This is a genomic window from Arthrobacter sp. NPDC058097 (assembly GCF_042884885.1).
Classification (GTDB): Bacteria; Actinomycetota; Actinomycetes; order Actinomycetales; family Micrococcaceae; genus Arthrobacter.
In genome coordinates this window covers 1-113,500 of sequence record NZ_JBHVSZ010000002.1, presented here as the reverse complement: position 1 = coordinate 113,500, position 113,500 = coordinate 1, and the positions used below count along the sequence as shown (strand labels likewise).

Annotated in this window: 110 protein-coding genes (1 of these 110 cut by a window edge); 34 read left to right on the top strand and 76 right to left on the bottom strand. The window is 65.2% G+C overall.

The features are described from left to right. The 7 genes from ACFVTE_RS04430 to ACFVTE_RS04400 all read right to left on the bottom strand — a co-directional run. Nucleotides 1-1,448: the 5' end (the start) of an AAA family ATPase gene (locus tag ACFVTE_RS04430; RefSeq protein ID WP_387097388.1), read on the bottom strand. 2,728 nt of this gene lie to the left of the window's left edge; the window shows 1,448 of its 4,176 coding nt (coding positions 1-1,448); it begins with the start codon at nt 1,446-1,448; its stop codon lies off the left edge, out of view. Between the two features lie 159 nt (nt 1,449-1,607). Beyond that, nucleotides 1,608-3,197 (bottom strand): glutamine-hydrolyzing GMP synthase, encoded by a 1,590-nt coding sequence (guaA, locus tag ACFVTE_RS04425; protein ID WP_387097385.1) that lies wholly within the window; start codon nt 3,195-3,197, stop codon nt 1,608-1,610. A gap of 71 nt (nt 3,198-3,268) precedes the next feature. Next, nucleotides 3,269-3,766 (bottom strand): DUF3817 domain-containing protein, encoded by a 498-nt coding sequence (locus ACFVTE_RS04420; protein ID WP_387097382.1) that lies wholly within the window; start codon nt 3,764-3,766, stop codon nt 3,269-3,271. Continuing rightward, nucleotides 3,763-4,614, bottom strand: a complete 852-nt coding sequence (locus tag ACFVTE_RS04415; protein ID WP_387097379.1) for an SURF1 family protein — start codon at nt 4,612-4,614, stop codon at nt 3,763-3,765. Before ACFVTE_RS04415 ends, ACFVTE_RS04420 begins: the two co-directional genes overlap by 4 nt. Before the next feature lie 61 nt (nt 4,615-4,675). Next, complete coding sequence (locus tag ACFVTE_RS04410; RefSeq protein ID WP_387097377.1) at nt 4,676-5,164, bottom strand: PTS sugar transporter subunit IIA; 489 nt, start codon at nt 5,162-5,164, stop codon at nt 4,676-4,678. Nucleotides 5,165-5,214: 50 nt separating this feature from the next. Next, nucleotides 5,215-6,966, bottom strand: coding sequence for a glycerol-3-phosphate dehydrogenase/oxidase (locus tag ACFVTE_RS04405; RefSeq protein ID WP_387097374.1), 1,752 nt, complete (start codon nt 6,964-6,966; stop codon nt 5,215-5,217). Nucleotides 6,967-7,063: 97 nt separating this feature from the next. Beyond that, complete coding sequence (locus ACFVTE_RS04400) at nt 7,064-8,200, bottom strand: GuaB3 family IMP dehydrogenase-related protein (RefSeq protein ID WP_387097371.1); 1,137 nt, start codon at nt 8,198-8,200, stop codon at nt 7,064-7,066. A 31-nt stretch (nt 8,201-8,231) separates the two neighbouring features. Here ACFVTE_RS04400 and ACFVTE_RS04395 point away from each other — a divergent pair, with 31 nt between their 5' ends. Next, on the top strand, nt 8,232-8,915 hold the full coding sequence (locus ACFVTE_RS04395) for a hypothetical protein (protein ID WP_387097368.1): 684 nt from the start codon (nt 8,232-8,234) through the stop codon (nt 8,913-8,915). Here the strand turns inward: ACFVTE_RS04395 and ACFVTE_RS04390 are convergent. The 3 genes from ACFVTE_RS04390 to ACFVTE_RS04380 form a co-directional block, all read right to left on the bottom strand. Continuing rightward, the gene (locus ACFVTE_RS04390) at nt 8,833-10,746 is read right to left on the bottom strand and encodes an ABC transporter ATP-binding protein (protein WP_387097366.1); all 1,914 of its coding nucleotides are present in this window, start codon (nt 10,744-10,746) and stop codon (nt 8,833-8,835) included. The two genes, ACFVTE_RS04395 and ACFVTE_RS04390, sit on opposite strands and share 83 nt — an antisense overlap. A 97-nt stretch (nt 10,747-10,843) precedes the next feature. Next, nucleotides 10,844-12,355 (bottom strand): IMP dehydrogenase, encoded by a 1,512-nt coding sequence (gene guaB / locus ACFVTE_RS04385; RefSeq protein ID WP_387097363.1) that lies wholly within the window; start codon nt 12,353-12,355, stop codon nt 10,844-10,846. A 261-nt stretch (nt 12,356-12,616) separates the two neighbouring features. Continuing rightward, nucleotides 12,617-14,686 carry an acyltransferase family protein gene (locus tag ACFVTE_RS04380; protein WP_387098324.1) on the bottom strand — a complete coding sequence of 690 codons (2,070 nt, stop codon included), beginning with the start codon at nt 14,684-14,686 and terminating at the stop codon, nt 12,617-12,619. Between the two features lie 217 nt (nt 14,687-14,903). On the opposite strand from ACFVTE_RS04380, the gene ACFVTE_RS04375 reads away from it, so the two are divergent. Further along, complete coding sequence (locus ACFVTE_RS04375) at nt 14,904-15,860, top strand: DUF389 domain-containing protein (protein ID WP_387097360.1); 957 nt, start codon at nt 14,904-14,906, stop codon at nt 15,858-15,860. Nucleotides 15,861-15,992: 132 nt separating this feature from the next. Here the strand turns inward: ACFVTE_RS04375 and groL are convergent, their stop codons facing one another. From groL to ACFVTE_RS04360, 3 genes are all read right to left on the bottom strand, one after another. Then, nucleotides 15,993-17,603 carry a chaperonin GroEL gene (groL, locus tag ACFVTE_RS04370; protein WP_387097357.1) on the bottom strand — a complete coding sequence of 537 codons (1,611 nt, stop codon included), beginning with the start codon at nt 17,601-17,603 and terminating at the stop codon, nt 15,993-15,995. Nucleotides 17,604-17,688: 85 nt separating this feature from the next. Further along, entirely contained in the window at nt 17,689-17,982 is a 294-nt protein-coding gene (gene groES, locus ACFVTE_RS04365) for a co-chaperone GroES (protein ID WP_003805290.1), read from the bottom strand. Nucleotides 17,983-18,199: 217 nt separating this feature from the next. Next, on the bottom strand, nt 18,200-18,601 hold the full coding sequence (locus tag ACFVTE_RS04360; RefSeq protein ID WP_387097354.1) for a hypothetical protein: 402 nt from the start codon (nt 18,599-18,601) through the stop codon (nt 18,200-18,202). Between the two features lie 55 nt (nt 18,602-18,656). Between ACFVTE_RS04360 and ACFVTE_RS04355 the strand changes: the two genes are divergently transcribed. After that, nucleotides 18,657-19,886, top strand: a complete 1,230-nt coding sequence (locus ACFVTE_RS04355) for an SAM-dependent methyltransferase (RefSeq protein WP_387097351.1) — start codon at nt 18,657-18,659, stop codon at nt 19,884-19,886. Between the two features lie 17 nt (nt 19,887-19,903). On the opposite strand, the gene ACFVTE_RS04350 is transcribed toward ACFVTE_RS04355, so the two are convergent. Then, nucleotides 19,904-20,731: a shikimate 5-dehydrogenase gene (locus tag ACFVTE_RS04350; RefSeq protein WP_387097348.1), complete on the bottom strand. Its 828-nt coding sequence runs from the start codon at nt 20,729-20,731 to the stop codon at nt 19,904-19,906. Between the two features lie 29 nt (nt 20,732-20,760). Continuing rightward, nucleotides 20,761-22,563 (bottom strand): glycoside hydrolase family 3 N-terminal domain-containing protein, encoded by a 1,803-nt coding sequence (locus tag ACFVTE_RS04345; protein WP_387097345.1) that lies wholly within the window; start codon nt 22,561-22,563, stop codon nt 20,761-20,763. Nucleotides 22,564-22,672: 109 nt separating this feature from the next. Between ACFVTE_RS04345 and ACFVTE_RS04340 the strand changes: the two genes are divergently transcribed. Further along, nucleotides 22,673-23,824, top strand: coding sequence for a glutamate--cysteine ligase (locus tag ACFVTE_RS04340; RefSeq protein WP_387097342.1), 1,152 nt, complete (start codon nt 22,673-22,675; stop codon nt 23,822-23,824). A gap of 5 nt (nt 23,825-23,829) precedes the next feature. Here ACFVTE_RS04340 and tsaD read toward each other — a convergent pair whose 3' ends face one another. The 6 genes from tsaD to ACFVTE_RS04310 form a co-directional block, all read right to left on the bottom strand. After that, nucleotides 23,830-24,999 (bottom strand): tRNA (adenosine(37)-N6)-threonylcarbamoyltransferase complex transferase subunit TsaD, encoded by a 1,170-nt coding sequence (gene tsaD / locus ACFVTE_RS04335; RefSeq protein ID WP_387097339.1) that lies wholly within the window; start codon nt 24,997-24,999, stop codon nt 23,830-23,832. Continuing rightward, a complete protein-coding gene (gene rimI, locus ACFVTE_RS04330; protein WP_387098322.1) occupies nt 24,996-25,532 on the bottom strand; it encodes a ribosomal protein S18-alanine N-acetyltransferase in 537 nt (178 codons plus the stop codon). Before rimI ends, tsaD begins: the two co-directional genes overlap by 4 nt. Nucleotides 25,533-25,624: 92 nt before the next feature. Beyond that, the gene (tsaB, locus tag ACFVTE_RS04325) at nt 25,625-26,296 is read right to left on the bottom strand and encodes a tRNA (adenosine(37)-N6)-threonylcarbamoyltransferase complex dimerization subunit type 1 TsaB (protein ID WP_387097336.1); all 672 of its coding nucleotides are present in this window, start codon (nt 26,294-26,296) and stop codon (nt 25,625-25,627) included. Beyond that, nucleotides 26,296-26,898 (bottom strand): tRNA (adenosine(37)-N6)-threonylcarbamoyltransferase complex ATPase subunit type 1 TsaE, encoded by a 603-nt coding sequence (gene tsaE / locus ACFVTE_RS04320; protein ID WP_387097334.1) that lies wholly within the window; start codon nt 26,896-26,898, stop codon nt 26,296-26,298. The genes tsaB and tsaE overlap by 1 nt, the downstream gene beginning before the upstream one ends. Beyond that, nucleotides 26,895-28,148, bottom strand: coding sequence for an alanine racemase (alr, locus tag ACFVTE_RS04315; RefSeq protein ID WP_387097332.1), 1,254 nt, complete (start codon nt 28,146-28,148; stop codon nt 26,895-26,897). Before alr ends, tsaE begins: the two co-directional genes overlap by 4 nt. Nucleotides 28,149-28,213: 65 nt before the next feature. Beyond that, complete coding sequence (locus tag ACFVTE_RS04310; RefSeq protein WP_387097329.1) at nt 28,214-29,305, bottom strand: carbohydrate kinase family protein; 1,092 nt, start codon at nt 29,303-29,305, stop codon at nt 28,214-28,216. A gap of 125 nt (nt 29,306-29,430) precedes the next feature. Here ACFVTE_RS04310 and ACFVTE_RS04305 point away from each other — a divergent pair, with 125 nt between their 5' ends. The 3 genes from ACFVTE_RS04305 to ACFVTE_RS04295 all read left to right on the top strand — a co-directional run bounded on the left by ACFVTE_RS04305 (nt 29,431) and on the right by ACFVTE_RS04295 (nt 34,050). Beyond that, on the top strand, nt 29,431-30,900 hold the full coding sequence (locus ACFVTE_RS04305) for a 6-phospho-beta-glucosidase (RefSeq protein WP_387097326.1): 1,470 nt from the start codon (nt 29,431-29,433) through the stop codon (nt 30,898-30,900). 168 nt (nt 30,901-31,068) lie between these two features. Continuing rightward, complete coding sequence (gene mshA, locus ACFVTE_RS04300) at nt 31,069-32,346, top strand: D-inositol-3-phosphate glycosyltransferase (protein ID WP_387097323.1); 1,278 nt, start codon at nt 31,069-31,071, stop codon at nt 32,344-32,346. 21 nt (nt 32,347-32,367) lie between these two features. Beyond that, entirely contained in the window at nt 32,368-34,050 is a 1,683-nt protein-coding gene (locus ACFVTE_RS04295) for a formate--tetrahydrofolate ligase (RefSeq protein ID WP_387097320.1), read from the top strand. Between the two features lie 200 nt (nt 34,051-34,250). Here ACFVTE_RS04295 and ACFVTE_RS04290 read toward each other — a convergent pair whose 3' ends face one another. Next, complete coding sequence (locus tag ACFVTE_RS04290; RefSeq protein WP_387097318.1) at nt 34,251-34,931, bottom strand: hypothetical protein; 681 nt, start codon at nt 34,929-34,931, stop codon at nt 34,251-34,253. 469 nt (nt 34,932-35,400) lie between these two features. Next, entirely contained in the window at nt 35,401-35,937 is a 537-nt protein-coding gene (locus ACFVTE_RS04285; RefSeq protein ID WP_387097315.1) for a DUF2306 domain-containing protein, read from the bottom strand. A 98-nt stretch (nt 35,938-36,035) separates the two neighbouring features. Between ACFVTE_RS04285 and ACFVTE_RS04280 the strand changes: the two genes are divergently transcribed. Beyond that, nucleotides 36,036-36,659, top strand: a complete 624-nt coding sequence (locus ACFVTE_RS04280) for a MerR family transcriptional regulator (protein ID WP_387097312.1) — start codon at nt 36,036-36,038, stop codon at nt 36,657-36,659. 131 nt (nt 36,660-36,790) lie between these two features. Here ACFVTE_RS04280 and ACFVTE_RS04275 read toward each other — a convergent pair whose 3' ends face one another. The 9 genes from ACFVTE_RS04275 to ACFVTE_RS04235 all read right to left on the bottom strand — a co-directional run bounded on the left by ACFVTE_RS04275 (nt 36,791) and on the right by ACFVTE_RS04235 (nt 50,365). Then, nucleotides 36,791-37,876, bottom strand: a complete 1,086-nt coding sequence (locus tag ACFVTE_RS04275; protein ID WP_387097310.1) for an inositol-3-phosphate synthase — start codon at nt 37,874-37,876, stop codon at nt 36,791-36,793. A 176-nt stretch (nt 37,877-38,052) separates the two neighbouring features. Continuing rightward, the gene (mgrA, locus tag ACFVTE_RS04270) at nt 38,053-39,093 is read right to left on the bottom strand and encodes an L-glyceraldehyde 3-phosphate reductase (protein WP_387097308.1); all 1,041 of its coding nucleotides are present in this window, start codon (nt 39,091-39,093) and stop codon (nt 38,053-38,055) included. Nucleotides 39,094-39,200: 107 nt separating this feature from the next. Next, entirely contained in the window at nt 39,201-40,997 is a 1,797-nt protein-coding gene (gene treZ / locus ACFVTE_RS04265; RefSeq protein WP_387097306.1) for a malto-oligosyltrehalose trehalohydrolase, read from the bottom strand. Further along, nucleotides 40,994-43,333 (bottom strand): malto-oligosyltrehalose synthase, encoded by a 2,340-nt coding sequence (gene treY / locus ACFVTE_RS04260; protein WP_387097303.1) that lies wholly within the window; start codon nt 43,331-43,333, stop codon nt 40,994-40,996. The genes treZ and treY overlap by 4 nt, the downstream gene beginning before the upstream one ends. Then, complete coding sequence (gene glgX / locus ACFVTE_RS04255; RefSeq protein WP_387097300.1) at nt 43,330-45,792, bottom strand: glycogen debranching protein GlgX; 2,463 nt, start codon at nt 45,790-45,792, stop codon at nt 43,330-43,332. The genes treY and glgX overlap by 4 nt, the downstream gene beginning before the upstream one ends. Before the next feature lie 110 nt (nt 45,793-45,902). After that, a complete protein-coding gene (locus tag ACFVTE_RS04250) occupies nt 45,903-47,432 on the bottom strand; it encodes an NAD(P)H-hydrate epimerase (protein ID WP_387097297.1) in 1,530 nt (509 codons plus the stop codon). Between the two features lie 18 nt (nt 47,433-47,450). Beyond that, a complete protein-coding gene (locus ACFVTE_RS04245; protein WP_104136634.1) occupies nt 47,451-47,798 on the bottom strand; it encodes a holo-ACP synthase in 348 nt (115 codons plus the stop codon). 4 nt (nt 47,799-47,802) lie between these two features. After that, nucleotides 47,803-49,695 (bottom strand): glutamine--fructose-6-phosphate transaminase (isomerizing), encoded by a 1,893-nt coding sequence (gene glmS, locus ACFVTE_RS04240; protein WP_387097293.1) that lies wholly within the window; start codon nt 49,693-49,695, stop codon nt 47,803-47,805. 46 nt (nt 49,696-49,741) lie between these two features. Further along, nucleotides 49,742-50,365 carry a signal peptidase I gene (locus tag ACFVTE_RS04235; protein ID WP_387097290.1) on the bottom strand — a complete coding sequence of 208 codons (624 nt, stop codon included), beginning with the start codon at nt 50,363-50,365 and terminating at the stop codon, nt 49,742-49,744. A gap of 147 nt (nt 50,366-50,512) precedes the next feature. Here ACFVTE_RS04235 and coaA point away from each other — a divergent pair, with 147 nt between their 5' ends. The 3 genes from coaA (at nt 50,513) to mscL (ending at nt 52,979) form a co-directional block, all read left to right on the top strand. Next, a complete protein-coding gene (coaA, locus tag ACFVTE_RS04230) occupies nt 50,513-51,478 on the top strand; it encodes a type I pantothenate kinase (RefSeq protein WP_377964649.1) in 966 nt (321 codons plus the stop codon). Between the two features lie 146 nt (nt 51,479-51,624). Next, entirely contained in the window at nt 51,625-52,527 is a 903-nt protein-coding gene (locus tag ACFVTE_RS04225; protein WP_387098320.1) for a D-alanyl-D-alanine carboxypeptidase family protein, read from the top strand. A gap of 50 nt (nt 52,528-52,577) precedes the next feature. After that, nucleotides 52,578-52,979 carry a large conductance mechanosensitive channel protein MscL gene (gene mscL, locus ACFVTE_RS04220; RefSeq protein ID WP_387097287.1) on the top strand — a complete coding sequence of 134 codons (402 nt, stop codon included), beginning with the start codon at nt 52,578-52,580 and terminating at the stop codon, nt 52,977-52,979. A gap of 106 nt (nt 52,980-53,085) precedes the next feature. On the opposite strand, the gene glmM is transcribed toward mscL, so the two are convergent. From glmM to rplM, 3 genes are all read right to left on the bottom strand, one after another. Further along, nucleotides 53,086-54,447 (bottom strand): phosphoglucosamine mutase, encoded by a 1,362-nt coding sequence (glmM, locus tag ACFVTE_RS04215; protein ID WP_387097284.1) that lies wholly within the window; start codon nt 54,445-54,447, stop codon nt 53,086-53,088. A 218-nt stretch (nt 54,448-54,665) separates the two neighbouring features. Next, on the bottom strand, nt 54,666-55,172 hold the full coding sequence (gene rpsI / locus ACFVTE_RS04210; RefSeq protein ID WP_102973654.1) for a 30S ribosomal protein S9: 507 nt from the start codon (nt 55,170-55,172) through the stop codon (nt 54,666-54,668). A 36-nt stretch (nt 55,173-55,208) separates the two neighbouring features. Then, nucleotides 55,209-55,652, bottom strand: a complete 444-nt coding sequence (gene rplM, locus ACFVTE_RS04205; RefSeq protein ID WP_306924832.1) for a 50S ribosomal protein L13 — start codon at nt 55,650-55,652, stop codon at nt 55,209-55,211. Nucleotides 55,653-56,175: 523 nt separating this feature from the next. Here rplM and ACFVTE_RS04200 point away from each other — a divergent pair. The 18 genes from ACFVTE_RS04200 (at nt 56,176) to ACFVTE_RS04115 (ending at nt 72,072) form a co-directional block, all read left to right on the top strand. Beyond that, nucleotides 56,176-56,637: a prepilin peptidase gene (locus ACFVTE_RS04200; RefSeq protein ID WP_387097279.1), complete on the top strand. Its 462-nt coding sequence runs from the start codon at nt 56,176-56,178 to the stop codon at nt 56,635-56,637. A 272-nt stretch (nt 56,638-56,909) separates the two neighbouring features. Next, on the top strand, nt 56,910-57,125 hold the full coding sequence (locus tag ACFVTE_RS04195) for a Flp family type IVb pilin (protein ID WP_387097276.1): 216 nt from the start codon (nt 56,910-56,912) through the stop codon (nt 57,123-57,125). Nucleotides 57,126-57,268: 143 nt separating this feature from the next. Further along, the gene (locus tag ACFVTE_RS04190) at nt 57,269-57,640 is read left to right on the top strand and encodes a TadE/TadG family type IV pilus assembly protein (protein WP_387097273.1); all 372 of its coding nucleotides are present in this window, start codon (nt 57,269-57,271) and stop codon (nt 57,638-57,640) included. After that, the gene (locus tag ACFVTE_RS04185) at nt 57,628-58,656 is read left to right on the top strand and encodes a pilus assembly protein TadG-related protein (protein WP_387097270.1); all 1,029 of its coding nucleotides are present in this window, start codon (nt 57,628-57,630) and stop codon (nt 58,654-58,656) included. The genes ACFVTE_RS04190 and ACFVTE_RS04185 overlap by 13 nt, the downstream gene beginning before the upstream one ends. Before the next feature lie 21 nt (nt 58,657-58,677). Beyond that, nucleotides 58,678-59,442, top strand: coding sequence for a Flp pilus assembly protein CpaB (locus ACFVTE_RS04180; RefSeq protein ID WP_387097267.1), 765 nt, complete (start codon nt 58,678-58,680; stop codon nt 59,440-59,442). Next, nucleotides 59,439-60,644 (top strand): CpaE family protein, encoded by a 1,206-nt coding sequence (locus ACFVTE_RS04175; RefSeq protein WP_387097265.1) that lies wholly within the window; start codon nt 59,439-59,441, stop codon nt 60,642-60,644. Before ACFVTE_RS04180 ends, ACFVTE_RS04175 begins: the two co-directional genes overlap by 4 nt. After that, the gene (locus ACFVTE_RS04170; RefSeq protein ID WP_387097262.1) at nt 60,641-62,131 is read left to right on the top strand and encodes a CpaF family protein; all 1,491 of its coding nucleotides are present in this window, start codon (nt 60,641-60,643) and stop codon (nt 62,129-62,131) included. The genes ACFVTE_RS04175 and ACFVTE_RS04170 overlap by 4 nt, the downstream gene beginning before the upstream one ends. Nucleotides 62,132-62,133: 2 nt before the next feature. Continuing rightward, nucleotides 62,134-63,078, top strand: a complete 945-nt coding sequence (locus tag ACFVTE_RS04165; RefSeq protein WP_387097259.1) for a type II secretion system F family protein — start codon at nt 62,134-62,136, stop codon at nt 63,076-63,078. Nucleotides 63,079-63,094: 16 nt separating this feature from the next. Further along, the gene (locus ACFVTE_RS04160) at nt 63,095-63,973 is read left to right on the top strand and encodes a type II secretion system F family protein (RefSeq protein WP_387097257.1); all 879 of its coding nucleotides are present in this window, start codon (nt 63,095-63,097) and stop codon (nt 63,971-63,973) included. Between the two features lie 238 nt (nt 63,974-64,211). Beyond that, a complete protein-coding gene (locus ACFVTE_RS04155; protein WP_387097254.1) occupies nt 64,212-64,445 on the top strand; it encodes a Flp family type IVb pilin in 234 nt (77 codons plus the stop codon). Nucleotides 64,446-64,556: 111 nt separating this feature from the next. Further along, nucleotides 64,557-64,964, top strand: a complete 408-nt coding sequence (locus ACFVTE_RS04150) for a TadE family protein (RefSeq protein ID WP_387097251.1) — start codon at nt 64,557-64,559, stop codon at nt 64,962-64,964. Further along, complete coding sequence (locus tag ACFVTE_RS04145) at nt 64,952-65,923, top strand: pilus assembly protein TadG-related protein (protein ID WP_387097248.1); 972 nt, start codon at nt 64,952-64,954, stop codon at nt 65,921-65,923. The genes ACFVTE_RS04150 and ACFVTE_RS04145 overlap by 13 nt, the downstream gene beginning before the upstream one ends. A gap of 35 nt (nt 65,924-65,958) precedes the next feature. Then, entirely contained in the window at nt 65,959-66,702 is a 744-nt protein-coding gene (locus ACFVTE_RS04140; protein ID WP_387097245.1) for a Flp pilus assembly protein CpaB, read from the top strand. Continuing rightward, the gene (locus tag ACFVTE_RS04135) at nt 66,699-67,892 is read left to right on the top strand and encodes a CpaE family protein (protein WP_387097241.1); all 1,194 of its coding nucleotides are present in this window, start codon (nt 66,699-66,701) and stop codon (nt 67,890-67,892) included. The genes ACFVTE_RS04140 and ACFVTE_RS04135 overlap by 4 nt, the downstream gene beginning before the upstream one ends. A 513-nt stretch (nt 67,893-68,405) precedes the next feature. Next, nucleotides 68,406-69,677, top strand: coding sequence for a CpaF family protein (locus ACFVTE_RS04130; RefSeq protein WP_387098318.1), 1,272 nt, complete (start codon nt 68,406-68,408; stop codon nt 69,675-69,677). Nucleotides 69,678-69,679: 2 nt separating this feature from the next. Further along, nucleotides 69,680-70,612: a type II secretion system F family protein gene (locus ACFVTE_RS04125; RefSeq protein WP_387097238.1), complete on the top strand. Its 933-nt coding sequence runs from the start codon at nt 69,680-69,682 to the stop codon at nt 70,610-70,612. 7 nt (nt 70,613-70,619) lie between these two features. Next, entirely contained in the window at nt 70,620-71,504 is an 885-nt protein-coding gene (locus ACFVTE_RS04120; RefSeq protein ID WP_387097235.1) for a type II secretion system F family protein, read from the top strand. 184 nt (nt 71,505-71,688) lie between these two features. Further along, entirely contained in the window at nt 71,689-72,072 is a 384-nt protein-coding gene (locus ACFVTE_RS04115) for an Hpt domain-containing protein (protein ID WP_387097232.1), read from the top strand. Nucleotides 72,073-72,121: 49 nt separating this feature from the next. Here the strand turns inward: ACFVTE_RS04115 and ACFVTE_RS04110 are convergent, their stop codons facing one another. After that, nucleotides 72,122-72,916 (bottom strand): response regulator transcription factor, encoded by a 795-nt coding sequence (locus tag ACFVTE_RS04110; RefSeq protein ID WP_387098316.1) that lies wholly within the window; start codon nt 72,914-72,916, stop codon nt 72,122-72,124. Nucleotides 72,917-73,168: 252 nt separating this feature from the next. Here ACFVTE_RS04110 and ACFVTE_RS04105 point away from each other — a divergent pair, with 252 nt between their 5' ends. Next, nucleotides 73,169-74,836: a sensor histidine kinase gene (locus tag ACFVTE_RS04105; RefSeq protein ID WP_387097229.1), complete on the top strand. Its 1,668-nt coding sequence runs from the start codon at nt 73,169-73,171 to the stop codon at nt 74,834-74,836. A gap of 101 nt (nt 74,837-74,937) precedes the next feature. Next, a complete protein-coding gene (locus ACFVTE_RS04100; protein WP_387097226.1) occupies nt 74,938-76,593 on the top strand; it encodes a DUF222 domain-containing protein in 1,656 nt (551 codons plus the stop codon). A gap of 24 nt (nt 76,594-76,617) precedes the next feature. Here ACFVTE_RS04100 and ACFVTE_RS04095 read toward each other — a convergent pair whose 3' ends face one another. The 33 genes from ACFVTE_RS04095 to rpsJ all read right to left on the bottom strand — a co-directional run bounded on the left by ACFVTE_RS04095 (nt 76,618) and on the right by rpsJ (nt 96,682). Next, nucleotides 76,618-77,103, bottom strand: coding sequence for a sensor histidine kinase (locus ACFVTE_RS04095; RefSeq protein WP_387097223.1), 486 nt, complete (start codon nt 77,101-77,103; stop codon nt 76,618-76,620). A gap of 96 nt (nt 77,104-77,199) precedes the next feature. Further along, the gene (locus ACFVTE_RS04090; RefSeq protein WP_387097220.1) at nt 77,200-78,063 is read right to left on the bottom strand and encodes a response regulator transcription factor; all 864 of its coding nucleotides are present in this window, start codon (nt 78,061-78,063) and stop codon (nt 77,200-77,202) included. Nucleotides 78,064-78,194: 131 nt separating this feature from the next. Then, nucleotides 78,195-79,085 (bottom strand): tRNA pseudouridine(38-40) synthase TruA, encoded by an 891-nt coding sequence (gene truA, locus ACFVTE_RS04085; RefSeq protein WP_387097217.1) that lies wholly within the window; start codon nt 79,083-79,085, stop codon nt 78,195-78,197. Between the two features lie 31 nt (nt 79,086-79,116). After that, on the bottom strand, nt 79,117-79,716 hold the full coding sequence (gene rplQ, locus ACFVTE_RS04080; RefSeq protein ID WP_377949459.1) for a 50S ribosomal protein L17: 600 nt from the start codon (nt 79,714-79,716) through the stop codon (nt 79,117-79,119). A 78-nt stretch (nt 79,717-79,794) separates the two neighbouring features. Beyond that, nucleotides 79,795-80,805: a DNA-directed RNA polymerase subunit alpha gene (locus ACFVTE_RS04075; protein ID WP_003803733.1), complete on the bottom strand. Its 1,011-nt coding sequence runs from the start codon at nt 80,803-80,805 to the stop codon at nt 79,795-79,797. A 132-nt stretch (nt 80,806-80,937) separates the two neighbouring features. After that, complete coding sequence (gene rpsK / locus ACFVTE_RS04070; protein WP_003803734.1) at nt 80,938-81,339, bottom strand: 30S ribosomal protein S11; 402 nt, start codon at nt 81,337-81,339, stop codon at nt 80,938-80,940. Between the two features lie 71 nt (nt 81,340-81,410). After that, nucleotides 81,411-81,785, bottom strand: a complete 375-nt coding sequence (gene rpsM, locus ACFVTE_RS04065; protein ID WP_003803743.1) for a 30S ribosomal protein S13 — start codon at nt 81,783-81,785, stop codon at nt 81,411-81,413. Nucleotides 81,786-81,966: 181 nt separating this feature from the next. Further along, on the bottom strand, nt 81,967-82,080 hold the full coding sequence (gene rpmJ / locus ACFVTE_RS04060; RefSeq protein WP_009358722.1) for a 50S ribosomal protein L36: 114 nt from the start codon (nt 82,078-82,080) through the stop codon (nt 81,967-81,969). Between the two features lie 70 nt (nt 82,081-82,150). Continuing rightward, nucleotides 82,151-82,372 (bottom strand): translation initiation factor IF-1, encoded by a 222-nt coding sequence (gene infA / locus ACFVTE_RS04055; RefSeq protein WP_011775571.1) that lies wholly within the window; start codon nt 82,370-82,372, stop codon nt 82,151-82,153. A gap of 171 nt (nt 82,373-82,543) precedes the next feature. Further along, complete coding sequence (locus ACFVTE_RS04050; protein ID WP_387097210.1) at nt 82,544-83,584, bottom strand: P1 family peptidase; 1,041 nt, start codon at nt 83,582-83,584, stop codon at nt 82,544-82,546. Nucleotides 83,585-83,732: 148 nt separating this feature from the next. Continuing rightward, nucleotides 83,733-84,560: a type I methionyl aminopeptidase gene (gene map / locus ACFVTE_RS04045; protein WP_387097208.1), complete on the bottom strand. Its 828-nt coding sequence runs from the start codon at nt 84,558-84,560 to the stop codon at nt 83,733-83,735. Between the two features lie 128 nt (nt 84,561-84,688). Then, nucleotides 84,689-85,258 (bottom strand): adenylate kinase, encoded by a 570-nt coding sequence (locus ACFVTE_RS04040; protein ID WP_387098314.1) that lies wholly within the window; start codon nt 85,256-85,258, stop codon nt 84,689-84,691. Between the two features lie 5 nt (nt 85,259-85,263). Continuing rightward, a complete protein-coding gene (gene secY / locus ACFVTE_RS04035) occupies nt 85,264-86,574 on the bottom strand; it encodes a preprotein translocase subunit SecY (RefSeq protein ID WP_377965752.1) in 1,311 nt (436 codons plus the stop codon). 196 nt (nt 86,575-86,770) lie between these two features. After that, nucleotides 86,771-87,256 carry a 50S ribosomal protein L15 gene (gene rplO, locus ACFVTE_RS04030; RefSeq protein WP_306924871.1) on the bottom strand — a complete coding sequence of 162 codons (486 nt, stop codon included), beginning with the start codon at nt 87,254-87,256 and terminating at the stop codon, nt 86,771-86,773. Then, the gene (rpmD, locus tag ACFVTE_RS04025) at nt 87,256-87,462 is read right to left on the bottom strand and encodes a 50S ribosomal protein L30 (protein WP_003803757.1); all 207 of its coding nucleotides are present in this window, start codon (nt 87,460-87,462) and stop codon (nt 87,256-87,258) included. The genes rplO and rpmD overlap by 1 nt, the downstream gene beginning before the upstream one ends. 3 nt (nt 87,463-87,465) lie before the next feature. Then, the gene (rpsE, locus tag ACFVTE_RS04020) at nt 87,466-88,182 is read right to left on the bottom strand and encodes a 30S ribosomal protein S5 (RefSeq protein WP_387097203.1); all 717 of its coding nucleotides are present in this window, start codon (nt 88,180-88,182) and stop codon (nt 87,466-87,468) included. Continuing rightward, nucleotides 88,179-88,562 (bottom strand): 50S ribosomal protein L18, encoded by a 384-nt coding sequence (rplR, locus tag ACFVTE_RS04015; protein WP_003803763.1) that lies wholly within the window; start codon nt 88,560-88,562, stop codon nt 88,179-88,181. Before rplR ends, rpsE begins: the two co-directional genes overlap by 4 nt. A 2-nt stretch (nt 88,563-88,564) precedes the next feature. Continuing rightward, on the bottom strand, nt 88,565-89,101 hold the full coding sequence (gene rplF / locus ACFVTE_RS04010) for a 50S ribosomal protein L6 (protein WP_387097200.1): 537 nt from the start codon (nt 89,099-89,101) through the stop codon (nt 88,565-88,567). 18 nt (nt 89,102-89,119) lie between these two features. Further along, nucleotides 89,120-89,518: a 30S ribosomal protein S8 gene (gene rpsH, locus ACFVTE_RS04005; protein ID WP_018769139.1), complete on the bottom strand. Its 399-nt coding sequence runs from the start codon at nt 89,516-89,518 to the stop codon at nt 89,120-89,122. 82 nt (nt 89,519-89,600) lie between these two features. Then, entirely contained in the window at nt 89,601-90,182 is a 582-nt protein-coding gene (gene rplE, locus ACFVTE_RS04000; protein ID WP_331572343.1) for a 50S ribosomal protein L5, read from the bottom strand. Further along, the gene (rplX, locus tag ACFVTE_RS03995; protein WP_003803770.1) at nt 90,182-90,541 is read right to left on the bottom strand and encodes a 50S ribosomal protein L24; all 360 of its coding nucleotides are present in this window, start codon (nt 90,539-90,541) and stop codon (nt 90,182-90,184) included. The genes rplE and rplX overlap by 1 nt, the downstream gene beginning before the upstream one ends. A gap of 3 nt (nt 90,542-90,544) precedes the next feature. Then, the gene (gene rplN, locus ACFVTE_RS03990; protein WP_003803789.1) at nt 90,545-90,913 is read right to left on the bottom strand and encodes a 50S ribosomal protein L14; all 369 of its coding nucleotides are present in this window, start codon (nt 90,911-90,913) and stop codon (nt 90,545-90,547) included. 410 nt (nt 90,914-91,323) lie between these two features. Further along, nucleotides 91,324-91,629, bottom strand: a complete 306-nt coding sequence (rpsQ, locus tag ACFVTE_RS03985; RefSeq protein ID WP_076801234.1) for a 30S ribosomal protein S17 — start codon at nt 91,627-91,629, stop codon at nt 91,324-91,326. After that, complete coding sequence (rpmC, locus tag ACFVTE_RS03980) at nt 91,626-91,955, bottom strand: 50S ribosomal protein L29 (protein ID WP_003803792.1); 330 nt, start codon at nt 91,953-91,955, stop codon at nt 91,626-91,628. The genes rpsQ and rpmC overlap by 4 nt, the downstream gene beginning before the upstream one ends. A gap of 2 nt (nt 91,956-91,957) precedes the next feature. Beyond that, on the bottom strand, nt 91,958-92,374 hold the full coding sequence (rplP, locus tag ACFVTE_RS03975) for a 50S ribosomal protein L16 (RefSeq protein ID WP_003803795.1): 417 nt from the start codon (nt 92,372-92,374) through the stop codon (nt 91,958-91,960). Next, the gene (gene rpsC / locus ACFVTE_RS03970; protein WP_003803796.1) at nt 92,375-93,211 is read right to left on the bottom strand and encodes a 30S ribosomal protein S3; all 837 of its coding nucleotides are present in this window, start codon (nt 93,209-93,211) and stop codon (nt 92,375-92,377) included. After that, entirely contained in the window at nt 93,212-93,577 is a 366-nt protein-coding gene (gene rplV, locus ACFVTE_RS03965) for a 50S ribosomal protein L22 (protein WP_003803798.1), read from the bottom strand. It abuts the gene before it with no gap. Between the two features lie 38 nt (nt 93,578-93,615). Then, nucleotides 93,616-93,897 carry a 30S ribosomal protein S19 gene (rpsS, locus tag ACFVTE_RS03960; RefSeq protein ID WP_003803803.1) on the bottom strand — a complete coding sequence of 94 codons (282 nt, stop codon included), beginning with the start codon at nt 93,895-93,897 and terminating at the stop codon, nt 93,616-93,618. Between the two features lie 12 nt (nt 93,898-93,909). Next, a complete protein-coding gene (gene rplB / locus ACFVTE_RS03955; RefSeq protein WP_003803804.1) occupies nt 93,910-94,749 on the bottom strand; it encodes a 50S ribosomal protein L2 in 840 nt (279 codons plus the stop codon). Nucleotides 94,750-94,778: 29 nt separating this feature from the next. Then, complete coding sequence (rplW, locus tag ACFVTE_RS03950) at nt 94,779-95,084, bottom strand: 50S ribosomal protein L23 (RefSeq protein ID WP_003803807.1); 306 nt, start codon at nt 95,082-95,084, stop codon at nt 94,779-94,781. Beyond that, nucleotides 95,081-95,701, bottom strand: coding sequence for a 50S ribosomal protein L4 (gene rplD, locus ACFVTE_RS03945; RefSeq protein ID WP_387097189.1), 621 nt, complete (start codon nt 95,699-95,701; stop codon nt 95,081-95,083). The genes rplW and rplD overlap by 4 nt, the downstream gene beginning before the upstream one ends. 4 nt (nt 95,702-95,705) lie before the next feature. After that, a complete protein-coding gene (gene rplC, locus ACFVTE_RS03940; RefSeq protein ID WP_331572353.1) occupies nt 95,706-96,356 on the bottom strand; it encodes a 50S ribosomal protein L3 in 651 nt (216 codons plus the stop codon). 17 nt (nt 96,357-96,373) lie between these two features. Continuing rightward, entirely contained in the window at nt 96,374-96,682 is a 309-nt protein-coding gene (rpsJ, locus tag ACFVTE_RS03935) for a 30S ribosomal protein S10 (protein ID WP_003803825.1), read from the bottom strand. 425 nt (nt 96,683-97,107) lie between these two features. Here rpsJ and ACFVTE_RS03930 point away from each other — a divergent pair, with 425 nt between their 5' ends. Then, nucleotides 97,108-98,583, top strand: coding sequence for a GH1 family beta-glucosidase (locus tag ACFVTE_RS03930; RefSeq protein WP_387097185.1), 1,476 nt, complete (start codon nt 97,108-97,110; stop codon nt 98,581-98,583). A gap of 27 nt (nt 98,584-98,610) precedes the next feature. Here ACFVTE_RS03930 and ACFVTE_RS03925 read toward each other — a convergent pair whose 3' ends face one another. The 7 genes from ACFVTE_RS03925 to rpoB form a co-directional block, all read right to left on the bottom strand. Beyond that, a complete protein-coding gene (locus tag ACFVTE_RS03925; RefSeq protein WP_262982871.1) occupies nt 98,611-98,736 on the bottom strand; it encodes a hypothetical protein in 126 nt (41 codons plus the stop codon). 171 nt (nt 98,737-98,907) lie between these two features. Further along, nucleotides 98,908-100,098 (bottom strand): elongation factor Tu, encoded by a 1,191-nt coding sequence (gene tuf, locus ACFVTE_RS03920; RefSeq protein ID WP_003803827.1) that lies wholly within the window; start codon nt 100,096-100,098, stop codon nt 98,908-98,910. A gap of 255 nt (nt 100,099-100,353) precedes the next feature. Then, a complete protein-coding gene (gene fusA, locus ACFVTE_RS03915) occupies nt 100,354-102,468 on the bottom strand; it encodes an elongation factor G (protein ID WP_003803828.1) in 2,115 nt (704 codons plus the stop codon). 69 nt (nt 102,469-102,537) lie between these two features. Beyond that, nucleotides 102,538-103,008, bottom strand: coding sequence for a 30S ribosomal protein S7 (rpsG, locus tag ACFVTE_RS03910; protein WP_003803829.1), 471 nt, complete (start codon nt 103,006-103,008; stop codon nt 102,538-102,540). 1 nt (nt 103,009) lies between these two features. Beyond that, nucleotides 103,010-103,384, bottom strand: coding sequence for a 30S ribosomal protein S12 (rpsL, locus tag ACFVTE_RS03905; RefSeq protein WP_003803830.1), 375 nt, complete (start codon nt 103,382-103,384; stop codon nt 103,010-103,012). A 435-nt stretch (nt 103,385-103,819) separates the two neighbouring features. Next, complete coding sequence (locus tag ACFVTE_RS03900; RefSeq protein WP_387097179.1) at nt 103,820-107,719, bottom strand: DNA-directed RNA polymerase subunit beta'; 3,900 nt, start codon at nt 107,717-107,719, stop codon at nt 103,820-103,822. A gap of 95 nt (nt 107,720-107,814) precedes the next feature. Further along, entirely contained in the window at nt 107,815-111,321 is a 3,507-nt protein-coding gene (rpoB, locus tag ACFVTE_RS03895) for a DNA-directed RNA polymerase subunit beta (protein ID WP_377949424.1), read from the bottom strand. Between the two features lie 393 nt (nt 111,322-111,714). On the opposite strand from rpoB, the gene ACFVTE_RS03890 reads away from it, so the two are divergent. Both ACFVTE_RS03890 and ACFVTE_RS03885 read left to right on the top strand, forming a co-directional pair. Beyond that, nucleotides 111,715-112,914: an acetyl-CoA C-acetyltransferase gene (locus ACFVTE_RS03890; protein ID WP_387097175.1), complete on the top strand. Its 1,200-nt coding sequence runs from the start codon at nt 111,715-111,717 to the stop codon at nt 112,912-112,914. A gap of 31 nt (nt 112,915-112,945) precedes the next feature. Continuing rightward, nucleotides 112,946-113,413 (top strand): aminoacyl-tRNA deacylase, encoded by a 468-nt coding sequence (locus ACFVTE_RS03885; protein ID WP_387098313.1) that lies wholly within the window; start codon nt 112,946-112,948, stop codon nt 113,411-113,413. Nucleotides 113,414-113,500 lie beyond the last annotated feature (87 nt).

Genomic DNA, 113,500 nt, shown 5'->3' with positions numbered 1-113,500 from the left:
ACCAGGCGCGCACCGTGCCAGGGGCTGGTGGTGGATGCCCTGCTGAAAGCACCGAGTTCGGCGGCGCGCTTGAGCCGGCCGGCCAGCTCCTCGCGGTCCCGGATGCTGTCCAGGACGCTGCGCTTCAGGCGGACCGTGGTGGCCGGGGCCGGCTGGATGGACGTCAGCTCGGCGAGCGACTGCATGGCCTGGTACGGCGAGCAGCCCCACCGCTGCCGGACGTTGTGCAGCGACGCGACGTGGTCCAGCAGCGCGTGGCGGTGGTCTGTGAGGGTCTTGTGCAGGCTACCGAGCTGCGGCTCCTGGGCTTTCTCGTTGCGCACGATGGCGCGCACCAGCTGCCCCTTGAGCTGCTGCGGCGTTGCGTTTCCGGACAGCTGGAAAAGGATGGAGTCCAGGCCCAGGTTTTCGAGCCGCCCGGCCACTTCGTTGAGGCTGGCACGCCGGTCCCCCACCACGAGGACGGTCTTGCCTTCGTCCACGAGCGCACCGATGGTGTTGATCGCCGTCTGCGTCTGGCCGGTGCCGGGCGGGCTGCTCACCACGAGCGAGTCCCCCGCACGAACGGCATCGATCACATACTGCTGATCGGCGTCGGCGTCGAGGAGGAGCAGCTCCTCGGCAGGATCCCGCTCGTCCACGCTGGGGAAGCGTCCGGGCTCGAGTGCGGGCACGTCAACGACCTCGCCCGACGCGGCCTTGGCCAGCGAGGCCACCAGCGCGTTCTGCCCGTTGATCCACGGATCGTCGAGGTTCCCCGAAAGGTCCGCGAAGGTCGAGACCAGCAGGTTGTGTTCCACGTCGGCGCCGTGGATCGGCTTGACCAGGGTGCTGATCCGGTCCAGCACCGGCAGGGGGTCGAACCGCGCGGTGCTGTACGCCATCCGGGTCACCGCGTTGACGTCGAACACAATGCCGTGGATGGTCTTGAGGTGACGGATCAGGGCGGGGTTGATGCGTGCCTGCTCCGTAAGCTGGAGTTCGTAGTCGTCTTCCCCGGGGCGGATGGTGAGCGACATGGCGGTCAGCATCACCGGCGCCGAGACGCGCTGCGGCTTCCCGCCGACGGCGGAGGTCCACACCACCGTGCCGGCCGAAAAGTACCCTGCCTCGATGCCGCGGTCATTAGCCAGTTCGAAAATCTTCGAGCGCAGGTTCCGGCAGGCCCGGGCGGCCACGACGTACTGCTGCTGGTCACGGATCAGCGTGGAGAGCCGCGTCCGCCGCCCGGCCATCAGCTGTGCCAGGCCCGAAGGGTGCGCGTGCGTCAGGTCGATGGAGCCCTCGGGCGTTTTGGTAAAGCGCAGCATGGTGTCTGCCCCTGTAACGGGCTTGAGCCCGGACAGCCACTTCCTGAGCTCCTCCGAACCCTCGGAGTCGACCTGACCTACTGACACTACTGCCTTCTTTTCTGCGCTTGCGCGTGACGCCTTGGACCATACGGGCATAGTTTCGAGCGTAGCCGGAAACCGCCGCGGTTGAGAGACCGCAACACTGGGACGGCCCAAGTTGCGGCGCATTTCGCACGGTCGCCCGCCGTGCCGGATGCGGCGCCGGGGAATGCAAAATGGCCGGCCTCCCTGCGGAGGCCGGCCATTCTTACAACGCTATTCCCACTCGATGGTTCCCGGCGGCTTGCTGGTGACGTCCAGCACCACCCGGTTGACGCCGTCCACCTCGTTGGTGATCCGGTTGGAGATCCGGGCCAGCAAGTCGTAGGGAAGCCGTGACCAGTCTGCCGTCATGGCGTCCTCGGAGGAGACGGGGCGCAGCACGATCGGGTGGCCGTAGGTGCGGCCGTCGCCCTGGACGCCGACGCTGCGGACATCCGCGAGCAACACCACAGGCATCTGCCAGACGTCGTTGTCGAGTCCGGCGGCCGTCAGTTCGGCGCGGGCGATGGCGTCGGCCTTGCGCAGCAGGTCCAGGCGTTCCTTGGTGACCTCGCCGACGATGCGGATGCCCAGGCCGGGGCCGGGGAACGGCTGGCGGCCGACGATCTCCTGGGGCAGGCCGAGCTGGGCGCCCACGGCACGCACCTCGTCCTTGAACAGGGACCGCAGCGGTTCGACGAGCTCAAACTCCAGGTCCTCCGGCAGGCCGCCCACGTTGTGGTGGCTCTTGATGTTCGCTGCGCCCTCGCCGCCGCCGGATTCGACGACGTCCGGGTACAGGGTGCCCTGCACGAGGAACTTGATCTTTTCGCCGTGCGCGGCAGCGTCGGCGATGATGGCGCGCTCGGCCTCTTCGAAGGCCCGGATGAATTCGCGGCCGATGATCTTGCGCTTGGTTTCGGGATCGCTGACGCCGGCAAGCGCCGCCTGGAAGCGCTCCTGCTCGTTGGCAACGTAGAGGTTCACGCCGGTGGCGGCAACGAAGTCGCGCTCCACCTGTTCGGCTTCGCCTTCGCGGAGCAGCCCGTGGTCAACGAAGACACAGGTCAGCTGGTCGCCGACGGCGCGCTGGACGAGCGCTGCGGCAACGGCCGAGTCCACGCCGCCGGAGAGGCCGCAGATGACCCGGGCATCGCCGATCTGCTGGCGGATGCGTTCCACCTGCTCCTCAAGGATGTTGCCGGTGGTCCAGTTCTGCTCCAGCTTGGCGCCCTTGAACAGGAAGTTTTCCAGCACCTGCTGGCCGTAGGCGGAGTGCTTCACCTCGGGGTGCCACTGCACGCCGTACAGGCACTTCTCCTCGTTGGCGAACGCGGCAACTTCAGCGCCCGCCGTGGTGGCCAGCACCTCGAAGCCCTCGGGGGCCTCGTGGACGGAGTCGCCGTGGCTCATCCAGGTGTTCTGGTGCTGGGGCATGCCCTCGAGGACGGAGCGGCCTTCGCCGAGGATGGTGGTCTGGGTGGAGCCGTACTCCCGCAGGCCGGTCCTGTCCACCTTGCCGCCGAGGGCGTTGGCCATGGCCTGGAAGCCGTAGCAGATGCCGAAGACGGGAACGCCGGCTTCGAACAGGTCGGCGCCGACGCTCGGGGCGCCGTCGGCGTAGACGCTGGCGGGGCCGCCGGAGAGGATGATGGCGGCAGGGTTCTTGGCCAGGAGCTGCTCAGTGCTGTAGGTATGCGGAACCACTTCCGAATACACATTCGCTTCCCGGACGCGGCGGGCAATCAGCTGCGCGTACTGGGCACCGTAGTCAACAACCAGCACCGGCTTCTGGGAAGTCTGGGATGCAGTGGGAGTAGTCACCGTACTAGCCTACTTGGCGGGCTTGCCCCGACGCATCTTGAGCGGGCCCGCTGTGATGCACGGAACGCAAATCAGTAGCGGCTGGCGGCCTGCGGGTTGGCCGCGAGTTCGGCTTCCACCTCGGCGTGGAACTTCTTCTCCACGATGAAGGACAGGAACGGGACGACGCCGCCGAGTGCCAGCAGGATCATCTTGGCGAACGGCCAGCGCATCAGCGTCCACAGCCGGAAGTTGGACATCAGGTACACGACGTACATCCAGCCGTGGACGATGAGCACGGTGACGGACACGTTGAACCCGCCCAGGACGCCCTTCGGTTCGGCCTGGGCGAAGCCGAAGCCGAACGGCTGTCCGGTCAGGGCGTCCGTTCCGCCGGCGAAGAGGTACTGGCCGAAACCGTAGCGGGCCACCAGCTCCGCGCACAGGAGCAGCAGCATGGCACCCGTGAGGTAGGCCATGACCTTGTAGAACTTCAGGGCGGAGCGGATCTGCGCCTCCGTGCCGCCAAAGCGTCGCTTCTTCGCCCCGGTCGGGTTGGAGGGCTGGATGGCCGGCTTGGGTTCGATCATGGCTGTACCTTTTGTTGGATCTCGTTGGGTTGGGTCGGTTCTGGTCCCTCGTGGCCGTGGTCGCCGGTGTCGTCCTCGGCGTCCTCGAGGCTTCTGCGGTAGTCGTCCTTGACCAGCCGCCACCAGATGAAGAGTGCGAAGCCGGCGAACACGATCCACTCCACGGAGTAGAACAGGTTCAGCCAGTTGACCTTCGCGGCCGGTGGCTGCGCGGCAATGCCGAGCGGCTCCAGGCCGCTGCCGGCGGCAGCACCGACGTCGGCGGTTCCTGACTTTTCCGCCGTGGCGGAAACGAACGCGGGGTAGCTGCTGACGTTCCAGGCGTTGATGAGTTCGGCTACCGAGACGGCCGTCGCCTGGCCGGGTTCGGGGGCCGTGTTGGGCACCGGCGCCTCGGACGGCAGCAGCCGTCCGGTCAGCCGGACAATGCCCGACGGCGGGGTGCCGGCGTCGGCGGGATCGGCGATCCAGCCGCGCGCCACCGGTATGTAGGTTTTCGGTGAGGATGCCGCGCCTTTGAGCACCGGGGCGTCGGCCACGGCGAAGGCCGCGACCACCCAGTATCCGGTCTTGCCGTTCTTGAGGCGCCCCGGAACCAGGACCTGCTTGGCCGGATCGTAGGTGCCGGATGCCGTGACCATCTGGTCCGCCACCGAGCCGTGGAAGAAGTCGCCGGGCTGGAGGGTTTTCGTCAGCGCCTGCGCCTGCTCCGTGGTGGGGTTGACCGGCACTTCAGGCTGCGTGGAACGGCCGAACTGCCATTGGCTCAGGAGCACAAAGACACCCGAAACGGCGATCGCAAAGACCAGGCCTGCGATCCACCGGGGCTGGAGGGCTGTTTTCCACACCCCTTAACGTTACTTCGTCCGCGTGTAGAACAACGAAACGCCTGCCCAGGAGAGGGGCTCGCTAGTGGTCGAAGAAGACCAGGCTCGAGTTGATGAGCTCGGCGATGACCTCGGCGTCGTAGGCACGGCGCAGCGATTCGCGGAACGATTCCTTGGACAGGGACCGGGCCAGGGTGGCCAGCACCTCCAGGTGGTCGGAGAAGGAACTCGCCGGCGTGGCGATGAGCAGGACCACGGTGGCAGGACCGTCGGAGGCGCCGAAGTCCAGGGCCTTGCCGTACTTCGTGATGCCGACGGCGATCGAGGTCTCGGAGACGAACTCGCTGCGGGCGTGCGGCAGGCCCACTCCGCCTGGCAGGCCGGTGGCCAGCTGGTGCTCACGGGCATTGACGTGCGCCAGGAAGCCCTCGAGGTCTGAAACGCGGCCGGCCTCGAACAGCTTCCGGGCCAGCTGGCTGGCGGCGTCCACCTTGTCCTCGGCATCCATTTCGAGGATTACCAGGTCCGGTGTGGTGAGTTGCGCGTCGTAACGGTCCAGTGGTTCCGCCAAGTGGTGTCCCTTCAGTGGGGCCGGGGCCTGTCCGGCGGCAAATTGCGAGCTCAGCGCAGCGGGACGATATCCTCCGCACCCAGCCGGGCCGCATCCGCCGACTCGTCATCCGGCTGCTGCTGACTTAGCCGTTCGGCCTCCACCCGCGCAAGGTAATGCTTGATTTCGCTTTCCCGCTGCGCATCGCTCCAGCCAAGAATTTCTCCCATAAGCTTAGCGACTACCGGGACGGCAGACACACCGCGGTCCCACGCCTCGATGGAAATCCTGGTGCGCCGGGTCAGGACGTCGTGCACGTGCCGGGCGCCTTCATGGGTTGCCGCGTAAACCGCCTCAGCCTGCAGGTAGTCGTCGGCGCCGGGCAGCGGTTCGGCCAGTTCCGGCCGGTCCTGGATGATGGCCAGCACCTCCGAGGCCATCGATCCGTAGCGGTTCAGCAGGTGCTCAACGCGCGCCACGTGCACCCCGGATTCCTCGGCGGTCCGGTTGCGCCTGTTCCAGGCGGCCTTGAACCCGTTGGCGCCCAGCAGCGGAATGGTCTCGGTACAGCTCGGGGGAACGCGCTCGTCCATGCTGCGGACGGCCTCGTCCACGGCGTCTTTGGCCATGACGCGGTACGTGGTCCACTTGCCGCCGGCCACCACCACCAGCCCGGGCACGGGATGCGCCACGACGTGCTCGCGGGAGAGCTTGGCCGTGGAGTCGCTTTCCCCGGCCAGCAGCGGCCGGAGCCCCGCGTAGACGCCCTCCACGTCCTCCCGGGTGAGGGGCCGCTTCAGGACCTTGTTGACGTGCTCCAGGAGGTAGTCGATGTCCTTGCTGGACGCCGCGGGATGGGCCTTGTCCAGGTGCCAGTCGGTGTCCGTGGTGCCGATGATCCAGTGCCGCCCCCAGGGGATGACGAACAGCACGGACTTCTCGGTCCGGAGGATCAGTCCGACCGTTGACTGGAAGCGGTCCCGTGGCACCACCAGGTGGATGCCCTTGGACGCGCGTACCTTCAGCTGCCCGCGCTCGGTGACCATGGCCTGGGTTTCGTCGGTCCACACGCCTGTGGCGTTGATGACCTGCTTGGCCCGGATGTTGAAGCTGGAGTTGTCCTCGCGGTTGACCACCTTGGCGCCCACCACCCGCTCGCCCTCGCGGAGGAAGTCGACGACGGCGGTCTGGTTGACCGCGTGCGCGCCGTAGTAGGCGGCGGTGCGGACCAGGTTGGCCACGTACTTGGCGTCGTCCACCTGGCCGTCGTAGTAGCGGATGGATCCGACGAAGGCGTCGTCCTTAAGGCTCGGGGCGGCGCGCAGGGTGCCCCGGCGCGAGAGGTGCTTGTGGAACGGCACGCCGCGCTTGTGGCCGCCGGAGATGGACATGACGTCGTACAGTGCGATGCCGGCGCCGATGTACGGCCGCTCGACGAAGTGTTTGGTCAGCGGGTACAGGAACGGCACCGGCCGGGCCAGGTGCGGCGCCAGTTCAGAAAGCAGCAGCCCCCGTTCCTGGAGCGCCTCCTTCACGAGTGCGAAGTCGAGCATTTCCAGGTAACGGAGGCCGCCGTGGATGAGCTTGGAGGACCGTGACGATGTCCCGGCGGCCCAGTCGTTGGCTTCCACGATGCCGACGTTAAGGCCGCGGGTCACAGCGTCGAGGGCCACGCCGGTGCCGACGATACCGCCACCGACTATGAGGATGTCCAGTTCCTTGCCCGGCTCCGCCGAAGCCTTCAGCGCGGCCAGCGCAGCCTCCCGCGCCTCAGGTCCCAGAGCGCCTTTCGTCGCCGCCGGACGTTCACCGAAACCGGTCATGACAGGCCTCCATCCTCATCGAACGTTGTAGTTCACCAGAGTACTTCGTACGCCTGCCGATGGGCAGGGCGCGGGCTATGTTGCCGGAGGCTGCAGGTCAGTTTCCCGCGTAGGGGGAAACCACGACGTCGACCCGCTGGAACTCCTTGAGGTCCGAGTAGCCGGTGGTGGCCATGGAACGGCGGAGCGCGCCGATCAGGTTGGAGGTTCCGTTGGTGTGGTGGCCCGGCCCGAAGAGCACCTCTTCCAGCGGACCGACAGTTCCGATGTTGACCCTGTCGCCGCGGGGCAGTTCCAGGTGGTGGGCCTCCTGGCCCCAGTGCCAGCCCTTTCCGGGGGCTTCCTCTGCCCGGGCGAGGGCCGTGCCGAGCATGACGGCGTCGGCGCCCATGGCGATGGCCTTGACGATGTCACCCGAGGTGCCCATGCCGCCGTCGGCGATCACGTGGACGTAGCGTCCGCCGGACTCGTCCATGTAGTCGCGGCGGGCGGCGGCGACGTCGGAGATGGCGGAGGCCATGGGCGAGTGGATGCCCAGGGCGCGGCGCGTGGTGGTGGTGGCACCGCCGCCGAAACCGACCAGGACGCCGGCCGCGCCGGTGCGCATGAGGTGCAGGGCGGGCGTGTAGCCGGCGGCACCGCCCACGATGACGGGGACGTCGAGTTCGTAGATGAACTGCTTGAGGTTCAGCGGCTCGTGGTCCTTGGAGACGTGCTCTGCGGAAACCGTGGTCCCGCGGATCACAAAGATGTCGACGCCGGCAGCCACCACGGTCTTGTAGTGTTCCTGGGTGCGCTGCGGGGTCAGGGAGCCGGCCACGGTGATGCCGGCGGCGCGGATCTCGGCCAGCCGGGACGTGATCAGTTCGGGCTGGATGGGTGCCTGGTAGAGCTCCTGCATCCGCCGGGTGACGGCCGGGCTGTTGGTTTCGTCCGCGAGCGCGCCGATCTCGTCCAGCACAGGCTGCGGGTCCTCGTACCGGGTCCAGAGGCCCTCGAGGTCCAGGACGCCCAGGCCGCCGAGCTTGCCGAGCGTGATGGCCGTCGCCGGGGACATGGCCGAGTCCATGGGTGCCGCGATGACAGGCATGTCGAACTTGTAGGCATCGATCTGCCACGAGACGGAGACGTCCTTGGGGTCACGGGTGCGACGGTTGGGGACGATCGCAATGTCGTCCAGGGAGTAGGCACGACGCCCACGCTTGCCACGGCCAATCTCAATCTCGTAAGTCACTGCTCTAGGTTATCCCAGCTAAAGTGGCGGGATGGGCAGGCGGTGGGTCTTCGACGGCCACATAGCAGGCATGGGAACCGCTTCCGGCCTGCGCGCCGTGGTGGGGATCTGGCAGGAATCGCCCTTCGGTCCCTTCGCGGACGTGATGGTCCAACTACCGTCAGGGCGGCGGACACTGCTGGCTCCGAGGGACGACGTGGCTGGATTCATTGCGGACACCTACGGCTTCGAGGAGGTCCGCGTCCTGGACGTCGCAGCGGTCCTGAACGGGCAGTCGCTGACGGTCGACGCCGGTCCCCTGGCAATCCGGGCGGGCATCGGCGGCAGGGCACTCCTTGGGGCACTGCTGCGTGCTGTGCCCCGGCCGGTTGCCGTGCACACCCGCTGGCTCACCGCGGTCAGCCCGCTCGTGGCTGCAGCCGGCGCCGGAACCCGGACCTTCGGCACGGCGGGGAACGGCAGGTGCGAATATTACGGGGTGAGCGACCTGCATCACGTCAGCTCCGCCGTCGTCAGCTGGGAGGGTGAGGATGCCGGGACCCTGTCCGCTATCAGGCCACCGGTGACTTTTGGGTTCAGCAGCGTTCCGCCGCGGCCCAGCCTCGCCCGGGTCCGGACCACCGTGGTGGAGGTCAGATCCCCCCGGCCTCTGGGCCCACGCCAGCAGGGTTCCCTGGCCGAGCGTGCGAGGTTAGGGGGCTGGTGGGGACGCTGAGCTGGGACTCGAACATCCGGAAGTAGCGGCCGCGGAGGGCCACCAGTTCCCGGTGCGTGCCCTGCTCCACGATCCGGCCGTCCTCGAGCATGTACACGATGTCCGCCTTCTCGATCGTGGCGAGCCGGTGGCTGATGGCGATGATGGTGCTGCTGCGTTCTGCGAACAGCCGGGTGAAGATGCGGTGCTCTGCCAGCGCGTCGATGGCTGAAGTGGGCTCGTCCATGACCATGAAGGAAGCGTTCCGGTAGAAGTTCCGCGCCATGGCCAGCCGCTGCCACTGCCCGCCGCTCAGCCCGCTCCCCTTGCGGCCGCGCGGATCCTCCATCCAGTTGCTGACGTGGTTGTCCAGGCCGTTGGGCAGCCTGTTGATGAACTCCAGTGCCTCGGCGTCCGAGGCCGCCCGGCTGATCCGCCCGTCGTCGCGGGGCGAGTCGACGTCGCCGAAGAGGATGTTTTCCGCCGCGGTGGCGAACTCGTATTTGAGGAACTCCTGGCTCAGCACCGCCAGGTGGCGGTGCCAGGAGGTGACGTCGACGGCGGCGAGGTCCACGCCGTCGAGCATCACCTGGCCGGAGTCCGGGCGGTAAAGCCCGGCCAGGATGCGGATCAGCGTGGACTTCCCGGCCCCGTTCTCCCCCACGATGGCGATGTGCTGGCCTTCGCGGATGGTCATGCTGATACCCCGGATGACTTCGATGTCACTGCCGGTATAGGTGAAGCGGATGTCCCGCAGCTCAACCGTCCTGGGCGCCTCCAGCAGCGGCGGTGCGTGGCTGGAATGTACGGGCAGCGCCATGAACAGCTCGTAGTCCTTGAGGTTGGCGAGGTCCTCGTCGATGGAGCTGAGCGAGGAGACCAGGCTGTTCGCCGTGGACAGCGCCCGGCTAACGATCTGCTGGACGTAGAGGAACTGCCCCACGGGCTGGGCCCGGGCGATGATCTGGCCCACCACCCAGATCAGCGACACGACCTCGGCGGCGTACTGCAGGGCGTCGGCGGCCAGCTGCTTGGGCATGTACCGCTTCTGGAAATCCAGCCGGCGCTTCTCGTCGGCGTCGCGGAGCCGGGAGCGAAGGTCCATCAGGTACCCGACGATCCCGTACAGGCGCATTTCCGCGATGTGCTGCGGGCGGAGCAGATTGGTCTCGATCATGCGCCGCTGCCGCCGCGAATCCACTTGCGTGTTCCAGTGCGCGATCTGCTCGCGGGACAGCTTGAACTGCAGGTAGACGCTGGGAACGATCGCGACCAGCACGATCACCGCGATCCACCAGCTCACCAGCAGCAACGCGCCGATGGCCAGGATCACCGACACCAGCTGGGTGAAGATGGCCGCGATCCGGTCCAGGACCCTGGCATAGGAATCGGAGAACCGCTTGGCGCGGTCGTAGAGGTCTACCGTTTCCTTGTCGTCGTACCGCCAGAAATCCAGCGCCAGGAACCGCTCGTACATCAGGTCGCCCACGATGGCGCCGACCCGAAAGCTCATGACCTGCTGGATGTAGCGGTCAAGGCTGCCGAAGGCGCCCCAGAACAGGCCCAGCGCGGCGGTGATGATGACGTAGACGATGGCCTGCTGTCCGGCGGCTGCATCCCCGCTGTAGGCGGCCGCCAGCGCCGTGGTGGTCAGGCCGGCGAAGTACGTGGTGACCAGCGGCAGCACCGCCGAGATCAGCGAACCGGCCACCTTCATGAGCACGGCGCCCGGGGACGCACGGAAACTGACGCGCAGCACCTGGGCCACGGCGCGGGCATAGGGCTTCAGTGCCAGCCGCCGCTGGGGCTCCCGTTTCGGGTTCAGTTCGGCGGGGTGGCGTGGTTGGGACATGGCTCCAGCCTAGTCCCGGCGCACCGGCACGTCTGAGGCGGCGCAAACGACGACGGGCCGCTGGGAGGCTACCCAGCGGCCCGTCGGCGGTACCCGGTTAGCGTGAACCGTAGTTCGGCGCCTCGACCGTCATCTGGATGTCGTGCGGGTGCGATTCCTTCAGGCCGGCGGGGGTGATCCGGACGAACTTGCCGCGGGCCTTCAGCTCGGCAACGGTCGGAGCGCCCGTGTAGAACATCGTCTGGCGCAGGCCGCCCACCAGCTGGTAGGCCACCGAGGCCAGCGGGCCGCGGTAAGCCACGCGGCCCTCGATGCCCTCGGGGATGAGCTTGTCATCGCCGGAGACGTCGGCCTGGAAGTAGCGGTCCTTGGAGTAGGACGTGTTCTTGCCGCGCGACTGCATGGCGCCGAGGGAGCCCATGCCGCGGTAGCTCTTGAACTGCTTGCCGTTGACGAAGATCAGCTCGCCCGGGGATTCGTCGCAGCCGGCCAGCAGGGAGCCGAGCATCACGGTGTCGGCTCCGGCGACCAACGCCTTGCCGATGTCGCCCGAGTACTGCAGGCCGCCGTCGGCGATCAGCGGAACGCCGGCCGGAATGGCTGCCTTGGCCGATTCGTAGATGGCGGTGATCTGCGGAACACCCACACCGGCCACCACGCGGGTGGTGCAGATGGAGCCCGGGCCGACGCCTACCTTGATGCCGTCGGCACCGGCGTCGATCAGCGCCTGGGCGCCTTCGCGGGTGGCAGCCTGGCCGCCGATGATGTCCACGTGCGCGGCAACCGGATCGGACTTCAGGCGGCGGATCATGTCCAGCACGCCCTGCGAGTGGCCGTTCGCGGTGTCCACGAAGAGGGCGTCAACGCCGGCGTCGATGAGCTTCATGGCGCGTTCCCAGCCGTCACCGAAGAAGCCGATGGCGGCACCGACGCGCAGCCGGCCCTCGTCGTCCTTGGTGGCCAGCGGGTACTGCTCGGCCTTGGTGAAGTCCTTGGTGGTGATGAGGCCCTTCAGGCGCCCCTGCTCGTCCACCAGCGGGAGCTTCTCGATCTTGTTCGTGGCCAGCTTGTGCGAGGCCTCTTCGCGGCTGATGCCGACGTGGCCGGTGACCAGCGGCATCTTGGTCATGACGTCGCTGACCAGGCGGATCGGGAAGTCGGACTCCGGCACGAAGCGGGTGTCGCGGTTGGTGACGATGCCGAGGAGGCGGTTGCCGTCGTCGACCACGGGAAGGCCGGAGACGCGGTAACGGGCGCACAGCTCATCGAGTTCCTGCAGCGTGGCCTCGGGGCCGATGGTGAGCGGGTTGGTGATCATGCCCGACTCGCTGCGCTTGACGCGGTCCACCTGGTCGGCCTGGTCGTCGATCGCGAGGTTGCGGTGGACCACGCCGAGGCCGCCCTGGCGGGCCATGGCGATGGCCATCCGGGATTCGGTGACGGTGTCCATGGCTGCGGAAAGCAGCGGCGTCTGGACGGAGATGCGCTTGGAGATCCGGGACGATGTGTCGGCCTCGGAGGGGATCACGTCGGTGTGGCCGGGAAGCAGCAGGACGTCGTCGTACGTCAGGCCGATGAAGCCGAAGGGGTCGTGCTCGGGCTGGGTCATGAGTGCGCCTCTTACCTTGGTTTACAGGTTCACGGGTAGGGGTTGCAGCCGATGACCAGCCCGTCATTACGGGACTGGCCTGTGCAGGGTTGGCCCTGTGCTGGTTAAAGCGGGGCCAGGAGGTGGTTCTGGAGGAATTGAATTAATACTAGAACCTTGGCGGCCATCGCCATATTCCATGCCGGCATTGTGAGCAACGGCACTCCCCACTCGCTACCTAACCTCGCAAGCTCGGCCAGGGAACCCCGCGAGCGTGGGCCCCTATTTCCACCCCGTGGACGCCAGGAGCCGCTTCTCGAACATCGGAATCATGGACTGGACGTAGGTCTTGGTGAGGTGGTTGTCGTCCTTGTAGACGTAGACGTTGCCCACCACGGCCGGGCAGATGCCGTCCGCGCAGATGAAGTCGCTCATGTCCATCAGGCGCAGCCCGTCCACCTTGCCCCGGTACGCATCCAGCGGGGACCTGGCGGCCAGGGACTCACCCAGCGGCGGGTTGCACTCCGGCGCGGCGGTGCCGTACTTCTGGACGCACTCGGGCATGTTGATGGCGAAGCGGGGGTTGTCCCGGACGCCCACCACGTCGATCCCGGCGTCGGTGAACGGCTTGATGCCCTCCAGGTAGCCGGGCACCTCGGTTTCGAACGGGGCTTCCTTGTGCGTGAGTGACGCCACGGTGAACACCGCGTCCGGCTTGTGCTCCATGACGTACGCGGCGCTGGCCTTGTTGAACGCGTTGCAGTCGGCGTCGCGTTCCGGGGATTCGGCGCCGAACCGGCAGTTGCCCTTCAGGAGGGTGACCACCTCCCAGCCATGGTCCCTGGCGATGGGGCCGAGCGCGGCCATGTACTGCTGCGCGTGGGAGTCACCCAGTACCACGATCCGCTTGGTGACCTTGTCCGGCTTGCTGTTCTGCAGGCAGCCGTTGAGCAGCGGGTCGCTGGGGACGTTCTGGTCGGTGCACAGCCCGTCGATGTCCGCCCACTCGTTTTTCATGGCGGCCGGGGCCGGGATCACGGTGGCTTCCGGCGTCGGCTTGCCGGCGTTTTCCGGCGCCAGCGCGGCGGCTCCGGGAGTCAGCTCGCGCGGCTGCGCCGCTGCCGCCGCCTCCTCGGCGTTCAGCCTGGTCTGCCACAGCGCGACCGGACCGGCCAGCAGGGCGCCGCAGGCAACAATTACGACGGCGGTGCGCCAGGCGCGCAGCTGCGGCCAGTGCCATTCGCGCAGGGGCTTCTCGACGAAGCGGGTGGTCAGCACGGCCAGGACCACTGAACCTGCCACAATGGCCAGGCCCTGGACCAGGTTGGGCTTTTCGATGCCGGTGGCCGCAAGTGACAGCACCAGGACCGGCCAGTGCCAGAGGTACAGGGCGTAGGAGTTGTCCCCCAAAGCCACGAGGGGTTTCGAGCAGAGGATGCGGTCCACGCCGAACCGGCTGCCGCTTTGCCCGGCGACGATGATGGCAGCCGCGGCCAGCGTGGGCCACAGCGCGATGAAGCCCGGGAACGACCGGTCCACGGTGAGGAGCAGGCCGCACGAAATCATGGCGGCCAGGCCGGCCCAGCCCAGGACCACGCGCAGCGCCTTGCCCGGTTTCAGGTAGGGCAGCGCCAGGGCCAGCAATGACCCCAGCGCGAACTCCCACAGCCGGGTCCGGGTGTCGAAGTAGGCGTAGGCCTGGTTGCTGGCGGTCTGGCCGATCGAGAACACCAGGGAAGCGGTGAAGATGCCGCCGAAGGCAACCATCAGGACGGTCCGGTAGCTGACGTCCCGCCGGCGCCGCAGCAGCCGCCACACCAGCGCGGAGCCGGCGAAGATGAGGGGCCAAAGAATGAAGACCTGGCCCTGGATGGACAGCGACCAGAAGTGCTGGAGCGGGCTGGCTCCGGAGTGGTCCTGTGCGTAGTAGTCCACCGCGGTGTTGGCCAGCAGCCAGTTCTGCCCGTAGAGCAGGGATGCCCAGGCCTCATTGAGGACGTCGGGCCAGCGGCTCTGCGGCAGGACCAGCCAGGTTCCGGCCAGCACACCGAGGATCACGACGACGGCGGCCGGGATCAGCCGCTTGAAGAGGTGCAGCCAGTGGCTCACGAGGCGCAGCGGCGTGCCCTTCTCCACCTTGCGGACGAAGGACATGGTCAGGAGGAACGCGGAGATGAGGAGGAAGATGTCCACGCCGCCGGAAACCCGGCCAAGCCAGACGTGGTAGGTGACCACCATGAGCACTGCCAGGGCGCGGAGGCCCTGGACCTCGGGGCGGTAGCCCGGCTTGGCCTTCAGGCGGGCAGCCCTCGGCTCATGGTTTTCTTTTCCGGCCCGCTCCTCGCGCGGCATGCTTTTCAGCGGGTCCGTCGATCTCGCTTCTGGCACAGATAACCCCTCAAACGGCAGCACAAAGCACCTATGTTACCGATTCGTGACATTCGGGACGAATCCAACGCGCCGGGTGTGACCGGCCTCTCAACAGGGAGGATTCCGGTTTTCTGGGCACTATAGAGTCGGTGCCTAGGGGAATTTGGTGCGTGGATTGGAGTGTCAGGTGATCGTCCAGATGCGGATTTGCGTACCGGCAGAACTGACCACACTCGTGGCGGACCTGTGCCAGCAGCAGGCTGGCACGGCCGAGGTTGCACTGCACGCAGGTGCCTCGATCCTTCCCAAAGGCGACGTGCTCCTGGTGCACGTTGCCCGGGAATCGGTGGAGGAGCTGATGGAGAAGCTCCGCGCCCTAAACGTTGGGAGCGTGGGTTCCATTGCCCTGACAGCCCCGGACCTGGTTCTGTCCGACCGGGCAGACAAGGCCGAGGAGGCCGCCCCCGGAGAAGGCGCCGACACCGTCATCTGGGACGAGGTGTCGCGGCAGACCGGTGAGGAGTCCCGGCTTAGCTGGACCCTCCTGTCGTTCCTTGTGCTGGCCACCCTGCTCGCAGCGATCGGCATCGTCACGGACTCCACCATTGCCATCGTCGGGGCCATGGCCGTGGGACCCGAGTTCGGACCGCTCGCTGCACTGGCGGTTGCCGTGGTGCGCCGAAACTGGAGGCTCGGCGGGCGCGCGGCGGTTGCCCTGGGCGTCGGCTTCCCCGCAGCAATGCTGATCACAGCCCTGATCACCTGGCTGGCGCTGCCGCTGGGCCTCTTTCCGCGGGACGTGCTGGACCGGGCCTCGGCGGCCGAGTTCATCTACCACCCTGGACCGTTCTCGCTGATCGTGGCCGTCCTCGCCGGAGCCGCCGGAATGCTTTCGGTCATCAGCGGACGCTCGGCCGCCCTGATCGGCGTCTTCATTTCCGTGACCACCGTGCCCGCTGCCGGCTTCGTAGCCGTGGCGCTGGTCCTTGGCGAAGTCACCAAGGCGGCCGGGTCAGCCCTGCAGCTGCTGGTGAACCTGGGCGGCATCGTGGCCGCCGCCGTCGCGGTCCTGTACTTTTACCGGCTGGTCACCAAACGGCTTCCCGACGGCGACGCGCACCGGCTGCGGCGGCAGGCCCTTCGCGCCCGGCGCTAGCGCAAGCCCCCCCACACGCCACGGGCCAGGTGGCCCGGTGGCCCGGGAAACAGGGGCCAGGGAAACGCAAGGGAGGCCCGGCCAGCAGCAGCTGGACGGGCCTCCCTTTGACACCGCGGAGCGGGCTGCAGCCTAGTGGCTGTGGCCTGCGTGCTCGTCTTCCTCGGCGGGCTTTTCAGCCACGAGGGTTTCGGTGGTGAGCACCAGCGCGGCGATGGAAGCCGCGTTGCGCAGTGCTGCACGGGTGACCTTGACGGGATCAATGACGCCAGCGGCGATCAGGTCCTCGTACTCGCCGGACTTGGCGTTGAAGCCGTGGTTGTTGTCCTGCTCGGCGACCCGGGCGGTCACAACGTAGCCGTCGTGGCCGGCGTTCTGGGCGATCCAGCGCAGCGGCTGGACCAGTGCACGGCGGACGATGCCGACGGCGGCGGCCGCGTCACCTTCGAGTGCCGTGACGGCCGGGTCCTCGTCGAGTGCCTTCAGCGCGTGGATCAGGGCGGAACCGCCGCCGGCCACGATGCCTTCTTCGAGGGCGGCGCGGGTGGAGGACACTGCATCCTCGATGCGGTGCTTCTTTTCCTTCAGCTCAACCTCGGTGGCTGCGCCGACCTTGATCACGCCGATGCCGCCAGCCAGCTTGGCCAGGCGTTCCTGCAGCTTTTCCCGGTCCCAGTCGGAATCGGTGCGGGTCAGCTCGGCACGCAGCTGGGCAACGCGTGCCGCTACGTCCTCGGCCGAACCGGCGCCGTCGACGATGGTGGTGTTGTCCTTGGTCACCGTAATGCGGCGGGCGGTACCCAGCACCTCGAGGCCCACGGAGTCCAGGCTCAGGCCCAGTTCCGGGGACACAACCTGGGCGCCGGTCAGCGTCGCGATGTCCTGCAGCATGGCCTTGCGGCGGTCGCCGAAGCCCGGAGCCTTGACGGCAACCACGTTCAGGGTGCCGCGGATGCGGTTGACGATCAGCGTGGACAGGGCCTCGCCGTCGACGTCCTCGGCGATGATGAACAGCGGCTTGGAGCTCTGCAGCGCCTTCTCCAGCAGCGGCAGGAATTCCTGCACGGAGGAGATCTTGCCCTGGTTAATCAGGATGAGGGCGTCCTCGAGGACGGCTTCCTGGCGCTCGGTGTCGGTGATGAAGTACGGGGACAGGTAGCCCTTGTCGAACTGCATGCCTTCGGTCAGAGCCAGCTCGGTCTGTGTGGTGGAGGATTCCTCGATGGTGATCACACCATCCTTGCCGACCTTGCCGAATGCCTCCGCGAGCAGCTCGCCCACCTCGTCACTCTGGGCGGAGATGGCGGCAACGTTGGCCACCTGGCTGCCCTCGACCGGACGGGCGTTCTCCAGCAGGCGGGCGGCGATGGCCTCGACGGAGACCTCGATGCCGCGCTTGATCTGGCCCGGAGCGGCGCCGGCGGCAACGTTGCGCAGGCCTTCCTTGACCAGTGCCTGGGCGAGCACGGTTGCGGTGGTGGTGCCGTCACCGGCGACGTCGTTCGTCTTGGTGGCGACTTCCTTGGCCAGCTGGGCGCCAAGGTTCTCGTACGGGTCGTCCAGCTCGACTTCCCGGGCGATGGTCACGCCGTCGTTGGTGATGGTGGGGGCACCCCACTTCTTGTCCAGCACGACGTTGCGGCCGCGGGGACCAAGGGTCACCTTGACCGTGTTGGCGAGCTTGTCGATGCCGGCTTCAAGCGACCGGCGGGCAGCGTCGTTAAACGCAAGCTGCTTTGCCATGGTTTGTCCTTTCAAGACAGAACCCCGTGCAGCCGCCCGGTCGGAATGAAATCAGACGCGGGCAGCGGCACGGGGATCCAAAGAGTTACTTGACGACGATCGCCAGAACGTCGCGGGCGGAGAGCACGAGGTACTCGGTGCCGCCGGTCTTGACTTCGGTTCCGCCGTACTTGGAGTAGATGACGACGTCGCCAACGGCTACGTCGACCGGTACGCGGTTGCCGTCTTCGAAGCGGCCGGGGCCTACTGCGACAACTTCGCCTTCCTGCGGCTTCTCCTGTGCGGAGTCCGGGATGACCAGGCCGGAAGCCGTGGTCTGCTCGGCTTCGAGCGGGCGGACAACAATACGATCCTCAAGAGGCTTAATAGAGACCGACACTCGGACCTCTCCTTTTCGTCAAAATTCATGGACATAAAAACTGTTGCGCCTTGGCGGCAGACCGTCGTCGCGGTGCCGGCAGCAGCCAGGCTGGCAGTTCTTCGTGTGTTAGCACCCTCGTAGGGAGAGTGCTAATGATGACTCTATGTAAGGGGTTAGCACTCGGTCAAGGTGAGTGCCAGAATTTCATCCGCCGTAACCCGGGCGGGCCTTTCGTTCAGCGCCCGGCAAGGTCGTCAAACCCCAGGTCCTCGCCGCCGTCGGCGTCCCCGTCCCCCGCTTTCCGCTGGTCGCGGACAAGCACGACGGCGGCCGCCGCCGCGATCACGGCCGACACGATGAGCACCACGATGCCGCCAACACGCGCGCCCAGGTACAGGTCGCGGATCTGCCGGGCTTCCTCGGTGGCGTCGCTGATGTTCTTGCCGCCCACCGAGTAGACGGTGGCGTTGAAGGAGTCCAGCAGGAAGATGATCACCAGCAGGACAAGGCAGACGAGGGCGATAACGGCGCCGCCGATCAGCACCGGGCGTGCATACCGGACCAGTCGGCTATGCTGCACCGGGCCGGGGTTGGAGCTTTCGGGCTGACCGGGGGTGGGCGTTTCGCTGGATTCCATTCAGACCACCCTATCGGGAAGAGGCCGGGCCGGCGGCTCCACTAGGCTTGATCCCATGTCTGACGCACCGCAGGACCAGATCGCCCCGCTCCTTACGGAAGAAGGATGGGAGCTGCTGGCCTCGCTCGGACCCTACCGGGAGGACGAGTCCTTCGCCCTCAGCACGAGCCTGCGCAAGGCCGGCCACTCCCCCGAACTCGTCTCCGCCGTCCTGACGCAGTCACGGCTGCGGACCCGGGCCGAGGCCAAGTTCGGCGAGTTTGCCCGGCAGATGCTCTTCACCCAGGCCGGACTGGAGCAGGCCACCCGGCTCAACGTCGCAGCCCGGCATGCTCAGCGCTTTGCCCGGGCGGGCGTCCGCCACGTTGCGGACCTCGGCTGCGGGCTCGGCGCGGATGCCATGGCCCTGGCGTCACTGGACATTGCCGTGACCGCCGTGGAGCTCGACGAGACCACGGCCGCCTGCGCCACCATCAACCTCATCCCCTTTCCGCACGCCACGGTGGTCCATTCGGACGCTACGTCGGTGGCGCTGGAGGACGGCGCCGGCGTCTGGCTGGACCCTGCCCGGCGCACCACCACCACATCCGGCACCAAGCGGATCTGGGACCCCGAGGCGTTCTCTCCCCCGCTGTCGTTCGTGGAGTCACTGGCCGCCGCGGGGCGCGCCGTCGGCGTGAAAATGGGGCCGGGCATGCCGCACGATTCGGTGCCTGCCGGCTGTGAGGCGCAGTGGGTCTCGGTGGGCGGCGACGTCACCGAGGTCACGCTGTGGTTCAACGCCGTGGCCAGGCCCGGGATCCGCCGGGCCGCCCTGGTCATCGGCGCGGAGGGAGCCGCCGAACTCACCAGCGGTGAGGAGTTCGACGGCGGGCCCGTTGCCCCCGTGGGGCCGGTGGAGGGTTTCCTGTACGAGCCGGACGGCGCAGTCATCCGTGCGGGACTCGTGGCCGACCTGGCCCTGGACCTGGGCGGCCACCTCGTGGACGAGCACATCGCCTACATCTGCGCCCCGGAGCTGCTGGACACCCCGTTTGCCCGGGCTTACCGGGTCCTGGAGGTCATGCCGTTCAACGTCAAGGCGCTCAAAACCTGGGTCCGGGAGAACGGCATCGGCGTTCTGGACATCAAGAAGCGCGGCATGTCCGTCACCCCGGAGGAGCTGCGCAAGCAGCTGCTGCCCGGGGGCAAGGCAGCAGGCAAGGCTGCGGGCAAGAAGACAGCCACCCTGGTCCTCACCCGGATCGGGGAAGAAAGAGTGGCTGTCTCCGTGGAGCCTGTATAGCTGCCGGGCCGTACTGCCTACTGGGCGCGGACGAACGCCTCGGCGTCCCGGACCTGGTCGTCGGTGGGACGGATGCCCGTGTACAGCACGAACTGCTCCAGAGCCTGGATGGTGGCCACTTCGGCGCCGGTGATGACCTGCTTGCCGGCTTCCCGCGCAGCCTTGATGAGCGGCGTCTCGGCCGGCAGGGCAACCACGTCGAAGACCACCTTGGCGGCGTCGATGGTTTCGGCAGGGAAGGACAGCGCATCGGCCTCCGGTCCCCCGGCCATTCCGACGGGCGTGACGTTGATGACCATGTCCGCTGTGGCCTCGGGGCCGGTGCCGAGCTCCGCGCGCCAGCCGAAGCCGTAGAGGTCTGCGAGCGCCCGGCCGGCTGCTTCGTTGCGGGCGATGATGGTCACGTCCTTGAACCCGGCGTCGCGCAGCGCCGCGGCCGTCGCCTTGGCCATGCCGCCCGCACCCTTGAGCAGCACCGATGACTCTGCAGGTACGGCATTGCGCTGCAGCAGCTGCTCAATCGCCGTGTAGTCCGTGTTGTACGCGGTGAGCCGGCCGCCGTCGTTGACGATGGTGTTGACGGAGTCGATGGCCTTGGCGGACGGGTCCATGGCGTCCACCAGGGCGATCACGTCCTCCTTGTAGGGCATGGAGACGGCGCAGCCCCGGATCCCCAAACCCCGGACACCCGCGATCGCCTGGGCGAGGTCGGTGGGCGCGAAGGCCTTGTAGATCCAGTTCAGGCCCAGCTGGTCATACAGGTGGTTGTGGAAGCGGGTCCCGTTGTTGCTCGGCCGGGCCGAGAGGGAGATGCACAGGGTCATGTCTTTATTCAGAATCGGCACCCCTCCATTAAACGGCGGCACGGCCTTTATTACCTGCATCCGGTGCCGGGAGGGTAGGGCCCGACGGCGGCCGGCAGCTTTCCGGGGGCGGTGGCCTTCCCCGCCAGGACAGCCAGCAGCGCCTTGTACGCTCCGGGCGTCCGGCCGTAGAGGGCGATCTTGGTCGGTGCGGCGGACTGTGCCAGGGACCACGGTGCGTCCAGTGCCACCGCAATATCGCCGTTCGCAGGGCCGGCGCCGTAGCCGATGAGGCTGACCATTGGGCCCGTTGACCCCACCGTGATCCCCGCGTCCTTGGCCGCAGCGGCAAAACGGGCCCGGTCCACCGGCGAGCCCCCTGTCACGCGCACGGAGCCGCGCACGGAAGCGCCCTTGCACCGGCCGGACACGACGGTGATGGCCCGGGCCGAGACTTTCGCGGACATGGCCTCGCCGCTTCCCGGCGCCGCCGGAGGCTTCGGCCGGGCCGTCCGTCCGCGCCAGATCATCATGGTGACCACGCGGCGGGCCGCGTCCTCCAGGCGCGACAGCGGGAGCTTTCCCTCCCTGACCGCACTGACGATGGCGGCATGGGCGGCGGCTGCGTCCGCCGGCATCAGCAGCAGGTCGGCCCCGGCTGCCAGCGCGGCGGGTGCTGCTGACCCGCGGGGGTAACGGCCGGCCACCGCGCCCATGTTCAGCCCGTCTGTGACGGCCACGCCCTTGAAGCCCAGGCCGCGGAGCGCCTTGTAGGTTGCCTTCGAGAGGGACGCGGGGACGCCGGGCTCGAGGGCCCTCGCCGCGATGTGACCAGTCATGATCATGGGCGCGCCTGCCTTGACCGCGGACTGGAACGGCTTCCAGTCCCGCGCCTTCAGCTGAGCGAGGGTCGCGTTCTGGACCGGCAGACCCTTGTGGGAATCGGTGGTCACGGAACCGTGCCCGGGGAAGTGCTTGACGGTGGGCAGCACCCCACCGGCGAGCATGCCTTTGGCGAAGCCGGCACTGAGGGACGCCGCGGCCCGGGGGTCGGCGGACAGGGACCGGGCACCGATCGTTGGATCGGCGGGGCCCATCGTGACGTCGGCCGCGGGTGCGAAGTCCACAGTGAAGCCCAGCGGCGCGAGTTCCGCCGCCAGCCCGGTGCCTGCCTCCGCGGCCAGGGGCACGCTGCCGGCGGCGCCGTAGCTCATCGGGGCGGGCCAGCGGGTCAGCGGGGCGCCGACGCGGCTGACTGCTCCGCCTTCCTGGTCGACGCCGATCAGCCCGGGCCACCTGCGGCCGCCTGAGCGGGACGCCTGGTCCAGCCTGCGCGTCACGCCGGCCAGCGCGGGGACGTCCACCAGGCCGGTGGCGGTGCCGGGCACGTTGTCGGCCATGATCATGGAGCCGGCAAGGTGCAGGCGTTCCACGGTGGCGGCCTGGGTCTCGTGGTCGAGCCCGGTGTAGAAGGGCAGGAGCACCTGCCCGGCCTTCTCCTCCAGGGTCATTTTTGCCACTGCCGCGGCGGCAGCGTCGGCGTCCCGCTGCTGCGGGCCCCAGCCCAGCGCGGCGGTTTCCTTCGGTGCCGGCTTCGCCGCGGACGGTGCCGGGCTGTGCGCACCTGTCTGGGGTGCGCCTGTCTGCGGTAAGGACGTCTGGGGGGCCTTCGGTGCGCCGGAAGCGGAAGCCGCGGGCGCCGTCGTCGTGCTTTGTCCGGGCCCGGGTGACGGCGGCGCCGTGCACGACGCAACAGCGAACAGCGCCGCGAGCGCTGCCGCAGTCCGCGGGCATGCAATACCGGAATGTTTTCTGGGGGTTTGGGGGCGGCTGCTTGTGTGAAGACTCTCACGCGCCCCGTGTAGCCAAGCCATCAACTCGATGCTACCCCTGCACTAGACTTGGATGACCGTTCCCCTGCCAGCCGTTCGCCAGGAACGGACGGCGACCGGACCCCACGTCAGCACACACAGCGAGGAACACATGAAGATTGATTTCGCTTCATCCAGGCAATCAACTCTTGGTGTGGAATGGGAACTCGCGCTGGTGGATGCGCAGACCGGTGAACTTTCGTCGGTGGCCAACGAGGTCCTGCGCGGGGTCGTGGCCCGGCATCCCGAGCTGAACGAGGATGACGAGCACCCGCACATCAAGCAGGAGCTGCTGCTTAATACCGTGGAGCTGGTCACCGGAATCTGCGGGACCGCCGCGGAAGCGAAGGAAGACCTCGCCCGCTCCCTGGCCGCCGTCCGTGAAGTCACGGACCCGATGGGCGTCGAAATCTTCTGCGCCGGGAGCCACCCGTTCAGCCCGCCGCAGCTGCAGCCGGTCACGGACAAGGAACGCTACGCCAAACTGATCGACCGCACGCAGTGGTGGGGCCGGCAGATGGTGATCTACGGGGTTCACGTCCACGTCGGCCTGGACCGCCGGGACAAGGTGCTCCCCGTGCTTGACGGCCTGGTCAACTACTTCCCGCATTTCCAGGCCCTGTCCGCATCAAGCCCGTTCTGGGGCGGCGAGGACACCGGCTACGCCTCGCAGCGGGCGCTGATGTTCCAGCAGCTGCCAACGGCGGGCCTGCCGTTCCAGTTCGCCAGCTGGGAAGAATACGAGTCCTACGTCCAGGACATGTTCACCACCGGCGTGATCGACACCATCTCGGAGATCCGCTGGGACATCCGCCCGGTGCCGGCCCTCGGAACCATCGAGATGCGCATCTGTGACGGGCTGGCAACGCTCGAGGAGGTGGGTGCCGTGGCGGCCCTGACGCAGTGCCTGGTCCACGAATTCTCCACCATCCTGGACGCCGGCGGCAGTATTCCCACCATGCCCCCGTGGCACGTCCAGGAGAACAAGTGGAGGGCCGCGCGCTACGGCATGGACGCCATCATCATCCTCGACGCCCAGGGCAACGAGAAGCTGGTCACCGACCACCTTCTGGAGACACTCAACCGGCTCGAGCCCATCGCCGCGAAGCTGGGCTGCCCGGATGAGCTGGCCGACGTCGAGAAGATCATCAGCCGGGGCGCCGGGTACCAGCGCCAGCGGCGGGTGGCCGCTCAAAGCGGCGGAAACCTGCAGGCCGTGGTCCTCGACCTCGTGAAGCAGATGCGGAACGGCCCGACGGCGTAACCCAACTAGGTAGCAGTTGAGGGCGTTCCCAGCGCCGAGAACGCCCTGTTCTGCGACTCACTTTTAGCCGACACCGTGGTGACCGGCATGGAGGAGTCCGGCGCGAAATTGATGCCGCTGGGTTCGATGCCGGCCATGACCAACTGCGCGCCGAGGGCTGCCACCATCGCACCATTGTCCGTGCACAGGTCCAGCGGCGGAACGTGCAGCGTAATGCCGGCGGCCGAGCAGCGCTGTTCGGTCAGCTGCCGCAGCCGAGAATTGGCGGCCACTCCCCCGCCCAGCAACACGTCCGTGATGCCACGCTCACGGCAGGCCAGCACCGCCTTCGAGGTGATGACATCCACCACTGCTTCCTGGAACGCTGCGGCGATGTCCGCCACCGGCACGGGTTCGCCTGCGGCTTCGAACTGCTCCACGCACCGGGCCACCGCGGTCTTCAGGCCGCTGAACGACCAGTCGTAGCGGTGCCGGCCGGGCTCCTCCGCGGTGCCCATGTACTTGGGCTGCGTCAGCCCGCGCGGGAACCGGATGGCCTTGGCGTTGCCCTCGCGCGCCAGCCGGTCGATGGCCGGGCCGCCGGGGTAACCCAGTCCCAGGATCCGTGCCACCTTGTCGTACGCCTCGCCGGCGGCGTCGTCGATGGTGGAGCCAAGCAGCTCGACGTCGTCGGTGATGCTGCGGATCCGCAGGATCTCGGTATGGCCGCCGGACACCAGCAGGGCGCCGAGGTTGTCAGGAAGGATCGGCTTTCCACCGGCGCCGGCTTCCGTTCCCGTTCCAGCGCCGGGACTGGGGTTGAGCAGGCCGACCCCCACGTGGGCCACCAGGTGGTTGATGGCGTAGAGCGGTTTGCCGGTCGCGACGGCGAGCGCCTTCGCGGCGCACACGCCCACCATCAGCGCGCCGGCCAGCCCCGGACCGGACGTCACCGCGATGGCGTCGATCTCGTCCAGCGTCACGTCCGCCTCGGCCAGGGCCGCCTGCAGGGCAGGAACGAAGGCATCCAGGTGGGCGCGCGAGGCGATCTCCGGGATGACGCCGCCAAACCGGACGTGTTCCTCCATGGACGAGGACACCGTGTTGGTCAGGAGGTCGGTGCCGCGGACGATGCCCACGCCCGTTTCGTCGCACGATGACTCAATGCCGAGTACTAGCGGCTGCGAGCGGTTCATTTCTGGTCTGCCTCCGTCGGAGCGGTTTCGCCGGCCCGGCCGGCTTCGTCAATCTGCGCGGGCTGGGGTCCGGCGTCGTGCACGATGTCGCTGTGCACGGACAGCACGTCCTCCAGCTGGAGCCGCATGATCAGGGCGTCCACGCCGTCGCGGTAGTACTTCTTCCGCACATGGATCTGCTCGAAGCCGAAGCGGACGTACAGCTGCTGGGCGCGCGGGTTGTCGGAGCGGACCTCGAGCAGGATGTCGGCTGCGCCGCGGCGCCGCCCCTCGGCGATCAGGTCGGTGAGGAGCGCTGTGCCGATGCCCTTGCCCTCATACTCAGGGATGACGGCAATTGTCTGGACGTCGGCGATCGGCTCCACGCACATAAGCCCCGCATAGCCGACGATGCCGTCCGGGCCCTCCGCCACCAGGTACCGGCGCGTCTCCGGCTGCACCAGTTCGTCCCAAAACATCTGCAGAGGCCACGCGTCCACGGGGAACAGCCGGACCTCCAACTCGTGGACGGCCGGGATGTCGTCAGGGAGCATGTCGCGGATGGTCACGCCCGAGGCCAGTTGGCGGGGCAGGACAGGCGCGGCGCCAGGGGCTGGAATGCCGGACGCTCCGGACGGTTCGGGCTTCACAGGGCACGCTTCCGGGGGCCGGGAACCTGGGCGTCCGATTCACGAAGGTACAGCGGCGTGGAGTCGAGGAGTTTCTCGCCCGCTTCCAGCCTCGCCAGTGCGAACTGCCCCAGGTAGAGCGCGTCCGGCTGTTCGGTGCTGAAGTCCGGATCGGCGCGTACGTCCTCGGGGTACAGCCCCGCGCCCGCGCCGTAGGCGGGAAGGTCGGGAAGGTCCGCGGCGAAGCCGACGTGCGGTCCGTCCGTGAGCTTCGGCAGCTGGCCCGCGACCAGGGTGTAGCGCGCCCAGTAGACCTCTTTTCGCCGGGCGTCGGTGGCAACGAGGAACTCGGCCGGGGCGTCGGTGGACTCGGCCACCTCGAGGGCGACGGCGTCGAGGCTCATCATGCCGTGCAGCGGGGTGTTCCAGACAAATGCCAGGGTACGCGCCGTCGCGATGCCGGACCGCAGCCCGGTGAAAGGCCCGGGGCCAACGCCCACCACGATCGCGTCAAGATCGGCTCCAGTCACTCCGGCGTCCGCGAGCAGCGCCTCGATTCCGGGGGCGAGGACCTCGGCGTGGCTCCTTGTGTCCTCGGTGGAGAAGCTGCCCACCACGCCTTCCAGTGCGTCGTCGGACACGAGCGCGGCGCTGGCCACGGCTGAGGTGTCGATGGCGAGAATGAGCATCAGGAGTTTCCTTCCGCGGCCAGAACGGGCTGTTCGGCCCAGCGCGGCCCGAAGCCGCGGATGATGATGGTGCGGGGCTCGTCGTCGTCCTCCGACTCGAAGTCCAGGGCTCCGTTCCCGGTCTGGTGGGCCGGCGCGATGCCGCCCAGCTGGCGGTGCAGTTCAACCTCGAGCCGGCTTTCGGTCAGGTGCTCCACGCGGTCCCGGCCCCACTCCACCACGGTCACGGCGGAGTCCAGCGTGTTCTCCAGGTCGATGTCGTCGATTTCCGACGCCGATCCCAGCCGGTAGGCGTCGACATGCACCAGGTCGGGCCCGCCCGGACGCGGCCCGTCGGCGAGGTTCGGGTGGATGCGCACCAGTACGAAGGTCGGGGAGATGATGCCTTCGCGGACCCCCAGGCCTTCGCCCAGGCCTTGCGTAAAGGTCGTCTTGCCGGCGCCCAGTTCGCCCGTCAACACCAGGAGGTCCCCCGCCCGGAGCACCTCCGCCAGAGCCGCGCCGAGCGCATGGGTCTGATCCGCCGTCGTGACCGTCACGGTCTGGACCCACAGCGGACCGCTGTGGGTTTCCGGAATCCCGCCGTTTTCCGAAACGCTCATGGCGCCGGCGTCTCGGAAGCTGCCACTTCGGCCACAGGTGATTCGTTGATGTAGGTGCGGGGCACGCGGGGGCTGATGCGGGTGACGATCTCGTAGTTGTTGGTGCCGGCAGCGCGGGCCCAGTCATCGGCCGTGGGGCCGCCGTCGGAGCCGTCGCCGAAGAGGACCGCCTCTGCTCCGAGGACGCTGTGGCCGCCCCGGCTCACGCCGAGGGGGCCGAGGTCGATCACCATCTGGTCCATCGCGATCCGTCCCACCACGGGGTAGGTGACGCCCTTTACGCGGACGGGCCCGCCGGTGGCGACGCGCGGCACGCCGTCGGCGTAGCCGAGCGGGATGAGTCCCAGCGTGCTCTCGCCCGAGGTGTAGTAATTGAAGCCGTAGGAGACCCCCTGGCCGGAGTGCACGTCCTTGCAGTGGGACACGACGGTGCGCAGGGTCATCGCCGGGCGCAGGCCAAGTTCCGCGGAGGTCTGCCCCTCGAAGGGCGAGAGGCCGTAGATTCCCAGCCCCGCGCGGACCAGGTCGAAGTGCGTGTCGGGCCGGGACAGCGTGGCCGGGGTGTTGGCCAGGTGCCGGACTTCGGGGTCCACGCCTGCGTCCTCGGCGATCGCCAGGACCTCGCGGAACGCGGCGAGCTGGTCATCGGTTTCCGGGCGCTCGGGTTCGTCGGCCACGGCAAGGTGGGAGAAGATGCCCACCACGCGCAGCAGGCCCTGGTCTTGGTATTCCACGGCTTCGCCCACCAGCCTGTCCCACACCTCGACGGTGGCGCCGTTGCGGCCAAGACCGGTGTCGACTTTGAGGTGGACGCGGGCGGGCCGTTCCTGTTCCCGGGCGGCGGCCACAATCTGTTCCAGCTCCCAGCCGGAGCACCCGATGTCGACGCCGGCAGCCACGGCCGCGCCGAAGTTGCTTTCCGGGGTGTGCAGCCAGGCGAGCAGCGGGGCGTCGATGCCGGCGGCGCGCAGCGCCAGAGCCTCGGAGATGTGTGCGACGCCCAGCCAGCTGGCGCCTGCCTCGAGGGCCGCGCGGGCCACCGGCACTGCACCGTGTCCGTAGGCGTCGGCCTTGACGACCGCCATGACCTTGGCCGGCTCGGCGGCCGCGGCGAGCCGGCGGACGTTGTGCCGGATGGCCTCGAGGTCGATGACGGCGGAGCGTTCGTGCGCCGTCCGGTCATATGCGTGGAACGTCCCGGCCGGGCCCGCTACTGCCGGGCGGTCACCTGTTGCTGCTGGATAAATCACTCTACTGATTCTAGTGCTGGCGCTTCGGGCCGAATAATTGCCCGGAAAACGGCGTGAAATCCTGCTCAGGCGTCCGAGAGGTGCGCGATGGTGGCAGCCGCCCGCCGCGGGGCCTCCTGCGGAACGTCCCGGACGATGTCGGCGAGGAACGAATAGCGGCGCAGCCACTGGCTGCCGCGCCGTTCCGGCCTCGCGTTGGCGCGCTTCCACCAGTCGGCAATGTCTCCCCAGCCGGGCGCCGCGAGGGAGCCGCCCACTTCCTGGACCGCCAGCGCGGCGCAGAGGTTGGCGAACCGCAGCCGGTCGCTGAGCGGCCACCCCGCCAGGCTTCCGACGATGAACGCGGCACCGAAGCAGTCCCCGGCACCGGTCGGGTCGAAGGCGGCCACCGGCAGGGACGGCACCCACTCCTCCTCGCCGGATTCGGAGTCCACGGCCACGGCCCCCTGCGCCCCGAGGGTCACCACCGCCACCGGCACCCGGTCCGCCAGCGAGTACAGCGCCGCCCAGGGATCGTCTTTGCCGGTGAAGGCCATGGCCTCTCGCTGGTTGGGCATGAAGGCGTGGAAGTACTGCAGGTTGGCAAGCCGGGCGTGGGCCCACTCACCGGTGGGGTCCCAGCCGACGTCGCCGAACAGCTTCACGCCCTCCCGGCGAGCCGCGAGCGCCCACGGTTCAAGCTCATGTCCGAGGTCCGCCACGGCAGCCAGTGCACGGGGCGGATTCCCGATCAGCTCGGAGGAGCTTACCGGCGCCGGGTGCCCGTGCGTGACCATCGAGCGGTCGTGGTTCACGCTGAGGGATACAGTCACCGGCGAGTGCCAGCCCGGGACCCGGCGGGACAGGGACAGGTCCACGTGCTCCTGCCGGTCCAGGATCTTCCAGTTGTAGTCGCCGTAACCATCATCACCGAAGGCCGCCGCCAGACCCGTCCGCAGGCCGAGGCGCGCGGCCGCGATGGCCTGGTTCGCAACGCCCCCGGGGCAGCTGCCCATTCCCTCGCTCCAGATTTCCGTTCCGGGCTCGGGCGCATGAGGCAGTCCGGTGAAAATAATGTCCTGAAAAACGGTCCCGGCCAGCAGCAGGTCGAACTCTCCGGCGGCCTGCGTACGGACTGCCGAGAGCGGGTCGAAGCGGCGTGCGGGATTCGCCTCCATGTTCGGCACATTACGCTGTGTACCTTGCTCTTGAAACCCCGCGATTTGGGGGTTGGGACGCGGCCGGGCGGCCGGCGCACCGAAGTTCTGGCCGCGTCGCTGGCTGCTCCGCATAGACTCCTGGCATGCGGCTCATGATCGCCGGTGGCGGCGGATTCCGGGTTCCCCTCGTTTACCGTGCCCTGTGTTCCGGGCCCTACTCAGGTTTGGTCAGTGAGGTGGTGCTGTTCGACGTCGACGGCGGCCGCCTGGCCGCCATCGAGGCAGTACTTCGGTCCATGACCACAGAAATCAGCCGGTCACCGGAGGTGGGCGGCGCGTCAAACGGAAGTTCCGCCGTCGGACGTTCCTCCGGCCGTCCGCCCGTAGTGACGTCCACAACGTCCCTCAGCCGGGCCCTCAACGGGACGGACATGGTGTTCGCCGCCATCCGCCCGGGCGGAACGGCCGGCCGGATCGCGGACGAACGGGTGGCACAGGAGCTCGGGCTGCTGGGTCAGGAAACCACCGGCGCGGGCGGGATCTCGTATGCGCTGCGGTCCATCCCGGCCATGCTGGAGCTCGCCTCGAGCATGCGGATGCACTGCCCGGACGCGTGGCTGGTCAACTTCACCAATCCGGCGGGGATGGTCACCGAGGCGTTGGTGCCCGTGCTGGGCCGGAAGGTGATCGGCATCTGTGATTCCGCGAGCGCCCTGGTGCACCGCGCCGCCAGGGCGGCCGGCGTGCCGCTACAGGCGGGAAGGCTCGACGGCGCGGGGTACTACGGGCTGAACCATCTCGGCTGGCTCTACCGGCTGGAGAGCGGCGGCCGGGACGTCCTCCCCCGGCTGCTGGCCGACGCCGGTGCGCTGGCCAGTTTTGAGGAGGGCAGGCTGTTTCCGCAGCCGTTCCTGCGCGACCTGGGGCTGTTGCCGAACGAGTACCTGTTCTACTACTACGAGGCGGCGCGGGCGGCGGCCGGGATGCGGGCCATGTCCAGGACGCGCGGCGAGTCGATCCACGGCCAGCAGGCGGAGCTGTATCCGCGGCTGGCCGGCGCCGGGGACGAGGCCTACGGCTTGTGGGAGGCTGCCCGTCGGTCCCGCGAGGAGGGGTACCTGGCCGAGGCCAGGGCCGGCGGCGAGGCGCGGGATCCCGGGGACCTTTCCGGCGGCGGCTATGAGCAGGTGGCCTTGGCGGTGATGCGGGCGCTTGGCGGAGCGGGTGGCATCGACGAGGCTGTTCCGGGCGCTGCCACGGAGCTGATCCTCAACACCCCAAACTCCACCGGGCAGCCTGCGGGGGCGGGCGGCTCCCAGGCCGCGATTCCCGGGCTCCCGGCGGACGCCGTCGTCGAAGTTCCCTGCACGGTCACGCCGGAAGGGGCGGTGCCCATCCAGCAGGACCGGCCGGCCGAACCGCAGCTCGCCCTCCTGCAGCAGGTCAAGAAGGTGGAGCTGCTCACGGTCCGAGCCGCGTCCGCTGGCGACCGGGATGCTGCGCTGGAGGCCTTCGCCGAACACCCGCTGGTGGGCTCGTCCCCGTTGGCTGACGCACTGCTCACCGGTTACGAGAGTGCGTTTCCGCGGTTGGCCTTGCTGTGGCGGCGCTGAGGCAGTGCAGCTGTGGGGCGCCGCCCGGGTTTTAGCAAGGCCGTGCTACATCCGCTGACCGTGTGGCACGCCACGTCGGCAGCAGTTGCAGCGCCCCGGTTCCGCTGAGTGTTGAGGAGTAGTGTTTTATCCGACGCAGTTCCCGCAGCACGGAGAGGAGGGAGGGCCATGTCTGTGATCAAGCGAGTGGCTTTCCTGTCCCTGCACACCTCCCCCATGGAGCAGCCCGGTTCCGGGGATGCCGGCGGCATGAACGTCTACATCCGCGGGCTCGCTTCCGCCCTGGCCGAAACCGGCATCGAGGTGGAAATCTTCACCCGCTCCACCTCCGCCGGACAGCCCGCCGTCGAACACCCCGACCCCGGCGTCTGCGTCCACAACGTCATGGCCGGCCCGCCCCGCAAGCTGCCCAAAGAAGAACTCCCCGAACTGCTGCACAGCATGGTGGCGGAAATCGAGCGCATCCGCGCCCAGCAGCCGCACGGACGCTACGACCTCATCCATTCCCACTACTGGGTCTCCGGCGTCGCCGGCCTGGAACTCTCCGCCCTTTGGAACGTCCCCCTCGTGCACACCATGCACACCATGGCCAAAGTCAAGAACCTCCTCCTACACTCCGGAGAACAGCCCGAACCGCGCCGCCGCGAAGACGGCGAACACCACATCGTCGACGGCGCCACCCGCCTCATCGCCAACACCACCGCCGAAGCCGCGGAACTTGTCTCCCACTACGGTGCCGATTTCGACCATATCGACGTCGCACCGCCCGGCGTGAACCTCTCCGTGTTCACTCCCGCGTTCCGCGCCCAGTCCCGCAGCGCCCACGGCATCGCCCCCGGCACTTTCCACCTGCTCTTCGCCGGCCGGATCCAACGCCTCAAGGGCCCGCAGATCCTGCTCAAGGCTGCCGCACTGCTGCGTGGCCGCCGCCCCGATATCGACCTCAAACTCACCATTCTCGGTGCGCTCAGCGGGGCCAAGGACTTCAACCTCAATACCCTCGTCAGTGCCGCCGGCCTTGACGACGTCGTCACGCACCATCCGCCGGTCAGCGCACCTGAACTTGCCGGCTGGTTCCGGGCGGCCGACGTCGTGGTCATGCCCTCCTACAGCGAGTCCTTCGGCCTGGTCGCCCTCGAAGCCCAAGCCTGCGGCACCCCCGTCCTGGCCACCCGCGTCGGCGGACTCACCCGCGCGGTCAGCCACGGCCGCACCGGCCTGCTCGTGGACGGCCACCACGCCGCAGACTGGGCCGACGCCCTCGAAGCCCTCCACGACGACCCCGAGACCCGGCACAACATGGGCACCGCCGCCGCCATCCACGCAGCCAACTCCGGCTGGCAACGCACCGCCGCCATCACCCTCGACAGCTACCACGCCGCCGTCGACGAATATGCCTCCAGCCACCCCATGGCCGCCGTCTACGGGACACGGCTCACCGGTTAAACCCATCCTGAAAGGACAACGATGTCTGACAGCACTCCCCTGAGCGACCTGGACATTGCCCGCAGGGCAGTGCTGCGGCCCATCGAGGAAGTCGCCGCATCTGCGGGCATCGACGCCGGGGCCGTGGAGCTCTACGGCCGCTACAAGGCCAAGATCGACCCCGCAAAGCTGTCAGCCCCCGCGCCTGCCGGAAAAGTTGTGCTGGTTTCGGCGATGTCACCCACCCCGGCCGGAGAAGGAAAGTCAACCACAACGGTGGGCCTGGCGGACTCACTTGCCAGGGCGGGCCATAAGGTGATGGTGGCGCTGCGGGAGCCCTCGCTCGGACCCATCCTCGGCATGAAGGGCGGAGCCACGGGCGGCGGACTGTCCCAGGTGCTGCCCATGGACGAAATCAACCTGCACTTCACCGGCGACTTCCATGCCGTCACCTCCGCGAACAATGCCCTCATGGCCCTCGTGGACAACCACATCTACCAGGGCAACGAACTGAACATCGACCCGCGCCGCATGACGTTCAAGCGTGTCCTGGACATGAATGACCGCTCCCTTCGCGAGGTGGTCATCGGCCTCGGCGGCCCCACGCAGGGGGTCCCTCGCCAGGACGGCTTCGACATCACCGTCGCCTCCGAAATCATGGCGGTCTTTTGCCTCGCGACCGACATCGCCGACCTGCGGGACCGGCTTGGCCGCATCACCTTCGGCTACACCTACGACCGGACGCCGGTTACCGTTGCCGACCTGGGTGTGCAGGGCGCGCTGACGCTGCTGCTGAAGGACGCGATCAAGCCGAACCTCGTCCAGACCATCGCCGGCACCCCCGCGCTGGTGCACGGCGGGCCGTTCGCGAACATTGCCCACGGCTGCAACTCGCTGATCGCCACGCAGACCGCCCGCCGGCTCGCCGACATCGTAGTGACGGAGGCGGGATTCGGTGCCGACCTCGGCGCGGAAAAGTTCATGGACATCAAGGCACGGATCGCTGATGTGGCGCCGGCCGCCGTGGTGGTGGTGGCGACCGTTCGCGCGCTCAAGATGCAGGGCGGGGTTCCCAGGGACCGGCTGAGCGAGCCCAACGTGGAGGCCGTGGAGGCGGGGGTGGTGAACCTGCGCCGGCATGTCCGGAATGTGGAGCGGTTCGGCGTGACGCCGGTGGTGGCGATTAACAAGTTCCCCTCCGACACCCAGGAGGAGCTCGACTGGCTGCTGGGCTGGTGCGCGGGCGAGGGCATCCAGGCGTCGGTGGCGGACATCTGGGGACGCGGCGGGGGCGGCGACGGCGGCGATGAGCTGGCTGCCAAGGTCGCCGCCGCGGTGTACGGGCCGTCGTCGTTCCGGCACCTCTACCCGCTGGACATGTCTGTGGAGGACAAGATCCGCACCATCGTCCAGGAAATCTACGGCGCCGACGGCGTGGACTTTTCGGTGCCCGCACTGCGCCGGCTCGCCGACATCGAGAAGAACGGCTGGTCCGGATTGCCGGTCTGCATGGCGAAAACCCAGTACTCATTCACGGACGACGCCTCGCGGCTGGGGGCGCCCAAGGGGTTCACCATCCATGTGCGCGACCTCATCCCCAAGACCGGCGCCGGGTTCATCGTGGCCCTGACCGGAGCGGTGATGACCATGCCCGGCCTCCCCGCCGTACCCGCGGCCATGCGGATGGACGTGGACGACGCCGGCAACCCAGTCGGCCTCTTCTAGACGCTCCCTCACCTCCCGCCGCCTCAACCCCCGCCCTTCCTCACCTCCCGCCGCTACAACCCCCACCCTTCCTCACCTCCCGCCGCTACAACCCCCACCCTTCCTCACCTCCCGCCGCTACAACCCCCACCCTTCCTCACCTCCCGCCGCTTCAACCCCAACCCTTCCTCACCTCCCGCCGCTTCACCCCTAACCCTTCCTCACACGTCATTGACAAATCCAGACGCCACGGGGTGGTCCAGCCGGCTCGTTCGCATCGCACGCTTGATCAGGCGGATGGCCCGTCCGAAGCCGTCGGCCAAATCCTTCTTGCCAAACACCACAACGGTCCACCCTGCTGCCTCGAATGCTCTGTCACGCCGCCTGTCGCTGAAGATTTGAGGCTCAAGAAGGTGATGGCCGCCGTCGTACTGTATGGCCAAACGCCGATGCCTGTAGCCGAGATCGGCAGTCGGCCCGTTGGTCTGGTCCTCTCGCAGCGGCACCTGCAACTGAGGTTCCGGAAGGCCTGCATCCTCCATGGCGAGGCGGAGTAGCGACTCCGGCGCAGAATCCGCTCCGACGCGCATTCGCTCGAGGGCGGCGCGCGCTCGAACCACACCCTGCAAATTCGGATGACGGGCAACGAGGCGACGCAATCCTTCAAGTGTGTCGAACGGCCCGGCACGGTCTTCGAACTCCGGTCTGGGAAGGCGAATCAGTTCATCGCCCATGCAGACGAGCTCGCTCTCCGACAGCCGCCTCGCCATGTCGAGCCAGGTGCGGGACCTGCTGCTGATTCGAATGCCGTCGACGAATTCAACCTCGTCCTCAGAAGTCAGCACCGAATGTCCGATCACGCCCCTGCGCCGTACCTCCGGCAGGGAATGGGGCTTGCTCAAATGCAACTCAGTCGAGTCCGCCAGCCACGCCGGCAGTATTTGGCTACGGATCCGAGCTGCCGTTACATGCGAGATCCATGCACCGGGCGATGCCGCTGACAGAGCCCGTGCCGCGGCCTCGAGCTCGAAGCTCCAGCCGGCCGGGCGGTACAGTTCGCGACTTACGTGTGCGACGTCTGCTCGTCGCAGTCTGTTCGGTGGGACGCCGGACGCTTTCGCAGATCCCAACGTGAAGGGGGCAGACACCAGGCTGACTGGGAGATCGGTACGTGTTCGCATACGGCATTGTTCCTCGAAAGCGATCCGACCCGCAGAAGTTATCCACAGGTCGGGAAGGCGCCAATTCAAGGGTGGGGAAGGGTGCGTCTCGAAGCGGCGAAACGTGAGGAAGCGTTGGAGTCCCAACGACCAGGAGTGAGGAAGCGTTGTGGGCTCAGCGACGGAAGGTGAGGAAGCGTTCGGTCTGGAGCTACTTACGGCCCGTCACGGTACCTGCTGGGGATGCGGCTGACGTGGAAGGGGCCGTCTGGTGCCGCGCGCCCTGGAGGCTTTGTCGGCCGCCGCGGCGAAGAGAAATGAAGACGACGGCGACGCTGAGCGCCACCAGGGCGGCGACATAGAGGGCGGTCGGCAGGTCCTCGGCCAGGAGTCGGGGTATTGCCCGGCCCGGCACGGAGATGGCGAAGCCGAATGCCACCGCGATGCCGATGTAACTGCCGATCATGTTGCCGCGATGTGCCGGGATATTGCGCCGGACCGCGCTGATGAGCCCGAGGGTGACGGTCACGATCGTGAACGCCGAGAGCCCGTGAAGCCAGCTGAAGTGCCCGTCGCTGACGATCCAGAAGCTGCTGAAGCAGACGTAGTACATGGCCGCGACCCACAGGTGTCCCATAGTGCGGTGGATACGGTCACGGCGGCGCCGGAGGATCTGGACCGGGCCGATGGCAAGAACAAAGAGGGCGGCAATGACGTGGCTGGCAAGCAGTACATTCCAAGGCTCCATGCACCTAGGATAGGAGCACTATCCAGCGGTGTACATCAGGATAGTCAGCGCCGCAGCTGCTATCCAACGGGTGCCACCGGCCGGGGAACGGAGCGGACATGCAACTGAAGGAGCTCAGTGAGCGGACGGGAGTCTCCCCCGCCAGCATCAAGTTCTATCTCCGCGAAGGGCTGCTGCCCGCGGGCCGTTCGGTCCACGCCACCCGCGCCGAGTATTCAGAACAGCACGTGAGCCGGCTGGAATTGATCCAGGCGCTGAGGCGCGTGGTCGGGTTGAACATCGCCCAGATCGGCTCCCTGCTCAGGATGGCCGACGGCGGCGTTCCCCGCCTTGAGCTTTTGGCCGCGGTCCAGCGCACGGTGCTGGGCCTCGACGAGGTGAGTACAGCGCAGGGCGGCCTGAGCACACTGGCGGGTGACGGCGTCGTACGTTCCCGGAACTGGCCGGACGTGCCGAGCGACGCCAGACACTCGCTCAATGCCCACTTGGTCCTCATGGAAAGTCTCGGCGTGCCCGTGTCCGGCGGCCTGCTCGACGCCTACAGCCAGGCGGTGGACGCCATTGCCGCAGTGGATATTTCGGCCACGACGGCACCGGACGACGTCAATGAGTTGATCATGACGGCGGCCGTGGGCATGCACCTTCACGGGCAGCTGGTCCTGAAGCTGCTGGCACTCGCGCAGGCGAGCCACGCGATCCGGCGCTATCAAGAGCACGCTTAAACAGCGATGCTCCCCCACCCGGAGGTGAGGAAGCATCGCGTCAGGACCCGCAAAACGTGAGGAAGCGTCCGGTCAGAACCGACAGGAGCTGAGGAAGCGTCCGGTGAAACCTGCAGGAAGTGATGGAGCGTTTAGCGGTCGAGGTCGCCGCGGATGAAGGCCTCGACCTTTTCGCGGGCGAGGTCGTCGTTGAACTGCTCCGGCGGGGACTTCATGAAGTAGCTCGACGCGGAGATCAGCGGGCCGCCGATGCCGCGGTCCAGGCCGATCTTCGCCGCGCGGATGGCGTCGATGATCACACCGGCCGAGTTGGGTGAGTCCCAGACCTCGAGCTTGTATTCCAGCGACACCGGAGCGTCGCCGAAGTTGCGGCCTTCGAGGCGGACGAACGCCCACTTGCGGTCATCGAGCCACTGCACGTAGTCGGACGGGCCGATGTGCACGTCCTTCGCCGCGAGTTCGGCCTCGACGTTGGAGGTGACGGCCTGGGTCTTGGAGATCTTCTTGGACTCGAGGCGGTCGCGCTCCAGCATGTTCTTGAAGTCCATGTTGCCGCCGACGTTCAGCTGGTAGGTGCGGTCCAGCGTGACGCCGCGGTCTTCGAACAGCTTCGCCATGACGCGGTGGGTGATGGTGGCGCCGATCTGGCTCTTGATGTCGTCACCGACGATCGGGACGCCGGCGGCGGTGAACTTGTCCGCCCACTCCTTCGTGCCCGCGATAAAGACCGGCAGGGCGTTCACGAACGCCACGCCGGCGTCGATCGCACACTGGGCGTAGAACTCGGCGGCATCCTGGGAGCCGACCGGCAGGTAGCAGACCATGACGTCGGCCTGGGCGTCCTTCAGGGCCTGGACGACGTCGACAGGTTCCTCGGTGGACTGCTCGATGGTCTCCAGGTAGTACCGGCCAAGACCGTCCAGGGTGTGGCCGCGCTGGACCGTGACGCCGGTCGGCGGGACCTCGGCAAGCTTGATCGTGTTGTTTTCGCTCGCCAGGATCGCGTCGGCCAGGTCGTGACCGACCTTCTTGCCGTCAACATCGAAGGCGGCCACGAACTGGACATCGTTGACGTGGTACTTGCCGAACTCGACGTGCATCAGACCCGGAATCGTGGCCTGGGGGTCGGCATCCCGGTAGTAATGGACACCCTGAACCAGGGAAGCGGCACAGTTACCCACACCGACGATAGCTACACGAATCGGATTTGAAGACACGGAACTCCTTTGAGAACAAACTTCAAGTGCCCTGCGCGTCTGTACCTTGCTGTACGACGGCGTCTGACGGGCACCGCGCCACACGGCGCGCTTATCAGTCTAACCAAACGCGGTTGGGGCCGGCTTTGTTCCCGCCGGCCCCGGTCCTTTGATTACGCGTCTCTTTGGGGGTGGGTTCAGACCCGCTGCGCCCAGAGGTTGATGTCGGATTCGACGGCGAACTCGTCGATCGCCGTCAGCTCGTCAGCGCTGAACTCCAGGTTGTTGATGGCGGCCAGGGTGTCCTCCAGTTGCCTGACGCTGGACGCACCGACCAGTGCCGACGTTACCGTGGAGCCCTTGGGCTGGTCGCGCAGGATCCAGGCGATGGCCATCTGCGCCAGCGACTGTCCGCGGCCGGCGGCGATGGCGTTCAGTCCCCTGACCCTGTCCAGCTTCTCCTCGGTCAGGGCCGATTCGGAGAGGAACCTCGCCTTCGCGGCACGGGAATCGGCCGGGACGCCATTGAGGTAGCGGTCGGTCAGCATGCCCTGGGCCAGCGGGGAGAAAGCGATGGAGCCGGCGCCCACCTGCTCCAGCACCTCGTAGAGGTTGGGCGAGCCGTTCTCGGTCCAGCGGTTCAGCATGGAGTAGCTGGGCTGGTGGATGAGCAGCGGCGTGCCGAGTTCCTTCAGGATGCGGGCGGCCTCGAGCGTCTGCTCCGGCGTGTAGGAGGAGATGCCCGCGTACAGGGCCTTACCGGACCGGACCGCGTAATCGAGCGCGCCCATGGTCTCCTCCAGCGGCGTCTCCGGGTCCGGCCGGTGGCTGTAGAAGATGTCAACGTAGTCCAGGCCCATCCGCTGCAGCGACTGGTCCAGGCTGGAGATCAGGTACTTCCGGGAGCCCCACTCGCCGTACGGGCCGGGCCACATGTAGTAACCGGCCTTGGTGGAGATGACCAGCTCGTCGCGGTACGGCTTGAAGTCGTCCTGCAGGTGCCGGCCGAAATTGGTCTCCGCCGAGCCGTCCGGCGGGCCGTAGTTGTTGGCCAGGTCGAAGTGGTTGACGCCGAGGTCAAAGGCACGGCGGAGGATGGCACGCTGTTCGTCGAAGCGCTTGTCGTCGCCGAAGTTGTGCCACAGGCCCAGCGAGATGGCCGGGAGTTTCAGGCCGCTGCGTCCGACGCGGCGGTAGGGCATGGTGTCGTAGCGGGTGTCCGAGGCCACATAAGTCATACGTTCCATCCTGCCAGCCACGACTGGGCTGCGGGGCGGGTGTCCACCATCCGGTCACCGGATGTGGACGCCCGCCCCTTCCCCGGGAAAGCCCGCCCGGGAAAACGTCAGTCGCTGACGACGGCGGCGCTCAGCGGACCGAGCTCAGCACGCTCACCTTCCAGCCGGATGGCGTCGTCGGTGGCCAGCAGCAGGGCCGTGCCCGCTCCGTCCAGGCTGACAGGCTGCTCAGAGAAGTTGAGCAGCACCTGCACGCCGCCGCGGCGGAACCGCAGCCAGCGGGCGTCCTCGTCGAACTCCACCTGGGTGTCCTCGAAGCCCAGCTTGGTGAGGTCGGGCGCGGAGCGGCGCAACGCAGTGAGCGACCGGTACAGCTCAAGCAACCGGGCATGGTCACCTTCTGCGGCTTCCCCCCAGTCCAGCTTGGACCGGCGGAACGTCTCAGGATCCTGGGGATCGGGCACGACGGCGGGATCCCACCCCATGCGCTCGAACTCCTTGATCCGGCCTTCCGCGGTGGCCTTGCCAAGCTCCGGTTCCGGGTGCGAGGTGAAGAACTGCCACGGCGTGCTGGCGCCGTATTCCTCCCCCATGAACAGCATGGGCGTGAAGGGGCCCGTCAGGGTGAGCACCGCCGCGAGAGCCAGGCTTCCGTACGGCAGCGTCTGGGAGAGCCGGTCCCCGGTGGCGCGGTTGCCGATCTGGTCGTGGTTCTGCGAGCAGACCACCAGGGCGGCAGGGTGGACCGCGCTGAAATTGATCGGCCGTCCGTGGTGGCGTTCCCGGAAGCTGGAGTAGCTGCCGTCATGGAAGAAGCCGTCCCGGAGCACCTTGGCGAGGGCCGCGAGCGAGTCGAAGTCACTGTAGTAGCCGGTGGTTTCGCCGGTGACGTTGACGTGGACGGCGTGGTGGAAGTCGTCGCTCCACTGCCCTTCCAGCCCGTACCCGTTGACGTCCCGCGGATACAGCAGCCGCGGGTTGTTGAGGTCGGACTCGGCGATAAGCGTCAGCGGCCGTCCCACCTCGGCGGAGATCTGGTCGGCCAGCGCCCCGAAGTCCTCCAGGATGTGGACCGCCCGCTCGTCCTTCAGGGCGTGGACGGCGTCCAGCCGCAGGCCGTCCACCCGGTAGTCGCGCAGCCACATGGCCAGGTTGTCCAGGATGAACCGGCGCACGTGGTCGGAGCCGGGCCCGTCCAGGTTCACCGAGTCGCCCCATGTGTTGCCCTCGCCCTGCTTGAGGTAGGGGCCGAACCGCGGCAGGTAGTTCCCGCTGGGGCCGAGGTGGTTGTAAACCACGTCCTGGATCACGCCGAGGCCCGCGCCGTGGGCGGCGTCGACGAACCGCTGGTACGCCTCCGGCCCGCCATAGGCCTCATGGACGGCGAACCACTGCACGCCGTCGTAGCCCCAGTTGTGCGTGCCGTTGAACGCGTTCACCGGCAGCAGTTCGATGAAGGCCACGCCCAGGCCGGCCAGGTAGTCCAGCTTCCCGGCCGCGGCGTCCAGCGTCCCTTCGGGCGTGAACGTTCCGAGGTGGAGTTCGTAGATGACGGCGCCCTGCAGTTCCCTGCCCTGCCAGGCGTCGTCCTGCCAGCTGTAGGCGGACGGGTCGAACGTGCGGGACAGGGCGTGGACGCCGTCGGGCTGGCGGCGGGTCCGCGGATCCGGAAGCGGTGTTTCGTCGCCGTCCAGCAGGTACCCGTAGTCCACGGCGCCATCCGCGGGTGCTCCGGCGGCGGTCCACCAGCCGGCGTCCTCCGGCCCGGTCCCGGCCCGGCGCTGCATGGTGAAGCGCTCCCCGCCGGCGAGCAGCGTCACGGATTCAGCGTTGGGCGCCCATACGTCGAAGCGCGCAGGGCCCTGAACGGGCTTCGCGGCGTCGCGGGGGTAGGTGTGCGTCATGACTCTCCTCCTGACTGCGTCACTGTCTGGGGCACCAGCAGCGCAACGGGGAACGTCCTGAAGATGTCGCCAATCTTCACCGTCCCCGGTCCGAAGCCGGTACCGGTCAGTTCGTCCTTCATGGCGGTATTAAGTTCGACGGCGGTGTCCCGCCACCCGCCCGACTGTTCCAGCCCGTAAGGAAGACGGGTGGCGAGGGTCAATGCACCCGGCGCCGCCGGGGTGCCGCGGTCGAACGCGAGCAGGTGCCCGGCGGCGGGCCCGCTGGCCAGGACCGGACGGTACCCGGTGAACAGCTCCGGACGGTCCCGGCGCAGCCGCAGCGCGCGCGATGTCACCAGCAGCTTCGTCCGCTCATCGGTAAATGACCCGGGAAGGTCGCCGGCATCCAGGTGCTCCAGCGCGGCACGGCGGTCGTCGAAGCTGAACGGGCGCCGGTTGTCCGGGTCCGTCAGCGACCGGTCCCAGAACTCCGTGCCCTGGTAGACGTCCGGAACGCCGGGCATGGTCAGCTGCACGAGCTTGGCGGCGAGGGAGTTCGAGGCCCCGTACGGCGCCAGGAGCTCGACGAGGGCTTCCACCTCGGCCTGCACGGCGGGATTGTCGAACACCCAGTCGACGGCGGCCTTCAGTTTCTCCTCGAACGCCGCGTCCGGATCGGTCCAGTTGGTCGAATTGCCGGCTTCGCGTGCAGCCTTTAGTGCGTAGTACTGTAGGCGATCCCGGCTGGCGGGCCAGGCGCCGGCAACGGCCTGCCACAGCAGCGCGGACAGCGGACCGTCCGGCAGCGGGGCCAGTTCGCGCAGCCGGTCCAGGGCTTTCTCCCAGTCACCCGCAATCTCGGAAATGACCGAGATCCGGGCCCGGGTGTCCTCGCTGCGTTTGGTGTCGTGCGTGCTCAGTGTCGTCATGGATAGCGGAAGCTCGGCCTGCCGGCGTGTCATCCGGGCATGGAACTCGTCCGGCTCCACGGCGAACTCGGTGGGGTCGGCGCCCACCTCCGTGAGGGTGCCCAGGCGGTTGTAGCGGAAGAACGCGGTGTCCTCCACGCCCTTGGCCATGACCATTCCGGAGGTCTGCTGGAAGCGCCGGGCCAGCTCGAGGTCCGTGTCCAGCAGCAGCGGCTGCAGAGCCTGGATGGCCTGGTCGAGTTCCGGCCGCCTGCGTGCGGCAAGCTCACATGCCTCCTTCAGGACCTCCGCACCCTCCGGCAGGTAGGTGCGGTAGACAGGGAAGGCGGCGATGATTTCAGCGAGGGCGTCGGCTCCGGAGTCGATCGAAACGCCGGCGTCGCCCGGAACCAGCCGGGCCAGCCGCAGGATCTCCGAGTGGAGGATGCCATCGGTGATCCGGCGCTTGGTTCCGCGGATCATGTCCTGGTAGTCGGCGGGCTCGCCGCCACGCAGGGACGCGTCGAGCCGGTCCAGGGGTTCCTGGCCGCGCGGGTCCACGAGAACCCGGTCGACGTCGGCGAGGGCGTCGTAGCCCGTGGTGCCCTCGCACTCGAAGCTGGCGGGCAGCTGCTCCCCCGGCTCCAGGATCTTTTCGATCAGCAGGTAGGCGCCGCCGGTGGCTTCCCGGAGCCGCTTGAGGTACCCCTCGGGGTCGGCGAGGCCGTCCGGATGGTCGATCCGCAGGCCGTCCGCGAGGTCCTCGCGGAACCAGCGCACCACCTCCTGGTGTGCCTCGTCGAAGACGGCGGGGATTTCCACGCGGATGCCGGCGAGCGTGTTCACCGCAAAGAAGCGGCGGTAGTTCAGCTCGTTGTCCGCACGCCGCCACCCGATGAGCTCGTAGTGCTGCCGCTCGTGGACGTCCCGCGGGGAATCAGCCTCGGCGTAGGTGCCCTCGGCGAGCGGGAAGCGGTGGTCGTAGTACCGCAGCTCACCGTCCTCGATTTCGAGCTGGTCGAGGTCATCGTCGCTGCCGAGGATCGGCAGCCGGATGCGTCCCCCGGCGAGCTCCCAGTCGACGTCGAATGCCTCCGCGTATCGGGACTGGCGCCCCTCCTTGAGCAGCGACCACCACCAGGGGTTCTGTACCGGCGTCGCGACGCCGACATGGTTGGGCACGATGTCGATCAGCACGCCCATGCCCGCGGCGCGGGCCGCCTTCGAAACCGCCGCCAGGCCCTCCGGCCCGCCGCGCTCGGGGTCGACGGCGGAGGGATCGGTGACGTCGTACCCGTGGTCGGAGCCCTGCTCAGCGGTCAGGATCGGAGAAAGGTAGACCCAGTCGACGCCGAGCGAGTGCAGGTACGGAACGGTTTCGGCCGCGTCGAAGAGCGTGAATCCCTTCCTAATCTGCAGCCTGTACGTGGAGACTGGCGTTCTCATGCGTCCTCCCCAGCGGGCTTGACCGCCCTCAAGTGGCCGCCGCGCTTTGCTGCAGGCTTGCGCGCCGGCTTTTCCGCCGGCTGCCCCTCCGGGTCCTTCGCAGGCTCCGCAGCCGTTTCCGGCGCAGGCTCCGCTGCGGACTTCGCAGGCTCCGCAGCCGGTTCCGGCGCCGGCTCAGCGGCCGGTTCGGCGGACGGCTCGGCAACAGGCTCCGGAGCAGCCTCCACGGCCGGCTTCTTCGTCTTGGCCGGCTCGGGAATGGCCGGCGCGGTGAGCGCCGCGGTCTCGGCGGTGGCGGTCTGCGTCAACGCTGCGAGCGAGGCAGCGACGGAATGGTCCGGTTCCTCCTCCGGTGCGCTGTGGGCGCGAAGGACAACCAGCGACTTGGCCGCAACGGACAGGATAGTTCCGGCGTCCGCAGGCTTGGAGTCGGCCCCTTCGCCGGCGGTGTCGATGATGACGTCCCAGGCCGGAGCGTATTCGTCCGGCGGCAAGGTGAACTCAACGTCGCCGTCGTGCGCGTTGAAGTACAGCAGGAAGTTCACGTCCGTGATCCGGCGGCCACGGCTGTCATGGCCCTGGATGCCGTCGCCGTTGAGGAACATGCCCACGGACCGGCCGAAGCCGCTGTCCCAGTCCTCCGGCTGCATGAGGTTGCCATCCGGATCAAGCCATACGATGTCCGGCAGCCGCTCGCCTTCGCCCCGCCGGACCGGCCGGCCGTCGAAGAAGCGGCTGCGCCGGAAGGTGGGGTGCTTGGCGCGCAGCGAGTTGACGGCGGCGGTGAACTCGATGAGCGGCTGGTCCACGCTGTCCCAGTTGACCCAGGTCAGCGGCGAGTCCTGACAGTACCCGTTGTTGTTACCCTGCTGGGTGCGGCCGAGTTCGTCGCCGTGCAGGATCATGGGCACGCCCTGCGAAAGCAGCATGGTGGCGATGAAGTTGCGCTGCTGCCGGGCCCGGAGCGCCAGGACCTTGGGATCGTCAGAGGGACCTTCGGCCCCGCAGTTCCAGGACCGGTTGTGCGATTCGCCGTCCTTGTTGTCCTCGCCGTTGGCCTCGTTGTGCTTCTCGTTGTAGGACACCAGGTCCCGCAGGGTGAAGCCATCGTGGGCCGTGACGAAGTTGATGGATGCCACCGGACGGCGGCCGGAGTGCTCGTAGAGATCAGCCGAGCCCGTGATGCGCGAGGCGAACTCGCCCAGCGTGGCGGGTTCGCCTCGCCAGAAGTCGCGCACCGTGTCGCGGTATTTGCCGTTCCATTCCGTCCACTGCGGCGGGAAGTTGCCCACCTGGTAGCCACCGGGTCCGACGTCCCACGGCTCGGCGATCAGCTTGACCTGGGACACCACGGGGTCCTGCTGGATGAGTTCGAAGAAGGTGGAGAGCCGGTCGACGTCGTAGAACTCACGGGCCAGCGCGGCGGCGAGGTCGAAGCGGAACCCGTCCACGTGCATTTCGGTCACCCAGTAGCGCAGCGAGTCCATAAGCAGCTGCAGGGAGTGCGGCTGGCGGACGTTCAGGGTGTTGCCGGTGCCCGTGTAGTCCATGTAGTACTGCTTGTCGTCCTCCACCAGGCGGTAGTAGGCCTCGTTGTCGATGCCCTTGAAGCTCAGGGTGGGGCCGAGGTGGTTGCCTTCGGCGGTGTGGTTGTAGACGACGTCGAGGATGACCTCGATGCCGGCGCGGTGCAGCGAGCGGACCATTGCCTTGAAGTCCTGGACCTGCTGGCCGGTGTCGCCGGTGGAGCTGTAGGTGTTCTGCGGCGCGAAGAAGCCGATGGTGTTGTAGCCCCAGTAGTTGCTCAGGCCCTTTTCCTGCAGGGTGCCGTCGTTGACGAACTGGTGCACGGGCATGAGCTCGATCGCGGTGACGCCCAGCTTCTGCAGGTGCGAGATCACGGCCGGGTGCGCCACGCCGGCGTACGTGCCGCGCTGCTCCTCGGGGATCTCGGGGTGCAGTTCGGTGAGCCCCTTGACATGCGCCTCGTAGATGACCGACTTGTGGTATGGGATGCGCAGGTTCTGGTCGTTGTCCCAGTCGAAGAACGGGTTGATGACCACGCCCATCATCATGTGCGGCGCGGAGTCTGCGTCGTTCTTGGATGAGGGGTCGCCCATGTTGTACGAGAACAGCGCGGGGTCCCAGTCGATCTGGCCCGAGACGGCCTTGGCGTAGGGGTCAAGGAGCAGCTTGTTGGCGTTGAAGCGCTGGCCGTTCGCCGGGTCATAGGGTCCGTGAACGCGGTAGCCGTACTTCTGTCCGGGCTGGATCTGGGGCAGGTAGCAGTGCCACACGTAGCCGTCGACCTCACGCAGCGTGACCCTGGTCTCGGTCCCCTCGTCGTCAAAGAGGCAGAGTTCCACCTTTTCTGCGTGCTCGCTGAACAATGCGAAGTTGGTTCCCGTGCCGTCAAACGTGGCTCCCAGCGGGTAAGCCGATCCGGGCCAGATTTCCATTCGTGCTCCTATACATCGTCCAACAACGCGTCCGGCAGGTCTTCACGCACTACCTGCACGTAACTTGGTCTTACCGTAGCGGGTGGGTATGACTATTACGTGACCCACCACTAATTACTAAGCGTGCTGACTTTACCCCATATTTCGGGCAGGACGTCGGATATCCGCCCCGCCGTCAGCGGGCCGTCGTCCGCAGCCGCCGCTCCGGCGAGGCCGTGCAGGCTCGCCCCCATCGCGGCAATGGCCGCCCAGCGTTCGTCCGGATCGATGCCAACCGACCGGAAGCGTCCGACGTCGGACCCCACCTGGGCGAGCAGGGCACCAATGATTCCGGACAGCACATCACCGCTTCCGGCGGTGGCCAGCCAGGGCGTTCCCTCGGACTGGCTGTAGAAATCCTGGAAGGGCGAGGCCACCAGCGTGCTGGCTCCCTTCAGCAGCACAGTCGCCTCGGTCAGGCCGGCGGTGCGGCGCACGGCAGCGAGGGTGGAGGCCTCAACTTCGTCGCGGTCCAGGTCGGCACCGAGGCGCTGAAGCAGGGTGGCCAGTTCCCCGGCGTGGGGCGTAAGCACCACCTGCGGGGCCAGCACGTCCGGCAGCACGGGCAGGGCGCCGGCGTCGGCCACGGTGGGCAGTCCGGAGTCGACGGCGTCGCGGACCCGCTGCATCTCTTCCTCGTCCTTGCCGTCCATCCCGGAGCCGACGAGCCAGGCCTGGACGTGGGTCTCCGCCACGGTGCCGGTGCTGCAGACCACCTCGGGGCAGCTGTGGCGGATGAGGTCGGCCACCTCGGGCGGCCCGACGTAGCGGACCATCCCGACGCCGGCGGAGAGCGCCCCGCGGCAGGCGAGCACGGCGGCGCCCGGGTAGGCCGGGGATCCGGCCATCACCCCGAGGACGCCCCGCGAATACTTGTGGGCACGTCGTATGGGCCGCGGGAGCAGGGTGGCCAAATCGGCGGTCTCCAGGCGCCGCAGGGCGGGCCACGGCAGAGAGTCCTCGATGCCGATCGGGACCACGACCACCCGGCCGGCAAAATCCGCCCCGGGGTCCGCCAGCAGTCCGGCCTTGGCGCCCCCGAAGGTGACAGTGATGTCGGCCGGCAGCACGGGCCCGGCTGCTTCGCCGGTGTCGGCGTCCACGCCGCTGGGCACGTCGCACGCCACCACGAGGCCGTGTTTGCTGCCGGCAAGCTGCGATACGAGTTCCGCCGAGGTTCCCCGGAGTCCGCCCTGGGCGCCGGTTCCCAGCAAAGCGTCAATAACGACGTCGGCCCTGCCGGCCAGCGCTGCCAGCTCACCGGCGTTCGTGTCAGTCAGCGTCAGTACCCGGCCGCCGGCGCGCCGGAAGGCGGCCAGGCCGTCCGGGTGGGCCGTGGCGGAGGCGAGCACCGCCGTCGTACGCATTCCCCGTCCGGCGAGGTGCGCGGCGGCGAAAAGGCCGTCGCCGCCATTGTTGCCTTTCCCGACCAGGACGGCGGCGCTGGCGCCGTACAGGCGGCGTCCGCTGCGGCGGAGCTGCGCGATGGCGGCGCCGGCCATACCGCGGGCTGCCCGCTGCATGAGAACAGCGCCCATACCTGAATCCAGCAGGGGCTTTTCAGCTTCCCTGATCTGGGTTCCGGTATAGGCGCTGATCATGGGTCAGTCCGTCCGGGGTCAGCCCTCGGCCAGGACCGTGGCCGTGGCAATGCCGCCGTCGTGGCTCATGGAGAGGTGCCACCGTTTGACGCCCTTGGCGTCGGCCACGGCAAGCACCGTTCCCTTGACCTGGATGGTGGGACCGTTCTGGTCCAGGCCGATCCAGCAATCCTGCCAGTTCATGCCGGCAGGCGCGCCCAGGACCTTGGCCACGGCCTCCTTGGCGGCAAACCGCGCTGCCAGGGAGCGGGTGTTCAGTTCCCGCTCGGCCGGCACAAACAGCCGGTCCCGGAGTCCGGGGGTGCGCTCCAACTGCCGTCCGAAGCGCTCGATGTCCACTACGTCTACGCCGATGCCAACAATCATGGGCTTACTCTACTGTGACGCTCTTGGCCAGGTTGCGCGGCTGGTCCACGTCGTAGCCCTTGCCGGCGGCAAGTTCGCACGCGAAGATCTGCAGCGGAACGGTGGTCAGCAGCGGCATCAGCAGCGTCGGGGTTTCCGGGACGTAAAAGACGTGCTCGGCGTAGTCCCGGACCGCTTCGTCGCCTTCCTCGGCAATCACCAGGGTGCGGGCACCGCGGGCCCGGATCTCCTGGATGTTGGAGACCACCTTGGAGTGCAGCGAGTCGCGGCCGCGCGGGGACGGGACCACCACGAACACCGGCTGGCCCTCGTCGATCAGCGCGATCGGGCCGTGCTTGAGCTCACCGGCGGCGAAGCCCTCGGCATGGATGTACGCGATTTCCTTCAGCTTCAGCGCACCCTCGAGCGCCACCGGATAGCCCACGTGGCGGCCCAGGAACAACACGGACTTCTCGTCCTTCATGCTCCGGGCCAGCTCGCGCAGCTCCTCCGCCGAGTCCAGGATCTTCTGGATCTTCGCCGGGATCTTGCCCAGGTCAGCCAGCACATCCTTGACCTGCCCGGAGAAAATGTTCCCGCGCAGCTGCGCCAGGTACAGCCCCAGCAGGTACGCCGCCGTGATCTGCGCCAGGAACGCCTTCGTGGACGCCACCGCGATCTCCGGACCGGCGTGCGTGTACAGCACGGCGTCGGACTCCCGCGGAATGGTCGAGCCGTTCGTGTTGCAGATCGACACCGTCTTCGCGCCCTGCTCCCGGGCGTACCGGACCGCCATCAGCGTATCCATGGTCTCGCCGGACTGGCTGATGGACACCACCAGGGTGTTCTCATTCACGATCGGGTCCCGGTACCGGAACTCGTGCGCGAGCTCCACCTCGGTGGGGATCCGGCACCAGTTCTCAATCGCGTACTTGGCCACCAGACCCGCATACGCGGCCGTGCCGCAGGCCAGCACAATGATCTTGTCGACCTTCTTCAGCAGCTGCGGATCAATGCGCAGCTCATCCAGGGTCAGCTTCCCGTTCAGGTCCGAACGTCCCAGCAGGGTCTGCGCCACCGCGTCGGGCTGGTCATGGATTTCCTTCTCCATGAACGAGGAAAAGCCGCCCTTTTCAGCAGAGGCCGGGTCCCAGTCCACGTGGTACTCCTTGCCCTGCGCCGGGGCACCAAAGAAGTCCGTGATCTCCACCGTGTCGGCGGTGATCGTCACGATCTGGTCCTGGCCCAGCTCCACCGCACGGCGGGTGTAGTCAATGAACCCGGACACGTCCGAGCCCAGGAAGTTCTCGCCCTCGCCCAGGCCAACCACCAGCGGGGAGTTCCGGCGCGCGGCCACGACCACGTCGGGCTGGTCGGCGTGCACGGCCAGGAGCGTGAACGCACCCTCGAGCCGCTGGCAGGCCAGCTCCATCGCCCGGGTCAGGCCGCCGTCGGAGACGTCCCCGCCCAGCTTGTTCCGGAAAATATCGCCCAGCAGCGCCGCGGCAACCTCGGTGTCCGTCTCCGAGGCGAAGACAACACCCTTGGCCAGCAGCTCCTGCTTCAGCTCAGCAAAGTTTTCAATGATGCCGTTGTGGATCACCGCAAGCTTCCCGCCATCAGACAGATGCGGGTGCGCGTTCTGATCCGTCGGACCACCATGCGTGGCCCACCGCGTGTGCCCAATGCCGGTCAAAGAATCCGGCAACGGCCGCTCCTCCAACTCGGCCAGCAGGTTGCTCAGCTTCCCGGACTTCTTCCGCGAGGAAATCTCCCCGTCAGCAACCACCGCAACACCGGCGGAGTCGTAACCCCGGTACTCCAGACGCCGCAGCCCCTCAAGAACAACATCCAACGCACCGTGCCCGGCCTCAGCCCGACCCGACGAACGGCCAACATAACCCACGATTCCACACATGGGTATAAGCCTATCTGGCTTTACGGAGAACTCCCGCCCCGCTACGTCATCCTGCCCGCCGCCGCCGGCGGACGCCCAGCACCATGAGCAGCACGCACTGGCCGATGAGGCCGGCCCCTGCCAGCATCATCCACTGCCCGCGGTCCGCGTCGCCGAGCGCTCCGGTGAGATAGCCAACCAACGGGATTGCGTAGAGGGGCTTCCCTTTAATCTGGCGCGCGCGGACGGGCTCCGGATCGTTGGCGTTGGCGTTATCGCCCCTGGTGACCAGGGTTCTTTCACCGTCCTGCATGGCGCCGAAGCCCACAATCCGGTGAGTGCGGACTACTGGGCTGTTAGGGGCAGGCTGGTAGGTGACGAGGTCGCCGAACTTCAGCTGGCTCAAGGCCGTGGGCTCAACAACGAGGAACGTGCCGGCGGGATACGTCGGCGCCGAGGAGTTTGTGAGCACGCTGTACGTCTGGGATCCGGTGGCCTGGGGAATGACGACGAGGCCCAGGGCAGCGAAAAGGAGGATCATGAGGGCCGCAAAGTTGACCCAGGGCCCGGCCGCCGCGAAGCGTTTCCGTCGGCGGATTTCGAAAGTCCGGGTGGCCGCTCCCCCGCCGCGCCTGCCGCCGAGGTCGCGGCCCGTCCGCTGCGGCGCCTGCGGTAGAACTGCCTTTCCCATGTTGAGGCCCCTCAAATCTGCTGCGGTTCTCCTTATTCCCTGAACGGTCCCGCGGCAGGATCAGGAATGGGTAACGCATAGGGTCAAGATTCACTCAAGAATGGCTCGCATTTCGCTCTCGGCGCCGGGAGGGGCAGAATCTCTAGGGTGACTTTGCAACGCAACGAAGCGAACGGAGAGGGTGTTTCCCCGTTCGTGGAGCTGGACCGGCAGACCTGGTCCCGGCTTTCGGCCCAGATGGAGCAGCCCCTTAATGAAGAGGATGTGCTGCGCCTTCGCGGTCTCGGGGACCCGCTGGACATCAGCGAGGTGCGCGATGTGTACCTCCCCCTGTCCCGGCTGCTGCACCTGTACGTGGAAGCCGCCGGCCAGCTGCATGCGGCCACCACAACCTTCCTTGGCGAGCAGACCCAGCGCACCCCGTTCGTGATCGGCGTCGCCGGTTCCGTTGCCGTGGGCAAGTCCACCATCGCCCGTGTTCTCCGCGAGATGCTCCGGCGCTGGCCGGGCACGCCGAACGTCGAGCTCATCACCACCGACGGCTTCCTGTATCCCCTGGCCGAACTCAAGCGCCGGCAACTGCTGGACCGCAAGGGTTTTCCGGAGTCCTACGACCGCCGCGCGCTGCTGCGGTTCGTGAGCGAGATCAAGGGCGGCGCCGAGGAGGTGCGGGCACCCTGGTACTCGCACGTTACCTATGACATCGTCCCCGGCAAGGAGGTCGTGGTCCGGCGTCCCGACGTCCTCATTGTCGAGGGCCTGAACGTGCTCGCCCCCGCGCGGCCGCGGCACGACGGCCGCCAGGGGCTGGCGCTGAGTGACTTCTTCGACTTTTCCATCTACGTGGACGCCAAGACGTCATATATCGAGGAATGGTACGTGGACCGCTTCCGCAAACTCCGTTCCACCGCCTTCGCGCAGCCTGAATCATACTTCCACCGCTACGCCACGCTGTCCGATACCGAGGCCGAAGCGACCGCCCGTGACATCTGGAAGCGCATCAACGAGCCGAACCTGGAAGAGAACGTGCTGCCCACCCGGGGGCGGGCACAGCTGGTGCTCACCAAGGAAGCGGACCATTCCGTCCGCAGGATGCTGTTGAGGAAGGTCTAGCACGCATGTGCGGCAACTGCTCCCCAGTACCTTCCGACGCCGAACCCACCTTTGGCGCCCAGCCCATCCTCGGCGCCCGGCCCACCCTCGACGCCCAGCCCACCTTTGGGGCCCGGCCGACCCGCCGCGCGATAGCGCGCCTGTTGATGACGGGCGCCGGCCTGTCGGCCCTCGCCGCCTGCACCCCCGGCCCGGCCCCTGGGGGTTCGGCAACCGGCTCGTCGGCTACGGGAACCGCATCTCAAACAGCTTCTGCGTCCGGTAAGGCATCGCCGGTTCCGTCCGGGTCCGCGACCTCGTCCGCCTCCGCCGGCGGCTCCGTCAGTGCGTCACCATCTGCGTCTGCTTCCTCAGCGGCCGGCGCAACAGAGTCACCGTCGGCTTCGGCGACGCCATCCACGACGGCGGCGGCAGCCCCGCCGTCGGCCGCGTCCCGCCTGCCCAAACAGTTCTCACTCACCGATCCAGCCAGTCCCTGGGTGATCGTCAATAAGCACCGCCCGCTCAAGCCGGCCAACTACGTTCCGGCCGATCTGGTCCAGCCGCGCGTCGCCCTCGCGGTCACCGGCGAGGCGGCGCAACTGAACGGTACGACGGCGGCTGCCGCAGAACGGATGTTCGCCGCGGCTGCGGCGGACGGCGTGAACATCACGCTGGCGAGCGGCTACCGCTCGTACGCGACGCAGGTGGCCACGTACAACGGCTGGGTGAGCTCCCAGGGACGGGCTGCGGCGGACACCGCCTCGGCGCGGCCGGGCTACTCCGAGCACCAGACTGGCTGGTCATTCGACATCGGCGACGGCGGGGGTGCCTGCGGCTTCCAGCCCTGCTTCGCCGAGCAGCCGGCCGCTGTATGGGCCAAGGCGAACGCGCACCGCTTCGGCTTCGTGGTGCGGTATCCGTGGATGCAGCACCCCATTACCGGGTACTTCTACGAATCGTGGCACCTGCGCTACGTCGGCGTGGAGGCGGCCACGGACATGCGGAAACGCGGAATCGCCACGCTGGAACAGTATTTCGGTCTGCCCGCCGCCCCCGGCTACCGCTGACGCACTGGCCGGTCACTATGCGGTAAACAGGGTGCGGTAGTTTGGTTGGCATGCTTAGTGGATTTAAGAAGTTCATTCTCAAGGGAAATGTCATCGACCTGGCCGTGGCGGTGGTCATTGGATCGGCGTTCAGCGCGGTGGTGGATGCGCTGGTCAAGAGTGTCCTGATGCCGCTGATCTCGGTGCTGGTCGGAGAGCCGAACTTTGATAATTTCCTGGCGTTCGGTGACGTCCGGTTCGGCGTGCTGCTCACCGCGGTGGTCAACTTCCTGCTGGTTGCCTCGGCACTCTACTTCGTCATCGTCGCCCCGATGAACAAACTTATCGAGCACCGCAACCGCAAGCTGGGCATCGGACAGGACGCCAAGAAGGAGGCGGCCGAGGATCCGCAGATCGCCCTGCTGAAGGAAATCCGCGACGCCCTGCAGAACCAGAACCAGCCGGCCAAGTAGGGCCGGCACCCAACCCAACCGGCAGCAAAAAAGCAGCCCGCCTCCGACTGACCAGTTCGGTCAGGGAGGCGGGCTGCTTTTTGCGTTGCGTTGCGGGCGCGAAAACTTAGTCGCCGACGAGTGCCAGCGCCAGCCGGGTCTTCACAACCTGGGCGAGGCGTTCGGCAATGACCTGGGCGGTCTGCTGGTCGCCGGCCTCCACCATGACGCGCACAACGGGCTCCGTGCCGGACGGACGCAGGAGCACGCGGCCCGTGTCGCCGAGTTCGGCTTCGGCGGCCTTGACTGCTGCGGCCAGGGTCTCGTCCCCGCCGACCCGGCTGCGGTCCACATCCTTCACGTTGATGAGGACCTGGGGCAGCTTGGTCATGATGGTGGCGAGATCCTTGAGCTGGCGGCCGGTCAGGGCCACCTGTGCTGCCAGCTGCAGGCCGGTCAGAACGCCGTCGCCAGTGGTGGCGTAGTCGGCGAGGATCACGTGACCGGACTGTTCGCCGCCGAGGTTGTAGCCGCCGTCGCGCATTTGTTCGAGAACGTAGCGGTCCCCCACGCCCGTCTCACGGATGGCGATGCCGGCGTCGCGGAGGGCGATCTTGAGGCCGAGGTTGCTCATGACGGTGGCAACGAGGACGTTGTCCGCCAGCTTGCCGGCCTTCTTGAGGGCGACGGCGAGGATCGCCATGATCTGGTCGCCGTCCACCTCGTTGCCCTCGTGGTCCACGGCAAGGCAGCGGTCGGCGTCGCCGTCGTGGGCAATGCCGAGGTCGGCGCCGTGCTCCACCACGGCCGCCTTGAGCGGGCCGAGGTGGGTGGAGCCCACACCTTCGTTGATGTTCAGGCCGTCCGGCTCGGCGCCGATGACAACTACGTCAGCGCCGGCGTCCTTGAAGACCTGGGGGGAACAGCCGCTGGCGGCGCCGTGCGCGCAGTCGAGGACTACCTTGAGTCCGTTGAGGTTGTGCGGGAGGGTTCCCAGGAGATGGACGATGTAACGGTCCTCGGCGTCGGAGAAGCGCTGGATGCGGCCCACCTCGCCGCCCACCGGGCGGAAGGGCTCCTTGCCCATCTGGGCCTCGATGGCGTCCTCCACCTCGTCGGGGAGCTTCTGGCCGCCACGGGCGAAGAATTTGATCCCGTTGTCGGGGGCCGGGTTGTGCGAGGCGGAGATCATGACGCCGAAGTCGGCGTTGAGGTCTGCCACGAGGTAGGCGGCGGCGGGAGTGGGCAGGACGCCGGCGTCGTATACGTCGATCCCGGAGCTGGAAAGCCCGGCTTCCACGGCTGCGGCGATGAATTCGCCGCTGGCGCGGGGATCCCTCGCCACCACGGCACGCGGCCGTGCACCTTCGCTGGTGCGTTCATGGCCGAGCACGACGGCGGCGGCCTGGGCCAGCTGCAATGCGAGCTCGGCAGTCAGCAGGCCATTCGCCAGGCCACGGACACCGTCTGTTCCAAATAATGTAGACATCGGGTCCAAGTTTAGACGATTCAGGTGCCCGTCCCTGCCGTGAACGCGCTCCACCGGGCGTCCGAGAAGGGCGTTGCGGACGTTTCCCCTGCTCATCGGCATGGCCTGCGCTGTAACCCGGGTTAACGGCAGAAGCCCGCTCCGCCAAATGGCGGAACGGGCTTCTGAAGTCCAGGATGAGGCCGCAACAGCGGCCACATCCCGGGGGTAAGCGCGATTTAGCGCTTGGAGTACTGCTGAGCCTTGCGTGCCTTCTTGAGACCGGCCTTCTTACGCTCGATGACGCGGGCGTCACGGGTGAGGTAGCCGGCCTTCTTCAGGGTGGCGCGGTTGTTCTCGACGTCGATCTCGTTCAGCGAACGGGCGATGCCGAGGCGCAGTGCACCGGCCTGGCCGGAGGGGCCACCGCCGTGGATGCGGGCGATGACGTCGTAGGCGCCTTCGAGATCGAGGATCTTGAAGGGCTCGTTGACGTCCTGCTGGTGCAGCTTGTTCGGGAAGTAGTTGTCCAGCTCGCGGCCGTTGATGGTCCACTTGCCGGAGCCCGGCACAACGCGAACGCGTGCAACGGCTTCCTTGCGGCGGCCAACAGCTGCGCCGGCAACGGTCAGTGCCGGGCGCTCCTTCTTCGGAGCAGCTTCGGTAGCGCCGCTTTCCGAGGTGTAGCTGGTCAGGTTTTCCTCAGCCTCAACGGCTTCGGTGGTCAGTTCATCGTTCTGAGCCACGGTTCTCCTTGTAGATAAAAGTGTTGGTGGCCAGGACTACTGGGCGACCTGGGTGATTTCGAAAGTCTTGGGCTGCTGGGCTGCGTGGGGGTGCTCGGCGCCACGGTAGACCTTCAGCTTGCTCAGCTGCTGGGCAGCGAGGGAGTTCTTGGGGAGCATGCCCTTGATGGCCTTCTCAACGGCGCGGACCGGGTTGGACTCCAGCAGTTCCGCGTAGTTGACGGAGGTCAGGCCGCCCGGGAAACCGGAGTGGCGGTATGCGCGCTTCTGCTCCAGCTTGGCGCCGGTGAGGGCAACCTTTTCAGCGTTGATGATGATGACGAAGTCGCCCATGTCCATGTGGGACGCAAAGGTCGGCTTGTGCTTTCCGCGCAGCAGTGTTGCGGTCTGGCTGGCAAGACGACCCAGGACAACGTCGGTGGCGTCAATGACGTGCCACTGGCGGTTGATATCGCCGGGCTTCGGGGTGTACGTACGCACGGTGTTTGCCTCGTTCTTGTTCTGGCGTTCTTGTTTTAGGCGTCACGCGGGGTGCGCCTACTATCTATGCGCGACCGGAACAGAGGTGAGGGCTCTATGGACCAGTTATCCCCTAGTCCCGAATATGCCCGTCGGGTAGCGATCCTGCAACTGGATCCCCAAGCGGGCACGCATCATCGAGAAAGGACACGCACAACGACTACCAAGAATAGCGCCAACCGCAGGCCCGGGTCAAAATGGGGTATCCGGTGGCGGGGGCTTGGAGTCCTGCGCCAGCGCCGGGCCCTTCCAGCCAGGAGTCCATGTGTCGTCAGCAGGTATCGCCGCCAGCACCGGGCCGCTCGTTACAGTGCCGTTCTTTGCAGTGGCCGTAGGACTCCTTGGCATTCTACTGAGCCCGCTTGCTGAACTCCTCATCGCCCGCGCCCTCCCCCGCCTCGGCGGACTCCCGGGTTTGCGGACCAGAATTACGACGGCGGCACTCACCGGGTTGCTGTGCGGCACCCTTGCGCTTCGGCTCGGAATGGAGTGGTCCCTGCCGGCCTTTCTGCTGCTGGCCGTCCTCGGCGTGCAGCTGGCCCGCATTGACCTGGCCCATCATTTGCTGCCGAATCCCCTCGTGCTGACGCTACTTGGGGCCGGCCTGGCGCTCTTCATTCTCAGCAGCACGGCGACGGCAGACTGGGCCGAACTGCTTCGTGCGGCGGCGGGGGCCGCCATCCTGTTCGTTGTTTTCCTGATTTTGGCCCTGATTTCGCCAAACGGCATCGGCATGGGGGACGTCAAGCTCGCCGCCCCGGTGGGCCTTTACCTGGGTTACTTGGGATGGAGCCAACTGTTCTACGGCGGGGCACTCGGCTTCGTTCTGGGCGGGATTTTGTCCGTCGTTTTGATTAGGCTAAAACTCGCCAATTTGCGATCCGAAGTCGCTTTTGGCCCGTCGATGCTCGCCGCAGCTTTGGGCACTGTTTTATTGGCATCCTGAAGACCAATTTTCGTGGTGAAACGCTAAATTTCCTACGAGCACCTTGATGCTTTCTTGATGACCCAAGTAGCCGAGTGCTTGTAATTTCCTGAACCTGAGTACTCGCTTGGGGGGATTACTTATTTCCTTGGGGGGAAAGTCGGGTAGAACTACGCATTGTTGCGGACGCGGTTTCGGGTGGATTCTTTAGCTATCGAAAGCGCCAGCCCTTTCGCGGTATGGGGGAGGCTGGAATTCGATGAATTTATTCCACCGAATTTAAGGAAATTACAATGACTACTCTCATGGTCTCGGTTCTTGCATTCGTCTCCGGAATCAAGGACCGCCTGACATCAGAAAAAGGCGCCACCGCAACCGAGTACTCGCTGCTCATTGCATTCGTGGCATTCGCCATCATGGCCGGCGCCGTTGTCTTCGGCGACGCCCTCAGCGGTTGGTTCAGCAAGCTCGGGGGCGAAATCGCCACTTGGGCTGTCAAGCCGGCGTAGTCGGCTAGTCGAGCGAACGAAATAACACTCCCCATTGGTGCGCCGCGCTTGTTTGAAGCGCCGGCGCGGCGCACCACCCCATTCAGCTGTACCTACTCGCGGAGGGTCCAGTGAGACGCAGCAGTTCACACTCCACTCAGGGAGTGCGCACCCGGAAGGAACGCGGCGCAGCGGCGGTTGAGTTCGCTTTGGTCGCACCCATCCTTCTGGCGCTGGTGGCAGGCATCGTCGAGTTCTCGCACGCCTACAACCTGCAGATTTCGGTCGCCCAGGCCGCCCGGGAGGCAGCCAGGGAAATGGCCATCGAAGACGACCAAGGCGCAGCAGCGCTTGCCGCCACAGCCGGCGCGCCGGGGCTCAACGGCGCGGACTTTGAGTACGCGTTTTCCCCCGGTTCCTGCACCGCCGGCGAAAACATGACCGTCACCATCACTTACCCCGCCCCCACCCTGACCGGCATCTTCGGCAGCACTGTCACCGTTACCGGAACAGGAGCCATGCGATGCGAAGGCTAAAGCAGCGGCTGCGGGTGACCCATGCGGATACCGAACGGGGCGCCGTAGGGGTCCTAGTGGCCGTGATGATGCTGGTGATCATTGGAGCCGGCGCACTCGCCGTGGATGTGGGCCAGATTTACTCTGAAAGGGCCCAGCTCCAGAACGGCGCGGACGCAGGCGCCCTGGGCGTTGCTCAGGCCTGCCACAAGGCAGGTTGCACCCAGGCCGAGGCCGAGGCATTTGCCGCAGCCTTGGCGAATGGCAACGCCAACGACGGCGACGCCAACATCTCCGAAGTAGACCTTTCCGTACCGGACCAGGTTACGGTCCGGACCACTACCAAAAACGGCAGCAGCAGCGTGCTCGCCAAGCTGTTCTCCAGTGTTCTCGACGCACCGGCGGTGAGCGTAGGCGCCCATGCCACGGCGTCCATCGAGGTTCCGGGATCAGGCGGCGGCTTCCCGCTCGCCCTGTCCGAATGCCAGTACGACCTCAGCGACGCCGTGGAAACAGGCGTCCTCCAGCGGATCCGGTACAAGCCTGGAATGGCAGGCTGCACCTCGACGTCAGGGCATGCGATTCCAGGCGGGTTCGGCTGGCTCGACCAGAACGGCGGTCAATGCCGGGCCACCACCGATGTCGACGATAACGCCGCCTATGATCCAGGCGCGGATTACCCCAGCAAACCGGGCCAAAACTGTGATGCAGTCCTTCAGGGCTGGATCAACAGCATCCAGGCGGGTGACGAAGTTCTCGGCGTTTTCCCAGTGTTCGACAACGCCGGCAAGGACAAAGGCAAAGGCTGGTTCCACATCAGGGGCTACGCCACGTTTCAAATGGTCGGTTGGAAGTTCGGCGGTGGCTCGAGCGGCCCCCGGACCTACAACAATTCTCCCACTCCGGCTACTGCCTGCGTGGATCCTTGCCGAGGCATCATCGGCAAATTCAAGAAATTCGAGTCCATTGATGCATTCGAGGGAAATTCAGGCACCGGAGACGACCTTGGAACCGTCTACATTCGCCTCACCAACTAATTACTTAGCTAGGGGGATATCATGAAAACCCGTCTTATTGGAGGAATTGCCGCATTATTGGTGGCAATTATCGGAACTGTTCTGCTGGTCAACTACGTGCAGAATGCGGATAAGCGCGCACTGGCAGATACAGAAACCGAATCCGTATACGTGGTGGAAAAAACCATCACCGCCGGAACTGGAATCGATAAAGCCGCCGGCGCCGTCGTCCGCAAAGAAGTACCAAAGCTGGCCGTGGCAGCGGGAGCTGTGACCGACCTGAACCAGGTGGGCCAGAAGGTCGCTGCCGTGGACCTGATGCCGGGCGAGCAGCTTCTGAGCACCCGAATGGTAGACGCGGCCTCCATCCTCGGCCCGGCCCGTGTTCAGGTTCCGGTGGGCATGCAAGAGATCACCCTCAAGCTCCCCATCGAGCGCGTAGTGGGCGGAACTCTTGCGGCCGGAGACACCGTCGGCGTCTTCCTGTCGGTTGCGGACTCCGGGACTAAGTCCGGAGGGACACAGCTGACTTTCCACAAGGTTCTGGTCACCACGGCACAGTTCAGCAACGGCAGCACGGCCACGTCTCAAGAGACCACAACCGAGGAAGATTCATCCAAAGGTGCACTCGCCTCGAAGAAGTCCGCGGCGAATGGCACCTACCTCATCACCCTGGCCCGCAACTCCGCCGACGCTGAACGGATCGTCTTCGCCACTGAGTTCGGAAGCGTGTACCTCTCCAAGGAACCGGCCAACGCGGTGGAGGGTACGTCCGGCGTCGTGAACACCGGCAGGCTGTTCCGATGAGCCGCTTTATCCTCATCACCCCGAACGCCGACTTCGAACGCCGCATCCAGCTGGCTGTGTCCGGCATGCACGGTTCGCTCCGGGTATTCCAGGCGGACTACCTTCCCGAGAGCCCCCAGGACTTTCTCCGGCAGCTCGTCGGCGAGCCCCCGGAGGTCCTCATCCTCGGCCCAGGGTTGCCTGTTGACGGCTCCCTGAAACTGGCCTCAGTGATGGACCTCCAGTACCCGGAGATCAGCGTGGTGCTGGTGGTTCCCGAAACCCAGGAAGTCGTGCTCCAGGCAATGCGTTCGGGTGTGCGTGACCTGCTCGACCCAGCCGCCGATCCTGATGCCATCCGCGTCCTGCTGGAACGTGCAAGCCTCGCGGCGGCAGGCCGCCGTCGTGGTTTGCCACCTGGCGCATCCGAGCATGCTGATCACGGCGAGGGCGGGCGGGTAATCGCCGTAATGTCCCCCAAAGGCGGGGTTGGCAAGACCACGGTGGCAACCAACCTCGCCGTCGGGCTGGGCAAATCAGCTCCTATGAGCGTGGTGATCGTGGATCTGGACCTGCAGTTCGGCGATGTTGCCAGCGGATTGATGCTGGAGCCGGAACACACCATCACCGACGCCGTGGTGGGAGCGGCGAGCCAGGACTCCATGGTCCTGAAGGCGTACCTCACCGTCCACCCCGCAGGAATTTACGCCCTCTGTGCGCCGCGAAATCCAGTCGAGATGGACAGGATCTCCGGTGAACAGGTCAGCCGGCTGCTCAGCCAGTTGCGCGAGGAATTCCATTACATCGTGGTGGACACGGCACCCGGCCTGGGTGAGCACGTCCTGGCAACGCTGGAGCAGGCCACTGACGCCGTCTGGATCTGCGGAATGGACATTCCCAGCATCCGGGGGCTCAGGACGGGCTTCCAGATCCTCGCCGAACTCGGTCTCCTCCCGGAAAAACGGCACGTTGTGCTGAACATGACAGACCGCCGGGCAGGCCTCACGCTGCAGGACATCGAGGCGACCATCGGCTCCCCCGTCGATGTTGCGCTCCCCCGTTCCAAGACGCTGCCTTACTCCACCAACAAGGGAGTGCCCATCCTCCAGGACGGCAGCCGGGATTCGGCCGGCAAGGGGCTCCGCCAGCTGGTGGAGCGCTTCAAACCGAACTGGGAAGAAAGACCCCACAAGAAGCTACACAGAAGGGCGGTAGTCCAGTGAACCTCACAGACCGGTTCCAGAACCTCCGGGGCGAGCCCAAGCCCAATCCCGAGAAGCCACAGCCCGCCGACGTCTTCAAGCCCAAACAGGCTGCCACCACGCTCGGCAAGAAGCACGATGAGCAGGTGGCCGGCACGGCTGCGAGCGCCACCGCGGCTTTGGAGATGCCAGCCGTGGCATCCGTTGCCAGCGAGGCACTCAATGCCCTGAAGGAACGGGCCACCCAGACGCTCTACGAGCGGCTGGGTTCCCGGCTCACCGACTCCTCCCTTGAAGACGAGGAACTGCACCAGTTTGTCCGCGATGAACTGAAGATCGTCGTCGACGAGGAGCAGGTTCCGCTGTCGGGCCCCGAGCGCCTGCGGCTCATCAAGGACATCATCGACGACGTCCTGGGCCACGGCCCCATCCAGCGGTTCCTCGACGACCCCTCCATCACCGAGGTCATGGTGAACCGGTACGACCAGGTCTACGTGGAGCGCCAGGGACGGATCCTCCCCACGGACACGAAGTTCAGCTCCGATGACGCGCTGCGCCGGGTGATCGACCGCATCGTATCCAAGGTGGGCCGCAGGATCGACGAATCCTCCCCGCTGGTGGACGCCCGGCTCGCGGACGGCTCGCGCGTCAACGCCATCATCCCGCCGCTGGCCGTCAACGGGCCGGCGCTAACCATCCGAAAGTTCGGCCGGGAGGCGCTGACAGTCCATGATCTGGTTTCCCTGGGCAGCCTTTCCCCCGAAATGGCGGAACTCCTGCACGCTTGCGTCAGGGCCCGGATGAACATCATCGTTTCCGGCGGCACTGGCACCGGAAAGACCACCCTCCTGAACGTGCTGTCGGGGTTTATCCCTGCCGAGGACAGGATCGTAACCATCGAGGACGCCGTCGAACTGCAGCTCCAGCAGGAGCACGTCATCCGGCTCGAAAGCCGCCCGCAGAACATCGAGGGCAGAGGTGAGGTTTCCATCCGGGACCTGGTCCGGAACTCCCTCCGCATGCGGCCGGACAGGATTGTGGTGGGCGAGGTCCGCGGCGGCGAATGCCTCGACATGCTGCAGGCCATGAATACCGGCCACGACGGTTCCATCTCCACTGTCCATGCCAACTCGCCACGGGACGCCATTGCGCGCCTCGAGACGCTGGTGCTGATGGCAGGCATGGACATTCCGCTCCGCGCCGTTCGCGAACAGCTCGCCTCGGCCGTCAACCTGGTGGTGCACATCACGAGGATGCGTGACGGTTCCCGTCGGGTCACGCACATCACCGAGGTGCAGGGAATGGAGGGCGACATCGTGACACTCCAGGACGCCTTTGTCTTCGACTACTCAGCAGGCATGGACGCCAACGGCCGCTTCCTCGGGAAACCGGTGCCCACGGGCGTTCGGCCACGGTTCACCGAGCGGTTCGCCGAACTCGGCATCGAGATCTCGCCGGCCGTGTTCGGAGCCTCACTCATCGGCGTAGCGCCGCCAAGGGGGCGGTGACAGTGCCAGGTGACTCCGGCGTTTTCATGCTGGCGCTGGTACTTCTGTACCTCGCTATCTTCCTGGTCTTCGGCGTGGCCCTCAGACCGAACTCGGGCCTTCCTATGTCGCGGCGCCGGCCGGACGTCCCCGTTGGCCCCTCGTCCCTGACCAAGCTCACCGACCAGGCCGTGGGTGTTCTCAACAAGGGCCTCAAAAAGCGTGGGTCGGGATTGCTGACTCAGGACCGGCTGGACGAATGCGGGCTCAAAAAGGAGCCGGGCGACTACTTGATCATGGCCGGGGTGATCACACTGACGGCCTGCGTCGTCGGGTTCTTCCTTGGCGGCTTCTTCGCCGCCGTCCTCCTGACTCTTATGGCCCCGCTGGGACTGCACCTGCTGCTCAATGCCTTGGCTGCGCGCCGCCGTCGGCAGTTTGACCAGCAGGTGCCGGACACCCTGCAGATGTTTTCGGGCGGCCTACGGGCCGGCCACAGCCTGCTCCGCGCGGTGGACGCAGCCGGGCAGGAAAGCCAGCCCCCGATGTCCGAGGAGCTGGGGAGGATCGTCAACGAGACCCGGATCGGCCGGGATCTCGGCGAATCCCTGGCGGAGGTGGCCAGACGGACCCGGAGCGAGGACTTCCTCTCCATCGCGCAGGCCATCGAGATCCACCGTGAGGTGGGCGGTGACCTTGCGGAGGTGCTGGACCACCTGGGCGACACCGTCCGGGACCGCAACCAGGTGCGGGGCCAGATCCGGGCCCTGAGCGCTGAAGGCCGGATGTCAGCGATCGTCCTCATGGCCTTGCCCGTGGTGATGTTCATCGGACTGACGCTCTTCAACGAGATGTACTCCCGGACCTTCACCAGCACGCTGCCCGGTTACCTCATGATCGCCGCGGCAGTAGTGCTGCTCACCGTGGGCGGCTTCTGGCTTAGCCGGATCATCAAACCAAAGTTCTAGGAAGAAGGTGGTCATCATGCAGCCTGTGGCTTATGCGGCGATCCTTGCAGTGATCGCGCCCGTGACCGTCATGACCTGGTTCGTCATCACCGGCGACCGGGCGGGGCTCCGAAACATCCAGGCGAACCTCGGCCGGGTCTCCAAGACCAAGGGCCAGTCGCTTAGTGTTCACGAGAAGCTCGTACTCGCCAGCCAGCGGATCATGCCGAAGGGCTACGCCGCGTGGCTGGACCGGCAACTCGCGGGCGCGGGCCGGCCAAAGGACTGGCCGCTGGCTCGTCTCATCATGGTCAAGCCGCTGCTCGCCTTTGCGGGCGCAGCGGTCGGGTACCTGTTTTTCACCGGTAGCCCGTCGGCCCAGCGTTTCCTCATCATGGTGGGGATCACGGCACTCTGCTATTTCACCCCGGACCTACTGGTGCGCAACCGCGCGCAAAAGCGGCGGGAGGCCATTCGGCTGGAGCTGCCGGTCGCCCTGGATCACATGCTCATCTCAGTCCAGGCAGGCCTCGGATTCGAGGCGGCAATGGGACGCGCCGGCACCAACGGCCATGGACCCATGGCAGAGGAACTGATCCGAACGCTCCAGGACATTCAGGTGGGCCGGTCCCGGAAGGACGCCTACCTCGCCATGGCGGAACGGGTTGATGTGCCGGACGTCCGCAGCTTCATCCGCGCCGTTGTCCAGGCGGACGCATACGGCGTTGCCATCGCCGGCGTCCTGAAGACCCAGGCCGAGGACATGCGGATCAAGCGGAAGCAGCGGGCCGAGGAGCACGCTATGAAGATGCCGGTGAAGATGCTCTTCCCACTGATCTTCTTCATCCTCCCCGCGCTGTTCATCGTGGTCCTCGGGCCGACGGTGATGAGCATCATTTCGCTGTTCGCTGGGTAGGTTTTCGCTGCAAAAGGACCCTTCGGCTCGCTGAGCCGAGGGGTCCTTGTGCTGTGGTTTACGCTGCGAAAACGCTTCAAGGTTCAAGGTTTGCGCAAGGCAAGCGCAGGAAATGCGCAGTCCGGTAAAGGTTGGCTCAGGAGTCTGCAAAGAACCTACTTGAGGCGAATTTCTGTTGCTAACTTTTTTTCAGAGCTGGTGAAGGACCAGCTTTCCAACACTCGCTCAGGAGTTCAAAATGTTTGCTTTCTTCTCTAACACCGCAGCCAACATCCGTCGTGGCGAAAAGGGTGCCACCGCAGTTGAATACGGCATCATGGTTGCTCTCATCGCCGTCGTTGTCATCGCCGCCGTCACCCTGCTTGGAGGTGGAATGAAGGACGCGTTTACGCAGGTTCAGTGCTCCATCAACGGTAAGACCTTTACGGCGGTGGCCGCCGGTGCAGCTGCGGGAACCGCCACCTGCGCCTAAAGTTCAGGGTCTGACTGCAATTTAGCCAATAGGTGTCCGTTATGTGGCGGTGGCTGCAACTGCCACCGCCACATCGCGTATCTGACTACTCCCACGAAGGAAGGCAATTGCATGTCGAGGTCGGCAGAGCGCGGAGCGGCTGCAGTCGAGTTCGCGCTCTTGGCCCCTGTGCTGATCATGCTGCTTCTAGGCATCATGGAATTTGGACGCGCCTATAACGTGCAGATTTCCCTTACAAATGCCGCTCGTGAATCCGTCCGGTCTATGACAATCAGCGACAGTACTACGACTCTTAGCGAAAAGAAGGCCGCCGCACTTGCCGCGGCCAACAAGGCGATTACTTTTGGAGCCACGCTTACGACGTCAAATATTGAGTTCAATCCAGCAAGTTGCAGTGTGGCGGCCGGCACAGCACCACCACAAATGCAAGTGACCATCCGCTACACGCTTTCCACTATGACTGGGATCGCAGGCCCATTCACCATGACAGGAAAAGGAACAATGCTATGCGGGGGCTGAGGGCGCCAGGCAACGACGAGCAAGGAGGCGTTGCCGTCATAGTCGCCATAGCAATGGTCGCACTTCTTGGATTCGCCGCCATTTCCATTGATGTCGCCCGGCTCTACTCCGAACGGTCACAGCTCCAAAATGGCTCCGATGCAGCAGCTCTAATGATTGCTCAAAAGTGTGCTAAGTCTTTGACCGATCCTCAGTGCTCGCCAACTTCCACGGATGCTGCGGCCTTGGCCAACAAGAATGCGTTGGACAGTCTTAGCAACATCAAGTCCATCGTTCTCGACAAGACAACCCGCAAGGTCAGTGTCACTGCCAGTGCACAGGAAAGCGGCAAAGCACCAAATGTCGTCACGTCATTATTTGCGCGAGTATTCGGCATCTCGAGCACAACTGTTTCGGCGCAATCCCGGGTCGAATGGGGCACGCCTTCCAAAGGGATAGTCGCCGTTCCCCTGGCCATTGCTGCATGCAAGTTCAACTTGACCGCGGGCACATCGGTTGCGCCAGAGCAGGTTATCGACATGGGCGTGGGTTGTGGCTCCGTTCCCGGTGGTTTCGGATGGATCAACGACGCAGACACCCAATGCAGCGTGAGCATTTCAGCAGGCCAGTCGAGTGATTCCGGCATCTGGTTCACGAGCGACACGGGAGCAAGCGCGCCGACAGTTTGTACGGCTTCAAATCTCTCCAAAATGAACGACCAGACTGTCCTCTTCCCGCTCTATGATGTCGCGACAGGGACTGGCTCAAGCGGCAAATACTACGTCAAAGGCTTTGCAGCCTTTCACGTCACTGGTTACCACTTCGCCACGGTCAGTTGGTCATTGAGTGGCAGCGCGCCAAATAACAAGGCTATCCGCGGCTATTTCGTGAAATTTGTGTCCCTGAATCAAACCCTTGAACTCGGCAGCTCCCCGGATTATGGGACAGCCGTCGTCCGCCTCACCAATGGAGCAACCTAGTCATGAAGTCCCGACTCATCGCCGGAATCGCCGCTGTGGTACTTGCCATCGTTGGGGCCATGCTCGTAGTGTCGTACGCCCAAGGGGCCGACCAGCGCGCTGTAAAGGATCTGGAGCCTGTGAGCGTCCTCGTAGTCAAAACGGCCATCCCCGCCGGCACGCCGGTTGAGTCCATGGCCGCTTCGCTCGTGACCAAGCAGTTGCCAGCAGCGGCCGTCACGGGATCATCGTTAAAGTCGCTGGATGGCTCCAAGGGAAAAGTCGCCGCGGTGGAATTGGTTCCCGGCGAGCAACTGGTTTCCGAGCGGCTGGTAGCGCCGGAGGACGTCAAGGCTGCAGGCTCCGTTAACATCCCGGCCGGGCTTCAGGAGGTCACCTTCCAACTCGAGCCCGACCGCGTTGTGGGAGGAAGGTTGGCACCAGGCGATCATGTGGGCGTCTTCGTCAATCTCGGTAAGGGTGGGCTGGAGGGCAAGCCTGACGCTGAAACAACCAAGCTGACAGTTCAAAAGGCACTCGTCACGGCCGTTCAGCGTGCTCCACAGACCGCAGCCGCTGCTCAGCCCGCACCTGGCGCCAGTGCAGACCCAAACGCTGCGGATCCCCAGGACACTACCCTCCCCACTGGATCCCTCATGCTGACAGTCGCGGTCAGCGATTCAGACGCGGCCAAGATTGTATTTGCTGCGGAATACGCCAAGATCTGGCTGACCAAGGAACCACTCAATGCCAAGGACAGCGGTCCCCGGATCATTCAGCGAAGTGAGGTGTACAAGTGAGCCGTTTCGTCCTCATCACTCCCAACGCGGACTTTGACGGCCGCCTGCGCCAGGCCGTGGCCGGCGGCCTCCAGGGCGGCGTTCAAACTTTCTTCACCAACGTCGTTCCTGCGGGCCCGTACGATCTGTTGGCCCAGCTAAACCAGGAGCAGCCCGAGGTCCTAATCCTTGGCCCTGACCTCCCAATCGAAGACGCACTGCGCTTGGCCACAGTGCTCGACGTGCAGGTTCCGAATCTCATGGTCCTTCTGGCAAGCGAACCGGATCCGGCACTGATTCTGCCGGCCATGCGGGCCGGCGTGCGGGACGTCCTCAGCCCTTCGGCTGAACCTAATCAGCTGCGGGTGCTGCTGGAGCGTGCCTGCCAGTCCTTTGCTAATCGGCATCGAGGGGATCAGCAGGGCTCCGTTGAAAACCAGAAAGGCGCCGTCATCGGCGTTTTCTCCCCCAAGGGCGGGGTGGGCAAGACCACCGTTGCCACCAACTTGGCTATTGGGCTGGGCCAACTGGCTCCCATGAGCGTTGTCCTCGTAGACCTGGACCTGCAGTTCGGCGACGTCGCATCTGGCCTGTACTTGAATCCGGAAACCACTGTCACCGATGCTGTTTCGCCAGCCGCCAGTCAAGACACCCTAGTGCTCAAGACCTTCCTCACCGTTCACCCAGCCGGCATCTATGCTTTGTGCGCACCCGCCAGTCCCGTCGAAGCTGACTTCATTACGCCTGAGCAGATCACGCGATTGCTCGAGCAACTGGCGGACGAGTTCCAATACGTCGTCGTGGACACGGCACCCGGCCTACCGGAAGTTGGGCTGGCCGCCATGGAGATGTGCACTGACCTGGTGTGGGTCAGCGGCATGGACATACCCAGTGTCCGCGGGCTTCGTTCAGGAATGGAAGTCCTGAAGCAGCTGGATATTCTGCCTGAAGGCCGCCATGTGGTCTTGAACATGGCTGATCCGAAGTGCGGCCTTACCGTACAGGACATCGAGTCCACCATCGGTGTGCCCGTAGATGTTAGCGTCCCCCGTTCGCGGACTGTGACGTTATCCACCAACCGGGGCACACCCGTCCTGCTGGATGCCAAGAAGGATCCCGCGGCCAAGGGCCTCAGCCAGCTCGTGGAACGTGTGAGCTCGAACAGCCGTGCCAACGGGCCGAGGAGCAGCCACCGGCGGGTGCTGGTCTAAATGAAACTTTCCGAACGCATCCAGGTCGCGCAGTTGAAGACCGAGGTTCCGGTCGCCCCGTTGTACGTCCCGGACGCCCCGATACATGTTCCGGCTGCCCCGGCGCATGCTCCGGCTGCTACCCTCCACGTAGCGCCCGCTCCGGCCCACATGCTCTCTGAGTCTGCGCTGATGCACGATGTCCCGGTCCTGGCCCCGGTTTCGAGCGCCACATCGATGCCAGCTGCACCTACGCAGGGTGCTGAGCCTATTTTCCTGACACGGGCAGCACGGCGGGCAGCAGAAGCAGTTGCCCAGGCATCCAAGCAGGAGGTTCAGGCTGAACCCTCGATTGCCACCGCACCGGTTCGCGAAGCCATAGCGGAGAAGGTCGACGCGGCCAGCCCCACTCCCTCGGCGCACTCTCTAAGCCGGCGGCAGGCGGCGCAGGCGCAGGCGGCTCAGCAGACTGGCAACGCCCAGACTGAACCGCCTAAGACGAAGACCCGGCAGCCGGTGGACGTTTTTGCCGCTATGAAGCAGCGCGCTGCGACCGCCCTGTTTGAACGCATGGGGGCACGCTTCAACGACTCATCGCTCACCGAACAGGAGCTTCGCCGGACCGCGCGCGAAGAGCTCATGCGGATCATCGATACCGAGCAGGTACCGCTGACCGCGGACGAGCGAACTCGTCTGGTGGCAGATGTGGCGGACGACGTGCTCGGCTACGGCCCGCTCCAGCGGCTTCTTGACGATCCGGCCGTCACGGAAATCATGGTGAACCGGATGGACCAGATTTATGTGGAGCGCAAGGGAACCCTTACGCTGACCGACTCCCGTTTCAGTTCGGAGGAACACCTGCGGAAGGTCATCGAGCGTATCGTTTCGAAGGTGGGCCGACGCATCGATGAATCGTCGCCGCTGGTTGACGCGCGTTTGGAAGACGGATCCCGCGTCAATGCTGTGATCCCGCCGCTCGCGGTCGGCGGTTCATCTCTGACTATCCGTAAGTTCAGCAAAGTACCGCTGACCGTCCAGAACCTGATCGACTTCGGAACTCTCACACCTGAAATGGCCGAGCTCCTCAACGCCTGCGTGAAAGCCAAGCTCAACATTATCGTTTCAGGCGGTACGGGCACCGGTAAGACCACGCTGCTGAACGTCTTGTCCTCGTTCCTTCCGACAGATGAGCGCATTGTGACCATCGAGGACGCAGTGGAGCTCCAGATCCAGCAGGAGCATGTGGTCCGGCTGGAAAGCCGCCCGCCAAATACCGAAGGCAAAGGCGAGGTCACCATCCGCGACCTGCTCCGCAACTCACTGCGTATGCGTCCGGACAGGATTGTGGTGGGCGAGGTCCGTGGCGGCGAATCCCTGGACATGCTTCAGGCGATGAACACCGGTCATGATGGCTCTCTGTCGACGGTGCACTCCAACTCGCCGCGTGACGCCATTGCCCGTCTGGAGACGCTGGTCCTCATGGCGGGAATGGACTTGCCACTGCGCGCCATCCGTGAGCAGATCGCCTCGGCCGTGAACCTCATCGTCCAGATCTCGCGTCTTCGGGATGGTTCCCGGCGCATCACCCACGTGACGGAAGTGCAGGGCATGGAGGGCGACATCGTCACCCTCCAGGACGCTTTCGTCTTCGACTATTCGGCCGGGGTCGACCAGCATGGAAAGTTCCGTGGCAAGCCCGTTCCCACCGGCATCCGTCCCCGCTTCATAGACCGCTTTGAAGACCTCGGAATTCACGTTTCAGCGGGTGTCTTCGGCGCACCCCCAATAAACCCCGAAAGGCGCTGACCATGATCGTCACACTAGGTGTTGTCCTCGTGGTGGCCTCGGTGGTGCTGGGCGGAGTGGCAGTGTTGATCCCGCGAACCCCAACTGTGCCACTTGAGAGGCGACGCCCCTACCGTAGCGAAGCCGAATCCCAGCTCACTCGCCTCGCCGGCAATGCTGTTCAGTCCGTCGACCGCGTCCTTGCCAAGAGGAACGTCCGCTACTTCAACCGGGAAAGTCTGGAGAACGCCGGTCTCCGGCTCAGCCAGGCAGAGTTCATCCTGCTGATCATGGTGGGAGCCTTCGTCGGTGCCCTTATCGGTCTTGTCGTCGCCGGACCGCTGCTGGCAATCCTGCTGGTCATCGCAGCACCGTTCGTGGGACACCTCGTATTGGGCTTCTTGGCTGGCAAGAGGCGGGCCAAGTTTGACGAACAGTTGGGCGACACGCTTCAGCTGCTGTCCGGCAGCCTTCGGGCTGGCCACAGCATCCTGCGTGCCATCGACGCTGCCGCCAACGAGTCCCAGGCTCCGACGTCGGAAGAAATGCGCCGTGTCGTCTCCGAGACCAGTCTGGGACGCGACCTGCTCGTGTGCCTCAACGACACTGCTGACCGCATGAAGAACGAAGACTTCATCTGGATTTCCCAGGCCATCCAAATCAACCGTGAGGTGGGTGGAAACCTTGCAGAGGTACTCGACCAAGTGGGTGAGACCATTCGCGAGCGCAGCGAAATCAAGGGGCACATTAGGTCCCTGGCAGCCGAAGGCAAATTCTCCGCCTACATTCTCATGGCGCTTCCAGTCGGTATCGTTGCCATGCTCATGCTGGTCAGCCCGGGTTACATGGACAAGATGGTCACTAACCCGCTGGGTTGGATCATGATAGTTGCCGCCATTGTCATGATGACGATCGGTGGTCTGTGGATGCGCAAGATCATCGACCTTAAGTTCTGAGCCGGCCATGAACCCCATGATCATTATTGCGTTGCTGCTGATCTCCCTGCCCCTGGCCTATCTGGCCTGGTCCTTCCTATCCATTGACCGGAAGGGTCTGGCAAAAACCCGCACGCTCCTCTCGAGGGGCCTCCAGCGGGCCGAAGTAGAGAATAAGTCCAAGAGCGGACTAATTGAGAATATCGGCTACCGCCTCACTCCTCCCGGGTACGTGCACAAGCTCGACAGGTTGCTTGCATTAGCCGGCCGCCCCACCTCCATGCCGCTCGAACGTGTGCTGGCCGCCAAGCCCGCGCTAGGCCTAGTGGGGGGCTTGGTCGGGATGTGGTTAAGTTCCATTGGAACGACGCCAATCATCAAACTGGTGGGCATCTTCGTCCTATTCTTGGGCTACTTCGTCCCGGACCTGATGCTCTATAGCAAGGGCCAGGAGCGGCAGAAGGCAATGCAGCTGGAGCTTGCTAACACGCTGGATCAGATGCTCATTTCGGTAGAGGCTGGCCTCGGATTTGAAGGTGCCATGGCACGGGCTGGCGAAAACGGCAAGGGCCCCTTGGCCGACGAACTGGTACGTACACTGCAGGACATGCAGGTGGGCCGAAGCCGTCGCGAGTCATATCTGGCGCTGGCAGAACGCACGAACCTGCCCGAACTGCGCAGCTTCGTCCAAGCGGTTGTGCAGGCAGACACCTATGGCATCGCAATCAGCCGGGTCCTCCGCGTCCAGGCCAAGGTAATGCGCGTGAAGCGCCGCCAGCGCGCCGAGGAGAAAGCAATGAAACTTCCGGTCACCATTCTGTTCCCCTTGCTGCTGTTCATCTTCCCGGTCCTTTTTATCGCCATCCTTGGCCCGGCCGTCATCAACACCATCGAGTCCTTCGCCAACCAGTAAACTGCAAGCTTCCGCAGGGTTAACCCCAACACAAGGTACCCGCAGGGTTTCCACAGGATCCAAGCTCAATCAGGGTTTTCCCAACCTCAGAAAGTAGCCTTAAGTCATGTCCATTTCAGGTTCCGGAACAGCCGACAGCAGCGCCAGCGGCGTCTGCCTCCCGGCGTCTGGTCACCCTGATGGCGTGGCTCACAACGAATCGGAGAGTGCCACTTTGCCCGTCCTGGACCTAGACGTACTTCACGAGCTTGAAGAAGACATGGGCAACACCGGTGTGGCCCATAACTTCGCCAGGGACTACATCAGGATCTGGGACAAGCGCCGGACCTACCTTGAGGCATCGGTCGAGCACGACGACGCCGAGGCTGCAATGGACGCCGTCCTCAGCCTGAAGAACTCCGCCTTGATGGTGGGTGCCGCACGGCTGGCCAAACTGGCCGTGGACCTGGAAAAGCTCGTCAAGCGCGGCGACCTGTTAGCAGCGCGTCAGTTGCTTCCCTGCGTGGCGCTGACCGGCGAAGAGACCGTCAGCGGCCTGAAACTGGGTTACCTCCCGCCGGAGGCCTGAGCAAGCCTCCGGCAACTAGCCGCAGCCCGCCGTCGACCGGAAAACAGCCCTACTCCGCCCGCTTAGGCGCCAGCCGATACCCCACTCCGCGCACCGTCACCAGCCACCGCGGGTCCTGCGGGTCCTCCCGAAGCTTGCGGCGCAGGTTGCCGATGTGGACCTCGACGGCCCGCTCGTCGGCCTCGCTGATGTAGGTGTCCTCGCCGTAGTACTCGCCCCGCACCACGCGCACCAAATCGGCCCGGGTGCGCACCGCACCCGTTCCCCTCAGCAGTTCGTGCAGCAGGTCGAATTCGCTCCGAGTCAGCCCCAGAGGCGTGCCGCGGAGTGCCACCGTCCGCGTCTCGGTGTCGAGTGCCAGCCCGTTGTGCTGCAGCACGCTCCCCCGGCGCGAAGCGGCAGCGGAGGCGGCACCGGAAGTGGAACCGGCCCCGGACTCCGCTGCAGTAGAAGCGGGGGCCTCCCCGCCGGCAACCCGGGGCCGGCGCAGCATGGCCGAGATGCGGGCCCGCAGTTCGCGCGGCCGGAAGGGCTTGACGATGTAATCGTCGGCGCCGCCCTGAAGCGCGGTGATGGTGTCCAGCTCTTCATCCCGGCCGGTGAGCATCACGATGTAGGCATCGCTGAACTGCCGAATGCGGCGAAGAACTTCGAAACCGTCAATGTCCGGCAGACCGACGTCGAGCGTTATTACATTTGCCTGGCGCTGCCTGGCCACATCAACACCGTCGCGGCCGGTCCCGGCCGAGTGCACCTCAAAACCAGCCTGCTGCAATACCGCGTCGAGGAGATTCCGGACATCAACGTCATCCTCGATAACCACGGCAACACCAAGATCGCCCACCACTACCTCATATCCAGGTAAAACCACCGCACAGCCCAGCGCAATGCGGTAAGCGTTACCAGATTACCTACGCTACAACGTAGAAGTGTCCAAAGAGCCAAATTTGGCCATATCTTTTAGACGCACGCCCGTCAGTACTGCCGTACCCTCCAAATACCCAACAATAGGCGTGCATAATGGGCTTCATGTGTGCGTTTAACGACGAGTGGCCCTGGAATTCGGAAGTGCAGGCGAGTACCGGGCGCAGCCGCGTTGGGTGAGCAGGTGCTGGTCCACGACACGGACCGATTCTTCCGCCGGCTGCAGCCCCGCGTCCAGGTGGCGCTCTGCCAACTCCCGGTAACCCTTATTCTTGCTGCGCTGGCAATCGCCGCGCCGGCAGTGTGGCCCACGCTGATCGAGAGTCCCGTCTTTATAGCCGCCATCGTCATGATGGTTGCGACATTTCTTGGCTGCTTTCTGGTTCCCTGGGAACGGCTGCCGCCCAACGCCTATCTGCTAGTTCCAATCCTCGACATGGTGGTCATCGGGCTCGCCCGCAACGGCGCGGTTCCCGCGGTGGCCGGACTCGGAGTTCTGGCGATATTCCCGGTGATCTGGCTTTCCAGCTCCGACAACTACCCGCGCACCACCATATTGCTGAGCTTTTTCGGTACCCTACTCATCGGCATTCCCACGCTGGTGCAAAAGTTTCCCAAGATTTCACCTTCAGACATTGCCACCGCAATTCTGCTTCCGCTTATGATGCTGGCCGTCTCGGTGGCCATCAGGTTCGCGAGCGCCAATGTGCGGCTGCAGCGCCAGCGCCTGGAGAAGAAAGACGCCGAACTGCGCGAACTGCTCGTGGAGAGCAAGGACCGCGAACGGCTGCTGAAGACCATCCTGGACACAACCGACGTCGGGATTGTGGCCGTGGACGCCGATGGCCAGAAGGTGCTGGTCAACGACCAGCAGAAAACCTTCAGGCAGGCCGCGGCGCCCGCCGGCATGGAGCAGCCGCTGGAAGCGGAGCAACTCATGTTCGGCCGGGACCGGGTGACCCCGCTGCCGCTGGACAAGCGCCCCATTCGCCGGGCCGTTGCCGGCGAGACTTTCGCCGACTACCTGGTCTGGCTGGGTGAGGGATCCACGCAAAGGGCCGTCTCCACCGCTGCGCGGATTATCAAGAACGACGACGGCGGGTTCGGTGGGGCGGTCATCGTCTACACCGATGTCACGGGCTTGGTCGAGGCTCTGTCTGCCAAGGAGGAGCTGATCTCCAACGTCTCCCACGAGTTCCGCAGTCCCCTCATGTCAGTCCTGGGCAACGTGGACCTGGTGCTGGATGAAGCGGACGGTCTGTCCCCGGACTCTGTGCACCGGCTGGAAGTGGTGCAGCGCAATGCCGAGCGGCTGCTCTCCCTGGTCTCCGAGCTTCTGGTCTCGGCGTCCGCCGTTCTGGCCGTGCATCCCCGGCGCACTGACCTCGCGGGCCTCATCGAGAACAGCATAGGCTCCGTTCAGGCCCAGGCCGACGCCAGCCACGTCTCCCTCAGCACCGATGTACCGGCGCCGCTGTGGGCCCATGCCGACCCGCTCCGCATCGGTCAGGCACTGGACAACCTGGTTTCCAACGCCATCAAATACTCTCCCGACGGCGGCAAAGTCACCGTGAGCGCGCGGCGCAGGGACTCCTGGGTGCAGCTGAAGGTCCAGGACACGGGCATGGGCATCAGCGAGGAGGAAACATCGCGCATCTTCACCCGGTTCTTCCGCACTCAGGCGGCGCGACAGGCGGCCATTCCGGGCGTGGGGCTTGGACTGTCCATCACCAAGACCATTGTGGAGCGGCATGGCGGTGCCATCTCCTGCGACAGCAAACCCGGTGCGGGCACCACATTCACCCTCACGCTGCCGGCCGAGGGGACGCCCGAAGCCTGACGGGGAGTTTTGCCCGGCTCCGGTTTTCCACAACGGCTCGGTTTTCCACATAGACACTTTGCAGGGTCGTGCGTGTCCCAGGCCAGTGGCAAGCTGTGGGCATGGACAACAGTGCGGCAGCTGCGGAGGCATTGGAGGCTATTGGTGCCTCTGCCTTCGCGCTGGCTGCCGAACTCCGCAGGACTGATCCGGCCTCTGCGGCCGAGGATCCGCTACCGGACCCGGTTGACCCACTTGGGCATCAGGCGACCGCATACTTGGACGGCCTGACCGGGGTGGCCGGGATGGAAGCCCAGCTTGCGGCGGTAAAGGTGCACCTTGCCACCGGATACACCACGGCGGACGCGGCAATGGCGCCTCCACTTGCAAGCCCGCAGGACTCTGCCGTCCGGCAGATATCGGTGACGGCAGAGGTGGCAGGCGCACTGACCGTCAGCGAGGGCGCGGCCTCACGGTTGCTGGTTGAAGCGAGCATGCTGGGAACGGGACTGCCGGTGACCCTGGCAGCGCTGCGGGCGGGGAGCATTTCGTGGCAGCACGCTCGGATCATGTGCGACGAAACCGACGGGCTGAACCCGGAGGCCGCGGCGGCTTTTGAGGCCCACTTCCTCGACCCCGACGCACCCGGGTTTGCGCGGGGTTGCCCGGCCGGGGAACTGACACCGGCGAGGTTCCGGGCCAAGGCACGGTCTTGGCGGGAACGGCACCATCAGGACAGCATCGAGGCCCGGCACCGCAACACCACGAAGGACCGGCGGCTGGAGTACCACCCAGACCGGGACGGCATGGCCTGGCTGTCGGCGTACCTGCCCGCTGACCTGGCCGCCGGGATCTGGAACCGCAGCACCGCCGCAGCTCGCGCCATGCAAGGCCCGGCCGAGTCCCGAACCCTGACCCAGCTCCGTCTGGATACCGCCGCCGCGTGGCTGCTCGGCCCGGCACAGGGAGTGGGCAGCGCGAATGACGCCCCGGCCGCAGCATCCTTTCCCGCAGATCTCGTGCCCTCAGAGTCCGTCCCGGCAGGTGATGTGCCAGCCCGTGGCGGTGCGGCCAACGCTGTGCCAGCCCTGGGTGGGCCGGTTAGTGATGCCCCCTCCGGCAACGTCCCACCCACTGGTGTGCCATCCCCGACGGCGCAGGTCCTGGTCACCGTGCCGGTGTTCTCGCTGCTTGGCCTGTCCGATGAACCCGCCACACTCGACGGGTACGGGCCCATCCCGCCGTCCATGGCCCGCCGGCTCGTCGCCGACGGCGCAACATCATTCCTCCGGGTACTCACCGACCCCCGGGACGGCGCGCCTTTGGAGATCGGACGCACCAGCTACCGGCTGACGAAACCAATGCGCCAATGGCTTCGGCTCCGTGACGCCAAATGCACATTCCCCAACTGCAACAACCATTCGCTGGACAACGACGCCGACCACATCCTCGCCTGGGCCGACGGCGGCGGCACCGGCGTCGCCAACCTCGGCCAGCCCTGCCCCAAGCACCATCGGCTCAAACACTCCTCGGCGTGGCAACCGGTCGGCGCCACTAGAGACACACCGCCGGGTTGGATCTCCCCATCGGGTCGTCATTTTCCCGCCGAGTACCAGGACTGGGAACCACCCACCTGGCCGGAACTGCCGAACGGCGGAGATTGGCCGGAGCCCCAAGACTGGCAAGAACCACCGGGCTCTCCCGACGCCCTCACGAACCCGGAACCACCACTGCCAGCGGAACCTTTACCCGATTGGGCATCATCCCCGGCAGCGTAACCGGCGCGCCAAGCTGGTGACCTGCTAGTCGAGCGGCAAGGTCACGGTGACGGACGCTCCCATCGACGGCGAGGACTCGACCGCCATCAGGCCGCCCGCGGATGTCACAGCCAGGTGCATGAGCCGCAGGCCCATGCCCGAGTGCCTGCCGTGCGTGGCGGCCGAAACGTCGAAGCCGCCGCCGTCGTCGGTCACGCGGAGCTGAATGGCATGGTTGTCCCCAGAGCGGCAGACACAGCATAGCCGGACAGTCACGGAGGACGCCTCGGCATATTTATGGATGTTGCTCAGGAGCTCCTGCGCCGCCCGGTAGAGCAGCGTTGCGGACTTCCTGTCCACTTCCATCCCATGGTGGGGCGCCTCGAGGTGCACGGTGATCCCGCGCTCGCGCAGCGGGATGGCCAAACGGTCAATCGCCCCCGCGACGCCAAGCGCATAGAAATCAACCGGATGCGTATCGGTAAGAACGCCACGGACTGCGACGACGTCGTCGCTTGCTAGTGATTTCATGTTCCAACTGTGCGCCCGGCGCCTTGTTATTTTCTTGTAACTTTCCGGCGTGTCCCCCGTTTGAAGGGGCGCATCAGAGGCGTGCCCTGCCCGACTCTACGCCAGGGTGTAACCCGCCCCGCGGACGGTCTTCAGCCAGCGCGGATTTCTAGCGTCGTCCCCCAGCTTCCGGCGCAGATTGCCGATGTGGGTTTCGATGATCCGGCCGGGGTCGCCACTACCGGCTGCGCCGCCGGCCGGGCCTGAATTCCGCTTCACGAGACCCAACAGACTCACGAGCTCCGCCTTGGTGACCACCCCGCTGCCGCGCTGCAGCAGGATACGCAGGAGGTCGAACTCGGTGCGGGTCAGCTGGAGGGCACGTCCTCCGACGGTGGCTGCCCGCGCCGCGCAGTCGAGCTCCAGCCCCTTGTGCTGATAGGTACCCTCGTAGGCCCGGGCTGCGGCGAGGTCGTGGGCTGCTGGCAGGACCTGCGCCAACGCGGGCGCCTTCACCGGCCGAAGGCTCCGCACCGGCCGGACAGAGCCCCGCAGCCGCGGCGAGACCAGCGGCGGTTCCCGCGGCGTCACGATCGGCGGGACGGTCAGCTGCCGCGGCCGGCGCAGCATGCCGTCGACGCGGGCTCGGAACTCCCGTGGCCGGATGGGCTTGACCATGTAGTCGTCGGCCCCCGCGTCCAACGCCCTCAACGTAGTCCGAAGGTCGCTTCGCCCCGTGACGATCAGGATGTACGTGTGGCTGAACTCGCGGATGCGGCGCAGCACGTCGTAGCCGTCCGTGTCCGGAAGCGCCAGGTCCAGCGTGACAGTATCCGGGTGCTTGGCACGCACCAGCGCAACCCCGGATTCGCCGGTGGCGGCGCAGTGCACCTCGAACCCGGCCTCCCCGAGCGTCGCCTGCAACAACGACCGGACTTCCTCATCCCTGTCGATGACGACGACGACACGACGATCATTCATCCCTTACCCCCTGTAAGGACCGCATGATTAAAGACTGCGTCTCAGCCTACTAGCCGTGTGTCCCGAAATGAGGCAGCACCCTCACACGCCGCAACACAACATCGCCGGCAGCAGAGCCGCAGGGCAGGACATTACTCCCGGAGCGCCCGCGTGAGCTCAGCCCTGGCGAGCAGTTCGCCGTCGGAGGGGTAGGCCACTTCCTCGAACACCAGGGGGTGCGGCGCCGCCAGGACGGAACGTGCGTCGCGCTTCCGTGCGAGCAGGCGCTCGTGCAGCCACTCCGGACGCTCCTGCCCCTCCCCCACGTACAGCGCAGACCCCACCAGCGCACGCACCATGTTGTGGCAGAAGGCGTCGGCCTGGACGGTGGCGACAATGACGCCGTCCGGGCCACGGGAAAACTCGAAACGCTGCAGCTCGCGGACGGTGGTGGAGCCCTCACGCGGTTTGCAGAAGGACAGGAAGTTGTGCAGGCCCAGCAACTTCGCCGAGCCCTCATTCAGCAGGTCCACGTCCAGAGGCGCCTTGTGCCAAAGGGTGTCGTACCGGCTGAGCGGATCCCACTTCTCCGGCCCATCCGCGATCCGGTAGCTGTAGCGGCGCCACAGCGCCGAGAAGCGGGCGTCGAAGCCTTCCGGGGCCACCGCAGCGTGACGCACCACAATGGCGCCAGTCTGCTCCCCCAGCCCGCGGCTGAGCGCTCCCCGCAGCCGGCGCAAAAGGGCGACGGCGGGATCAACTGCCGCGCCACGGCTCAGCCCCAGCCACTCGTCTTCCTTGAGGTCGAGGTGGACCACCTGGCCGCGGGCGTGCACCCCGGCGTCCGTACGTCCGGCGACCGTGACGCGCACGGGACGGCGGAGCAGCAGCTCCAGCGCGCCCTCCAGAACCCCCTGAACCGTACGCAATCCAGGCTGCACCGCCCACCCGCTGAACGGGCCGCCGTCGTACGCCAGATCCAGCCGGATACGCAAAAACCCGCCGCCCCCCAAAACGGGGGCAGCGGGTCTTTGGTGGGTCATAGACTCAAGTCTATGCGAAGGATTTAGCGAATTACTTCGCGTCCTTGGCCTCGTCGGCAGCAGCTTCGTCAGCGGCAGCTTCCTCGGCCGGAGCCTCTTCAGCGGCAGCTTCTTCAGCCGGAGCTTCCTCAGCAGCGGCTTCCTCAGCGGCCGGAGCCTCTTCGGTTGCAGCTTCGGTCTCGACGACCTCTGCCTCGGGAGCTTCCTCAGCGGCCGGAGCAGCAGCAGCGGCGGCCTGGGTCGCCTCGGCCACAACAGCCTGCTTGGCGGAAACCGGGTCGAGGACCAGCTCGATGACAGCCATGGGAGCGTTGTCGCCCTTGCGGTTGCCGATCTTGGTGATGCGGGTGTAGCCGCCGTTGCGGTTCTCCACAGCCTGCGCGATGTCGGTGAACAGCTCGTGGACGACGCCCTTGTTGCTGATCAGGCCGAGAACGCGGCGGCGGGAAGCGAGGTCGCCACGCTTGGCGAAGGTGACCAGGCGCTCTGCGTACGGCTTCAGGCGCTTGGCCTTGGTGACCGTGGTGGTGATCCGCTTGTGCTCGAACAGTGCGGAAGCCAGGTTCGCGAGCATGAGACGCTCGTGAGCCGGGCCGCCACCGAGGCGCGGACCCTTAGTGGGGGTAGGCATAATTGTTTCTCCTCATATGGAAGCCGGGAGGCTGCGCACAACATGGTGCGGGCCAGCCCCTCGGCCAAGATCTGCTTGTTAGAGCTCGTCGTCGCTGAACGCGGCGTCGTCCTCTTCGATGGCTGCGGCGCGGGCTGCCAGGTCGAAACCGGGAGGGGAGTCCTTCAGGGACAGACCCAGTTCAACCAGCTTTGCCTTGACCTCATCGATGGACTTCGCACCGAAGTTACGGATGTCCATCAGGTCAGCCTCGGAGCGGGCAACGAGTTCACCCACGGTGTGGATGCCCTCACGCTTGAGGCAGTTGTAGGAACGGACGGTGAGGTCCAGATCCTCGATCGGCAGAGCCATGTCTGCTGCCAGGGCAGCATCCGTCGGCGACGGGCCAATCTCAATACCCTCAGCTGCGGTGTTCAGCTCGCGGGCCAGACCGAACAGTTCCACCAGGGTCGTGCCAGCGGAAGCAACGGCATCGCGCGGGGCGATGGCCTGCTTGGTCTCGACGTCGACAATGAGCTTGTCGAAGTCGGTGCGCTGCTCAACACGGGTGGCTTCCACGCGGAAAGTAACCTTCAGCACCGGCGAGTAGATGGAGTCAACCGGAATGCGGCCGATCTCTGCGTCGCCGGACTTGTTCTGAGCTGCCGAAACGTAGCCGCGGCCGCGCTCGATGGTCAGTTCGAGTTCGAACTTGCCCTTCGAGTTCAGCGTGGCAATGTGCAGATCCGGGTTGTGGAACTCGACGCCGGCCGGCGGAGCGATGTCCGCGGCGGTGACGACTCCGGGGCCCTGCTTGCGCAGGTAAGCAACAACCGGCTCGTCGTGCTCGGAGGACACGGAGAGGTTCTTGATGTTGAGGATGATCTCGGTGACATCTTCCTTGACACCCGGAACCGTTGTGAACTCGTGCAGCACGCCATCGATCCGGATGCTGGTTACAGCGGCACCGGGGATGGAGGAGAGCAGGGTACGGCGGAGGGAGTTTCCGAGGGTGTAACCGAAGCCCGGCTCCAGCGGTTCAATGATGAACCGTGAGCGGTTTTCGGAGACGACCTCTTCGGAGAGGGTGGGGCGCTGTGCAATGAGCACTTAGGTTTCCTTTCGGCGAGCATCCGCTATATGACGCAACACAGGTGGTGGAAAATCGGTCTGAGGACTTAACGCGCTGGGCTTGCCCGGACCCGAAACGGGTCCGGGCAAGCTCCGGTGCACGGAAAGTACTTAGACGCGGCGGCGCTTCGGCGGACGGCAGCCGTTGTGCGCGGCGGGGGTGACGTCCTGGATGGAGCCAACCTCGAGGCCGGCAGCCTGCAGCGAACGGATGGCGGTTTCGCGTCCGGAACCCGGTCCCTTGACGAACACGTCAACCTTCTTCAGGCCGTGCTCCTGTGCACGCTTGGCGGCGGCTTCGGCAGCCATCTGCGCAGCGAACGGGGTGGACTTACGCGAGCCCTTGAATCCAACCTCACCGGCGGAAGCCCAGGAGATCACAGCACCGGTCGGGTCCGTGATGGACACGATGGTGTTGTTGAACGTGCTCTTGATGTGCGCCTGGCCAAGCGCGATATTCTTCTTGTCCTTCTTACGCGGCTTGCGAACCGCGCCACGAGTCTTCGGGGGCATTTCTTCTCCTACAGAAAGTTATTTGGGGGAAGGCCGTGCTGATCCCACATGTGCCGTCAGGCAAATGTGGTTTAGCGGGCCTTCTTCTTGCCGGCGACGGTACGCTTCGGGCCCTTGCGGGTACGAGCGTTGGTCTTCGTACGCTGACCGCGTACGGGCAGGCCCTTGCGGTGACGCAGGCCTTCGTAGCTGCCGATTTCAACCTTGCGGCGGATATCTGCTGCCACTTCGCGGCGAAGGTCACCCTCAACCTTGTAGTTGCCTTCAATGTAGTCACGCAGCTCTACCAGCTGCGCGTCCGTCAGGTCCTTGACCCGAACGTCAGCGCTGATGCCGGTGGCAGCCAGGGTTTCGTGTGCACGGGTCTTGCCCACGCCGTAGATGTAAGTAAGCGCAATTTCCAGCCGCTTTTCGCGGGGAATGTCTACGCCAGCGAGACGAGCCATAGTGGCGGTACTCCTTGAATAAACCGGAGGTCGTAGGCAGTACACCCGCACCTTCAGTGCGGCCCCAGCCTCCGACCGGGGGTTAGCTGTCCGGACTCTTTCTAGCTCAATGTCCCAGTTCAGCTTGTGCTGCCTTTATTTACTTGCGTGGGTTAGCAGCCCAGGGATTCCCCGAGGGGAATTAGCCCTGGCGCTGCTTGTGGCGCGGGTTCTCGCAGATCACCATGACCCGGCCGTTACGGCGGATCACTTTGCACTTTTCGCAGATCTGCTTGACGCTCGGCTTGACCTTCATGGCGTTCCTTTGCGTGATAGCAGTTGGGCCGATGGACCGGCCTTAGGCAAATGCCTTGGCCGCCCAACGTTTACTTGTAGCGGTAGACGATACGACCACGTGTCAGGTCGTAAGGGCTCAGCTCCACCACTACGCGGTCCTCAGGAAGAATCCTGATGTAGTGCTGGCGCATCTTTCCAGAGATGTGTGCCAGGACGACGTGCTTGTTGGTGAGCTCAACACGAAACATCGCGTTGGGCAGCGCCTCAGTCACTACGCCCTCGATCTCAATGACCCCGTCCTTCTTGGCCATATCCTCCGCTAACTGTTGTTTGCCACAGACCTCCGGCTGGCGCCGGGCATGACTGCGGACGTTTTTTGATTTGATTGACCGTCGCCCTCCGGCCCGCAAATGGGCGTGGCAGGGCAGACAACCAACATGCAACTCTACGGCATTAGGACCGGAAAGTTAAATCCAGCCATGTTAGCGCACATTGCCCGGGTATGCACCAAATTCGCCCGCGGGAGTTGTCACCGGCCGGGCGCTGCTGACCCCGTCAAGAATGGCCAAACGTACGACGTCGGCTGCCGCACTCTGCAGGGTGATGAGACTTATCTGCCGGGCAGCTTCCGTGCTCCTGTCCAGCTCCTGGCCCCCGGTGGCGAGGCAGAACACCGTGTCCCCGTCGGCCAGCGTATGGCTCGGATTCAGGGCCCGCGCCAGCCCCGCATGGGCAGCCGAGGCGGTCCGCTTGCACTCGGCGACGTCCAGCACTGCAGTCGTGGCGACGACGACGAGCGTGGTGTTGAGGGAGGGGCCGGGCCCGTCCGCAGCAGCCTTGGTTTCGACAGGCTCAACCAGCGGACTGGCAGGCTCAACCAGCGGACTGGCAGGCTCAACCAGCGGCAGGCCGAGCGCGTTCACCACTGCCAGCGCCCCGATAACAACGCCGGTCTCCAAGGTGACTGATGCTGTGCCCACTCCCCCTTTGTATTTCCCCCGTCCGATGACGGCTCCGGTGCCGGCACCCACATTGCCGCGTTCGGCGTCGTGTCCCTCCATTTGCGCGCCGGCGATAACCGCCGCCTCGTATCCCATCTCTGCGTCCGGGCGGGCGCTGAAGTCACCGCCGCGGCCGAGGTCGAAGATGGCGGCGGCCGGAACGATGGGCACCACCCCTCCCGTCACTGCGAAGCCGCGGCCTTGCTCCTCGCACCAGCGCTGGACACCATGCGCGGTCACCAGTCCGTACGCGCTGCCGCCGCTGAGCACCACGGCGTCCACGGTGCGCACCAGGGTGGTGGGGTCGAGCGCATCGGTCTCATGGGTTCCTGGTCCTCCCCCGCGGACGTCCACCGAACCAACTGTCCCCGCAGGGGGCAGGACCACTGTCACGCCGCTCAGCCACCCGCCGTCGGACTTCTGCTGGTGGCCCACACGCAAGCCCGGCACATCGGTGATCTTTCCCTGCGCCCCGGCTGCTTTGTTGGCTCCGTCTTTGTTGGATCCGTCGCTCGCTTCCATGGCTCCCATTCTGCCCCGGGAGGTGACCCGGCGACGCAGAAAGATCCCCACGATGCGCAAAATCCCTGACGACACCGGAATTCCAGTGTCACCAGGGATTTTGTGTATCGCCCAGCTGAGAGCGCGTCGCCAAGCTAAATGCGTGTCCTCAGGGAATCGGGACCGGCACCACGCCAAGGGGCGCGAGCCGGGCTGCGCCGCCGTCGGGCGCCGACAGGACCCAGATGCCCTTCTCGTGCACGGCCACGGAATGCTCCCACTGGCACGAGCGCTTGCCGTCGGTGGTGACCACGGTCCAGTCGTCCTCCAGCACGGCCGTCTCGATGCCGCCGCGCACCAGCATCGGCTCGATGGCCAGGCAAAGGCCGGGACGGATCTTCGGGCCGCGGTGGCTCGTGCGGTAGTTCAGCACGTCAGGTGCCATGTGCATCTCCGAGCCGATGCCGTGGCCCACGTAGTCCTCGAGGATGCCCAGGGGCTTGCCGGGCACTGAGGAGACATAGTCGTCGATCGCCGCGCCGATGTCGCCCACGAACTTGCCCTTGGCCAGGCCGGCGATGCCGTGCCACATGGCTGTCTCGGTGACGTCGGAGAGGCGCTGGTCCTCCGGGTCCGGCGTTCCCACGATGACGGTCCGGGCCGAGTCGGAGTGCCAGCCGTTAACGATGCAGCCGCCGTCGATGGAGATGATGTCCCCGTCCTGCAGGACCTTGTCGCCCGGGATGCCGTGCACCACTTCCTCGTTCACGGACGTGCAGATGGTGGCGGGGAAGCCGTGGTAGCCGAGGAAGTTGGACTTGGCGCCCGCTTCCAGCAGCACCGAGGCGAAGACCTCGTCCAGCTGCTTGGTGGTGACGCCCGGGGCTGCCGCTGCCACAGCCGCGTCGAGGGCGCGGCTCAGGACGAGCCCGGCCTCGTGCATGGTGCGCATCTGGGCGTTGGTCTTGTATTCAATCCGTGGCTGGCCGAATGCCATCAGCGGTGCTTCCTCTCAATGTGCCCCCGGCCGGCAGGTTTCCGGATGTGGAAATAAGCGGCCCGGGGCTAAAAGCCGGAGGCCCCTCCCCATGGTCCGGGAGGAGCCTCGCAGCGTTGGAACTAATCTCAGGCGGCCTGCGCCTCTTTGATGGCCTGCATGACGCGGTCGGTGACCTCGTCGATCTGGCCAATGCCGTCAACCTGGGTCAGGATGCCGCGATCGGCATACTTGGCCACAACAGCCTCGGTCTGCTCGTGATAGAGGTCCAGGCGGTGGCGGATGACGGCTTCGTTGTCGTCACTGCGTCCGGTTTCCTTCGCGCGGCCCAGCAGGCGGTGCACGAGCTCCTCGTCGTCGGCGGTGAGCTGCAGGACGACGTCCAGCTTCTGGTCGCCGTCGGCCAGGATCTGGTCCAGGTAGTCAACCTGGGCGGTGGTGCGGGGGTAGCCGTCCAACAGGAAGCCGTCCTCGACGTCGCCTTCGCTGAGACGGTCACGGACCATCTTGTTGGTCACGCTGTCCGGGACGAAATCCCCGTTGTCCATGTACTTCTTGGCCTCAACGCCGAGCGGCGTCTCGCCCTTCACGTTGGCGCGGAAGATGTCGCCGGTGGAGATCGCAACGACGCCGAGGCGTTCCGAGATGCGCTCCGCCTGCGTGCCCTTGCCCGAACCCGGTGGTCCGATAATCAACATTCTGGTCATCGCAATAGCCCTTCGTAGTGACGCTGCTGTAGCTGCGCGTCAATTTGCTTGACGGTTTCCAGGCCAACGCCCACCATGATCAGGATCGAGGTGCCACCGAACGGGAAGTTCTGGTTTGCGTTGATCAGCACGAGCGCCACCAGCGGGATCAGTGCCACGAAGCCAAGGTAAATGGCGCCGGGCAACGTGATGCGCGACAGGACGTACTGCAGGTAATCCGCGGTCGGCTTGCCGGCACGGATACCCGGGATGAAGCCGCCGTATTTCTTCATGTTGTCGCTGACCTCTTCAGGGTTGAAGGTGATCGCGACGTAGAAGTAGGTAAAGAACACAATCATGGCGAAGTACAGCGCCATGTAAATCGGATGGTCACCGCGGGTCAGGTTGTTGTTGATCCACTCAACCCACGGCTGGATCGACTCCCCTGCCTTCGGCTGGTTGAACTGAGAGATCAACGCCGGCAGGTAGAGCATCGAGGAAGCGAAGATGACGGGAATAACGCCGGCCATGTTCACTTTGATGGGAATGTAGGTGCTGGTGCCGCCCACGGTACGTCGCCCGATCATGCGCTTGGCGTACTGCACCGGGATGCGGCGCTGGGACTGCTCCACGAAGACCACCAGGGCAACCGTCAGCAGGCCGATGGCCAGCACGATGAAGAACGTGCCCGGACCCTGGGCGGACCAGATGGCGCCCAGCGAGGTGGGGAAGCCGGCAGCGATGGCCGTGAAGATCAGCAGCGACATGCCGTTGCCGACGCCCTTCTCGGTCACGAGCTCACCCATCCACATGATGAGGCCGGTGCCGGCCGTCAGCGTGATGATGATGAGGATCGTAGTGATGACGCTCTGATCCGGGATGATCGGCAGGTTGCAGCCGGGCAGCAGCTGGCCTGAGCGCGCCAGCGACACCAGCGTCGTGGCGTTCAGCAGGCCAAGGGCGATGGTCAGGTACCGCGTGTACTGCGTCAGCTTGGACTGTCCGGAGGCGCCCTCTTCGTACAGCTGCTGGAACCGCGGGATGACCACACGCAGCAGCTGCACAATGATGCTCGCCGTGATGTACGGCATGATGCCCAGGGCGAAGATGGAGACCTGCAGCAGTGCACCACCGCTGAAAAGATTGACGAGCTGGTAGATCCCGCCCTGGGTCTGCCCGTTCGACAAGCATTGCTGGACATTCTGGTAGCTCACACCGGGCGAGGGGATAAAGGCTCCCAAGCGGAAGATTGTGATGATTCCCAGCGTGAACAACAACTTGCGTCGCAGATCAGGCGTTCGAAACGCCCGGCCGAATGCGCTTAGCAAGCGTCCTCCTCAGTAATTTATAGGTCACGTGATGCAGGTCGATAAACCCAACAACCGAGTCTAACCGGTGTTTGCGGCATGCGAACAATCCGGAAGACCCAATGGGTATGAAAAAACTCCCGGCACGGGGGCCTCGGCCCCCGTGCCGGGAGTTTGCGCAGCGGGCAATTGCCCACCAGCTCCGGGAAGAAATCCCTTAGAGCGCGGTGGTGCTGCCGCCGGCTGCAGCGATCTTTTCAGTCGCGCTGGCTGAGAAGGCGTGGGCGGTGACGTCAACCTTGACGGTGATGTCGCCGGTGCCAAGCACCTTCACGGGCTGGTTCTTGCGAACAGCACCCTTTGCAACCAGGTCCTCCACGGTGACAGCGCCACCTTCCGGGAACAGCTCGTTGAGCTTCTCCAGGTTTACAACCTGGAACTCAACCCGGAACGGGTTCTTGAAGCCGCGCAGCTTCGGCAGGCGCATGTGCAGCGGCAGCTGGCCGCCGGCAAAGCCAGCCTTCACCTGGTAGCGGGCCTTCGTACCCTTGGTACCGCGACCGGCGGTCTTACCCTTGGAGCCTTCACCACGACCAACACGGGTCTTGGCGGTCTTGGCACCCGGGGCGGGACGCAGGTGGTGAACCTTCAGAGCGCTCTGCTTTTCAGCAGCTGCGGTCTCGGCCGTGTTCTTCTCTGCCATTACTTCGCCTCCTCAACATTCACGAGGTGCGGAACCGTGTTGAGCATTCCCACGGTCACGGCGTCGGCGGTGCGGACAACGGTGTGTCCGATCCGCTTCAGGCCGAGGGACCGCAGGGTGTCGCGCTGGTTCTGCTTGGCGCCAATGACGCCCTTAATCTGGGTGATCTCCAACTTGGCGTCGGAGGGAGTCAGGTTCTTCGCCATGACTTAGACACCTGCCTTCTGGTTCATCAGAGCCTTCACCAGTGCCGGCGGAGCGATCTCGTCGAGCGGCAGGCCACGGCGTGCTGCCACGGCTGCCGGCTCTTCGAGGCGCTTCAGGGCGTCAACGGTCGCGTGAACGATGTTGATGGCGTTGGAGGAACCGAGCGACTTGGAGAGGATGTCGTGGACGCCCACGCACTCCAGTACCGCACGGACCGGACCACCGGCGATAACACCGGTACCGGCGGAAGCCGGACGCAGCATTACGACGCCTGCAGCGGCTTCACCCTGAACGCGGTGAGGGATGGAGTTGCCAACGCGGGGAACGCGGAAGAAGGACTTCTTAGCCTCTTCAACGCCCTTGGCGATAGCAGCGGGAACTTCCTTGGCCTTGCCGTAACCGACGCCGACCAGGCCGTTACCGTCACCAACGACGACGAGTGCGGTGAAGCTGAAGCGACGACCACCCTTGACGACCTTGGATACGCGGTTGATGGTTACAACGCGCTCGATGAACTGGTTCTTCTCGGCTTCACGTCCGCCATCGCGGCCGCCACGGCCACCGCGGTCGCCGCGGCCCTGGCCACGGTCGCCACGCTCGCCGCGACGGGCGCCACCACGGCGGTCCTCGGCAGCGGGGGCAGTGGTCTCAGCAGCTGCGGCTTCGGTCGCCTTCTCTTCTGCAGACACAGTGTCCTTTTCCTTGTTTGCTTCGGTCACAGTGACAGCCCACCTTCGCGTGCACCGTCAGCGACGGCCGCGATCCGGCCGTGGTACTTGTTACCACCACGGTCGAAAACGACAGCTTCGACGCCGGCAGCCTTGGCACGCTCGGCGACGAGCTCGCCAACGCGCTTGGCCTTGGCGGTCTTGTCACCGTCGAATGCACGAAGGTCAGCTTCCAGAGTGGACGCGCTCGCTACGGTCTGGCCAATGGTGTCATCGACAACCTGGACAAATACGTGGCGTGCGGAGCGGTTGACGACCAGGCGAGGACGTACAGCCGTTCCGGAGATGCGCTTGCGGATACGAAGCTGGCGGCGGCTGCGCGAAGCAGACTTGCTCTTGTTCGTACGCTTCTTGTTAATGGCGATGGCCATGGTTACTTACCAGCCTTTCCGACCTTGCGGCGGATGACTTCGCCCGCGTAGCGGATGCCCTTGCCCTTGTACGGGTCAGGCTTGCGCAGCTTGCGAATGTTGGCAGCAACCTCGCCGACCTGCTGCTTGTTGATGCCTGAGACAGAGAGCTTGGTCGGCCCCTCTACTGCAAAGGTGATGCCGGCCGGAGCCGAGACGTTGACCGGGTGGCTGTAGCCGAGAGCGAACTCAAGGTCAGAACCCTTGGCCTGAACGCGGTAACCGGTACCGACGATTTCAAGCTTCTTCTCGTAGCCTGCGGTGACGCCCTGGATCATGTTGGCGATCAGGGTGCGGGTCAGGCCGTGCAGCGAACGGGAGGCGCGCTCGTCGTTCGGGCGGGTGACGGTCAGGGTGTTCTCTTCGAGGGCAACCTCGATGGGGCTGGCCACAGTGTGGCTCAGTTCGCCCTTGGAACCCTTGACGCTGACGACAGAGCCGTCAACCTTGACCTCAACGCCGGCCGGAACGGTGATGGGGAGACGTCCAATACGTGACATTATTCTCTTCCTTTCCCGTTACCAGACGTAAGCGAGGACTTCGCCGCCCACGCCCTTCTTGCCGGCCTGCTTGTCAGTCAGGAGGCCGGAAGAGGTGGACAGAATTGCGATACCCAGGCCACCCAGCACGTGGGGCAGGTTGGTGGACTTCGCGTAAACGCGGAGACCCGGCTTGGAGATGCGACGGACACCCGCGATTGAACGCTCGCGGTTCGGACCGAACTTGAGCTCGAGGGTCAGCTTCTTGCCGACTTCAGCGTCCTCTTCCTTCCAGCCGGCGATGAAACCTTCGGCCTTGAGGATGTCAGCAACGCGAGCCTTGAGCTTGCTGTAAGGCATAGACACGGAATCGTGGTATGCCGAGTTTGCGTTACGCAGGCGCGTAAGCATATCTGCGACAGGATCTGTCATTGTCATTTGGGCACTTGCCCTTCCTCGTAACGGTTTCCGCCGTTCTGTCCCTGGGGAACCAGAGCGGCCGGACCTTTTACGTAGTTAATTAAGCTTCGGTCTTGAACGGGAAACCAAGCGCCTTGAGCAGCGCGCGGCCTTCGTCGTCGGTCTTGGCGGTGGTCACAACCGTGATGTCCATACCGCGGGTGCGGTCGATGGAGTCCTGGTCGATCTCGTGGAACATAACCTGCTCGGTCAGACCGAAGGTGTAGTTGCCGTTGCCGTCAAACTGCTTGCCGCTGAGGCCGCGGAAGTCGCGGATACGGGGCAGGGCCAGCGTGACCAGACGGTCCACGAATTCCCACATGCGGTCGCCTCGCAGGGTTGCGTGTGCACCAATGGGCATGCCTTCGCGCAGCTTGAACTGGGCGATCGACTTGCGGGCCTTGGTGACCTGCGGCTTCTGGCCGGTGATCAGGGTGAGGTCGCGGACAGCGCCGTCGATCAGCTTGGAGTCCTTGGCGGCATCTCCAACACCCATGTTCACTACAACCTTGACCAGACGGGGAACCTGGTTCACGTTCTCGTACTTGAATTCCTCAAGGAGCGAGCTCTTGATGGAATCGGCGTACTTGGTCTTCAGACGAGGAACGATCTTCGTTGCCGGAGTCTCGAGAGTCTCAGTCATTAGATGTCCTTCCCGGAGCTCTTGGCCACGCGGATGCGGACGGTCTTCTTGACGCCGTCCTTCTCTACGGTGTCGAGGCGGAAACCAACGCGGGTCGGCTTCTTGGTGGACGGGTCAACGAGAGCCACGTTGGAAACGTGGATCGGAGCCTCGACAACCTCGATGCCGCCGGTCTTGGTGCCGCGCTGCGACTGTCCGACCTTGGTGTGCTTGGTTACGCGGTTGATACCTTCAACCAGCACGCGGTTGGTGTCCGGGAACACGCGCAGGACCTTGCCCTGCTTGCCACGGTCGCCGCCGCGCTCAGCCTTGGCGCCAGTGATGACCTGTACCAGGTCACCCTTCTTGATCTTAGCCATGGACTAGAGCACCTCCGGAGCCAGAGAAACGATCTTCATGAACTTCTTGTCACGGAGTTCACGACCAACCGGTCCGAAGATACGGGTACCGCGGGGGTCACCGTCGTTCTTCAGGATGACGGCTGCGTTCTCGTCAAACTTGATGTAGGAACCATCCGCACGGCGGCGTTCCTTCTTGGTACGGACGATGACAGCCTTGACGACGTCGCCCTTCTTTACGTTGCCGCCCGGAATTGCGTCCTTGACGGTTGCGACGATGACGTCGCCGATGCCTGCGTAGCGACGGCCAGATCCACCGAGAACGCGAATGGTAAGGATTTCCTTAGCACCCGTGTTGTCGGCGACCTTGAGTCGCGACTCCTGCTGAATCACTATTTACTCCTTGCGTCGCGCCGGTTCTCAGACCGAATAACTTGCTACGGAATGAGCCTTGCGGAACGGTTGATCGGGGTGTCTCTTGACCTGACTGGATTTTGCCAGACCAGGCCTAAACGCCCGTGCCACAAACAGTTGCTCCCGAGCCTGTGAAGGCGCATGGGGGCACTATGCCGTGGCACGATTGTTTACGAGGTTTGCTGCAGGCGCACAACAGGCGCCATACAAACTCAAAATCTTAGCACAGTTTGGCCCAGCCTCCATATCACCTCCCGCCGCTCCCCCGCAACGTACGACGGCGACAGGTACTGCCGCGTTCGTCCCGCCGTCGGCTGCATCCCCAATTAACGCGGAAACCCCCGCTCCCAAAGGGAACGGGGGTTTCCTTGCAGCCAGGCTGCGGGGTGTTACTTAGCCTTCTCGAGGATTTCCACGAGCCGCCAGTTCTTGGTGGCGGACAGCGGGCGGGTCTCGGCGATGACAACCAGGTCGCCGATGCCGGCGGTGTTCTGCTCGTCGTGTGCCTTGACCTTGGAGGTGCGGCGGATGACCTTGCCGTACAGGGCGTGCTTCACGCGGTCTTCAACCTGAACAACGATGGTCTTGTCCATCTTGTCAGAGACCACGTAGCCGCGACGCGTCTTACGGTAACCGCGCTGCTCAGCCGTAGCTGCCGTAGCAGTTTCCGTCACGTTCTCGTCCTTTTCACTCACTTGGCGTCCTCCTCGGTCTCAGCCTCGGCAGGCTTTTCAGCCTTCTTCGCTGCAGACTTCTTGGACTTCTTTTCTTCCTTGGCTTCCACAACCGGTGCGGCAACCTCGGCACGAATGCCCAGCTCGCGCTCACGGAGAACGGTGTAGATGCGTGCGATGTCCTTCTTTACCGCGCGCAGACGACCGTGGTTCTCCAGCTGACCGGTGGCGGACTGGAAACGCAGGTTGAACAGCTCTTCCTTGGACTTGCGGAGTTCTTCAACGAGACGCTCGTTGTCGAAACCGTCCAGCTGTGCGGGTGCGAGATCCTTCGACCCTACTGCCATTTCTACTCACCACCTTCGCGACGCACAATGCGTGCCTTCAACGGCAGCTTGTGGATTGCCAGGCGCAGGGCCTCGCGAGCTACCTCTTCATTGACACCGGAGAGTTCGAAGAGAACCCGGCCCGGCTTGACGTTGGCGACCCACCACTCCGGCGAACCCTTACCGGAACCCATGCGGGTTTCGGCAGGCTTCTTGGTCAGCGGACGGTCCGGGTAGATGTTGATCCAGACCTTACCGCCACGCTTGATGTGGCGGGTCATCGCGATACGGGCAGATTCGATCTGACGGTTCGTGACGTATGCCGGGCTCAGGGCCTGGATGCCGTACTCACCGAAGGAGACCTTGGTGCCGCCCGTGGCAGCGCCGGAACGACCCGGGTGGTGCTGCTTACGGTGCTTGACTCGACGTGGGATAAGCATTTAAGCCTGTCCTCCTTCTGCTGCCTGTGCCGGTGCTGCTGCCTCGGCTGCCGGAGCTGCAGCAGCAGGTGCTGCGTCGGCTGCCGGACGGTCGTTACGACGGCGGCGGTCACCACGGTCAGCGCCACCCGGGCGGCCCGGACGGTCACCGGAGCGGCCACGGGACGGAGCAGCAGCTGCCTGCTGAGCCAGTTCCTTGGAGGTGACGTCACCCTTGTAGATCCAGACCTTCACGCCGATGCGGCCGAAGGTGGTCTTGGCTTCGTAGAAGCCGTAGTCGATGTTCGCGCGGAGGGTGTGCAGGGGCACACGGCCTTCGCGGTAGAACTCCGAGCGGGACATTTCTGCGCCACCCAGACGGCCCGAGCAAGCGATACGGATACCCTTGGCACCGGCACGCTGTGCGGACTGCATGGCCTTCTTCATCGCACGGCGGAATGCCACGCGGGAAGTCAGCTGCTCTGCAACACCCTGGGCAACAAGCTGGGCTTCCATCTCGGGGTTCTTGACCTCGAGGATGTTCAGCTGAACCTGCTTGCCGGTGAGCTTTTCGAGCTCGCCACGGATGCGGTCTGCCTCGGCGCCGCGGCGGCCGATGACGATGCCCGGACGTGCCGTGTGGATGTCCACGCGGACACGGTCACGGGTGCGCTCGATCTCAACCTTGGCGATACCGGCGCGCTCCATGCCCGTGGACATGAGCTGGCGGATACGGATGTCTTCGCGAACGAAGTCCTTGTAGCGCTGGCCGGACTTGGTGCTGTCAGCGAACCAGTGCGATACGTGATCGGTGGTGATGCCGAGTCGGAACCCGTGCGGGTTTACTTTCTGTCCCACTTAGCGAGCCTCCTCTTTCTCCGGGGTAGCGACTACCACGGTGATGTGGCTGGTGCGCTTCTTGATCTGAAATGCACGACCCTGAGCACGCGGCTGGAACCGCTTCATGGTCGGGCCTTCATCAACAAACGCTTCGCTGATGATGAGGTCACCTTCGTCGAACGCAACACCGTCGCGGTCCGCGAGGACGCGGGCGTTGGAGATTGCCGACTGAACTACCTTGAATACCGGCTCCGAAGCTGCCTGGGGGGCAAACTTCAGAATTGCCAGAGCCTCGTTCGCTTGCTTTCCACGAACAAGGTTGACGACGCGCCGGGCCTTCATAGGCGTTACGCGGATGTGGCGCGCAATTGCCTTGGCTTCCATTGCTTTCCTTCTCTCGTCTTTGACGTAAGTGCAGGCGCCTAGCGGCGCTTGCCCTTACGGTCGTCCTTGACATGGCCGCGGAATGTCCGCGTGGGAGCGAATTCGCCGAGCTTGTGCCCGACCATCGACTCGGTGACAAACACCGGGATGTGCTTGCGTCCGTCGTGCACGGCGATCGTGTGCCCGAGCATGTCGGGGATGATCATCGAGCGGCGGGACCAGGTCTTGATGACGTTCTTGGTGCCCTTTTCGTTTTCCCTTGCGACCTTCACAAAGAGGTGCTGGTCAACGAAAGGACCTTTTTTCAGGCTGCGTGGCATGTGTCCAGGCTCCTATCGCTTGTTCTTGCCAGTACGACGGCGACGAACAATAAGCTTGTCGCTCTCTTTGTTGGGGCGGCGGGTACGGCCTTCAGGCTTACCGTTCGGGTTGACCGGGTGACGACCACCGGAGGTCTTACCTTCACCACCACCGTGCGGGTGGTCAACCGGGTTCATGGCGACACCACGGACGGTCGGGCGAACGCCCTTCCACCGCATACGGCCGGCCTTGCCCCAGTTGATGTTCGACTGCTCGGCGTTGCCGACCTCGCCGATCGTGGCGCGGCAGCGCACGTCAACGTTGCGGATTTCGCCGGAGGGCAGACGCAGCTGGGCGAAGCGGCCTTCCTTGGCGACGAGCTGAACAGAAGCACCGGCGGAACGGGCCATCTTGGCACCGCCGCCCGGGCGCAGCTCAACCGCGTGGATAACAGTACCCACGGGGATGTTGCGCAGGGGCAGGTTGTTGCCAGGCTTGATGTCAGCGTTGGCGCCGGCTTCCACGAAGTCGCCCTGGGAGAGCTTGTTCGGGGCGATGATGTAACGCTTGGTGCCATCAACGTAGTGCAGGAGGGCGATGCGAGCCGTGCGGTTCGGATCGTACTCGATTTCGGCAACGCGGGCGTTGACGCCGTCCTTGTCGTGGCGACGGAAGTCGATCAGACGGTACTGGCGCTTGTGTCCACCACCCTTGTGACGGGTGGTGATCTTACCGGTGTTGTTACGGCCGCCCTTCTTGGGCAGCGGACGTACCAACGACTTTTCCGGCGTCGACCGCGTGATTTCGGTGAAGTCAGCTACGCTCGAGCCGCGGCGGCCCGGCGTAGTCGGCTTGTATTTACGGATTCCCATAATTCATTTCCTCGTTAAAGTGGTCTCCGCTACGCGAGCGGACCGCCGAAGATGTCGATAGTGCCTTCTTTGAGGGTCACAATGGCACGCTTGGTGCTCTTGCGGGTGCCCCATCCGAATTTGGTGCGCTTGCGCTTACCGGCACGGTTGATGGTGTTGATCGATTCGACCTTGACGGAGAAGATCTTCTCCACGGCCAGCTTGATCTCGGTCTTGTTCGAGCGGGGGTCCACCAGGAAGGTGTACTTGCCCTCGTCGATCAGGCCGTAGCTTTTTTCCGAGACGACGGGTGCAAGCACAACGTCGCGCGGGTCTTTGATGGTGGCTGCGCTCACTTGGCATCCTCCTCGTTCTTTGCAGCCTTGTCAGCAACGAATGCTTCGTAGGCAGCCTTGGTGAAGACTACGTCGTCGGAAACGAGCACGTCGTAGGTGTTCAGCTGGTCCACGTACAGGACGTGAACTTCGGCGAGGTTGCGCACGGAGAGTGCAGCAACGTCGTTCGCGCGCTCGATGACGACCAGCAGGTTCTTGCGCTCGGAAACTCCGCGCAGGGCTGCCAGTGCTGCCTTGGAGGACGGCTTGTCGCCGGCAACCAGTTCAGAAACGACGTGGACGCGGCCGTTGCGGGCGCGGTCAGAGAGAGCGCCGCGCAGTGCAGCAGCAATCATCTTCTTGGGGGTCCGCTGGCTGTAGTCACGCGGGGTGGGCCCGTGGACGATGCCACCGCCGGTCATGTGCGGAGCGCGGATCGAACCCTGACGGGCGCGGCCGGTGCCCTTCTGCTTGAACGGCTTGCGGCCTGCACCGGAAACTTCAGCGCGGGTCTTGGTCTTGTGGGTACCCTGGCGAGCAGCAGCGAGCTGGGCAACGACGACCTGGTGCAGCAGCGGCACGTTGGTCTGAACGTCGAAGATCTCTGCAGGCAGGTCAACCTTGACAGTGTTAGCCATTGAACTAGGCTCCCTTCACGGCGGTGCGTACGAGTACGACCTGGCCGCGGGCACCGGGAACGGCGCCCTTGATCAGGAGCAGCGACTTCTCGACGTCAACCGCGTGGACCGTGAGGTTCAGCGTGGTGTGACGAACGGCGCCCATGCGGCCGGCCATTTTCATGCCCTTGAAGACGCGGCTCGGGGTGGATGCTCCACCGATAGAACCGGGCTTACGGTGGTTCTTGTGGGCACCGTGGGAAGCTCCAACGCCGTGGAAGCCGTGACGCTTCATAACACCGGCGAAGCCCTTACCCTTGGTGGTGCCAACGACGTCGATCTTCTGGCCGGCTTCGAAGACCTCTACGGAGAGCTCCTGGCCCAGCTCGTACTCAGCAGCATCTGCGGTACGGAGTTCGACGACGTGACGGCGAGGCGTGACGCCTGCCTTTTCAAAGTGACCAGCCAGCGGCTTGGTGACCTTGCGGGGATCGATCTGGCCGTAGCCGATCTGAACGGCGACGTAGCCATCAGTCTCTGCATTGCGCAGCTGGGTGATGACGTTCGAGTCAGCCTGGACAACAGTGACGGGGATGAGCTTGTTGTTCTCGTCCCAGACCTGGGTCATGCCGAGCTTCGTGCCCAGCAGGCCCTTTACGTTACGGGTTGCGGTCATAGTCTCTCAGCACCTCCCTAAAGCTTGATTTCGATGTTCACGTCGGCCGGCAGGTCGAGACGCATGAGCGAGTCAACAGCCTTGGGCGTGGGGTCGATGATGTCGATCAGACGCTTGTGCGTGCGCATTTCAAAGTGCTCGCGGCTGTCCTTGTACTTGTGGGGAGAGCGGATAACGCAGTACACGTTCTTCTCCGTGGGCAGCGGCACCGGGCCGACTACCGTTGCGCCTGCGCGCGTGACCGTCTCAACGATCTTCCGTGCTGAAACGTCAATGACCTCGTGGTCGTATGACTTCAGCCGGATGCGGATTTTTTGTCCCGCCATGTCGCCTGACTCTCTTTCAGTAAGTGCTGCTCTGTTTACTTGCGTGTTGTATGGCTGCCGAAGCATTTGAAGTCGTAACTACCATCCGCCGCACAAGCTGAATCCGGATGAATCCGGGTTCCTCAACCTGCCGGCGCACCCGACCCCCGCGGTCGGGCGTGTCGCGCTGTGCAAGACGCACGAGCCCGCATTTCCTTGGGGGTGGGTTATGTTTGGGCTTCGACCTGGACCCTGACACCCGGCATTATCCGGATCGGGACGCGAAGAAGCGCTTGAACAACTCAACTAGTATGCCGGAATTTGCCCGAGGATGCGAATCGGGCCTTTTTAGCGGCGTTTAGGCCGCCGTTTCCGCCCCCGTTCGTCCGCTGGTCCTCCCCCCGGGCGTCATTGCCTCCGGCAATCATCGGTTGGATGATGGGTGAATGGCCGTGCAGAACGCCGACGCCGGCAGCAATGACTCCGGCAGCGCCGCAGTCACCGCAGATGCCGTGAACAACCTCGCCGGACGCCTGCGCCCGGATTTCACCTTGGGCGTTGCTGCCGCTGCCTTCCAGATCGAGGGCGCCCTCGCCGCGGACGGCCGCGGCCCGTCGGGCTGGGATGCCTTTGCGGCGAAGCCGGGCAACATCCTCCACGGACATTCGCCGGCGGTGGCCTGTGATCACTACAACCGCGTGCCGGAAGACGTTGCCCTCATGCGCGAACTCGGCATCGACTCCTACCGCTTCTCGATCTCGTGGCCAAGGGTCCATCCGGACGGCAGCGGCACAGCGAACCCGCGGGGTCTGGACTTCTACGACCGGCTGGTTGACCTGCTGCTGGCGGCCGGCATCTCCCCCATGGCCACGCTCTACCACTGGGACACTCCCCTGCCCCTTGAGCGCAGCGGAGGCTGGATGAACCGGGCCACGGCCGGGCGCTTCGCGGAGTACGCCGCCGCTGCCGGCCAGCGGCTCGGCGACCGGGTGGCGCAATGGGTCACGCTCAACGAACCCGTCTCCGTCACCCTGAACGGCTACGCCCTCGGTGTCCATGCACCGGGGCGCGACCTGCTGTTCAAGGCGCTGCCATCGGTCCACCACCAGCTGCTCGGCCACGGGCTCGCGGTCCAGGCCCTGCGCGCCGCCGGCGTGGCCGGGAGCATCGGCGTCACCAACCTGCACTCCCCCGTACGCCCTGCCACCCGGCGGCTGGCGGACAGACTGTTGGCCAAGGTCTGCGACCTTGTCCTCAACCGCGTGTACGCCGATCCCATACTCCTGGGACGATACCCTGCCCCGCCACTTGCCGCCCGTCCCTGGTTCAGGTTCCTGTCGCGGACGTCCGACGACGACCTCCGCTTGATCAGCCAGCCGCTCGACTTCTACGGGGTGAACTATTACTACCCGGTGCGGGTTGCCGCGGGACAGGGGCCGCCGGAGACTCCTGCTGGTAACGCACGGGCCATGGCGCGGGTGCCGTTCCACTTCGCGGCCTTCCCCGAATATGCCACCACCGGATTCGGCTGGCCGGTGGCCCCGGACCATCTGGGCATCCTGCTGCGGGAACTCAAGGACAGATACGGGGAAGCTTTGCCGCCGGTGTACATCACCGAGAGCGGCGCAAGCTTTCCGGAACCCGAACACGTCACCGGCCCGATCGCGGACTCGGGCCGGATCGACTACCTGGCGCACCATCTGGGCCAGGCGGTGAACGCCACGGCAGCCGGCGGGATCGCGCACGACGTGCAACTGCTCGGCTACTTCGTCTGGACGTTCATGGACAACTTCGAATGGGCCGCCGGGTATTCACAGCGCTTCGGCCTGGTGCACGTGGACTTCGAGACCCTGAAACGGACGCCCAAGAAGTCTTTCTACTGGCTGCAGGCACTCAGCCGGGCGCGGGCGCGCACGGCCTGATGCCGCGCCTGGCGGTTCTTGTCGGACCTACTGGTTCTTGTTCGCCCGGTTGATCCGCTTGGCGCGTTCAATCTCATGGCGGAAGTGCTTCTTGGCCCAAACAACGCCAACCACCACGGCTGCAACCACCAGCAGGAAAATAAGCCAACCCATGATGCTCCCTCTTTGCCACGAATCTGTCTTTGCACCGAAACTGTCGCGAGCACTAACCCTATCAGGGGCACCTTCCCCAATGGGGGGCTGCAGATACGAAAACAGCCCCGCTGCGAGTAGCAGCGGGGCTGTTTTCGAAGATCAGGCCAACAGGCCTGCAATCAGCAAGAGTTACTTGATGATCTTGGTGACACGTCCCGAACCAACGGTGCGGCCGCCTTCACGGATAGCGAAGCCGAGGCCCTCTTCCATAGCGATCGGCTGGATGAGCGCAACGGTCATCTCAGTGTTGTCGCCAGGCATAACCATTTCCGTGCCTTCCGGCAGGGTGATAACGCCGGTTACGTCCGTGGTACGGAAGTAGAACTGCGGGCGGTAGTTCGAGTAGAACGGGTTGTGACGTCCGCCTTCGTCCTTGGAGAGGATGTAGACGTTAGCCTCGAAGTCGGTGTGCGGGGTGATGGAACCCGGCTTGACGACAACCTGGCCACGCTCGACGTCGTCGCGCTTCAGACCGCGGAGCAGCAGGCCACAGTTCTCGCCGGCCCATGCTTCGTCGAGCTGCTTGTGGAACATCTCGATACCGGTAACCGTGGTCTTCTGGACCGGGCGGATGCCGACGATCTCGACCTCGGAGTTGATGGCGAGGGTTCCACGCTCGGCGCGGCCCGTAACAACGGTGCCACGGCCGGTGATCGTGAAGACGTCTTCGATCGGCATCAGGAACGGCTTGTCGCGGTCACGTACGGGGTCCGGAACGGACTCGTCGACAGCAGCCATCAGGTCCTCAACGGACTTGACCCACTCCGGGTCGCCTTCCAGAGCCTTGAGGCCGGAAACGCGGACAACCGGTGCTTCGTCGCCATCGAAGCCCTGCGAGCTCAGGAGCTCACGAACTTCCATTTCAACGAGGTCGAGGAGTTCCTCGTCGTCAACCATGTCTGCCTTGTTCAGCGCGACCAGCAGGTAGGGAACACCAACCTGGCGGGCGAGCAGAACGTGCTCGCGGGTCTGAGCCATCGGGCCGTCAGTAGCGGCAACCACGAGGATTGCGCCGTCCATCTGAGCAGCACCGGTGATCATGTTCTTGATGTAGTCAGCGTGACCCGGAGCGTCTACGTGTGCGTAGTGGCGCTTCTCGGTCTGGTACTCAACGTGGGAGATGTTGATGGTAATGCCGCGCTGACGCTCTTCCGGAGCAGAGTCGATCGACGCGAAGTCACGCTTCTCGTTGAGAGTCGGGTACTTGTCGTACAGCACCTTGGAAATGGCGGCCGTCAACGTCGTCTTACCGTGGTCAACGTGACCGATGGTACCGATGTTAACGTGCGGCTTAGTCCGCTCGAACTTTGCCTTTGCCACAGGTTCCTCCTAGAACGTTTTTCAAATGGCTTACCTTCGACCGCGCTTATCGCGGCAGAAACTCCAGTAAGTCTACTTGGGGGCTTTGGATTGATGAAATTGCAGATTCAGGAACTAATACTAGTGCCTAGAGCCTGTTCGTGCTGATGGCCGGAACCGGGCCGGAACCAGCGTTCCGGCCATCCGCACTAAGTGTGTTCCGCAGGGGAAACGCACCTGGTTTTTCGCAGCTTGTCGCGAGGACAGTCCTGGGGACTATTCGCCGCGGGACTTCTGGATGATCTCGTCGGCAACTGCCTTCGGGACCTCGGCGTAGCTGTTGAACGTCATGGAGTACACAGCGCGGCCCTGGGTCTTCGAGCGCAGGTCACCGATGTAGCCGAACATGCCGGACAGCGGTACGTGTGCGCGGACAACCTTGACGCCCTGAGCGTCCTCCATGGACTGCATCTGGCCACGGCGGGAGTTGAGGTCACCGATAACTTCACCCATGTATTCCTCAGGGGTGCGGACCTCAACATCCATCAGCGGTTCGAGCAGAACAGGGTTCGCCTTGCGTGCAGCTTCCTTGAAAGCCATACGGCCGGCGATCTTGAACGCCATTTCCGAGGAGTCAACATCGTGGTACGCGCCGTCAACCAGCGTTGCCTTGATGCCAACAACCGGGTAACCGGCCAGGACACCGTCATTCAGTGCGTCCTGGATACCGGCGTCGACCGACGGGATGTACTCGCGCGGAACGCGGCCACCGGTGACCTTGTTCTCGAACTCGTACAGCTCGCCTTCCGCAGTGTCCAGCGGCTCGATAGCGATCTGGATCTTTGCGAACTGGCCGGAACCACCGGTCTGCTTCTTGTGCGTGTAGTCGTGACGCTCAACGGCACGCTTGATGGTTTCGCGGTAAGCAACCTGCGGCTTGCCAACATTGGCCTCGACCTTGAATTCGCGGCGCATGCGGTCCACCAGGATGTCCAGGTGGAGTTCGCCCATGCCGGCGATGATGGTCTGGCCGGTGTCTTCGTTGAGGGAGACCTGGAAGGTCGGGTCCTCAGCGGAGAGCTTCTGGATGGCCGTGGAGAGCTTCTCCTGGTCACCCTTGGTGTTGGGTTCGATGGCAACCGAGATCACGGGCTCCGGGAAGCTCATGGACTCGAGGACGATCTGGTTGCTGGAGTCGCACAGGGTGTCGCCCGTGGTGGTGTCCTTCAGACCGATCGCTGCGTAGATGTGGCCGGCGGTAGCGCCCTCAACAGGCATTTCCTTGTTGGCGTGCATCTGGAACAGCTTGCCGATGCGCTCCTTCTTGCCCTTGGTGGAGTTGACCACCTGTGCGCCTGCTTCCACGTGACCGGAGTACACGCGGATGAAGGTGAGCTGGCCGAAGAACGGGTGCGCAGCAATCTTGAACGCCAGAGCAGAGAACGGCTCTTCCGCGGACGGCTTGCGGGTCAGTTCCTTCTCTTCGTCGCGGGGATCGTGACCGATCATCGGCGGGACGTCGAGCGGGTTCGGCAGGTAGTCGACGACTGCATCGAGCATCGGCTGAACGCCACGGTTCTTGAACGCGGAGCCACAGAACACCGGGTAGAGCTCGGAGTTGATCGTCATCTTGCGGATGCCGGCCTTGAGTTCGTCGATGGTGAGTTCTTCACCCTCGAGGTACTTCTCCATGAGTTCTTCGGAGGCCTCTGCAACGGTCTCCACGAGAGTGGAACGGTATTCCTCGGCCTTGGCCTTGAGGTCTTCCGGGATCTCGCGGATTTCGTACTTGGCGCCCATGGTCACGTCACCCTTGGCATCGCCGGGCCACACCAGTGCGCGCATGTAGAGCAGGTCCACGACGCCGATGAAGTCGTTCTCGGCACCGATCGGCAGCTGCATGACCAGCGGCTTGGCACCCAGGCGGCTGATGATGGTGTCTACGGTGAAGTAGAAGTCAGCGCCGAGCTTGTCCATCTTGTTGACGAAGCAGATGCGCGGAACGTTGTACTTGTCAGCCTGGCGCCAAACGGTCTCAGACTGCGGCTCAACGCCTTCCTTGCCATCGAAGACGGCAACTGCACCGTCGAGGACGCGCAGGGAGCGCTCGACCTCAACTGTGAAGTCCACGTGGCCCGGGGTGTCGATGATGTTGATCTGGTTGTTTTCCCAGAAGCAGGTCACGGCGGCAGACGTGATGGTGATGCCGCGTTCCTTTTCCTGTTCCATCCAGTCAGTGGTCGAAGCGCCGTCGTGCGTTTCGCCAATCTTGTGGTTCACACCTGTGTAGAACAGAATGCGCTCGGTGGTGGTGGTCTTGCCGGCATCGATGTGGGCCATGATGCCGATGTTGCGGACCTTACTAAGGTCTGTAAGCACGTCCTGTGCCACGGTGTCTCCCTTTCGGATGGACTACGCGTTCGCCGCCGGCTCGGTGGAGCCGGCGGCGTACGGGAAGTTTTACCAGCGGTAGTGGGCGAAGGCCTTGTTGGACTCGGCCATCTTGTGGGTGTCTTCGCGACGCTTCACAGCGGCACCGAGACCGTTCGAGGCATCCAGGATTTCGTTCTGGAGACGCTCGGTCATCGTCTTTTCGCGGCGGGCCTTGGAGTAGCCGACCAGCCAACGCAGGGCGAGGGCGGTGGAGCGGCCCGGCTTGACCTCAACCGGAACCTGGTAGGTGGCGCCACCGACGCGACGGGAGCGAACCTCGAGGGAAGGCTTGACGTTGTCCATGGCCTTCTTGAGGGCTGCAACGGGGTCGCCGCCGGACTTGGCGCGTGCACCTTCGAGGGCACCGTACACGATGCGCTCTGCGGTGGACTTCTTGCCGTCAACCAGCACCTTGTTGATCAGCTGGGTGACCAGCGGGGAGCCGTAGACGGGATCTGATACGAGCGGCCGCTTCGGGGCCGGACCCTTGCGAGGCATATTACTTCTTCTCCATCTTTGCGCCGTAGCGGCTGCGAGCCTGCTTACGGTTCTTGACACCCTGGGTATCGAGGGCACCGCGGACGATCTTGTAGCGAACGCCGGGGAGGTCCTTCACACGACCACCACGAACGAGCACAATGGAGTGCTCCTGGAGGTTGTGGCCAACACCGGGGATGTAGGCGGTAACTTCGATGCCACCGTTGAGGCGCACACGTGCAACCTTACGCAGAGCCGAGTTCGGCTTCTTCGGAGTGGTGGTGTAGACGCGGGTGCAAACACCGCGGCGCATCGGGCTGCCCTTAAGCGCGGGAGCCTTGGTCTTTGAGACCTTCGGCGTGCGGCCCTTGCGGACCAGCTGGTTAATCGTAGGCACTTTCGTGTTCTCCGTTTTATCCGGAGCGGCCTCTGACAGCCGCTCTCCTTTTGCTTTGCCCCGCCGCCCGAGCTTTGAAGAAGTCTCCAGAGCAGCTGAGGCGAAGCCTTAATGTCGGATCGCATACGGGAGACGCTGCAACTCGCGGCCGCAACTGTCCCTAGGCATGCAAAAATGTGGCATACGTTGCACAAGAACCCTGCAAACCGGAAACGTCGCTCTCGGTCCTGCCTTTCGGCTGATACAGCCTTCCAGCAAACCGGGCGCACTCATCCACTGCCACAATAACAATTGGTCTCAAGTTTAGCACGGACTCCCCCGAGGCCTTAATCCGCGCGGATCCCTGCTGGTTAAACAGCAACGCGGGGTCACTACGCGCCCAATCCGGATGGTGGATTGGGCGGTAAGTGACCCCGCGTTGCTTACAGCGGACCGTTACCGGAAATCGTTGCCGAGATCGTAGTCGTCCAGCGGAATGGCGTGGAACTCAGGAGCTCCGTCGCCGCCCAGCGTGTCGTAGGAGAAGTCGCTGAATGCGCTCGGGCCGGTGAACAGGTTGGCCTTTGCTTCTTCAGTCGGTTCCACCGTGATCTCGGTGTAGCGCGGGAGGCCCGTGCCGGCCGGGATCAGCTTACCGATGATGACGTTCTCCTTGAGGCCGAGCAGCGGATCGCTCTTGCCTTCCATGGCCGCCTGCGTCAGGACGCGGGTGGTCTCCTGGAAGGAAGCTGCGGACAGCCAGGACTCGGTGGCCAGCGACGCCTTGGTGATACCCATGAGCTCGGGACGTCCGGAAGCCGGAGTCTTGCCCTCGGATACAACGCGGCGGTTGGCTTCCTCGAACCGGGCGCGCTCTGCCAGCTCACCGGGGAGCAGGTCGGAGTCGCCGGACTCGATGACCGTGACGCGGCGCAGCATCTGGCGGACGATGACTTCCACGTGCTTGTCGTGGATGCCAATGCCCTGGCTGCGGTACACGCCCTGCACTTCGTCCACGAGGAACTTCTGTGCGGCACGCGGGCCCATGATGCGCAGGACCTGCTTCGGGTCGACCGGACCGTTGATGAGCTTCTGGCCCACCGTGACGTGCTGGCCGTCCTCGATCAGGAGACGCGACCGGCGCAGGACCGGGTAGGCGATCTCTTCGGAACCGTCGTCCGGAGTGATCACCAGGCGCATCTGGCGCTCGGATTCCTCGATGGTGATGCGGCCGGCTGCTTCCGCAATCGGCGCCACACCCTTCGGGGTACGGGCTTCGAAGAGCTCCTGGATACGGGGCAGACCCTGGGTGATGTCGTCGCCACCGCTGGCGGAAACAGCACCACCGGTGTGGAACGTACGCATGGTCAGCTGGGTACCGGGTTCACCGATGGACTGTGCGGCGATGATGCCCACAGCTTCACCGATGTCCACGGTCTTGCCGGTTGCCAGCGAACGGCCGTAGCACAGGGCACAGGTTCCGACGCTGGACTCACAGGTGAGCACGGAGCGGACCTTGACCTCGGTGATGCCGGCTGCGAACAGCTCAGCGATCACGACGTCACCGCAGTCGGTGCCGGCCGGAGCCAGGACGTTGCCCTTGGAGTCGACGACGTCCACGGCCAGCGTACGGGCGTAGGCGCTGTTCTCGACGTTCTCGTCCAGGGTCAGCTCACCGTTGGCGTCAGCCACGGCGATCGGGGTGACGAGGCCGCGCTCGGTGCCGCAGTCCTCTTCACGGACGATGACGTCCTGCGAGACGTCCACCAGACGACGGGTCAGGTAACCCGAGTTGGCGGTACGCAGCGCGGTGTCGGCAAGACCCTTACGTGCACCGTGCGTGGCGATGAAGTATTCCAGCACCGACAGGCCCTCACGGTAGGAGGACTTGATCGGACGCGGGATGATTTCACCCTTCGGGTTGGCCACCAGGCCACGGATACCCGCGATCTGGCGGACCTGCATCCAGTTACCACGTGCACCGGAGGACACCATGCGGTTGATGGTGTTCATCGGCGACAGGCTGTCACGCATGACCTGGGCGATCTCGTTGGTCGCCTTGTTCCAGATCTCGATCAGTTCCTGGCGACGCTCGTCGTCGTCGATAAGGCCCTTGTCGTACTGGCCCTGGATCTTGGCGGCGCGCTCCTCGTAACCGGCCAGGATGGCCGGCTTCTGCTCCGGCACCTCGATGTCGGAGATGGCGACGGTGACGCCCGAGCGGGTGGCCCAGTAGAAACCGGCGTCCTTGAGGTTGTCCAGCGTTGCGGCGGTGACAACCTTCGGGTAGCGCTCTGCCAGGTCGTTGACGATCCGGGACAGCTCGCCCTTGTCGGCAACAGCCTCAACCCACGGGTAGTCCTCGGGCAGGGTCTCGTTGAAGAGGACCTGGCCCAGGGAGGTGTCCACCAGTGCGGGCTGACCCTGCTCCCAGCCTTCCGGAGTTTCCCAGCCGGCGTAAGGAACGAATCCCTCAAGACGGATCTTGACCTGGGAGTTCAGGTGCAGCTCGTGTGCGTCGAAGGCCATGATGGCCTCGGACACGGAGCCGAAGACCCGGCCTTCACCAGCTGAACCGACACGCTTGGTGGTCAGGTGGTAGAGGCCGATGATCATATCCTGCGAAGGCAGGGTCACCGGGCGGCCGTCGGACGGCTTCAGGATGTTGTTGGACGACAGCATCAGGATGCGTGCCTCAGCCTGGGCTTCGGGGCTCAGCGGCAGGTGTACTGCCATCTGGTCGCCGTCGAAGTCAGCGTTGAAGGCGCCACAAACCAGCGGGTGGAGCTGGATGGCCTTGCCTTCAACAAGCTGCGGCTCGAATGCCTGGATACCGAGGCGGTGCAGGGTAGGTGCACGGTTGAGCAGCACCGGGTGTTCGGTGATGATCTCTTCCAGCACGTCCCAGACCTGCGGACGGTAACGCTCGACCATGCGCTTGGCCGACTTGATGTTCTGGGCGTGGTTGAGGTCAACCAGGCGCTTCATCACGAACGGCTTGAAGAGCTCCAGCGCCATCTGCTTGGGCAGGCCACACTGGTGCAGCTTCAGCTGCGGACCGACGACGATGACCGAACGGCCCGAGTAGTCGACGCGCTTGCCGAGCAGGTTCTGGCGGAAACGGCCCTGCTTGCCCTTGAGCATGTCGCTCAGGGACTTCAGCGGACGGTTGCCCGGTCCGGTGACCGGACGGCCGCGGCGGCCGTTGTCGAAGAGGCTGTCAACAGCTTCCTGAAGCATGCGCTTCTCGTTGTTGACGATGATCTCCGGAGCACCCAGGTCAAGCAGTCGCTTGAGTCGGTTGTTGCGGTTGATCACGCGGCGGTAGAGGTCGTTGAGGTCGGAGGTCGCGAAGCGGCCACCGTCCAGCTGGACCATCGGGCGCAGTTCCGGCGGGATCACCGGGACAGCGTCCAGCACCATGCCGAGCGGGCTGTTGTTGGTGGTCAGGAACGCGTTGACCACCTTCAGGCGCTTCAGGGCGCGGGTCTTGCGCTGGCCCTTGCCGTTGGCGATGATGTCGCGCAGGTTGTCGGACTCGGCCTGCATGTCGAAGTTCTCAAGGCGCTTCTTGATGGCCTCGGCACCCATGGAGCCCTCGAAGTACATGCCGTAGCGGTCACGCAGTTCGCGGTACAGGCCCTCGTCACCTTCGAGGTCGGCGACCTTCAGGTTCTTGAAGCGGTCCCAGACCTGCTCGAGGCGCTCGATCTCGGCGTCGGCGCGCTTGCGGACGTTCGCCATCTGGCGGTCAGCGGAGTCGCGTGCCTTCTTCTTGTCGGCAGCCTTGGCACCCTCGCCCTCGAGACGGGCAAGCTCGTTCTCAAGGTCGCGGGCGATCGCGGCGATGTCGGAGTCGCGGTTGTCGATCAGCTGCTTCTTCTCGACGTCATGCTCAACCTGCAGGTTGGGCAGTTCCGCGTGGCGGTTTTCCTCGTCAACGCTGGTGATCATGTAGGCAGCGAAGTAGATGACCTTTTCGAGGTCCTTCGGAGCCAGGTCAAGGAGGTAGCCCAGGCGGGACGGAACACCCTTGAAGTACCAGATGTGGGTTACAGGAGCGGCCAGTTCGATGTGGCCCATGCGCTCACGGCGCACCTTGGCGCGGGTGACCTCGACGCCACAGCGCTCACAGATGATGCCCTTGAAGCGCACGCGCTTGTACTTGCCACAGTAGCATTCCCAGTCGCGGGACGGGCCGAAGATCTTCTCGCAGAAGAGGCCGTCCTTCTCGGGCTTGAGCGTGCGGTAGTTGATGGTTTCCGGCTTCTTAACCTCGCCGTACGACCAGCCGCGGATGTCTTCCGCGGTGGCGAGGCCGATCTGCATGAGGCCGAAGGAGGATTCGCTGGACATATGGTCCCTGTTCTCTCTTGTTCTCTAAATTCTGAAGTCTTGGTTGCGGGTAGAGGGAGGGGACGACGGCGGGCGGTCACCCGCCGTCGTACTCCTTAGACCTCTTCTACGGAGCTGGGCTCTGCACGAGACAGATCGATGCCCAGTTCTTCCGCAGCCGTGAAGACTGCGTCATCAGAGTCACGCATTTCAATCGTGGTTCCGTCGGTGGAAAGAACTTCCACGTTCAGGCACAGCGACTGCATTTCCTTGATCAACACCTTGAAGGATTCGGGAACACCCGGCTCGGGGATGTTCTCGCCCTTGACGATCGCCTCGTAGACCTTCACACGGCCGTGGATGTCATCGGACTTGATCGTGAGCAGTTCCTGGAGCGTGTAGGCGGCGCCGTAAGCTTCGAGCGCCCACACTTCCATTTCACCGAAGCGCTGGCCACCGAACTGTGCCTTACCACCCAGCGGCTGCTGCGTGATCATGGAGTACGGGCCGGTGGAGCGGGCGTGGATCTTGTCGTCCACCAGGTGGTGGAGCTTCAGGATGTACATGTAGCCGACCGAGATCGGATCCGGGAACGGCTCGCCGGAGCGGCCGTCGAACAGGCGCGTCTTGCCCGAGGAGTCGATCAGGCGGTCGCCGTCGCGGGTCACGTTGGTGGAGTCGAGCAGGCCCGTGATTTCCTCTTCGCGGGCGCCGTCGAAGACCGGCGTTGCAACAGTGGTCTGGCCACTCTCACGCGGCAGGTTCGGCAGCTGCTTCGCCCACTCCGGCTCGCCTTCGATCTTCCAACCCGTCTTGGCAACCCAGCCGAGGTGCGTTTCCAGCACCTGGCCGACGTTCATACGGCCCGGAACACCCAGCGGGTTCAGGACGATGTCGACGGGGGTACCGTCGGCAAGGAAGGGCATGTCCTCGATCGGGAGGATCTTGGAGATAACACCCTTGTTGCCGTGGCGGCCGGCCAGCTTGTCGCCGTCGGTGATCTTGCGCTTGGCAGCCACGTAGACGCGGACCAGCTGGTTGACGCCCGGGGGCAGCTCGTCGTCGTTGTCGCGGTCGAAGACGCGCACGCCGATAACGGTGCCGGACTCGCCGTGCGGAACCTTCAGGGAGGTGTCGCGGACTTCGCGGGACTTCTCACCGAAGATGGCGCGGAGCAGGCGCTCTTCCGGAGTCAGCTCGGTTTCACCCTTCGGGGTGACCTTTCCGACCAGGATGTCGCCGGCTTCAACCTCGGCACCGATGTGGATGATGCCGCGCTCGTCCAGGCCTGCCAGGACTTCCTCGGACACGTTGGGGATGTCACGGGTGATTTCCTCGGCACCAAGCTTGGTGTCGCGGGCATCGATCTCGTGCTCCTCGATGTGGATGGAGGAAAGAACGTCCTCGGCAACGATGCGCTGCGAGAGGATGATGGCGTCCTCGAAGTTGTGGCCCTCCCATGACATGAATGCCACGAGGAGGTTCTTACCGAGGGCGAGCTCGCCCTGGTCCGTTGCCGGGCCGTCGGCGATGATGCCGCCAACTTCCAGGCGCTGGCCTTCGTTCACCAGAACACGGTTGTTGTAGCAGTTGCCCTGGTTGGAGCGGGCGAACTTGTTGATGCGGTAGTTGGTTTCCGTGCCGTCGTCGTTGAGCATGACGACGAGCTCGGCGGAAACCTCGGTAACCACGCCGGCCTTCTTGGCGATGGTGACGTCACCGGCGTCAACAGCGGCGGCACGCTCCATGCCGGTACCCACGAACGGGGCCTCGGAACGGACCAGCGGCACAGCCTGGCGCTGCATGTTGGCACCCATGAGTGCGCGGTTGGCGTCGTCGTGCTCGAGGAACGGGATCAGGGCGGTTGCCACGGACACCATCTGGCGCGGGGAAACGTCCATGAACTGAACGTCAGCAGCGGGAACCAGCACGGGCTCGCCTCCACCACCGCGGGCACGGACCAGTACGGTCTCTTCAGCGAAGCGCTTGTTCTCGTCGAGCGGAGCGTTGGCCTGTGCGATCAGGACCTCTGCCTCGTCGTCGGCCGTCAGGTACTGGACGTCGTCGGAGACGACGCCGTCCTTGACCAGGCGGTACGGCGTCTCGATGAAACCGAACGGGTTGATGCGGCCGTAGGAAGCCAGCGAACCGATCAGACCAATGTTCGGGCCTTCAGGGGTTTCGATGGGGCACATACGTCCGTAGTGGGACGGGTGGACGTCTCGGACTTCCATGCCGGCACGGTCACGGGACAGACCGCCCGGGCCCAGCGCAGACAGGCGGCGCTTGTGGGTCAGGCCCGAGAGCGGGTTGTTCTGGTCCATGAACTGGGACAGCTGGGAGGTTCCGAAGAACTCCTTGATGGCTGCCACGACGGGACGGATGTTGATCAGGGTCTGCGGCGTGATGGCCTCGACGTCCTGCGTGGTCATGCGTTCGCGGACAACGCGCTCCATGCGGGACAGACCGGTGCGGACCTGGTTCTCGATGAGCTCGCCCACGGCGCGGATGCGGCGGTTGCCGAAGTGGTCGATGTCATCGATCTCGACGCGCAGCTCGTGGTCTTCGCCGTCGCGCTTGCCCATGATGGTCTTCTCACCGGCGTGCAGCGCGACGAGGAACTTGATCATGGCCACGATGTCTTCAACGTGCAGGACCGAGGCTTCCTTGTCGCCAAGGGAGCGGTCGATGCCAAGCTTGCGGTTGATCTTGTAACGGCCAACCTTGGCCAGATCGTAGCGCTTGGAGTTGAAGTACAGGTTGTCCAGCAGGGACTGGGCAGCCTCGACTGTGGGCGGCTCGCCCGGACGCAGCTTGCGGTAGATGTCCAGCAGGGCGTCTTCGCGGGTTTCGGTGGCGTCCTTCTCCAGCGTTGCACGCATGGAGTCGTACTGGCCGAACTCCTCGAGGATCTGGCCTTCGGTCCAGCCGAGTGCCTTCAGCAGCACCGTGACCGACTGCTTGCGCTTGCGGTCGAGGCGCACGCCGACCTGGTCGCGCTTGTCGATCTCGAGCTCGAACCAGGCGCCGCGGGACGGAATGATCTTTGCGGTAAAGATGTCCTTGTCGCTGGTCTTGTCAGCGGCGCGCTCGAAGTAGGCGCCCGGGGAACGGACCAGCTGGGAAACGACGACACGCTCGGTGCCGTTGACGACGAAGGTGCCCTTCTCGGTCATCAGCGGGAAGTCACCCATGAACACGGTCTGCTGCTTGATTTCGCCCGTGTTGTTGTTCATGAATTCGGCCTTGACGTACAGCGGTGCCGAGTACGTAGCGTCCCGGTCCTTGCATTCAGCCATGGTGTACTTCGGATCAGCGAACTCCGGATCGGAGAAGCTCAGGGACATGGTGCCCTGGAAGTCCTCAATCGGGGAGATCTCTTCGAAGATGTCGGAAAGACCGGAGGTGGTGGCGACGCTCAGGTCGCCTTCTTCGACGGCCTTCGCAACGCGGGCCTGCCAGCGTTCATTTCCGACCAGCCAGTCGAAGCTGTCCGTCTGCAGGGCAAGCAGATTCGGAACGTCAAGAGGTTCGTGAATCTTTGCGAATGAGAGCCGGCGAGTCGCACCATCGGTGCTTGCCGTGTTAGCGGTTTCGTTATTAGAGGTGCTCGAGGCGACCAAGAGGGATCCTTCCACAGACCTTCAGGCGTTTTCAGATCTCCCCCGCTTTTCACCCTGCGAAGTGACTCCGCAGTGCTACCATCCGGTTCCGCTATATGACCCGGAACCTGGTTCTGCCCATGCTGGTGACGTTGTTCACGGCACATTGATGGAACAGCTAACAGGCTAAGCCCACCGCTATATGAAGGCTGAAGGTAAACAGGGAAGACGCAAATATCTACGATACGGCAAAACCCCACGCGTGTCTACCCCACTTGCCAGCAGAAAGCAAGCACCGTTGCCACGGGCACCTAACCGGAATGCACTCCGCCTTCCCAGCGTTGAATGCATAGGTGACCGGGCTCACGATACCCTTAGGCCAACCATCGACCAATAGATCGGAAGAGAATATCCATGAGCAACTCCGCGGACAACAGCGACGTCGTCATCCTGTCCGGCGCGCGCACCCCGCAGGGCCGGCTGAACGGGCAACTGGCGAGCTTCACCGCCGTCGAGCTCGGAGCGCACGCCATCAAGGCGGCCATTGCGGCGAGCGGACTGGAAGCCGACCGGGTGGACGCCGTGATCATGGGCCAGGTGCTGCAGGCAGGGGCCGGCCAGAATCCGGCACGCCAGAGCGCCATCGGCGCGGGCATCGGGTGGAACGTCCCCACGGTGACCATCAACAAGGTCTGCCTCTCCGGGCTCACCGCCGTGATCGATGCGGCGCGGATGATCCGTGCCGGCGACGCCACCGTCGTCGTCGCCGGCGGCCAGGAGTCGATGACGCGCGCGCCCCACGTACTTCCCGGCTCCCGCCAGGGCTGGAACTACGGCACCGTCCAGGCGCTCGATGTTGCGGCGCACGACGGGCTGACCGACGCGTTCGACGGCCAGTCGATGGGCCTGTCCACCGAATCCAAGAACCTGACGCTCGGCATTGACCGGACCGCGCAGGACAACGTGGCCGCCAATTCACACCAGCGTGCCGCGATCGCCTCGAAGAACGGCGTTTTCGACGACGAGATCTCACCGATCAGCGTCAAGCAGCGCAAGGGTGATCCCGTGGTGGTCTCCACCGACGAAGGCGTCCGCCCGGACACCACGGTCGAGTCCCTGGCCGGCCTGCGGGCCGCCTTCGTCACCGACGGCACCATCACCGCAGGCAACTCCTCCCCCCTGTCCGACGGCGCCTCCGCCCTGGTGCTGACCTCCCGGAAGTTCGCGGAGGAGAACGGCCTCGAGTACCTGGCGGTCGTGGGCAAGCCCGGGCAGGTGGCCGGGCCGGACAACTCACTCCATTCCCAGCCCTCCAATGCCATCCGGAACGCGCTGGACCGGGCCGGCTGGAGCACGGCAGACCTGGACTTCATCGAGATCAATGAGGCGTTCGGTTCGGTGGCCGTGCAGTCCCTCAAGGACCTGGACTACCCGCTGGAGCAGTGCAACATCCACGGCGGCGCCATCGCACTGGGCCACCCGATCGGAGCGTCCGGGGCACGGCTGGCACTCCACGCGGCACACGAGCTGAAGCGGCGCGGCACGGGCAAGGCGGCGGTCTCGCTCTGCGGAGGCGGCGGCCAGGGCGAGGCCCTCCTGCTGTTCCGTGATTAATACCGGGGGAACGGCTGACGGGCGGGGACTGATGGGCGGCAGGGAGCGCTTCCTGGCCGACGCGGCCGCGCGGGGCCTGGATGTCCAACTGGTCGAGCGGCTGGCGGCCCACAGCCTCGAGGAGGCGGCGGAGATCCTCGGCATCAGCCCGGCGGACATCGTGAAGTCGCTCGTGGTCAAGCACAAGGACGGCAGCTTCCTCTTCGCCCTCATCCCGGGCGACCGCCAGATCTCGTGGCCCAAGCTGCGCAGCCTGGTGGGCGTCAACAAGCTCTCGCTCCCGGCGGCCCACGTGGCACTCGAGGCAACGGGCTACGAGCGCGGCACCATCACGCCGCTCGGCAGCACCACGGCCTGGCCCGTCTATGCGGACCGGACCATCGCCGGCAAGCGGATCTCCATGGGCGCGGGCCAGCACGGCTACAGCGCCTTCGTGGACGCCGACGCCCTGGTCTCCGCCCTCGGCGCGGTGCTCGCGGACATCAGCGAACCCAACTGACACCCGCCGTCGAAAGAACGCGGCCTCAAAAAGCAACGCGGGGTCACTTAGCGCCCAATTCGGCCCTTGGATTGGGCGCTAAGTGAC

Bases quoted from the DNA above. Each gene is read 5' to 3' on its own strand.
- ACFVTE_RS04420 (WP_387097382.1), bottom strand. From the start codon at position 3,766: ATGATCGAACCCAAGCCGGCCATCCAGCCCTCCAACCCGACCGGGGCG.
- ACFVTE_RS04405 (WP_387097374.1), bottom strand. From the start codon at position 6,966: ATGACCGGTTTCGGTGAACGTCCGGCGGCGACGAAAGGCGCTCTGGGA.
- ACFVTE_RS04395 (WP_387097368.1), top strand. From the start codon at position 8,232: ATGGGCAGGCGGTGGGTCTTCGACGGCCACATAGCAGGCATGGGAACC.
- ACFVTE_RS04390 (WP_387097366.1), bottom strand. From the start codon at position 10,746: ATGTCCCAACCACGCCACCCCGCCGAACTGAACCCGAAACGGGAGCCC.
- guaB (WP_387097363.1), bottom strand. From the start codon at position 12,355: ATGACCCAGCCCGAGCACGACCCCTTCGGCTTCATCGGCCTGACGTAC.
- ACFVTE_RS04380 (WP_387098324.1), bottom strand. From the start codon at position 14,686: ATGCCGCGCGAGGAGCGGGCCGGAAAAGAAAACCATGAGCCGAGGGCT.
- ACFVTE_RS04375 (WP_387097360.1), top strand. From the start codon at position 14,904: ATGCGGATTTGCGTACCGGCAGAACTGACCACACTCGTGGCGGACCTG.
- groL (WP_387097357.1), bottom strand. From the start codon at position 17,603: ATGGCAAAGCAGCTTGCGTTTAACGACGCTGCCCGCCGGTCGCTTGAA.
- ACFVTE_RS04360 (WP_387097354.1), bottom strand. From the start codon at position 18,601: ATGGAATCCAGCGAAACGCCCACCCCCGGTCAGCCCGAAAGCTCCAAC.
- ACFVTE_RS04355 (WP_387097351.1), top strand. From the start codon at position 18,657: ATGTCTGACGCACCGCAGGACCAGATCGCCCCGCTCCTTACGGAAGAA.
- ACFVTE_RS04345 (WP_387097345.1), bottom strand. From the start codon at position 22,563: ATGGCTTGGCTACACGGGGCGCGTGAGAGTCTTCACACAAGCAGCCGC.
- ACFVTE_RS04340 (WP_387097342.1), top strand. From the start codon at position 22,673: ATGAAGATTGATTTCGCTTCATCCAGGCAATCAACTCTTGGTGTGGAA.
- tsaD (WP_387097339.1), bottom strand. From the start codon at position 24,999: ATGAACCGCTCGCAGCCGCTAGTACTCGGCATTGAGTCATCGTGCGAC.
- rimI (WP_387098322.1), bottom strand. From the start codon at position 25,532: ATGCTCCCTGACGACATCCCGGCCGTCCACGAGTTGGAGGTCCGGCTG.
- tsaB (WP_387097336.1), bottom strand. From the start codon at position 26,296: ATGCTCATTCTCGCCATCGACACCTCAGCCGTGGCCAGCGCCGCGCTC.
- tsaE (WP_387097334.1), bottom strand. From the start codon at position 26,898: ATGAGCGTTTCGGAAAACGGCGGGATTCCGGAAACCCACAGCGGTCCG.
- ACFVTE_RS04310 (WP_387097329.1), bottom strand. From the start codon at position 29,305: ATGGAGGCGAATCCCGCACGCCGCTTCGACCCGCTCTCGGCAGTCCGT.
- ACFVTE_RS04305 (WP_387097326.1), top strand. From the start codon at position 29,431: ATGCGGCTCATGATCGCCGGTGGCGGCGGATTCCGGGTTCCCCTCGTT.
- mshA (WP_387097323.1), top strand. From the start codon at position 31,069: ATGTCTGTGATCAAGCGAGTGGCTTTCCTGTCCCTGCACACCTCCCCC.
- ACFVTE_RS04295 (WP_387097320.1), top strand. From the start codon at position 32,368: ATGTCTGACAGCACTCCCCTGAGCGACCTGGACATTGCCCGCAGGGCA.
- ACFVTE_RS04285 (WP_387097315.1), bottom strand. From the start codon at position 35,937: ATGGAGCCTTGGAATGTACTGCTTGCCAGCCACGTCATTGCCGCCCTC.
- ACFVTE_RS04280 (WP_387097312.1), top strand. From the start codon at position 36,036: ATGCAACTGAAGGAGCTCAGTGAGCGGACGGGAGTCTCCCCCGCCAGC.
- mgrA (WP_387097308.1), bottom strand. From the start codon at position 39,093: ATGACTTATGTGGCCTCGGACACCCGCTACGACACCATGCCCTACCGC.
- treZ (WP_387097306.1), bottom strand. From the start codon at position 40,997: ATGACGCACACCTACCCCCGCGACGCCGCGAAGCCCGTTCAGGGCCCT.
- treY (WP_387097303.1), bottom strand. From the start codon at position 43,333: ATGAGAACGCCAGTCTCCACGTACAGGCTGCAGATTAGGAAGGGATTC.
- glgX (WP_387097300.1), bottom strand. From the start codon at position 45,792: ATGGAAATCTGGCCCGGATCGGCTTACCCGCTGGGAGCCACGTTTGAC.
- ACFVTE_RS04250 (WP_387097297.1), bottom strand. From the start codon at position 47,432: ATGATCAGCGCCTATACCGGAACCCAGATCAGGGAAGCTGAAAAGCCC.
- ACFVTE_RS04245 (WP_104136634.1), bottom strand. From the start codon at position 47,798: ATGATTGTTGGCATCGGCGTAGACGTAGTGGACATCGAGCGCTTCGGA.
- glmS (WP_387097293.1), bottom strand. From the start codon at position 49,695: ATGTGTGGAATCGTGGGTTATGTTGGCCGTTCGTCGGGTCGGGCTGAG.
- ACFVTE_RS04235 (WP_387097290.1), bottom strand. From the start codon at position 50,365: ATGGGAAAGGCAGTTCTACCGCAGGCGCCGCAGCGGACGGGCCGCGAC.
- ACFVTE_RS04225 (WP_387098320.1), top strand. From the start codon at position 51,625: ATGACGGGCGCCGGCCTGTCGGCCCTCGCCGCCTGCACCCCCGGCCCG.
- mscL (WP_387097287.1), top strand. From the start codon at position 52,578: ATGCTTAGTGGATTTAAGAAGTTCATTCTCAAGGGAAATGTCATCGAC.
- glmM (WP_387097284.1), bottom strand. From the start codon at position 54,447: ATGTCTACATTATTTGGAACAGACGGTGTCCGTGGCCTGGCGAATGGC.
- ACFVTE_RS04200 (WP_387097279.1), top strand. From the start codon at position 56,176: ATGGAGTGGTCCCTGCCGGCCTTTCTGCTGCTGGCCGTCCTCGGCGTG.
- ACFVTE_RS04195 (WP_387097276.1), top strand. From the start codon at position 56,910: ATGACTACTCTCATGGTCTCGGTTCTTGCATTCGTCTCCGGAATCAAG.
- ACFVTE_RS04185 (WP_387097270.1), top strand. From the start codon at position 57,628: ATGCGAAGGCTAAAGCAGCGGCTGCGGGTGACCCATGCGGATACCGAA.
- ACFVTE_RS04180 (WP_387097267.1), top strand. From the start codon at position 58,678: ATGAAAACCCGTCTTATTGGAGGAATTGCCGCATTATTGGTGGCAATT.
- ACFVTE_RS04175 (WP_387097265.1), top strand. From the start codon at position 59,439: ATGAGCCGCTTTATCCTCATCACCCCGAACGCCGACTTCGAACGCCGC.
- ACFVTE_RS04160 (WP_387097257.1), top strand. From the start codon at position 63,095: ATGCAGCCTGTGGCTTATGCGGCGATCCTTGCAGTGATCGCGCCCGTG.
- ACFVTE_RS04155 (WP_387097254.1), top strand. From the start codon at position 64,212: ATGTTTGCTTTCTTCTCTAACACCGCAGCCAACATCCGTCGTGGCGAA.
- ACFVTE_RS04150 (WP_387097251.1), top strand. From the start codon at position 64,557: ATGTCGAGGTCGGCAGAGCGCGGAGCGGCTGCAGTCGAGTTCGCGCTC.
- ACFVTE_RS04145 (WP_387097248.1), top strand. From the start codon at position 64,952: ATGCGGGGGCTGAGGGCGCCAGGCAACGACGAGCAAGGAGGCGTTGCC.
- ACFVTE_RS04130 (WP_387098318.1), top strand. From the start codon at position 68,406: ATGAAGCAGCGCGCTGCGACCGCCCTGTTTGAACGCATGGGGGCACGC.
- ACFVTE_RS04125 (WP_387097238.1), top strand. From the start codon at position 69,680: ATGATCGTCACACTAGGTGTTGTCCTCGTGGTGGCCTCGGTGGTGCTG.
- ACFVTE_RS04120 (WP_387097235.1), top strand. From the start codon at position 70,620: ATGAACCCCATGATCATTATTGCGTTGCTGCTGATCTCCCTGCCCCTG.
- ACFVTE_RS04100 (WP_387097226.1), top strand. From the start codon at position 74,938: ATGGACAACAGTGCGGCAGCTGCGGAGGCATTGGAGGCTATTGGTGCC.
- ACFVTE_RS04095 (WP_387097223.1), bottom strand. From the start codon at position 77,103: ATGAAATCACTAGCAAGCGACGACGTCGTCGCAGTCCGTGGCGTTCTT.
- ACFVTE_RS04090 (WP_387097220.1), bottom strand. From the start codon at position 78,063: ATGAATGATCGTCGTGTCGTCGTCGTCATCGACAGGGATGAGGAAGTC.
- truA (WP_387097217.1), bottom strand. From the start codon at position 79,085: ATGACCCACCAAAGACCCGCTGCCCCCGTTTTGGGGGGCGGCGGGTTT.
- rplQ (WP_377949459.1), bottom strand. From the start codon at position 79,716: ATGCCTACCCCCACTAAGGGTCCGCGCCTCGGTGGCGGCCCGGCTCAC.
- rpsK (WP_003803734.1), bottom strand. From the start codon at position 81,339: ATGCCCCCGAAGACTCGTGGCGCGGTTCGCAAGCCGCGTAAGAAGGAC.
- rpsM (WP_003803743.1), bottom strand. From the start codon at position 81,785: ATGGCTCGTCTCGCTGGCGTAGACATTCCCCGCGAAAAGCGGCTGGAA.
- rpmJ (WP_009358722.1), bottom strand. From the start codon at position 82,080: ATGAAGGTCAAGCCGAGCGTCAAGCAGATCTGCGAAAAGTGCAAAGTG.
- infA (WP_011775571.1), bottom strand. From the start codon at position 82,372: ATGGCCAAGAAGGACGGGGTCATTGAGATCGAGGGCGTAGTGACTGAG.
- ACFVTE_RS04050 (WP_387097210.1), bottom strand. From the start codon at position 83,584: ATGGAAGCGAGCGACGGATCCAACAAAGACGGAGCCAACAAAGCAGCC.
- map (WP_387097208.1), bottom strand. From the start codon at position 84,560: ATGGCATTCGGCCAGCCACGGATTGAATACAAGACCAACGCCCAGATG.
- ACFVTE_RS04040 (WP_387098314.1), bottom strand. From the start codon at position 85,258: ATGTTGATTATCGGACCACCGGGTTCGGGCAAGGGCACGCAGGCGGAG.
- rplO (WP_306924871.1), bottom strand. From the start codon at position 87,256: ATGGCAGAGAAGAACACGGCCGAGACCGCAGCTGCTGAAAAGCAGAGC.
- rpmD (WP_003803757.1), bottom strand. From the start codon at position 87,462: ATGGCGAAGAACCTGACTCCCTCCGACGCCAAGTTGGAGATCACCCAG.
- rplR (WP_003803763.1), bottom strand. From the start codon at position 88,562: ATGGCCATCGCCATTAACAAGAAGCGTACGAACAAGAGCAAGTCTGCT.
- rplF (WP_387097200.1), bottom strand. From the start codon at position 89,101: ATGTCACGTATTGGACGTCTCCCCATCACCGTTCCGGCCGGCGTTGAG.
- rpsH (WP_018769139.1), bottom strand. From the start codon at position 89,518: ATGACAATGACAGATCCTGTCGCAGATATGCTTACGCGCCTGCGTAAC.
- rplE (WP_331572343.1), bottom strand. From the start codon at position 90,182: ATGACTGAGACTCTCGAGACTCCGGCAACGAAGATCGTTCCTCGTCTG.
- rplX (WP_003803770.1), bottom strand. From the start codon at position 90,541: ATGGCTAAGATCAAGAAGGGTGACCTGGTACAGGTCATCACTGGCGCC.
- rpmC (WP_003803792.1), bottom strand. From the start codon at position 91,955: ATGGCAGTAGGGTCGAAGGATCTCGCACCCGCACAGCTGGACGGTTTC.
- rplP (WP_003803795.1), bottom strand. From the start codon at position 92,374: ATGCTTATCCCACGTCGAGTCAAGCACCGTAAGCAGCACCACCCGGGT.
- rplV (WP_003803798.1), bottom strand. From the start codon at position 93,577: ATGGAAGCCAAGGCAATTGCGCGCCACATCCGCGTAACGCCTATGAAG.
- rpsS (WP_003803803.1), bottom strand. From the start codon at position 93,897: ATGCCACGCAGCCTGAAAAAAGGTCCTTTCGTTGACCAGCACCTCTTT.
- rplB (WP_003803804.1), bottom strand. From the start codon at position 94,749: ATGGGAATCCGTAAATACAAGCCGACTACGCCGGGCCGCCGCGGCTCG.
- rplD (WP_387097189.1), bottom strand. From the start codon at position 95,701: ATGGCTAACACTGTCAAGGTTGACCTGCCTGCAGAGATCTTCGACGTT.
- rplC (WP_331572353.1), bottom strand. From the start codon at position 96,356: ATGACCGCAACCCGTAACGTAAAGGGCCTGCTGGGCACGAAGCTCGGC.
- rpsJ (WP_003803825.1), bottom strand. From the start codon at position 96,682: ATGGCGGGACAAAAAATCCGCATCCGGCTGAAGTCATACGACCACGAG.
- ACFVTE_RS03930 (WP_387097185.1), top strand. From the start codon at position 97,108: ATGGCCGTGCAGAACGCCGACGCCGGCAGCAATGACTCCGGCAGCGCC.
- ACFVTE_RS03925 (WP_262982871.1), bottom strand. From the start codon at position 98,736: ATGGGTTGGCTTATTTTCCTGCTGGTGGTTGCAGCCGTGGTGGTTGGC.
- rpsG (WP_003803829.1), bottom strand. From the start codon at position 103,008: ATGCCTCGCAAGGGTCCGGCCCCGAAGCGGCCGCTCGTATCAGATCCC.
- ACFVTE_RS03900 (WP_387097179.1), bottom strand. From the start codon at position 107,719: ATGTCCAGCGAATCCTCCTTCGGCCTCATGCAGATCGGCCTCGCCACC.
- ACFVTE_RS03890 (WP_387097175.1), top strand. From the start codon at position 111,715: ATGAGCAACTCCGCGGACAACAGCGACGTCGTCATCCTGTCCGGCGCG.
- ACFVTE_RS03885 (WP_387098313.1), top strand. From the start codon at position 112,946: ATGGGCGGCAGGGAGCGCTTCCTGGCCGACGCGGCCGCGCGGGGCCTG.